Origin of the sequence: Variovorax rhizosphaerae, from assembly GCF_037889975.1 — a bacterium.
Lineage (GTDB): Bacteria > Pseudomonadota > Gammaproteobacteria > Burkholderiales > Burkholderiaceae_C > Variovorax > Variovorax rhizosphaerae.
Window position 1 is genome coordinate 1 of sequence record NZ_JBBKZT010000011.1, and the last position, 115,343, is coordinate 115,343.

The 115,343-nt window shown below is 66.1% G+C and carries 95 protein-coding genes, 1 tRNA gene and 3 pseudogenes (1 of these 99 running past the window's edge); 71 read left to right on the plus strand and 28 right to left on the minus strand.

Annotated elements, in window-relative coordinates; genetic code table 11:
• Together WKW82_RS22805 and WKW82_RS22810 are read left to right on the plus strand one after the other, a co-directional pair.
• On the plus strand, window positions 1–601 hold a 601-nt coding region (locus WKW82_RS22805), incomplete at its 5' end, for an IS3 family transposase (protein WP_340344634.1).
• Between the two features lie 53 nt (window positions 602–654).
• Window positions 655–1,624: pseudogene (locus WKW82_RS22810) on the plus strand (IS3 family transposase); the annotation flags it as partial.
• Here WKW82_RS22810 and WKW82_RS22815 read toward each other — a convergent pair.
• The gene (locus WKW82_RS22815; protein WP_340344867.1) at window positions 1,603–1,971 is read right to left on the minus strand and encodes a hypothetical protein; all 369 of its coding nucleotides are present in this window, start codon (window positions 1,969–1,971) and stop codon (window positions 1,603–1,605) included. The pseudogene WKW82_RS22810 and the gene WKW82_RS22815 overlap by 22 nt on opposite strands.
• 95 nt (window positions 1,972–2,066) lie before the next feature.
• Complete coding sequence (locus WKW82_RS22820) at window positions 2,067–2,264, minus strand: metallophosphoesterase family protein (RefSeq protein ID WP_340344635.1); 198 nt, start codon at window positions 2,262–2,264, stop codon at window positions 2,067–2,069.
• 519 nt (window positions 2,265–2,783) lie between these two features.
• Between WKW82_RS22820 and WKW82_RS22825 the strand changes: the two genes are divergently transcribed.
• On the plus strand, window positions 2,784–3,263 hold the full coding sequence (locus WKW82_RS22825) for a hypothetical protein (RefSeq protein WP_340344636.1): 480 nt from the start codon (window positions 2,784–2,786) through the stop codon (window positions 3,261–3,263).
• 665 nt (window positions 3,264–3,928) lie between these two features.
• Here the strand turns inward: WKW82_RS22825 and WKW82_RS22830 are convergent.
• The 3 genes from WKW82_RS22830 to WKW82_RS22840 form a co-directional block, all read right to left on the minus strand.
• Entirely contained in the window at window positions 3,929–4,246 is a 318-nt protein-coding gene (locus WKW82_RS22830) for a hypothetical protein (RefSeq protein WP_340344637.1), read from the minus strand.
• Window positions 4,231–4,467: a hypothetical protein gene (locus WKW82_RS22835; RefSeq protein ID WP_422823554.1), complete on the minus strand. Its 237-nt coding sequence runs from the start codon at window positions 4,465–4,467 to the stop codon at window positions 4,231–4,233. The genes WKW82_RS22830 and WKW82_RS22835 overlap by 16 nt, the downstream gene beginning before the upstream one ends.
• Window positions 4,468–4,633: 166 nt before the next feature.
• Window positions 4,634–6,409 (minus strand): hypothetical protein, encoded by a 1,776-nt coding sequence (locus WKW82_RS22840; protein ID WP_340344638.1) that lies wholly within the window; start codon window positions 6,407–6,409, stop codon window positions 4,634–4,636.
• Window positions 6,410–8,035: 1,626 nt separating this feature from the next.
• On the opposite strand from WKW82_RS22840, the gene WKW82_RS22845 reads away from it, so the two are divergent.
• From WKW82_RS22845 to WKW82_RS23075, 47 genes are all read left to right on the plus strand, one after another.
• On the plus strand, window positions 8,036–10,270 hold the full coding sequence (locus WKW82_RS22845; protein WP_340344639.1) for a hypothetical protein: 2,235 nt from the start codon (window positions 8,036–8,038) through the stop codon (window positions 10,268–10,270).
• Complete coding sequence (locus tag WKW82_RS22850) at window positions 10,267–11,472, plus strand: alpha-amylase domain-containing protein (RefSeq protein WP_340344640.1); 1,206 nt, start codon at window positions 10,267–10,269, stop codon at window positions 11,470–11,472. The genes WKW82_RS22845 and WKW82_RS22850 overlap by 4 nt, the downstream gene beginning before the upstream one ends.
• Before the next feature lie 225 nt (window positions 11,473–11,697).
• A complete protein-coding gene (locus WKW82_RS22855) occupies window positions 11,698–14,820 on the plus strand; it encodes an AfsR/SARP family transcriptional regulator (protein ID WP_340344641.1) in 3,123 nt (1,040 codons plus the stop codon).
• A 170-nt stretch (window positions 14,821–14,990) separates the two neighbouring features.
• Window positions 14,991–15,689 carry a dienelactone hydrolase family protein gene (locus WKW82_RS22860; RefSeq protein WP_340344642.1) on the plus strand — a complete coding sequence of 233 codons (699 nt, stop codon included), beginning with the start codon at window positions 14,991–14,993 and terminating at the stop codon, window positions 15,687–15,689.
• The gene (locus WKW82_RS22865; RefSeq protein WP_340344643.1) at window positions 15,682–18,417 is read left to right on the plus strand and encodes a hypothetical protein; all 2,736 of its coding nucleotides are present in this window, start codon (window positions 15,682–15,684) and stop codon (window positions 18,415–18,417) included. Before WKW82_RS22860 ends, WKW82_RS22865 begins: the two co-directional genes overlap by 8 nt.
• A 32-nt stretch (window positions 18,418–18,449) precedes the next feature.
• Window positions 18,450–20,138, plus strand: a complete 1,689-nt coding sequence (locus tag WKW82_RS22870; protein ID WP_340344644.1) for a phospholipase D-like domain-containing protein — start codon at window positions 18,450–18,452, stop codon at window positions 20,136–20,138.
• A 130-nt stretch (window positions 20,139–20,268) separates the two neighbouring features.
• A complete protein-coding gene (locus tag WKW82_RS22875) occupies window positions 20,269–20,790 on the plus strand; it encodes a hypothetical protein (protein WP_340344645.1) in 522 nt (173 codons plus the stop codon).
• Window positions 20,791–21,047: 257 nt separating this feature from the next.
• Window positions 21,048–23,594, plus strand: coding sequence for an alpha/beta hydrolase family protein (locus WKW82_RS22880; RefSeq protein WP_340344646.1), 2,547 nt, complete (start codon window positions 21,048–21,050; stop codon window positions 23,592–23,594).
• A gap of 24 nt (window positions 23,595–23,618) precedes the next feature.
• A complete protein-coding gene (locus WKW82_RS22885; protein ID WP_340344647.1) occupies window positions 23,619–24,038 on the plus strand; it encodes a hypothetical protein in 420 nt (139 codons plus the stop codon).
• 238 nt (window positions 24,039–24,276) lie between these two features.
• A complete protein-coding gene (locus WKW82_RS22890) occupies window positions 24,277–24,867 on the plus strand; it encodes a hypothetical protein (protein WP_340344648.1) in 591 nt (196 codons plus the stop codon).
• A 7-nt stretch (window positions 24,868–24,874) separates the two neighbouring features.
• Window positions 24,875–28,216, plus strand: coding sequence for a hypothetical protein (locus WKW82_RS22895; protein ID WP_340344649.1), 3,342 nt, complete (start codon window positions 24,875–24,877; stop codon window positions 28,214–28,216).
• A 70-nt stretch (window positions 28,217–28,286) separates the two neighbouring features.
• Window positions 28,287–31,442 carry a hypothetical protein gene (locus WKW82_RS22900; RefSeq protein ID WP_340344650.1) on the plus strand — a complete coding sequence of 1,052 codons (3,156 nt, stop codon included), beginning with the start codon at window positions 28,287–28,289 and terminating at the stop codon, window positions 31,440–31,442.
• 2 nt (window positions 31,443–31,444) lie between these two features.
• A complete protein-coding gene (locus tag WKW82_RS22905; RefSeq protein WP_340344651.1) occupies window positions 31,445–35,410 on the plus strand; it encodes a hypothetical protein in 3,966 nt (1,321 codons plus the stop codon).
• The gene (locus WKW82_RS22910; RefSeq protein WP_340344652.1) at window positions 35,410–36,246 is read left to right on the plus strand and encodes a hypothetical protein; all 837 of its coding nucleotides are present in this window, start codon (window positions 35,410–35,412) and stop codon (window positions 36,244–36,246) included. Before WKW82_RS22905 ends, WKW82_RS22910 begins: the two co-directional genes overlap by 1 nt.
• A 37-nt stretch (window positions 36,247–36,283) precedes the next feature.
• Window positions 36,284–37,720, plus strand: coding sequence for a phage tail sheath C-terminal domain-containing protein (locus WKW82_RS22915; protein ID WP_340344653.1), 1,437 nt, complete (start codon window positions 36,284–36,286; stop codon window positions 37,718–37,720).
• 13 nt (window positions 37,721–37,733) lie between these two features.
• A complete protein-coding gene (locus WKW82_RS22920; protein ID WP_340344654.1) occupies window positions 37,734–38,228 on the plus strand; it encodes a hypothetical protein in 495 nt (164 codons plus the stop codon).
• Between the two features lie 36 nt (window positions 38,229–38,264).
• Complete coding sequence (locus WKW82_RS22925; protein ID WP_340344655.1) at window positions 38,265–38,744, plus strand: hypothetical protein; 480 nt, start codon at window positions 38,265–38,267, stop codon at window positions 38,742–38,744.
• 118 nt (window positions 38,745–38,862) lie between these two features.
• Entirely contained in the window at window positions 38,863–40,023 is a 1,161-nt protein-coding gene (locus tag WKW82_RS22930) for a hypothetical protein (RefSeq protein WP_340344656.1), read from the plus strand.
• A complete protein-coding gene (locus WKW82_RS22935; protein ID WP_340344657.1) occupies window positions 40,020–40,997 on the plus strand; it encodes a hypothetical protein in 978 nt (325 codons plus the stop codon). Before WKW82_RS22930 ends, WKW82_RS22935 begins: the two co-directional genes overlap by 4 nt.
• Window positions 40,994–41,671, plus strand: coding sequence for a phage baseplate assembly protein V (locus tag WKW82_RS22940; RefSeq protein WP_340344658.1), 678 nt, complete (start codon window positions 40,994–40,996; stop codon window positions 41,669–41,671). The genes WKW82_RS22935 and WKW82_RS22940 overlap by 4 nt, the downstream gene beginning before the upstream one ends.
• A gap of 9 nt (window positions 41,672–41,680) precedes the next feature.
• A complete protein-coding gene (locus WKW82_RS22945) occupies window positions 41,681–42,013 on the plus strand; it encodes a hypothetical protein (protein WP_340344659.1) in 333 nt (110 codons plus the stop codon).
• A 3-nt stretch (window positions 42,014–42,016) separates the two neighbouring features.
• Window positions 42,017–42,484, plus strand: a complete 468-nt coding sequence (locus WKW82_RS22950; protein ID WP_340344660.1) for a GPW/gp25 family protein — start codon at window positions 42,017–42,019, stop codon at window positions 42,482–42,484.
• 16 nt (window positions 42,485–42,500) lie between these two features.
• Complete coding sequence (locus tag WKW82_RS22955) at window positions 42,501–44,330, plus strand: baseplate J/gp47 family protein (protein WP_340344661.1); 1,830 nt, start codon at window positions 42,501–42,503, stop codon at window positions 44,328–44,330.
• Complete coding sequence (locus WKW82_RS22960; RefSeq protein ID WP_340344662.1) at window positions 44,327–45,916, plus strand: hypothetical protein; 1,590 nt, start codon at window positions 44,327–44,329, stop codon at window positions 45,914–45,916. Before WKW82_RS22955 ends, WKW82_RS22960 begins: the two co-directional genes overlap by 4 nt.
• A 14-nt stretch (window positions 45,917–45,930) precedes the next feature.
• Window positions 45,931–46,656, plus strand: a complete 726-nt coding sequence (locus WKW82_RS22965) for a PASTA domain-containing protein (RefSeq protein WP_340344663.1) — start codon at window positions 45,931–45,933, stop codon at window positions 46,654–46,656.
• A 12-nt stretch (window positions 46,657–46,668) separates the two neighbouring features.
• Complete coding sequence (locus WKW82_RS22970; RefSeq protein ID WP_340344664.1) at window positions 46,669–47,223, plus strand: PASTA domain-containing protein; 555 nt, start codon at window positions 46,669–46,671, stop codon at window positions 47,221–47,223.
• 18 nt (window positions 47,224–47,241) lie between these two features.
• Window positions 47,242–48,870, plus strand: coding sequence for a hypothetical protein (locus tag WKW82_RS22975; RefSeq protein WP_340344665.1), 1,629 nt, complete (start codon window positions 47,242–47,244; stop codon window positions 48,868–48,870).
• Window positions 48,871–49,183: 313 nt separating this feature from the next.
• Window positions 49,184–50,845: a collagen-like domain-containing protein gene (locus tag WKW82_RS22980; RefSeq protein ID WP_340344666.1), complete on the plus strand. Its 1,662-nt coding sequence runs from the start codon at window positions 49,184–49,186 to the stop codon at window positions 50,843–50,845.
• Window positions 50,846–50,980: 135 nt separating this feature from the next.
• On the plus strand, window positions 50,981–51,223 hold the full coding sequence (locus WKW82_RS22985) for a hypothetical protein (RefSeq protein WP_340344667.1): 243 nt from the start codon (window positions 50,981–50,983) through the stop codon (window positions 51,221–51,223).
• 154 nt (window positions 51,224–51,377) lie between these two features.
• Window positions 51,378–51,656 (plus strand): AbrB/MazE/SpoVT family DNA-binding domain-containing protein, encoded by a 279-nt coding sequence (locus WKW82_RS22990; protein WP_340344668.1) that lies wholly within the window; start codon window positions 51,378–51,380, stop codon window positions 51,654–51,656.
• Window positions 51,653–52,048: a PIN domain-containing protein gene (locus tag WKW82_RS22995; RefSeq protein ID WP_340344669.1), complete on the plus strand. Its 396-nt coding sequence runs from the start codon at window positions 51,653–51,655 to the stop codon at window positions 52,046–52,048. Before WKW82_RS22990 ends, WKW82_RS22995 begins: the two co-directional genes overlap by 4 nt.
• A 105-nt stretch (window positions 52,049–52,153) precedes the next feature.
• Complete coding sequence (locus WKW82_RS23000) at window positions 52,154–52,405, plus strand: hypothetical protein (RefSeq protein WP_340344670.1); 252 nt, start codon at window positions 52,154–52,156, stop codon at window positions 52,403–52,405.
• Between the two features lie 700 nt (window positions 52,406–53,105).
• A complete protein-coding gene (locus tag WKW82_RS23005) occupies window positions 53,106–54,083 on the plus strand; it encodes a Bug family tripartite tricarboxylate transporter substrate binding protein (RefSeq protein WP_340344856.1) in 978 nt (325 codons plus the stop codon).
• 34 nt (window positions 54,084–54,117) lie between these two features.
• Window positions 54,118–54,933 carry an SDR family oxidoreductase gene (locus WKW82_RS23010; RefSeq protein WP_340344671.1) on the plus strand — a complete coding sequence of 272 codons (816 nt, stop codon included), beginning with the start codon at window positions 54,118–54,120 and terminating at the stop codon, window positions 54,931–54,933.
• Between the two features lie 22 nt (window positions 54,934–54,955).
• The gene (locus WKW82_RS23015) at window positions 54,956–55,498 is read left to right on the plus strand and encodes a cupin domain-containing protein (protein WP_340344672.1); all 543 of its coding nucleotides are present in this window, start codon (window positions 54,956–54,958) and stop codon (window positions 55,496–55,498) included.
• Window positions 55,499–55,510: 12 nt separating this feature from the next.
• Window positions 55,511–56,383, plus strand: a complete 873-nt coding sequence (locus tag WKW82_RS23020; RefSeq protein WP_340344673.1) for an alpha/beta fold hydrolase — start codon at window positions 55,511–55,513, stop codon at window positions 56,381–56,383.
• A gap of 22 nt (window positions 56,384–56,405) precedes the next feature.
• Window positions 56,406–57,242 (plus strand): IclR family transcriptional regulator, encoded by an 837-nt coding sequence (locus tag WKW82_RS23025; protein WP_340344674.1) that lies wholly within the window; start codon window positions 56,406–56,408, stop codon window positions 57,240–57,242.
• Window positions 57,243–57,263: 21 nt separating this feature from the next.
• Window positions 57,264–58,103, plus strand: coding sequence for an SDR family oxidoreductase (locus WKW82_RS23030; RefSeq protein ID WP_340344675.1), 840 nt, complete (start codon window positions 57,264–57,266; stop codon window positions 58,101–58,103).
• Window positions 58,096–59,805 (plus strand): thiamine pyrophosphate-binding protein, encoded by a 1,710-nt coding sequence (locus WKW82_RS23035; RefSeq protein ID WP_340344676.1) that lies wholly within the window; start codon window positions 58,096–58,098, stop codon window positions 59,803–59,805. Before WKW82_RS23030 ends, WKW82_RS23035 begins: the two co-directional genes overlap by 8 nt.
• 10 nt (window positions 59,806–59,815) lie before the next feature.
• Window positions 59,816–60,616 (plus strand): aspartate dehydrogenase, encoded by an 801-nt coding sequence (locus WKW82_RS23040; protein WP_340344677.1) that lies wholly within the window; start codon window positions 59,816–59,818, stop codon window positions 60,614–60,616.
• Window positions 60,617–60,635: 19 nt separating this feature from the next.
• The gene (locus tag WKW82_RS23045; RefSeq protein WP_340344678.1) at window positions 60,636–62,135 is read left to right on the plus strand and encodes an aldehyde dehydrogenase; all 1,500 of its coding nucleotides are present in this window, start codon (window positions 60,636–60,638) and stop codon (window positions 62,133–62,135) included.
• Window position 62,136: 1 nt separating this feature from the next.
• Entirely contained in the window at window positions 62,137–63,108 is a 972-nt protein-coding gene (locus WKW82_RS23050; protein ID WP_340344679.1) for a VOC family protein, read from the plus strand.
• A complete protein-coding gene (locus WKW82_RS23055) occupies window positions 63,105–64,103 on the plus strand; it encodes a Bug family tripartite tricarboxylate transporter substrate binding protein (RefSeq protein ID WP_340344680.1) in 999 nt (332 codons plus the stop codon). The genes WKW82_RS23050 and WKW82_RS23055 overlap by 4 nt, the downstream gene beginning before the upstream one ends.
• A 43-nt stretch (window positions 64,104–64,146) precedes the next feature.
• A complete protein-coding gene (locus tag WKW82_RS23060; protein WP_340337984.1) occupies window positions 64,147–64,365 on the plus strand; it encodes a recombinase-like helix-turn-helix domain-containing protein in 219 nt (72 codons plus the stop codon).
• Between the two features lie 13 nt (window positions 64,366–64,378).
• On the plus strand, window positions 64,379–65,416 hold the full coding sequence (locus WKW82_RS23065; protein ID WP_340344681.1) for a Rieske 2Fe-2S domain-containing protein: 1,038 nt from the start codon (window positions 64,379–64,381) through the stop codon (window positions 65,414–65,416).
• 48 nt (window positions 65,417–65,464) lie between these two features.
• Window positions 65,465–66,433: a PDR/VanB family oxidoreductase gene (locus WKW82_RS23070; protein ID WP_340344682.1), complete on the plus strand. Its 969-nt coding sequence runs from the start codon at window positions 65,465–65,467 to the stop codon at window positions 66,431–66,433.
• A 139-nt stretch (window positions 66,434–66,572) separates the two neighbouring features.
• Complete coding sequence (locus WKW82_RS23075; protein WP_340344683.1) at window positions 66,573–67,862, plus strand: MFS transporter; 1,290 nt, start codon at window positions 66,573–66,575, stop codon at window positions 67,860–67,862.
• Between the two features lie 364 nt (window positions 67,863–68,226).
• On the opposite strand, the gene WKW82_RS23080 is transcribed toward WKW82_RS23075, so the two are convergent.
• Entirely contained in the window at window positions 68,227–70,752 is a 2,526-nt protein-coding gene (locus WKW82_RS23080; protein WP_340344684.1) for a CHAT domain-containing protein, read from the minus strand.
• A gap of 886 nt (window positions 70,753–71,638) precedes the next feature.
• Between WKW82_RS23080 and WKW82_RS23085 the strand changes: the two genes are divergently transcribed.
• Both WKW82_RS23085 and WKW82_RS23090 read left to right on the plus strand, forming a co-directional pair.
• Window positions 71,639–72,622, plus strand: coding sequence for a hypothetical protein (locus tag WKW82_RS23085; RefSeq protein WP_340344685.1), 984 nt, complete (start codon window positions 71,639–71,641; stop codon window positions 72,620–72,622).
• Between the two features lie 2 nt (window positions 72,623–72,624).
• The gene (locus WKW82_RS23090; RefSeq protein WP_340344686.1) at window positions 72,625–73,113 is read left to right on the plus strand and encodes a hypothetical protein; all 489 of its coding nucleotides are present in this window, start codon (window positions 72,625–72,627) and stop codon (window positions 73,111–73,113) included.
• Between the two features lie 311 nt (window positions 73,114–73,424).
• Here the strand turns inward: WKW82_RS23090 and WKW82_RS23095 are convergent, their stop codons facing one another.
• From WKW82_RS23095 to WKW82_RS23110, 4 genes are all read right to left on the minus strand, one after another.
• A complete protein-coding gene (locus WKW82_RS23095) occupies window positions 73,425–74,852 on the minus strand; it encodes a fascin domain-containing protein (RefSeq protein WP_340344687.1) in 1,428 nt (475 codons plus the stop codon).
• A gap of 288 nt (window positions 74,853–75,140) precedes the next feature.
• Window positions 75,141–75,671, minus strand: coding sequence for a hypothetical protein (locus WKW82_RS23100; RefSeq protein WP_340344688.1), 531 nt, complete (start codon window positions 75,669–75,671; stop codon window positions 75,141–75,143).
• An 84-nt stretch (window positions 75,672–75,755) separates the two neighbouring features.
• Window positions 75,756–76,253, minus strand: coding sequence for a hypothetical protein (locus WKW82_RS23105; protein ID WP_340344689.1), 498 nt, complete (start codon window positions 76,251–76,253; stop codon window positions 75,756–75,758).
• Window positions 76,254–76,375: 122 nt separating this feature from the next.
• Window positions 76,376–76,873, minus strand: coding sequence for a hypothetical protein (locus WKW82_RS23110; protein WP_340344690.1), 498 nt, complete (start codon window positions 76,871–76,873; stop codon window positions 76,376–76,378).
• 271 nt (window positions 76,874–77,144) lie between these two features.
• On the opposite strand from WKW82_RS23110, the gene WKW82_RS23115 reads away from it, so the two are divergent.
• Together WKW82_RS23115 and WKW82_RS23120 are read left to right on the plus strand one after the other, a co-directional pair.
• Complete coding sequence (locus WKW82_RS23115; RefSeq protein WP_340344691.1) at window positions 77,145–78,140, plus strand: caspase family protein; 996 nt, start codon at window positions 77,145–77,147, stop codon at window positions 78,138–78,140.
• A 72-nt stretch (window positions 78,141–78,212) separates the two neighbouring features.
• Complete coding sequence (locus tag WKW82_RS23120) at window positions 78,213–79,802, plus strand: phospholipase D-like domain-containing protein (protein WP_340344692.1); 1,590 nt, start codon at window positions 78,213–78,215, stop codon at window positions 79,800–79,802.
• 34 nt (window positions 79,803–79,836) lie between these two features.
• On the opposite strand, the gene WKW82_RS23125 is transcribed toward WKW82_RS23120, so the two are convergent.
• The 5 genes from WKW82_RS23125 to WKW82_RS23145 form a co-directional block, all read right to left on the minus strand.
• Window positions 79,837–81,276 (minus strand): hypothetical protein, encoded by a 1,440-nt coding sequence (locus WKW82_RS23125; RefSeq protein WP_340344693.1) that lies wholly within the window; start codon window positions 81,274–81,276, stop codon window positions 79,837–79,839.
• A gap of 67 nt (window positions 81,277–81,343) precedes the next feature.
• Window positions 81,344–82,738 (minus strand): hypothetical protein, encoded by a 1,395-nt coding sequence (locus WKW82_RS23130; protein ID WP_340344694.1) that lies wholly within the window; start codon window positions 82,736–82,738, stop codon window positions 81,344–81,346.
• Complete coding sequence (locus tag WKW82_RS23135; protein ID WP_340344695.1) at window positions 82,738–83,817, minus strand: serine/threonine-protein kinase; 1,080 nt, start codon at window positions 83,815–83,817, stop codon at window positions 82,738–82,740. The genes WKW82_RS23130 and WKW82_RS23135 overlap by 1 nt, the downstream gene beginning before the upstream one ends.
• Before the next feature lie 158 nt (window positions 83,818–83,975).
• Complete coding sequence (locus tag WKW82_RS23140) at window positions 83,976–85,670, minus strand: sensor histidine kinase (protein WP_340344696.1); 1,695 nt, start codon at window positions 85,668–85,670, stop codon at window positions 83,976–83,978.
• Between the two features lie 142 nt (window positions 85,671–85,812).
• The gene (locus WKW82_RS23145; protein WP_340344697.1) at window positions 85,813–86,484 is read right to left on the minus strand and encodes a response regulator; all 672 of its coding nucleotides are present in this window, start codon (window positions 86,482–86,484) and stop codon (window positions 85,813–85,815) included.
• A gap of 309 nt (window positions 86,485–86,793) precedes the next feature.
• On the opposite strand from WKW82_RS23145, the gene WKW82_RS23150 reads away from it, so the two are divergent.
• From WKW82_RS23150 to WKW82_RS23160, 3 genes and pseudogenes are all read left to right on the plus strand, one after another.
• The gene (locus tag WKW82_RS23150) at window positions 86,794–87,360 is read left to right on the plus strand and encodes an ECF-type sigma factor (protein WP_340344698.1); all 567 of its coding nucleotides are present in this window, start codon (window positions 86,794–86,796) and stop codon (window positions 87,358–87,360) included.
• Between the two features lie 383 nt (window positions 87,361–87,743).
• Window positions 87,744–89,585 carry a hypothetical protein gene (locus tag WKW82_RS23155; RefSeq protein WP_340344699.1) on the plus strand — a complete coding sequence of 614 codons (1,842 nt, stop codon included), beginning with the start codon at window positions 87,744–87,746 and terminating at the stop codon, window positions 89,583–89,585.
• A gap of 29 nt (window positions 89,586–89,614) precedes the next feature.
• Window positions 89,615–89,803: pseudogene (locus WKW82_RS23160) on the plus strand (IS6 family transposase); the annotation flags it as partial.
• Window positions 89,804–89,829: 26 nt separating this feature from the next.
• Here the strand turns inward: WKW82_RS23160 and WKW82_RS40650 are convergent.
• A pseudogene (locus WKW82_RS40650) lies at window positions 89,830–89,912 on the minus strand (IS6 family transposase); the annotation flags it as partial.
• Between the two features lie 26 nt (window positions 89,913–89,938).
• The gene (locus WKW82_RS23165) at window positions 89,939–91,696 is read right to left on the minus strand and encodes a carboxylesterase/lipase family protein (protein ID WP_422823559.1); all 1,758 of its coding nucleotides are present in this window, start codon (window positions 91,694–91,696) and stop codon (window positions 89,939–89,941) included.
• 142 nt (window positions 91,697–91,838) lie between these two features.
• On the opposite strand from WKW82_RS23165, the gene WKW82_RS23170 reads away from it, so the two are divergent.
• Complete coding sequence (locus tag WKW82_RS23170; protein WP_340344700.1) at window positions 91,839–92,102, plus strand: hypothetical protein; 264 nt, start codon at window positions 91,839–91,841, stop codon at window positions 92,100–92,102.
• A gap of 142 nt (window positions 92,103–92,244) precedes the next feature.
• On the opposite strand, the gene WKW82_RS23175 is transcribed toward WKW82_RS23170, so the two are convergent.
• Both WKW82_RS23175 and WKW82_RS23180 read right to left on the minus strand, forming a co-directional pair.
• A tRNA-Asn gene (locus WKW82_RS23175) sits at window positions 92,245–92,320 on the minus strand.
• A 51-nt stretch (window positions 92,321–92,371) separates the two neighbouring features.
• A complete protein-coding gene (locus WKW82_RS23180) occupies window positions 92,372–93,142 on the minus strand; it encodes an IclR family transcriptional regulator domain-containing protein (protein WP_340344701.1) in 771 nt (256 codons plus the stop codon).
• A 130-nt stretch (window positions 93,143–93,272) separates the two neighbouring features.
• On the opposite strand from WKW82_RS23180, the gene pobA reads away from it, so the two are divergent.
• From pobA to WKW82_RS23200, 4 genes are read left to right on the plus strand one after another with little or no spacing between them, the layout of a single operon-like run.
• A complete protein-coding gene (gene pobA, locus WKW82_RS23185; protein ID WP_340344702.1) occupies window positions 93,273–94,454 on the plus strand; it encodes a 4-hydroxybenzoate 3-monooxygenase in 1,182 nt (393 codons plus the stop codon).
• A gap of 39 nt (window positions 94,455–94,493) precedes the next feature.
• Window positions 94,494–95,246 (plus strand): leucyl/phenylalanyl-tRNA--protein transferase, encoded by a 753-nt coding sequence (gene aat / locus WKW82_RS23190; RefSeq protein ID WP_340344703.1) that lies wholly within the window; start codon window positions 94,494–94,496, stop codon window positions 95,244–95,246.
• Window positions 95,243–95,992, plus strand: coding sequence for an arginyltransferase (locus WKW82_RS23195; RefSeq protein WP_340344704.1), 750 nt, complete (start codon window positions 95,243–95,245; stop codon window positions 95,990–95,992). Before aat ends, WKW82_RS23195 begins: the two co-directional genes overlap by 4 nt.
• Window positions 95,993–96,025: 33 nt before the next feature.
• The gene (locus WKW82_RS23200) at window positions 96,026–96,826 is read left to right on the plus strand and encodes an IclR family transcriptional regulator (RefSeq protein WP_340344705.1); all 801 of its coding nucleotides are present in this window, start codon (window positions 96,026–96,028) and stop codon (window positions 96,824–96,826) included.
• 198 nt (window positions 96,827–97,024) lie between these two features.
• Here WKW82_RS23200 and WKW82_RS23205 read toward each other — a convergent pair whose 3' ends face one another.
• From WKW82_RS23205 to WKW82_RS23235, 7 genes are all read right to left on the minus strand, one after another.
• Window positions 97,025–98,221: a serine hydrolase gene (locus WKW82_RS23205; RefSeq protein WP_340344706.1), complete on the minus strand. Its 1,197-nt coding sequence runs from the start codon at window positions 98,219–98,221 to the stop codon at window positions 97,025–97,027.
• A 116-nt stretch (window positions 98,222–98,337) separates the two neighbouring features.
• A complete protein-coding gene (locus WKW82_RS23210) occupies window positions 98,338–99,876 on the minus strand; it encodes a 2-isopropylmalate synthase (protein ID WP_340344707.1) in 1,539 nt (512 codons plus the stop codon).
• A gap of 39 nt (window positions 99,877–99,915) precedes the next feature.
• Complete coding sequence (gene leuA, locus WKW82_RS23215) at window positions 99,916–101,619, minus strand: 2-isopropylmalate synthase (protein WP_340344708.1); 1,704 nt, start codon at window positions 101,617–101,619, stop codon at window positions 99,916–99,918.
• Window positions 101,620–101,796: 177 nt separating this feature from the next.
• Window positions 101,797–102,621 (minus strand): CDP-diacylglycerol--serine O-phosphatidyltransferase, encoded by an 825-nt coding sequence (pssA, locus tag WKW82_RS23220; protein WP_340344709.1) that lies wholly within the window; start codon window positions 102,619–102,621, stop codon window positions 101,797–101,799.
• A 237-nt stretch (window positions 102,622–102,858) separates the two neighbouring features.
• The gene (gene ilvC, locus WKW82_RS23225) at window positions 102,859–103,875 is read right to left on the minus strand and encodes a ketol-acid reductoisomerase (RefSeq protein ID WP_340338097.1); all 1,017 of its coding nucleotides are present in this window, start codon (window positions 103,873–103,875) and stop codon (window positions 102,859–102,861) included.
• Between the two features lie 172 nt (window positions 103,876–104,047).
• The gene (gene ilvN / locus WKW82_RS23230) at window positions 104,048–104,539 is read right to left on the minus strand and encodes an acetolactate synthase small subunit (protein ID WP_213959179.1); all 492 of its coding nucleotides are present in this window, start codon (window positions 104,537–104,539) and stop codon (window positions 104,048–104,050) included.
• A 223-nt stretch (window positions 104,540–104,762) separates the two neighbouring features.
• The gene (locus WKW82_RS23235; RefSeq protein WP_340344710.1) at window positions 104,763–106,547 is read right to left on the minus strand and encodes an acetolactate synthase 3 catalytic subunit; all 1,785 of its coding nucleotides are present in this window, start codon (window positions 106,545–106,547) and stop codon (window positions 104,763–104,765) included.
• A 280-nt stretch (window positions 106,548–106,827) separates the two neighbouring features.
• Here WKW82_RS23235 and WKW82_RS23240 point away from each other — a divergent pair, with 280 nt between their 5' ends.
• The 6 genes from WKW82_RS23240 to WKW82_RS23265 all read left to right on the plus strand — a co-directional run bounded on the left by WKW82_RS23240 (window position 106,828) and on the right by WKW82_RS23265 (window position 110,253).
• Window positions 106,828–107,394: an RNA polymerase sigma factor gene (locus WKW82_RS23240; protein ID WP_340344711.1), complete on the plus strand. Its 567-nt coding sequence runs from the start codon at window positions 106,828–106,830 to the stop codon at window positions 107,392–107,394.
• The gene (locus WKW82_RS23245; RefSeq protein ID WP_340344712.1) at window positions 107,391–107,822 is read left to right on the plus strand and encodes a DUF3619 family protein; all 432 of its coding nucleotides are present in this window, start codon (window positions 107,391–107,393) and stop codon (window positions 107,820–107,822) included. The genes WKW82_RS23240 and WKW82_RS23245 overlap by 4 nt, the downstream gene beginning before the upstream one ends.
• A gap of 131 nt (window positions 107,823–107,953) precedes the next feature.
• The gene (locus WKW82_RS23250) at window positions 107,954–108,676 is read left to right on the plus strand and encodes a DUF3106 domain-containing protein (RefSeq protein ID WP_340344713.1); all 723 of its coding nucleotides are present in this window, start codon (window positions 107,954–107,956) and stop codon (window positions 108,674–108,676) included.
• Between the two features lie 114 nt (window positions 108,677–108,790).
• Entirely contained in the window at window positions 108,791–109,252 is a 462-nt protein-coding gene (locus tag WKW82_RS23255) for an RDD family protein (RefSeq protein WP_422823567.1), read from the plus strand.
• Window positions 109,249–109,644 (plus strand): diacylglycerol kinase, encoded by a 396-nt coding sequence (locus tag WKW82_RS23260; RefSeq protein ID WP_340344715.1) that lies wholly within the window; start codon window positions 109,249–109,251, stop codon window positions 109,642–109,644. Before WKW82_RS23255 ends, WKW82_RS23260 begins: the two co-directional genes overlap by 4 nt.
• Window positions 109,645–109,662: 18 nt before the next feature.
• Window positions 109,663–110,253, plus strand: coding sequence for an LOG family protein (locus tag WKW82_RS23265; RefSeq protein ID WP_340344716.1), 591 nt, complete (start codon window positions 109,663–109,665; stop codon window positions 110,251–110,253).
• Between the two features lie 21 nt (window positions 110,254–110,274).
• Here WKW82_RS23265 and WKW82_RS23270 read toward each other — a convergent pair whose 3' ends face one another.
• Entirely contained in the window at window positions 110,275–110,613 is a 339-nt protein-coding gene (locus tag WKW82_RS23270) for a P-II family nitrogen regulator (RefSeq protein ID WP_213959171.1), read from the minus strand.
• A 76-nt stretch (window positions 110,614–110,689) separates the two neighbouring features.
• Here WKW82_RS23270 and WKW82_RS23275 point away from each other — a divergent pair, with 76 nt between their 5' ends.
• The gene (locus WKW82_RS23275; RefSeq protein ID WP_340344717.1) at window positions 110,690–111,637 is read left to right on the plus strand and encodes a DMT family transporter; all 948 of its coding nucleotides are present in this window, start codon (window positions 110,690–110,692) and stop codon (window positions 111,635–111,637) included.
• Between the two features lie 68 nt (window positions 111,638–111,705).
• Window positions 111,706–113,151, plus strand: a complete 1,446-nt coding sequence (locus WKW82_RS23280) for a GNAT family N-acetyltransferase (RefSeq protein WP_340344718.1) — start codon at window positions 111,706–111,708, stop codon at window positions 113,149–113,151.
• 94 nt (window positions 113,152–113,245) lie between these two features.
• Here the strand turns inward: WKW82_RS23280 and ppa are convergent, their stop codons facing one another.
• Window positions 113,246–113,779, minus strand: a complete 534-nt coding sequence (gene ppa / locus WKW82_RS23285; RefSeq protein ID WP_340344719.1) for an inorganic diphosphatase — start codon at window positions 113,777–113,779, stop codon at window positions 113,246–113,248.
• Between the two features lie 254 nt (window positions 113,780–114,033).
• Between ppa and WKW82_RS23290 the strand changes: the two genes are divergently transcribed.
• Window positions 114,034–115,343, plus strand: partial view of a sodium-translocating pyrophosphatase gene (locus WKW82_RS23290; RefSeq protein ID WP_340344720.1) — the 5' portion only. Its footprint extends 1,168 nt past the window's final position; the window shows 1,310 of its 2,478 coding nt (coding positions 1–1,310); the start codon lies at window positions 114,034–114,036; its stop codon lies beyond the right edge, outside the window.

Below are 115,343 nucleotides of genomic sequence, written 5' to 3' on the forward strand. Positions count from 1 at the left end.
CCTGGCAGTGCGCCAGCGCAAGAAGGCCAAGCGGCCTGTCAACGAGCGTGTGCCGCTGCAACTGGCCAGAGCGGTCAATGAGGTCTGGAGCATGGACTTTGTCAGCGACAGGCTGAGCACCGGCCGGCGCATCAAGTGCCTGACGGTGGCCGACGACTTCAGCCATGAATGCGTGAGCATCTCGGTGGACTGGGGCATCTCCGGGCAGTACGTCACGCGGCTGCTGGATCAAGCCGCAGTCTTCAGGGGCTACCCGCTCGCTGTGCGTACAGACAACGGCCCGGAGTTCATCAGTCGCGCCTTCACGGGCTGGGCGCAGACCCATGGCATCCGCCACATCCTGATCGAGCCGGGGCGGCCGATGCAGAACGGCTACATCGAGAGCTTCAACGGCAAATTCAGGGACGAGTGCCTCAACGAACAATGGTTCGAGACGCTGGGGCAGGCCAGGTCTGCCATCACGGCTTGGCGGCAGGACTACAACGAAGTCAGGCCGCACAGCAGTTGCCAGCGAATGCCGCCGGCCAAGTTCGCCGAGTTGCATCGCCAGCGCGCTGGCGATGCAACTCGATCCACCTCAACGACCACCGAGATCAATTAATCTTGCAACCCCGGACTTCCTCGTTATGAATGGCACGGTGTGAGGGGGCACGTCAAGCAGAGAACGCGCGGCTGAAGATGCACGTCGACATCTTTAAAAAAGCGACGGCGTACTTTGCGAAGGATGCGCCGTGAAGTACGCCTGGATTGACGCGCAGCGCCACGAATACCCCCTGCCCGACATGTGCATGGTGCTGGCGGTCAGCATCAGCGGCTATCGGGCTCGGCAGCGAGGCGGCAGGCCCGACCGGACGCGTCTGACGGACCCGCAGGCGGTTGCCTTGATCAGGAGCATTCATGCCGAAGTCAGGGCCGCCTATGGCTCGCGGCGCATGCACCGCGAGTTGAAGGCCCGAGGCCACCGCATCGGCTTGCGGCGTGTGGAGCGGCTGATGCGCGAGCACGGCATCCGGGCGCGGCACAAGCGGCGCTTCAAGGCGACGACGGACTCCAGGCACTCGATGCCGGTAGCGCCAAACCTGCTGGCGCGCAACTTCACGCCTGAGGCGCCGAATCGGGTGTGGACAAGCGACACACGTACATCCTGAGCGGCGAAGGCTGGCTGTACCTGGCCATCGTGCTGGACCTGTTCAACCGCGAGGTTGTGGGCTGGTCGATCAAGCCGCGGATGACGGCCGACATCGTCACCGACGCGCTGACGATGGCCTGGTTCCGGCGCACGCCCGCTGCCGGCGTGATCTTCCACAGCGATCGTGGTAGCCAGTACGCCAGCCAGGCCATGACTGCCAAGCTGAGCGAGTACCGCATGACCGCCTCGATGAATCGGAAGGGCAACTGCTGGGACAACGCGCCCACCGGGAGCTTCTTCAACAGCTTGTAGAACGAGCGGGTGCATGGCACGACCTACGCGACGCGTGCGCACGCGCGGGCCGATCTGTTCGAATACATCGAAGTGTTTTACAACCGGAGTCGCCGTCACTCCACGCTGGGCTACAGCTCGCCAGTTCGGTTCCTCGAGAACTGGATCAGCGCACATGCCGCTCAGCAAGCAAACGCGGCGTAGGAGCAGCCTGTTGGAAGGCGAAATTCGATGGGCACCTCATGGCCAAGAAATGCCAAGTCGGAGGCGACAACTGCCGTAAGTTGCTGCACCAAGCGCTCGACGTCCATGACAAGCACTACGACAACGATCCGTCGGCCCTTGTCAAACCGGCCGAGAAGATCGGTCAGTACCTGGAGAGTGCGGACGATCAACGGGGTGCCGTACCTGGGCTGCCGTGCCCGCGAGTCCGCGCGACGCTTGGCGCAGCGCGCCGCCGCTGGAACTTTCTCGGCTCGTTCGGGAGATGCCGACCAGCACGTCGCACTGCGCTTCGGCGTGAGCGACACGGCCGTCAACCAGCGCTTCAAGGCATGGGGCATAAGCAAGCCCAAGCGCCACGCGAACGTTGGCAAGACCGCGAAGCTGGCCCCACCCTCCCCTGCGCCGCAGGGCAAGCGTCATATCAGACTTCCGTGAGCCGCTCCGGCGCAAAGTCCGGGAACTCGGCCCCCGCGGCTCGGACATAGCCGCGTGGATTGCACAGTACGCGCATGTGCTGCACGACGCAGTCGAAGCAGGCATGCGCTTGTCCGTGCAGCACCAACAGGGCGGGCACCTCGAAAAATTCGTCGGGCAGTTCATTGACGCAGGCGGCCGACATCCAGAGTACGCCAACAAGACCTGGAACCTAGCTAACACCATAGTGGCGGTGGTCATTGTGATTTCCTTCAAGGACAGGTTTGGTGGGTCGCACCTCAAACTTATCCGGACTTCACGATGACCACTCCCTGAAGAGAGCGGCGCTGCGCGGCAAGCCGCTTCGGGGCTACGCCCTACGCGCCTTGCCGGGCAGCGAGCGAAAGAAGACTTGCACCACTTGCTGAGACAGCAACCCGCTTGACCAGCAGCTTGCGACAGTCCATGTTGGACTAACGTAAGAAGCGCATCGTGCAGCGGGCGGTCAATTCGCCAACATGAGATAGGCCACCCATCCTCCCCGCGGGGCAGCGTCAGCGTATCTCGCGGCGTTTTACATAAAAGGGGATTGCCCCAACAACAACAGACGCGACATCTGATCTTGGCATTGACACCACCACCATCTGTAGCGGCTGGTTGGTAATGTCGAGTTTTGATGGCAGCCGCCGCGCGACCAGTACGATGCAGGCCTGGAGGTGACAGCATGAACTCTGCCAACCTGATGCTGCGTACGGGAATGCCCGCCGCGTTGCTGTGCTTTCTCGCGGCTTGCGACACTCCTGCCGGATATGGTGGTGGCTACGGCAACAGTTACGGCCAACAGCCCGCGTATCCACCACAGCCTCCTGAGTACGGTCCGGCCCCTGGATACGGATACGGTGCACCGTCTCGCTACCCTCCTCCGCAGCCCGAGTACAGGCCGCCTCCACCGGGATATGGCCAGCGTCCGCCAAATTACAGCGCACCAGCGCCCGATTTCGGTCCTACCGCCCCTGCAATTGCAAACCAGAACTGCATCCGTGCGGCAGCCGATGCATTCAAGAAGCCATGGCAGACCATTGTGCTGGGCGGATCGCAGCGCATGCCGGATGGAAATTACGCTGTCCAGCTCACCAGCGGTTCCGACGGCCGACGCATGGTTTGCGTTTCAAGCGGCATGGGCAACGTCCTTGGCTTGCGATGAGAAAGGTCTGTGCAAATGCCGCAGCCCAGACCATGACGTGCTCACCCCTGTGCAGTCGACACGGAGTCAAGTTGACTGTCCGTGACGAAGCTCAGGCACGTGATGCATGGCGTCACCTCTCCGCTCGTGAAGCGATCCATGTCCGGGAAGTAGGCCTGCGGGTTCAGCGAGGCCGTCGCCAGGCGTGGTCCGAACAATGCTTCTTCAGGAAATCTGAGCGCCCAATTGATGGAGCGGCTTCGGCAAGCAGTCCCTCCACCTCGCTCAGCACGGGCTCAATGCTTACCAGGACGCATCGTAGTGTGTCCGCGCCTGCCGATCGCCACAGCTATTGGGTCAGTTTCCGCGCGTAGAAAATCGACGCGCAAGACATCCGCGATCTCACATGATGCGGCGCGACGGTCCTGCGTTCCCCGATCAGGAACGCGTCCGCCACCATTTGGAACGGCCGCCAGTCCACGTCCGACCTGGCCGTGCTGCATAACGCGACGAAGCGTGCGTACAGGCGCGGGTGCTCGCCAGCCAACCCAAGCTCTGCGGCGATTGCCCGACCGTCGATGTCGAGCCCCGCGCCTCCGCGCGCAAGCTTCATACGGCTTTGCATTCAATCGCAGAACAAGGCGGAGAGCCGCAGACAGTGCTGTAGCACGGTAAGGCGATCCAACTCAGTTATGCCGTTGAAGGCGAAGTCGTATCAGACTGCCGGTGGTCGAGAACAGCTCGATGTCCCAGCTCTGTTCGCCCTTCTGCCGAAAATCGAATTCGGCCTCCATTACCACGTCATCTACGGTACGCAGCCGCAGGTTGGCCGCGAGCGGCGCTTGCTGGTTCTCCGGGAACTCAAGCACGTCGGCCTCGATGCATGCTTCGCTTCCGAGCACTTCCGTCAGCACCAACAGCGCGTTGATGCCATACCTGTCCATCGGTGTCGGCAGCGAGCGCATGCTTGAATTGACGCTGGGAAAGATCAAGAGCGAGTCCATGCTTCTTGGTTCTCGTTTCCGCCGGCAGGCGTGCATCGTTGATCGCGATGGTCGCGCTCGAGCCGCTTGATGCGCTTGCGGTCAGCCCGTGTGGCCTGCGGGCTGGCCCGGGCTTCCTCGGGCGTCGCCAGCGCGGCAGTGGCGCTGGATCGCCATTTGTCGAGATCGCCCGAGTACACGCCGTGCGCGCGGCACCAAGCGCTCTTGGCGGCCTCGCTCATCACAGCGGTCGGTCGTGATTGCCGCCTCAAACCGGGGCCACCGCCGATATCAACTTGGCGGCACCGACCAGCTCTTAGAGAACGTGATGGGCTGCACCCTGCAACAGCCCGATAGCCTCATGCAACCACAAGTCGGGAAGGAACTGATGCGGGCCCCCGGTCACCATCAAGGCTTCGTCACCAGCAAGACGGTGCGAGTCGTGCCCTTGTCGAGATGGCCTGCGCCTGCGATGACATCGCCAGCCTCCAGCCGCCAGTCCCCCAGCATCGCTCCGTTGGGAGCCAGCGTGTGGCAACGGATTCGTCCGGTCGCATCCATGCCCATGGTGCCGACGCCCCATGCGCTGCGAATGATGAAGTCGGCGCGCCCGTCACCGTTCAGATCGCCCGCCGCCTGCAACCAGTTGAGGTTCATGTCGACCAGCCATCCATCGATCCGCGTGCCATTCGGCACGAAGGCGATTCGTGTCAGTCGCGCGCCTGCCAGCGCCAGCACGTGGAAGCCGTCGGCATTGCTCACCACGATCTGGTGCTGCGCGCCGCCCCGAATCCGGTCGCTCAGCGCGAACGTATGCGTGTGGCTGACCCGGTAACCCCCAAGATCATCGCCATTGGGGTGCATCGCAACCGAGGTCAGCGCGCCTCCTACCATTTTCAGCACGCCGAGGCCCCAGGGGCTGGTGATCACAATCTCGTCGAAGCCATCGCCGTCCAGATCGGCGATCAGCCGGATACGGTTGTCGCCGGTGTGGAGAAGCCAGCCTCCGAGACGCGTTCCGTTGGGCGCCATGTAAACGTGCGTGCCGCGCTGCAGTGAAATCAGCCCCAGCCCCCAAGGACTGGTGAGCACCATGTCCCGGTTGGTGTCCGCGTCGAACTTGCCGCAACCTGCGTAGTTGTTGTCGCCCGTGCCAAGCAGCCACCCTCCGAGGCGGGTTCCGTTGGCGTGGATGCGCGTCGGCGACAAGCTGCCCGCCGTGAAGGCCAATGTTGCCAGTCCCCAGTCGCTCCAGACCATGATTTCGCACTGGCCGTTGCCGGTGAAGTCGGCCACTGCCTTGATGCGATCCCTGCCCGTGTTGACCGTCGCGTCCCAACGCCAGCCGCCAAACCAGGTATCGCGCGGCGCCAGCATGAGCGCACGGAAGCAAGAGCCGTCGTGCTTGAGCACGCCGATGCCCCACTCGCTCGTGACAACGAATTCGTCGATGCCGTCCCCGTCCATGTCGCCCACGCCGCGCACCTGGTTGAGCCCCGCGTCGAAGTTCCAGAAGTCGATCCACGCCCGGTTGGGGTGCACGGCGGCGGACTGCAAGCCCGCGCCCAGGCCGATGATGCCCAGGCCATTGCGGTTTCGAAGCCGCAGACTCCAGTCGCCATTGATGCTCCAGAAATAAGCCCGCTTGCGCTGAATGTTGTAGCTGGACAGCGCTGGATCGCTCGACTGCGCGTTGTAGTAGCTCTTCCAGCAGGCACCGAAAGTCGCGCGATCTCCCAACCTGTAGCCCTCGGCAAAACCTCCAGGGGAGTCGTTGAACCCTTTTGCGCGTGAGAACAGGGCAACGCAGTTGGTGTAGAACAGGAACGCCTCCGCGTTGTTCCAGCGACCGTAGTTGGGCGAGGTGTAGGTGTCGGTCTGGGTTTCCGTGGTGGAGTTGACGGCGCAGCCGCCGTGGACCACCAGGCTGGCGCCCGACTGGCCGAGCGCCTTGTAGTGCCACAGCGCGCGATGCACGAAGAGATCGGCGTACCCGCCCTGTCCAGCGAAGCTTGGCGTGTAGCGCACGTTGTCATAAACCCAGCGCACCGGCGGGCCGCCAGCCGCGACGGTCAGCGCGGCGTCGTTGCCTGGATCTCGAAACTGGGAAACGACTGGGTCCGAATGCGCCATGACGTACTTCAGCACCGCAGGGGTCTTCAGGAAGTCGACGTACTGCAGCAACGTGGCGTTGGGGATGGCGATCGCCGGCTCGAAATCGGGGGCAGCGGCGCCCAGGAGACTGGCGTAGAAATTCGGGTTGAAATCCGTGGTCCCGCAGACCGTCGCCACGCGGAAAGGCAAGTTCGAAAAGGCGCCGGTGCGAAAGCGATGGTTGCGACCAAAGTAATCGACGAGCAGACGCCGTTCGAGGTCGAAGTCCGAAGGTGAAGAGATTCAGGTGCTCAGGCCCGGTGTACAGCGGCACCGCGCTCGCAACGGTCTGCGGATTGCCGCTGGCGTCGAGGAAGTGGTGTCCGTCGGTGCCCATCAGCGACGGGTTCGGGTTCACCGCGATGTGGCGGGCATTGATGCGCGACACCACGATGTCGGGTCGCGCGACGATGTTGACCAGTGTCCTGTCCTGGCTGTCCACCTCGTTGTTGCGTTCGGCCTGATGGAGCTGAAGGTGCAGTGAGGTGGGCGTTCTCTGCACATAGGTGACGATGGCATCGTCGAGGTAGAAGGCATCGCGGAAGGTGTTCATGCCATGTTGGTAGTCCACCGAGCTGAAGTTGCAGTTGCGCACGGCTTCCCCCTCGTGCCAAACGAGGCCGGCCGTCGCCGGATCGGGCTTGGCGGTGATGCCCTCGATCGAGAAGTCCGCTTGCCGGTAGAGCGTTTCCCACTGGCCCGTCAGGTCGCCCAGAACGATGTCGGCACGCTCGCTGATCAGCTCCGGCCAGATCGCAAGCTGCGTTGGATTGATGAAGCCGGGTGCCCAGGCGACGGTGCGCACGAGCGTCGCTTCGGGGAAATTGCCGATCAGCAGAACGCCTTCGAGTCGCGCAAAGGCGGCCTTCACGTCTCGCAAGAACTGCCGCAGAGCCAGCACGATGCGCCCATCCTTGTGAACCGAGCCGCCATAGACATCCGCTGCGATGAAGCGGGTCAGCAAGCCTTCCGCGCGCAGGTCACCCTTGAACCGTCGCAAGGCGCGCACCAGCGCAGGCTGTGCGGACGGATCGCCGGCGGTGACCAGCAGGCGTGGCTCCACCAGGACCAGCGCCAGGCGTTGATCCGCCAGCGGATCGGCAAATTCCGACTCGAATGCGAGGTAGGTCAGCGAGTTGATCTCTGGCAGGCCGTCACTGGTCATGGCGAAGTTGGCATAGCGGGTCAGGATGGGTGCAATGAGGTCGGGCATATGAGCTCCGGTGTGTGAGGCGATCGGGCCACGTCGTCAGTGCCATCTTGCGTACTTTGGTGAGGCGTACACATCCATTGGTGTGAGGATGCGATGTGACCGGCCCGGGCACGGCCGCTTACCGGGTCATCGCGCAAGCAATCAGGCGGCGACGCCCGGTTGCCTCGGGGCCAGAGTGGTCATCGTCCTGCCAGGAACGAAGGTATTGATCGCCGTGAGTTGAACGCGCAGCAGCCTCGCCGACAACATTCAGCAGCCACCCGCAGGGTTTCATGAGAACCAGCGTTCGCTCATCCTCTCGGCGAAGGATGAAATTCGCTTTCCAGGGCCCCATGCTTGCCAGGAGCGGCTGACCATGCGCCAGCCCCTGTGAACGCATCGAAGCGGGCCTGCTTCTTGCGGTTTGACGCCGGGGGGACTGCAGGCTCTTCGTTGGAGGTCGCATGCGTAACTTTCTTGCCCCTTTCATCCTCGCGCTCCCGTCCTTGTGCTGGAGCCCGGCGCATGCCGTCGACGTGCTGACGTCGCGCAACAACCTCGCCCGCACCGGGGTGAACGATCAGGAGGCCCGGCTCACGCCGGCCAATGTCGACGCCCGGGGTTTCGGCAAGCTGTGGACGCTCTATGCCGATGGGCAGGTCGTCGCACAGCCCTTGTACGTGTCGGGCTTGCGTGTCGACACCACCACCAATCCGGCGGTGCCGCCCGTGCAAGGCACGTTCAACGCGGTCGTCGTGGCCACCATGCACAACACGGTGTATGTCTACGACGCCGACAACGAGCGGCCGGGCCCGCAAGGTCGCAACGTGCCCTTGTGGGCGGTCTGGCTGGGCCAGCCAAGGCCGGGCGGCAAGGACATCGACATGTTCAGCACGAGCGATCCCGAATGGGGCATCCTGAGTACGCCGGTGATCGACGCCGCGAAGTCGGTGCTGTACCTGGTCGCGTGGCATGACGAGGGTGCGCAAGGCTACAAGTACCGGCTGCATGCACTTCGCCTGAAGGATGGCAGCCATGCGGTGCCGCCGCTTGAACTGCAAGCGCCCGGGCTGGATTCGCGCCGCCAGAAACAGCGCACCGGACTGACGCTGGTGCAGGGCGTCCTGTACATCGGCTTCGGCGGTGACGGCAGCCGCGGCCTGCTGATGGCCCACGACGCCGCGACCTTGCAGCAAAAGACCGTGTGGAACGTCACGCCGAGTGGGAATGACGGCGGCCTGTGGCAGTCCGGCGTGGCGCCTGCGGCCGATGCGCAAGGCAACCTGTACCTGATGACCGGCAATGGCACCTTCGACGCTGCGACTGGCGGCGCCAACTACGGCGACAGCTTCGTCAAGCTGCACCTCGAAGGCGGCAACATCGTCGTCAAGGACTACTTCACGCCGTGCAACCAGGCCTTCCTGGCCACGGTCGACATGGACCTCGGCTCATCGGGCCCGGTGCTGATCCCGGGCACGGACCTGGTCTTCGGTGCCGGCAAGCATCCGCACATCTTCCTGCTGTCGACCAATCGGATGGGCAAATACACGCCGCCGCCCAACGCGGGCGCCGCCGACTGCCCGAACCCGAATGCCTTGCAGGACCTGGGGCAGGCCGAGCACCACCACTTGCACGGCTCGCCGGTCTATTGGCAAGGGTCCGGCGACCCGCAGATCTACCTGTGGCGCGAGAACGAGTTGCTGCATGCCTATCCGTTCGTCCGGCGGCGCATCGTCGCTGCGCCGAAGCTGGGCGTCGATGCACTGCCCAAGGGCATGCCCGGGGGAATGCTGTCGCTGTCCAGCCTGGGCAAGCGCAACGGCATCCTCTGGGCCGTGACGCCGTTCGATGGCGACGCCAACCAATGGCGCGGTGTGCGTGGCGTAGTGCGTGCGATCGACGCGCAGAACGTTGGGCGGACCTTGTGGAGCAGCGAACAGGTGTCCGCGCGGGACCGGCTGGGGTTGTTTGCCAAGTTCGTGCCGCCGACCATCGCGGATGGCAAGGTGTTCGTTGCCACTTCTGGCGATACGGAACCACTCCAGTTCTATGGCCCGCCCGCGCGGCCCCAGCAGTTTCCCGCGCGCTACCAGGTGGTCGTGTACGGACTGCTGCCGCCGCGGCCGACCGAGACCGTCAACCAGCCTGGCAAGGACGTCCGCTTGCTTCGGGCTGCCACGGGGCCACTGCCTGCGATCGATCTTGCGCGCTGCGTCGTGGCGGACGGCCGCAGCCTCGACTGCACCGATGAACTGACCCGTGTAGCCCGCGCCCCTGCCCTGGAGCGGCTGCTGGTGCCCACGGGCAATACCTTCGCCGGCTGCCAGTTGGCGCGCGTGACCGTGGCGACCAGTACGGCCGCCATGCAGACGGCGCTTGCGATCGGGTTCTATGCAGCCGACGTGACGGCTGGCCAGTTCAGCGCCGACCATGGGCGACGCAACCCCGCCGCCGATCTCAAGGTGACCGGCCAAGCCACGTTGAAGGGCGGGCAAGCCGCAACGCTGCACGAGTTCGCGGGTGTCGTGAACTGCACGCTGGACGCCAACAACCGGTCGGAACTGCGCTTCAAACCCTACATCGAATTCCTCGGCACCGCGCCCCTGAAGCTCTACCACGACTGGGACCCGATCGACGGAAACCACGCCCTGGGAGGCGCCGTGACGCAGATCGATCGCAGCGCGGAGATCCTCCAGTGAAATGCCTCGGCGCGCTCTTGCTGGCGTGCCTGCTCATGGTGTGTGCAGGGGCTGCGCAAGCGGGCACGCTGGTCGTGCTGCAGCACCAGCCCGGCGACATCACGCGACCCTGGACCTGGGCCAAGATCATCGAGCAATTGCCGGCCGTGAGCGCAGCGGGCTATACCGCGATCCTGCTGTCGCCGCACCAGCACGCGTGCGGCGGCCAGTTCAGCCTGGGCTACGACCCCGAGGACTTTCGCTCGTTCGACAGCGCCCACGGCACCCAGGCGCAGCTCGCGGCCTTGATCCGCAAGGCGCATGCACGCAGGATCCAGGTCTATGCCGACATGGTGATGAATCACATGTGCACCAACAACTTTCGCTACCCGCGCTTCGGCCCTGGCGACTTCCACCACGCGGGCAAGATCACCGACTGGAACGACGCCTGGCAACTCGAGAACGGCGCATTGATCGGGCTCGACGACCTGGCGCAGGAATCACCCTATGTGCGTGGCGAGTTGTGGAACTACCTGGTCAAGACCAACAACATGGGTTTCGACGGTTACCGCTGGGACGCGGCCAAGCATGTGCCGCGCTGGTACTGGCGCGACCACGTCCTGAACAATGTGAAGCGCTGGGGCAAGTACAGCTTTGGCGAAGTCTACATCAGCGACATCGGCATATTGCAGTCGTACACCGCCACCGGCATGGCCGTCACCGACTATGCGCTGTACTTCAAGATGCGCGATGCGTTCCAGCTGAACGGCGATATGCGCCAACTCGATGGCGCGGGCCTTGCGGGCATCGACGGACCCAACGCGCTCACCTTCGTGCAGAACCATGACGTGGGTCCGCCCGTCAACAAGCTGCTGGCCTACGCCTTCATCTCGGCTTACCCCGGCTACCCGACCTTCTTCGATGTCGACCTGCGCGATGCGGTGTTGAACAACCTGGTGTGGATCCAGAACAACCTGGCGGTCGGACCGTATGTGAACCGGTACAAGGACCAGAACACGATTGTCTTCACGCGCGGTGCGAGCTTGCTCGCTGGCATCAACCAGAGCGGGACAGCCACCCGGCCACGCGTGCAGACCGGCTGGCGCAACACGGAGTTGCACGACTACACGGGCCATGTTGCGAACCGACGCACCGACGATGGGGGCTGGATCGATCTGGAGATCCCCGCGCAGAGCTATGTGATGATGGCGCCGCTGCGCTGACCGTCGGCCATGCGAAAAGACACCCGACGATCGATCGATATGCCCAGATGCCATCACCATGCGCGTGCGCGCCTGAAAACCTGTGGCGCGCAATCGCCGTGAAATGGTCCTGGCCGCAGATGGGATGAACAGTATTGGCGCCGCACGGAGGTAGCGATGCACCCGTTGAACGAAATGCCGTCGTTTCCAATGTCAAAGGTCTCGAGGCCGCGCAGCAATCGACCCATGCTGCGCCCACGCCTGTTCCAACGGCTTGACGAACTCCGCGAGGCCTCCGTGACCTGGATCACCGGCCCACCCGGGTGCGGCAAGACATCTCTGGCCAGCAGCTATCTGGCGGAGCGCCACATCAGCGGTCCGTGGCTGCAGTTGGACGGGGACGACGCAGACCTCGCGACCTTTTTCCACTATCTCGGACGTGCGGTGCAACTGGCCGCAGTGCGTGGGGGCCCTGACCTGCCCACCCTGATGCCGCAGAGCATCCCGAATGTCCTGAGCTTTACCCGGCGCTACGCGCAAGCCATTGCTGCACGTGTCGACCGACCGGCGGTGATCGTGTTCGACAACTACGACCACGTGGGCACCGAAACGCCACTGCACGAGGTCGTGCGCGAGCTCGCCTCGTATCTGCCTGAGGGGTTGAGCCTGCTCGTCTTGAGCCGTGTCGAACCGCCAGCGGCGTTCGCTCGAATGCGTCTTCATCAAAGCCTCAGGTTGCTTGAAGGCGAGGAGTTGAATCTCACGCGTGACGAAGCGCTCGCCCTTTTCAATGCGCAGAAGCCGGAGTCCGGCTTTTCGCCGGAACAAGACGGGCACCTGGATGAACTGCTTCTGGAGACTCGGGGCTGGTTCGCAGGCTTTACCTTGTTGCTGGCCGAGCGCAGCCTTTCAAATGCAAAGAGAGCCGTACTTCGCGGGAAGACGCAGCAACTCCTTTTCGACTACTTCGCGGCCGAACTGTTCGGCACCATCGACCCATCGACACAGGACGCCCTCCTTCGGACCGCTGCCCTTCCAACGATGACGGTCGCGGACGCGGTGCGGATCTCCGGCGATGCAAACGTCGGGCGCACCCTGATGGAGCTTCATCGTCGCAACTGCTTCGTCGTCCAGCGCGGGCCGGATGAACCCGTCTACGAATATCACGCCCTGTTCCGGGCGTTCTTGTTGAATCGTGTCGCGTCCTCGCTTTCCCCCGATGAGTGGCGCGATCTGCAGTGCCGTTCTGCCGCCCTGCTTGCGCAAGGTGGTCAAACGGAAGCGGCGGCCGCCCTGTACCGGTCGGCGGGGGATTGGCAGGCGCTTTCCACCCTGGCACAGCGCGAAGCTCCGGCGCTGATTGCAGCAGGGCGGCACCGGATGCTCGAGAACTGGCTGATCGATCTGCCAGACGACCTGTTCGTCAGTACCCCGTGGCTGAGTCATTGGAGGGCCGTCGCTCGCCTCCCCTTCGACCCCGTGTCGGCGCGTGCGTCCTTCGAGCAAGCCTATGCAGGCTTTCAGCGAGACAACGACGTGGTCGGCCTGTATGCCACCTGGGCTGGCGCCATGGAGAGTTTCTTCTTCGAATGGCGAGACTTCCGTCTTGCCGATCCGTGGATCAGCGAGTTCGAAGCCTTGCGCACGCTGCATCCCGTGTACCCATCGCGGGCCGTTGAATTGCGGACCTACTGGGCCATGGGAACGCTACTCCATCGTCAACCGCAGCATCCCATGTTGCCCGCCTGGGCCGAACGCGCGAAGGCCTTGCTGGACCCCACGGACCGGGATCTCTCTGTGCTCCTGGGCGGCTACCTGATCATCTGGTTTCTCTGGCGCGGAGAGGCCGCAGAGGCGCGAACGATCATCCATCGAATCACGCCCTGGACTGCGCCGGCCATGTCACCGATGGTCTTGATCCTGTGGTCGTGCGCAACGGGGCTCTATCACTCGGTGAGGGGCGAGGTCGCGCAGTGCCGGCATTCGATCGAGACCGGACTCGGCGTGGCGGACCAGGCTGACCTGCATGCCTTCGACTTCCTGCTCACGGCGCAGATGGCTCGCTGCAGCCTGGTGGCGGGGGATCCCGTTGCAGCCGACGGATGGATGGCCAGGATGGCCCCCGCCATGCGCCATCACAGCCACATCGACGGGGCGTTCTACCAGTACTTGCAGTGCAGCGCCGCCGCACAGCGGGCCAGTTGGCAACTGGCCCTGGACCACGGACGAGGGTCGCTGGCAATGGCCATCGAATCGGGCGTGCCCTTCGTGATGGCGACCAGCCACATTGCGCTTGCACGTGCGCTGCTGGAGCGTGGCAGTGATCCGGAGTGGACCGAGCATATCGACGCAGCGCGCGCCATTGGTCAGGCAATGAACAGCCAGGTGATCGAGTACCTCTGTCTCGAGCTCGAATCCAGGGCCGCGCTGAAGCGCGGCGACTGTGAGGTGGTCGCGCAGCGCCTGTCGAGCGCCATGGTCTTGAGCGCAGCCATGGACGGGGCGACCTGGCACGTCGCCGGACCTCAAGCCAATTCCGAGCTTTATCAATACGCGTTGTCGACCGGAATCGAGGTCGAGCATGTCCAACGGATGATTCGCCGTTTTCACATTGCGCCGCCTGAAGCGGCGACAGCAGCTGATACGTGGCCCTGGCCGATCCGCATCCACAGCTTGGGCGGGTTCGAGCTTCTGTGCGACGACCAGCCGTTGAGGGCGGCGGGCAAGTCACAGCACAGGCCCCTGGAATTGCTCAAATGCCTGCTTGCGCTTGGAGGGCACGCGGTGAGCCAGGACCGTCTCACCGATGCCCTGTGGCCCGATGCCGAAGGCGATGCCGCGGACCAGGCCCTGCGCACGACGCTCCACCGCCTGCGCAAGCTGCTACGACACGAACACGCCGTGCGCCTGCAGGATCGGCAACTCTCGCTGGACACGGACTGGGTCTGGGCCGATTGCCTGGTGTTCGACCAGGCCGCTCACCTTCCTCCATCGAACGATGTCACCTGGCTGCGAAGCGCGCTGAGGCGCTACCGCGGTCCTTTCCTGGACGGTGAATCCATGCACTGGGCGCTCGCGTTTCGCGAACGCTTGCGCTCCCAGTTCAAGCGCATGGCCGAACGCCTGGGTGATTTGCTCGAGCGTGACGGCGATTGGCAAGGCGCTGTCGACGCGTACCTCGAGGCGATTGATGTGGAGCCGCTGGCTGAAGGACTCCATCGGCGGCTCATGTGTGCCTACGAGCATCTGGGGCGCAGGTCGGAAGTGGTGGCTACGTATCAACGGTGCCGCCAGGCCTTGCTGGCCCAGCAGGGTGTCAGCCCCGCGCTGGAGACTCAGGCGCTGTATCGACAGTTGGCGGATCGCTGATCCTCGACTTGCCCATCGTGGCGCGAAGTCCAGAGGCCCGGCTTCGCAGGCCGCGCTCAGGTGGAACTCGCCCGTCCTGTCGCCCTGTACCGTATCCGTAACGTCCCCGGCCATAGCCTCGAACTGCCTCGACGGCATCCCGCCTGGTCGAGTCCACGCCGGAGATCCACATGAAAAATACCATCACCCTCGTCAGCGGTGGCCGATCGATGACCGCCGACACCTACACCCCGCATGGGGCGTCGCATGGCCTCGTCGTCATCGCCTATGGCAGTGACGGAATGACCAACAACCTGAGCGGCCCCTGGAGGACCATGATCGAAGGCTACGCGGTTTCGCTTGTGGCCAAAGGCTTCAGCGTCCTGATACCCGACTATCTCTCGACCAGTGGCACTCCGCCCGGTCCGGCGGTTTTCGACGCGATAGGGCGTTCGAGGGAGACATGGCTAAGGGGCCTTTCCGACGCCACGGATCAGTTCATCGCACTTTCCAAAGCCGATCCCAAGCGGGTCGGCCTGCTCGGCTTCTCGCTGGGTGGCCACCTTGTCTTGCGACTGCGCCGCAAGGCCAGGGTGCTGGTGGAATTCTTTGCGCCGGTCCTCGACGGGCTGGGTTCGCCCGGGGCATTGGCGCATGCCCAGATCCATCACGGGGAGGCGGACAAGACGCCCGGTACCGGCATTGAAAACGCTTCGTTGATCAAGGCGACGCTCAACCGTGAAAACACCCCGACGGAACTCTATGCGTATCCCGGCGCCAGCCACGGCTTCATTGGCGCCGACCAGGCCAACAAGACCGCGCGGGAACTGTCCAAGGCCAGGACCTTGTCGTTCTTCGGGGATCACCTTCCGGAGAACCGCCGTGTTTGATCTTTTCAAGGACATCGACAAGTACAAGGGCATTCCTCCGTACGCGAGCGAGCATTACGGCGTCTACCAGCCGCTCCTCGGCTGGCAGTCGCGGTTGACCAAGTCGTGGGTGCAGAACGGTGGCGTGTTGATCGATCCACAGGTCAAGCGGATCCTGGACCGGCGCCTGACGCCAGGCCCCGTCGAAGTGCAGCAGAACGATCCGCGTGAGTTCATGGCGCACCCGCTCGACAGCGCGACGGGCAAGTCTCCGTACACCGTCGTGCTCTTGAAGAACCTGGCCAGCGAAGTCCTGAAGATCGTGCGGGGCCGGGTCCAAGGCTTCGTCGACGCCAGCAAGGGCATCTTGCCGAATGGCGCGCAATGGAACAGCGTGATTGAAGTCAACGAGCTGATGGAGCCGAAGCAAGGGACGTTGCGCCTGGCCAATGACCGGATCCGTGCTCGCCTGTTCGATGAAGCGAAAGCCCAGGCTCCGGGCGGACTCGTCACCGCTGAAATGGCCGAGGCCCTCAAGGCCAGGCACCTGGTCCTCATGCAGTACGAGTCGCAGATCGCAACCTTCCTGCTCTCCTACGCCGAGGGCCAGGGCGGCACGGATCCGAACGAGTTGCAGAAGCTCTTCGCGGTGAGTGAGGCACCGCCCCTGGCGGACATCCTTCGTTCGACGGACCCGCTCGCCAACATCGACCCCAACGACCGCAGCGGTGTGCTCTCGCCGGTGGGCTTCGTGCATCTCTTTCGACAGTACTTCTTCGACCTTGGCACGTTCCTCGGTGAACCGGTCGAACACATCTGGCTGGCGCCGGGCACGACGATCGAATTGGTCGAGGTCAGCACGCGCAAGACCATCATCGAACGCACCGAGGAGAGCAGTTCAGAATCGACAAGCCGCATGGAGTCGAGTTCGGACGTCAAGGACGAGCTGAGTGATGCGGTGAAGAGCGAGAACGGCAGCAGCACCAAGCTGGGCGTCTCGACCACCAACAGCGTCAACTTCGGCGTCTATCAAGGGACTGCAACTGTCACGCTGGGCCTCGAATCGACGCGCAAGGATGCCCGCGAGACCAGTCACAAGCAAAACCGCGAACAAGCAGAGAAGCTGTCCACCGAGATCAAGCGCAGCTTCAAGTCGGTCTTCAAGAGCGTGACCGAAACCGGCGACATGCGCAGCCGCCGCTACGTATTGCAGAACACCGGCCCGGACCTGATCAACTACGAACTGCGCCGCAAGATGCGCCGGGTCGGCGTGCAGATGCAGGGACTGGGCGAACGGCTGTGCTCGCAGGTCTTCGTGGACGATGCCGGGTCTGCACTTGGACTTTCCGAGCTGGTGCATTTCGCCGCGTCGCCGGACCTGTCGTCGCTCAAGCGCGACGATGTGCCGCTGCCTGTCGCCATCACCAAGACAGTGACGGCCCGGATTCCGTTCCAGGGCCGTGGCACCAATGACGACAGTGGACCCGGCGCGGACTATGGCGCGACGCAGTTCCTCGCCAATGAGGGCAAGTACACCGGTCACCGCACCAACACCAACGACGAGAACGCAGAAGATGCCGAAGTGGTGATGGGGCCGTTCTCGTTCAAGTTCGATCCGCCGCAGGCCGGCTACGAACTGCTCGACGTACGCCCGGTCGGACCCCAGGGCAACAAGCGTGCGACCGCACGACCGGCGCAGAACAAGAAACCGGACGGGTCGTTCGAACTGGTGATGGATGCGATCAACTTCGGAGGCGAGAACCAGGTGCTGTTCGACGTTGAACTGTCCTTCGGACCCGTGACGCCGGCCATGGAAGCCTATGCAGCGCTCAAGAAAGAGGCCGACAAGAAGTACGACGCCGACAAGCAGCGCCTGCTCGAGAAGTCATTCCTCGAGAACGTGCGCCAGCGCATCAAGGACGCGAGCAACATTGCTGCACGCCCGGCGTGGGACCTGCGCGAGGAAGAGCGCACCGTCGTCTATCGCAAGCTGGTCGAACGGCTGATGCTCGACAGCTGGGGCATTGCCACCAAGAAACCTGGCGACGGCAGCAATACGCGCCTTGCGCACGTGCGCTCCGAAGTGATCCGCGCGATCTTCGATGTCGACGGCATGCTGTACTTCGTCGCCCCCGAATGGTGGATGCCGCGCCGTCACAAGAGCCAGTACGACGGTCGCGCAGATTTCCACCTTACCGAGCAGGACCTGGTGCAGTGGGACGACCTCGAGAAGCGCGATGACAACTATCGCATCACCGAAGATTCGACGACTGCAAAGTTCGGGAGCTCACTCGGCTGGTTGCTGCAACTCGACGGCGACAACCTTCGCAACGCATTCCTGAATGCACCTTGGGTCAAGGCGGTGATTCCGATCCGTCCCGGGAGGGAACGTGCGGCGCTCAACTGGCTTCGTGCGATCGAAGGCCATGAATTTGACGGCTGGGACGCGCCCTACACGGCCATCACGCCGGAAGACACCCAGCTGTTGGCCGAACTGGCCGCCGATGGACTCCCGGCCACCATCGGCAACGTGCTCGAAAAGATCGCTGCCAGGATGGAACGGGAGAACGCCGACATCCATCACGTGCTCGAAGCCGATCGAGTCTTCGAGCACGGCTTCGACCACCTCGCCGGCGGCTTCGACGCCAGCGTGGACCCGACGAAGCCGTTCAGCCAGTGGGTGTCGGTGCTTCCCACGGATCAGATCGTCGCGGTCCCCTACCAGGCAACGGATTTCCTGGTTCCGTGAGCCTTGCTCATCACGCCCACCTGGAGAACGCCGTGACCGACACCGATCCGGAGAGATGGTTCCTGGACACGCTCCCCTTCACGCGCGGCAACAGCGTCCTTGCGCTGGTCGATGGCAGCGAGTTCATGGCACATCTGTACGACCGCTTCGCGGCAATGCAGGGCGACGACACGCTCTGCTACACCGCATGGCGCGCCTCGCCGACGCAGAAGTTGAGGCCGGACATATCGGCGCTGGATTCAAGCCTCCTTCGTGTGCTGCTCGACCTGGTGCAGCGACGGGTTGTCGTTCGACTGCTGGCCTGGTACCCACCGGGGACCTCCTCGTTCGTGGTCCGCCGCTACGGGACGCACAACAGTGAGAACTACGCCATCGTGAAGCAGATTCGCGATGCGATCAACGCCAGGAAAGTCGCTGGATCCGCGTACCTGGACCAGCGCCTGCCGGCGCTTGTCGCGTCGCACCACCAGAAGTCGATGGTCCTGACAGTCAAGGGAGACGCCTGGGCCTACGTGGGTGGACTCGACGTCAGCATCGATCGCTGGGATACGCCCGCTCACACCAGCCCGTCTGAACGGCAGGTCGAAAAGCTCGATGCGTGGCACGACGTCCATTGCGCAATCCAGGGGCCTGCGGTGGGCGCAATCGCAGACAACTTTCTCGAGCGTTGGAACGAACGTCGACCTCCGTTGAGAGCGAATCCCGGTGACATGCCGGCGCCTATCAAGGCTGCCTGGCCTGTGCCGGCGAGCGGCGCTGGAACGCTGGCGGTGCAACGGTTGCGAACGCTCGCTTGCAACGGAACTTACGACTTTCGGCGCGGTGGTGAGCAGAGTTCGCGCGAAGGGATCAACAAGGCGATCGACCGAGCACAGTACTTCGTCTATATCGAGGACCAGTACTTCTGGCCTTGCTCCACCGTCGAGCGATTGGCCGCGGCAGTGCGGCGAGGGGTGTACCTGTTCCTGGTGCTCGCCCGGACGTACGATGCCGACGGTTTGCTGCGCATTGCCCATTGCGAAATGCGCAAGGAGGCGCTCGATGCAGTGCGTGCGGCAGGCGCGGCGCGTGTCATCTGTTGCCACCTCGAGCAAGCGGCCCGGCCGACACAGATCTACGTCCATTCCAAGTTGGTGATCGTCGATGACCGCTACGTGACGATCGGGAGCACCAATGTCGGACTGCGCAGCCAGACAACTGACTCGGAGCTCAACGTTGCAATGGTCGACAGCGCGGTGGTCGATGGTGTCATGGGCGGCTCACCCGTGCGTGTCGGTCGCTTCGCAAGAGAACTTCGTCTGCGGTTGTGGAGCGAACATCTCGGCCTCCCGGCAGCCCAATTCGATGACCCCATCGCATCGAGGTCGCGCTGGCCGACGCAGAGGCGCGGTTCCAGGAAAGTCCATCACGCCTGCTTTCACGCTGGAGATGTCCCGGCCGCCGACATCACGTTGGCCGACTGGTATCAGGCGATGAAGGCGCTCAAGGAGCTACTCGGCGACGCCCGACCCTGGCCCAATGCAACACCGGAAGAGAAAACACTGGTCGATGTGGCCATGGCCGTCCTCGAGGTCACCGGCGCGGGAGGCTTGATCACCCCGAACAGCGACCTTGCGCTGGGGCCGATCTGGTGGACACCGCGCCATGGCCTGCGAGCCCGGCTCTGGGAATTCTTGAAGACGCGCATCATGAATGTGGAGACGCGTTGCGGCCGCACCTGATGGAGCGCGACCCGGGCATCCGTACCTGATGCGTAACGTCCCGCGCCGCATGCTGGCGTTGCCGAGGGCGCTGACTCATCTCTCGGCATCGAGTGATCTGATCCCGACGCAACACACACAGGAGTACGGCATGGCCTTCGACACAGACACAAGTTGGTTCCCCCTCTTCGAATTCCAGGACTGGGTTTATCAAAGCTTCCTTCTCTTGCCTTCCCCCGAGAAGGCGGCCGCCACCCCCGAGGCGGAGGTTAGCGCCAGGAAATGGTCACGCGGCAGCCTGGTGTGTGGCCAGGCGTTCCGTGACGCCGGGCGGTACACGCTGACGGGAAGGTTGATCTTCAGCAAAGGCCTCGAGCTTGCGGTGTCGGCGAGCGGCGCGCTCGGCAGCGGCGATGAGGCATGCACCTTTCAGGCCACGGGCACGGGCGTCGCAGGACCGCTCAAGGGAATGATCTCGCGCCTCGCAGGCTGGGTGTTTCCCGAGGTGCCGATCCTCAACGGTGGCGGTCGCGTGTTGAGCGTTCGCGGCTCGACGTGGGCTGTGCGCGGTACTGATATCAATCCGACGATCGACCCCAGCGGAATGCCACTGGGCACCGTGGGCCAATTTGTCATCACGCGCGCAGCAACAGCTGCGGACGGATCGCACTGAACCAGACAGCAATGGCCGGGGGGCAACTGCCGTTCCTGGAACAAGCGCGGCTTTTTTGTCCAGCCGGGCACAGCAAGGTTCGAGGGCATCAGCATCCTCAACAGTGACGATGCCCACGGCGCCGCGACTGGCTAAAGTTTGCGCAAGCGAGATCGCAGTGTCGCGACGGAACTTGGCGTTGGAATCGAACCACGCGATGGTCGCGACCCACCTCATCGTTGCGCCGGCCCCGACAGACCGGATGGAAGGACCCCACAATGAGCGAGAAGATCATCATCAAGCGGCCCAGGGCGTTGCCTGAGAGTCCCAAGGCGATCTCACCGCCTGTCATCCAGGAGCCGTTGTATCAATGCGCCGTCGCGGTAACGGTGTTGGCCTACCAGCCCAACGCCGAGATCGACCTGGATGTGGCAGGAAGCATCACGACGGCGCTCGGCGGTTACCCGTTCCCCAACGGCGTGACCATCATCCTGCCCGCCGCCCTGGTCGCAGGCCAGAAGGTCCGTGCCCGGCAACGCGTGAACAGCGTCAACAGTGCCTGGACCAAGTTCATCGTGGTCGGCGACCACACCCGGGACTACCCGGCCGGCCCCCCGCGCCCGCAGATCAATCCGGCACCGGTCTACGAATGCGGCGTGCGCACCGGCGTGGGCAACCTGCTGCCCGGCGGCCATGTGTGGATCACCGCCGACGGCACCAAGGTGGGCGAGGTCAACGGCTGCGCCGCACAGCAAGGCATCAACGTCGTCCCAGCCTACAAGCTCAATCAGGTGGTCCAGGCCTGGTTCGAGTTGTGCCAGGACCCTGCCCCGCCCTCGGTGGGGTACACGACGGGCAAGCCGCCGTCACCCCTGCCGGCGCCGACGCTGGACCCGGTCTACGCCGGCGGGCAGTCGCTGACCATTCGAAACATCGTCAACGGTGCACGCGTCACGTTGATTCGCAACGGCGCGAGCCAAGGGACGTGGCCCTGCTGGGGCGGGGCTTTGACGATCAACGGGCTCGCGCTCTTCGCGGCGGGCGACACCTTCGCCGCCATCCAGGAGATGTGTCGGGGCGCTCCGCCCAGCCCACCGGGCTCGGGCGTCGTGCAGCCTTGCGGCAGTCTGCCCGCGCCGGAGATCGGGCCGGTACAGGGCGGCGACACCTCGATCACGGTCACGCAGTGCGCACCCGACGCCATCGTGAAAGTCTGGGTCAACGGCGTGCCCGCAGGCGCGAGCGGGCCGCCGGTGGTGAACCTCAACACCACGCTGCTCAGCGGCGACGAGATCCTCGTCGTGCAAGACCTCGCAGGCTGCCACAGCGCGCTTGCGTTGAAGCTCACCGTGGCGTGCGTCGACCCGCCGGTGCGCAGCAACCCGGCCGATCTGGACCTGTTTCCTGTCGGCTTTGCCGAGTACCAGCAAGGCAACCTGCACGGCATCGCCTACTACCCCGCAAAGTCGGACGGCAAGGGCACTGCCTTCCACGAACGGCTTGCCGGTCTCGGCCCGGTGCCCATCGTGTTCATGGCGCACGGGAACCATTCGCCGGCCGATCCGAGCTACCTGGGCTACGACTACTTTCAGCACGACCTGGCCAAGATGGGCGTGGTGTCCGTCTCGATCGACTGCAATGCGCTCAACGGGGCTGGAGGTGGTGTGCAAAACATCGTCGACCGGGCTGACCTCATCATCGACCACATCGCCCTGCTGCAGTCGATGAACGCCGACCCCGCCTCGACGTTCTTCAAACGGTTGGACTTCGGCCGCACCGGCCTGATGGGTCACTCGCGGGGCGGCGATGCCGTCGTGATGGTGCCGCCCGCCCTGGCGTTGCCAGGGGTGACGAAGTCGGTGTTGGCCTTGGCACCGACAAACTTCCGCTATTGGGCCGGCCAGAGCACGGTCCAGCCCAAGGGCTACGCGTACCTGACGCTGCTGCCGGCCGGCGACGGCGACGTGCGCGACAACAACGGCGCCCAGTTCTACGACATCGCCGAACCAGCGCCTTTCAAGAGCCAGCTGTACGTCCACTACACCAACCACAACTTCTTCAACCGCCGTTGGCTCTATGACGACAGTCTCAGCACGCCGCCTCAGCCGGCGGTGAACCCGCGCGCCGAGCACGAGCGCCTGCTCAGCACCTATGGCTGTGCGCTGGCGCGCGCCACATTGTTGGGCCATGCCGTCGACGGGTATCTGTCCGGCCATGTTCTTCCCGCCGGCGTGCTGACGCAGAACGTGCACAAGGCTTTCCAGAAGAAGGCCAAGAGCGTCGTCACGGTCGACCATTTCGGCGACGGCAACACCATCGCCACCAACTCCCTCGGGCAGCCCAATACCCAAAGCGGCGGTATCAATGCCGGCGAGTTCACCTTCGACCAACCCCCGGCCCCGGGCATCTTCAACAACTCGTTCTATGGCCTCACGATCGGCATGGTGCTGGCGCCGAAGGCAGCGGGTGGCATCTTCCGCTCGGCGCTGAAGAAGCCGCTCGACCTGTCCAAACGCGAGGTTTGGCTGCGCTGCGCCGAAGTGACCGACGGGCAGAGCGTCGCGGTCCAGCCCACCGGCTTCCTGCTCGGACTCGAGGATCAACTCGGCATTCGCGCTTGGGTGGACGTCGACGCGGTGGGTGGCCTCTTTCGTCCCTACCCGCGAAATCCCGGCATGATCAAGACGATGCTGTCGACCGCGAGGTTCCGGGGCGCCTGCTTCAAGGCCAAGCGATTCGACCTTTCGACCGTCGTGGCCGTGCTTCTCCAATGTGACCGCAAGCGGCCGCGGGCCATCGCGTTCGACGATATCCAGATCTACTAGCCAATTGGCATTGAGGAGCGCGTCATGGGATCCGATCAAGCCGTACCCGTTCAAGCCGAACCTGCGCCGGGCTGGGCCCTGCCCGCCATCACCGCCGTCGATATCCGCGCGACCGCGTTCCGGGCGCGGGCCACCAGGCACGTTGCCCCAGCGACGGCGGACGCCGCGGACGCCGTGCACATCGACGTGAAGCTGGACGCCCCCGTGCCGATGCGTGCGTTGTCGCCGGTGCTCTGGGTGGGCGACAAGATGCTCACCGAGTGCGAGGCGGTGAACAAGGAAGGGACGTCGTTGCGCTTCTGGGCGCTGGAGCCGCAAGCGTTGACCGATGGCGCCCCGCTGGCGTTGGCGTGGATCAACGAGCCGCCCCATGCAGCAACGCAGCGGGACGGTCGCGCCGGGGGATCCAAGGCGCCGACGTTCGTGTATCGAGCGCCACGGTAGCCGGTGGTCGGGCTTCGAGAACGCGGTGCGAGCAGGGCCATGAAGCAGCGCAGACGACGGCCATGAGCAACATGCATTCGAGGGAGCGTAGTCACTCCGCGCGCGCAGGGCGTAGCCCGAAGGGTTCCGGTGCGCGAGCCCTCACGGAGGGTACGGTGAAATATCCGTGCCAGGACTATGCGTCACGTCCCTCGCGACCTATACTCGCACCCCCGCAGAGGAAGGGGTAAACGACACCATGCTGGTCCGCCCGATGATTGGCCGCTGGGAAGTATCCCGAATCGAAGCCATCGCTGCACGCGAATCGCGTCGGCTTGCGGTGTTGCCCGTGCCCGGGCTGTCGGGCGACCTCCACCAGGACCTGGGCCGTGACGCGCTCGAAGTCGAGATCATGGGTTCGCTGTCGGGCGACCAGGCGCGCGACGACTTCCTGAAGGAGCTGCGCACGCAGTTCCTCCTCGGCGACCCGGTCGATTTCGTCGCCGACATCGTCAACGAATCGGAACTCGAGCAGGTGCTGATCGCCGCCTTCGATCTCGAAGAAAGCGCCGAGCGACCCGACGAGTTCCGATACCGCCTGGTGCTGCGCGAGTACACCGAGCCGCCCGAGCCGCCGGGCCTGAGCGACGACTTCGGCCTCGACGTCGACGGCCTGCTCGATCTCGATGTCGACCTCGGGCTGGACCTGCTTGACATCCCGGGCCTGCTCGGCGACGTACCGCAGATCGGCGACCTGCTGGCGCCGGTGCAACCCGCGGCGCAGCAGTTGAAGGACACGCTGGCCGGCGCCGCCGGCGTGCTCGGCCCGCTGGCCGACCTGCTCGGCTGAGCCACCCATGGCACTCGCCGCAGACATCTCGCTCAAGCTCGACGCGAGCGCGCTGGTCAGCGCGTTCGGCAACCAGCTTGGCGTGCATGCCTCGGCGCTGGTGACGATCCCCGTTCCCGACAGCAGCGGCGACGTCGGCGCCATCGCGTCCGGCGCCGCGTCGTTCGACGTCGGCGCGCTTGGCCCGACGATCGAACGCCTGGCGGGCCAGATCGGCTCCGGCATCACGGCGCTCGGCGGTCCCGGCGACCTGTTCGGCTCGATCACGCGCGCGCTCGACAGCGTCGAACTGCTGACCGCGGGCAACCTGCGCGGCGACATCGAGGCGCTGCTCGCGCAGCTCACCGCAGAGCTCGAAGGCGGTTCGCGCGACGGTGGACTCTTCGGCGTGCTGCTGCGACTGTCGAAGCTGCTCGCCGACTCGCCGAAGGGCGCCACGCTTGGCGCGTTGCTGAATTCACTGCTCGGCGCGGTGGGCATCACGCCGCCGCCGGCGGTCGGGAGCGTCGCTTCGCTGCTGCCGGCGATCGATGCGCTGGTGCGCGCGATCGGCGGCTTGATGATGCTGGAGTCGGTGCTCGAAGAATCGCAGCGGCTGACGGCGGTCGTCGCCGATCGGCTCGATGGCCCCGACATGCAACGCCAGTTCGACCAGCTGCTGGCACTCGCCGAGCCGACGCTGGCCACGCGCATCGCCGCCACCGACCCGGCTGACGCGGCCGCGGTGCGCGCCACGACCGACGGCCTCGTGCAGCTCGCCGACCGCATCGGCAACGTTGAGCAGGAACTGGCGGCGGCGATGGGCCTCGGCGAAGCGACGCTCGCGTACCTCGACATGCAGCAGGTGCAGCAGGAAGTCGCCGCTGCCGCCGCGCTGCTTCGCGACATCGACCTGGGCCAGCTCGAGACGCTGCTGCGCAACGCGCTCGGCGGCCTGTCGGCGTTCACGTCGCTCGACTTCTCGCGCGCGCCGGCGCAGTCGCTCGACGCGTTGCTGGCGCAGGCCGAAGCCCAGGTCGCGACCGTCGCCGGCCAGGTCGCGGCATGGGACCCGGCGGCGCTGGTCGAGCCGCTGACGAGCGGCATCGACAGCTTCACCGCGCCGCTGGCGGACCTGTCGGGGCTCATCGAATCGGCGGTGGTGTCGATCCGTGCCGCGCTCGATGCGGTCAAGCGCGTCGTCGTCGACCTGCCGCTGGCCGACCTGGCGAACGCGGTGACGACACTGATCGAGCCGATCGCGCAGGCGCTGCAGGCCATCGCTGCGCTCGTCGGCGACATCGGCGCGGCGCTGGAGACAGCCGCCGGGGAAGCGGTCGCGGCACTGGGTGCCGTCGAAGGCACGGTCGACGACTTCCAGGCAGCGGTCGCCGCGGTCTTCGCCGACGCCCGCGCCTTCGTCGACGGATTGCACCTCGACGCCATCGCGGGCCAGTTGACCGAGCGCATCGGCGAGTTCACGCAAGCCCTCTCGCAGGCACAGCTGAAGCCCTATTTCGACACCGCCGTCGGTGCCATCGGCAGCGCAGCCGACGTCGTCGCCGCGGTGCCTTTCTCGCTGCTGCCGGAATCGATGAAGGCCGACGTCGATGCCGCCATCGCGCCGATCAAGGCCGTCGACCTGGTGGCGTTCGAAACCCAGATCGAAGGCATGGTCGGCATCGGCCCCGACGGCACGTTCAGCGCCCGCGAAGACCTCGATGAAGCGATCGCCGGCATCCAGGTCAAGTTCGACGCGCTCGTCGAGGTGCTGCGCGAGCACGACCCGCAGCAATACCTGGCGCAGCTCGACACGCAGATCGGCGAGCTGGCCGACCGCATCCGCGAACTCGCCCCGGCGGTCACGCTGCAGCCGGTGCAGGACCTGATCGACGACGTCAAGGCGCAGATCGCCGGTTTCGACGTGCGCGCGCAGATCCAGCCGCTGCAGGACGGCTTCGACCAGGCCATCGCCGCAGTGCAGGCGTATTCGCCGGCCGCACTCGCGGCGCCCATCGAGGCACGCGTCACCGCGGCGCGGCAGAAGGTGCTCGACACGCTGGCGATCGAGCAGTGGTCGCCGGCGCTCGACACCATCCACACCCAGGCCGCGGCGGCGCTGGCGCTGCTTGACCCGGCGCAGCTCGAAGGCCAGTTGGGTGACCTGCTCGGCCAGGCGCAGGCTCTCGTGCTCAAGCTGCCCGACGGCAACAGCCCGCAATGGATCGGCACCATCGTCGCGGCGCTGCACACCGGGTCGGCGGCTCGCATTTACCCGCACACGTTCGAAGCCGTCAGCGGCTGGATCGACAGCCGCACGGGCGCGGCCGCGCTCGGCGCGCGCAGCACGGCGATCTCCGGCGCGCTGAAGCGCACCCACGACGCCGTCGCCGCGATCGACATCGCAGCTTTTGCCGGCACGCTGGCCGCACGGCTCGCACCGGTTCGCACCGCGACCGCGAGCCTGGCCGCGGCGCTGGCCGGCGCGACCCCCGACCAGGCGCGCCTGCAGGCAGTCGTGCTGCGGCTCGACGTGCAGGCCGACTGGGCGCGCCTGACCGCCAATCGCGACCGCTACCTGGCGCTGCTCGACGCATCGCTGCCGATCGCCGACACGCTGGCGCGCACCGGCCTGTCGGAAGTCGATGCCACGCTCGACAAGCTGCACCGCTGCCTGGAGCCGGTGCTGACGCTGCTGAACAGCCTGCGCGCCTTCGTCCGCGCCACCGGCCTGACCGAGGTCGATGCCGGCGTGCCGCAGATGCTGCGGCGCCTGTTCGAGGTGGCGCCGCCGGCGCGCCTGGCGGGGATGACGTCGCCGATCTTCGTCGCGGTACGCGAGCGCGTGCTGGCACTGATCGACGCCGTGATCCTGCCGCTGAAGACAGCCGTCGCGCGCTTGCAGACGCTGATCGCGGCCATCGACCTGGCGCCACTGACGCAGGCGGTGGACGGCGTGTTCCAGCAGGTGCTCGCCGAAGTGCAGGCGCTGTCGCCGCAAGTGCTGCTGGCATCGCCGCTGGCGGCAGTCGACGCGCTCAAGGCCGAGGTCGCGGCCTTCGACCCGCTGCAGGCGCTGCTGACGGCGCTCGACGCCTTGCGCGACACCGTGGCGCGCCTGCTCGACAAGCTGTCGGCCGAGAAGCTGCTGGCCGACCCGGTCGCCATCTATCGCGAGATCGTGGATGCGCTCGACGCGTTGAACCTGCAAGCCCTGATGGCGCCCGTGACCGAGCTGCTCGACTCGATTGCGCACGACGTCGACGAGGGGCTCGACGAGACGGTCGCCGCTTTCCAGCGCCTGCAGGATGCGCTGCCGTCGGGCGGCGGCGGCAGCAGTGGCTCGGTCGACGTGGAGGTGACCACATGAGCGACGCACGGCCGTTCCGAAGGCGCTCACTCCCCCTCGGGGGGACGGCGCGCAGCGCCGAGGGGGCAACATGAGCGGTCTCATTGCCTACACGTCCGTGCTGCTGCTCGCGCGCAAGCGGCTCGAACGCATCGAGAAGCTGCTCCGCGGCAAGGCGCTCGCCGGCACGACGGTCAACGAGATCGAGCGCCAGGTGCTGTTCCTCGCGCGCCAGGCGTTGCAGGCGCTGAGTTCCGCGCCGCAGCCGACCACCCGCTTCGACCCCGACACCTTCGCGCCGTGGCTCGCCACCGGCGTGTCGCAGTTCGCCATGATGGGCTCGCTCGGCCCCGAGATCACGCGCTTCTCGGCGCGTTATGTGCCCAGGCAGGCGTGGCTCGTGGACACGCTGCGCACCGGCAACCCCGACCCGACCCGTTCGCAGGTGCTGGCGCGCAGCACCGACTTCCTGCTCGCGCAGTGCGACCGCCTCGTCAACGCGATCAGCGCGCAAGCCCCGGGCGCGGCGCGCGATGCGTTGCTGGCCAAGGCGCGCGCCTTCGTCCTCGGCCAGGCCTGCCACGTCGCGGCATCGGCGGTGGCGGCGCCGTTCGTCGATGCCGCCGCCTTCGAGCTCGGCACACTGCTGCCGAAGCGCGACCGCGCGACGCCGGATGCCGTGCGCGGCGCGATCGAGGAAGCGGTGTCGCGCGGCGTCTACCACCGCAACGACCCGCGCGGCAAGGACTGGAACGGCTTCCTGCCGGTTCCCGACCAGGTGCCGACGCTGCTGTTCGACGCCTACGCCGGCGCCGCCGCCGACATCTACGGCGCCGGCGCCCGCGTGCCGGGCTCGAAGGCCTACAACGACGCGCTGGCCGAAGCCGGGCCGCCGGTGCTGAGTGCCGACCTGGTGCGCGACGGCTACAGCACGTACCGCCTGCTCGCCGAGCGCAACTACACCTGGACCTACGGCGACTGGCTGCTGGCGACGCTCTTCATGTTCGCATGGCCGGCGCTGATGTTCCCGTTCTCGGCGCTGCTGCCGCAAGGCCGCCACCTGCGCCGCGAAGACAATGACCCGTTCTTCGCCGGCAAGCCGCCCGACGAGCAGCGCGACGGCGAACGCGCGCTGTTCGAAGTCATGACCTTTCCGCTCGCGGCCAACGGCCTCGTGCCGCTGGCGATCACCGCGTGGTTGATGACGCACGACTACCACGGCCGCGGCAAGCAGACGGTGTTCGGCCTCGTCAACGGCATCGTCGTGCTGGTCGCGGCGATCGTCTTCTTCGCCACCTTGCACACCGGGATGCCGGACTGGGCGCGCTGGCTGTTCCTGTTCGCGATACCCGTCGCGCTCGAAATCGCGCACATCGTCTACGTCCTCGCCACCGGCGGCGACGACCCGCGGCGCTGGCAGCTGGCGATGGCGTCGATCAGCCACCTCGTCGTCGCGCTCTTCTTCGTCGTCTGCTTCGTCGCCTTCCTGCACTTCGGCGCCGAAGAGCAGGTCGAGAAGGGGCTGGACAGCGGCAAGTTCTGGGGCTACGCGGTGCTGTGGCTCGTCATCACCGCGGTGCTGTGGCTCGTGATGAGCGCGCTGCTGACGCTGGTCGAGACCGGCATCCCGGTGCCCAGGCGGAACGACTTCATCGGCGCGCGGCGCCAGTTCCTGCGCCTGATCGACGACGCGCAGCTCGGCGCAGCCGCGGTGCCGGCGCCGCCGTCCACCTTGGCGCAGCGTCTCTTCCCCGCCGCAGGCATGCCGGTGCTGAAGCTGACGTGGACCGGCCCCGGCAACCTCTTCATCCGCTCGCGCCGGCACACGCTCGAATTTGCCTTCGCCGCCGACGGCAGCGGCGCGGTGCAGCAGGTGCTGGCGCCGATCGCGCCGATGACGGCCAAGGAGTACGCCGCGCTGCTGAAGAAGGCCGTCACCGACAACGCCGGCAACTTCAGCGGCCAGCTGACGGTCGAGCCGTTCCTCGCCGACGAGCCGCTCGATCCGCAACTCGGCGGCGGCATGGTCTTCGCCGACCACGGCGACGACGAGTCCACGGTCGAAGGCCACGACACCGAAGCGCTGAAGTTCAAGGCCGTGCCGGCCGCGGGCGACCCCTACGTGCTGAAGCTGGCGCCGCTGGCGGCGATCGCCGTCCGCGCCGGTCGCGCCGGCTCGTTGCTGGCGCTGCCGGGCGCGGTGGCGGTGGTCGGCCCGGGCAACCTGACGCCGGTCGTCGGCCCCAACGTCACGGCGCTCGTCGGTGACGCCAACACGCGATTCCTCGAAACCTTCGTCGCCGGCGACGTGATCGAGACGCCGGCCGGCGCACCGACGCAAGCGCGCGTCGTCGTTGCGGTGCAGGACGACCAGCACCTCACCGTCAACACCGCGGCAGCGCCGTTCGCCGCGGCGCAGACCTATGCCCGGCGCGTGCGCGACCGCGAAGAAGACCTGGTTGGGGTCGGCACGGTCGCCAACAACAACGTCACCTTCCGCCAGCTCGACGGCACGGGCACGAACTTCGACCAGGTCTTCGCCCCGGGTGACCTGATCACCGCGACGCCGCCCGGTGGCGGCCCGGCCGAGACGCGCACCGTCGTCTCGGTCGCGTCGGCGACGACGCTGATGCTCGAGCTGCCGTTCAGCGTCGCCATACCGACTTCGCCGATCGTCGCCCCCGTCGTCGGCGCCGCCTTCGGCCGGCCGGGCCGGCGCACGCAGGAGGCGTTCGCGGTGTCGCCGGCCGACCCGTCGGCACTGTTCGCCGGCCAGTCGGTCGTCGACCGCGCAGCCGATGTCGCGACGCTGCTGTGCCTGGGCGTGCAGTCGCACCTGCTGCTCGGCAACGAGCGCGCGGCGGTCGCTGCGGGCGCACTCGACCAGCGCCACGGCGCCATCGGCAAGGCATGGCAGGTGTTGCGCAACTGGAACCTCGACCATCGCCGCGTCAATGAGTGGCGCATGCTCGTCGGCGGCTCGGCCGTGAGCGAAAAGCACGGCCACGCCGACCACGCCGATGTACTGCAGCCGCGCATGCCCGCCGCGCTGCTGACGCCGGCTGCGGCCGGCGAGCCGCTGTCGAACCGCCTCGGCTGGTCGCCGCTGTTCGCGCAGTGGCTCGACATGGCGGCACGGCCTGCGACCGACACCGTTGCCGACACATCGGTCGCACCCGGCGCACCGAGCAACCTGGCGCTGTCGCGCGCGGTTGCGTTCCTGTTCGATCTTCCGAGCCCGGTCTAGCCATGGCAGACGAACTCCTCGGCGACGACCCGCTCGGCCGCAACGAAGCCTTCTTCGCGGCCCTGGGCATCGCCGAGCGCTTCTACACCCCGGCCGTCACCGCCAGCCTGGCGCACGCGACCACGGTGCCGACCGACGCCGCGGCGCTGCCCTGGGCGCCGTTCGGCACGCGCAACATCGGCGGCCGCGTGCGCGCGCTGGCGCAGGACCCGCGCAACCCGTTCGTGCTCTACGCCGGCACCGCGATGGGCGGCGTCTTCAGGACAACCGACGGCGGCGACACCTGGGACCACATCGGCCAGCCCGAAGACGCCTTCGCCGTCGGCGCCCTGGCGATCGACCCGAACCAGCCGACCGTCATCTACGTCGGCACCGGCGAGCCGGTGTCGATCCACTCGGCCGGCGCGCCGATCACGGCGTTCGACGCCGCCGCTGCCGGCATCGGCTTCCTGCGTTGCGACACGGCCGCGGTGCCGGTGCGCTTCACCACCGAAGTCGGGTCGTGGTCTGGCATCGTCGCCGCGGCGCAGGCGGCCGCGGCAACGGCCGGCAACCCGATCCCGCTCCCGCCCGCGGTGCCGATGGCCAACGGCGCCGCCGACCGCTACTCGCGCATCGCCTTCGATCCGCGCAACGCCGGCCGCTGCTGGATCGCCAGCAGCACCGGTCTGTGGCGGCGCGAGCCCGGCCCGCCGGTGAGCTTCTTCCGCGAGCCGGTGCCGAACCCGCCGCCGGCGATGACGAACCCGGCGCAAGCCGCCTTCGGCTGCGTCGCCACCGATGTCGTCATCGCCGACAACCCGGCAGGTGCGCGGACCTACCGCCTGCACGTCGGCTTCGGCGCTTTCGGCGTCTTCCGCGGTGTCTGGGACCCCGCGGTCGGCGGCAACGCCGTCTGGGAAGCCGTGCCGCTCGGCGGCGGACTGCCGGGCATCAGCGCGCCGGCGGGCCTGACGCACGACCGCATCCGGCTGGCAGTCTGCCGATCCTTCCCCGACCACGTCTACGCGATGTTCGAGAACGGCCAGCCGATCGGCAATCCCGACCCGCGCGCCGTGCTCGACATCTTTCATTCGGCCAACGGCGGAACCACCTGGACCGCGGGTCCGGCGCTGGCATCGCCGACGTCGCCGGCATCGACCATCGGCGACGGCATCGCGGTCGGCCAGGGCGGGCAGCCGTGGGCGCACATGGTCATCGAGTGCCACCCGGACAACCCGGCCATCGTCGTTGCCGGCGGCATCAACCTCGCGCTGACGCGCGACTTCGGCGCCAATTGGCAGCGCATCATCCACTGGCCCAACTTCGGCGACGGCGACCGCTCGCAGCACGGCGACCAGCACACGATCGTCTTCGACAGCGCCGACCCGCGCCGCATCTGGGTGGGCAACGACGGCGGCATCTCGATGGCGCCCGACATCGTGCAGACCAATCCGCTGACCGATGCCAACTGGCGCAAGCGCAGCCACGGCATCGAAGCGGCGCAGTTCAACGACATCGCGATCAACCCGAGCCATCCGACGATGGTCGGCGGCGGCCTGCAGGACAACGCCAGCTACATCACCTTCGGCGGCGACAGCTGGCACGTGGTCAGCGACGCCGACGGCGGGCAGATGGCATTCACGATCAACAACCCGCGCACCTACATCGCGCCGCACCAGAACGCCGTCGTGCTGAGCAACGTCGTCGCCGGCAGCGCGATGTCGCCGGCCCCGGGCGTGTATCCGCTGGTGCAGCGGCGCCGCATCAACGGCGACCTGGCGCCGGGCAACGAGTTCTTCGCGGTGCAGATCGCGCCGATCGCTGGGGGTGCGACGCTGTTCATCCCGATCGTCGAGCAGCACCGCGCGACGGCCAACCACTTCATCGTCGGCCGGCCCGGCGGCGTGCGCGTGACGGCCAACAACGGCGGCATCTTCGTGAACCCGGCGATTCCGGCGTTCGGCGGCGGCGACGCCAGCGCCATCGCCTACGGCACCGCGACCAACGTCGCGACCACCGACGACTGGTGGGTCGGCACCAGCGTCGGCGTCGTGCACGTCGCTGCCAACGCGCCGCCGGCGGCGCCCGCGTGGGCCAACGTCACGCCGCCGGGCGTCAATCCACTGAGCCTGATCGCACGCATCGCCGTGCATCCGGCGGACACCAACTACGTCGCCGTCGCCACCGCAACGCGGAACCCGGCGGTGACTGCAGCGACACCGTTCCCGTTCCGCGGCCAGGTCTTCCTGTCGCTCGACCGCGGGCTGAACTGGGCCGACGTCACGGGCCTCGTGTCGGTCGGCCCGCCGGTCGCGGTGCCGCCGCTGCAGGCGCTGCCGCCGTCGCCGTTCACGAGCCTGGTCTTCGATCCGCAGCCGGCCGCCGGCGCGGCGCAGGTGCTCTACTGCGGAACGATCGCCGGCGCCTACGTGATCCGCAACCTGCCGCCGCTGCGCGTTCCGGCTGCCGCCGGCGCGGTGCCGGCGTTCAACCCGCAATGGTTCGCCTTCAACGCGCGCGGCGCGCCGGGCGCCTTGCCGCTGACGTTGATCAAGGACCTGGCCTTGCAGACGCTGCCGGTGAACGGCGGCGCCGCGGCGGGCAGCGTCGAGGCGGTCGTGCGGCAGCGACTGGTGGCTGCGACCTACGGCCGCGGCATGCACGTCTGCGACATCACGAACTACGCCGGGCCGTTGGCCGCCGGCGGGCCGCGGCACCGGCTCTACATCCGGCAAACCGTCGTCGAAAGCGGCCTGAGCTATCCGCGTCCGGCGCCGGCGACGCTGAACGCGGCGCCGGCCGCGGCACAGCCCGACCAGTACGGCGGCGACCCGCGGCTTCCGACCGTGCCGGCGCCGCTGGCCTTCACCGACCAGGACGCCTACGACATCCGCATCGACAACCGGCCGTTCCAGTTCTTCGACGACGTGATGGACGGGGTCGAATTCGACGAGGATCTGCGCACGCGCGCCGTCGTTCCCGGCGAAAGCAACGCCGTCTACGTGCAGGTGCACACCAGCGGCTGGGACGCACTGGCGCCGGTGACGGTGCACCTGTACTTCGCCGCCGCGGTTGCGGGCGCGGCGCCCGACCTGCACACCGGCTTCTGGGCCACGTTCGCGCAGGACCCGTTGCCGGCACCGGCCGCCGTCCCCGTGGCGCCGAAGGCCGCGTGGCAGCGGGCCGGGCACCCGGTGACGCTGAACCGCATCCGCGCCAACCGGCCTGAGGTCGCGCGATTCGACTGGGTGCCGCCGCTGGCTTTGGCGGGCGGCAGCGTAGCGCTGCTCGCGGCGTGCACGAGCGCCGTGGACGCGATGCCGGCTGCGCCATCGGAAGCCATCGTCGCGCTGCTGCGCGCCGAGCGCCGGGTCGCGCTGCGCGTCGCCGCCGTCGGCGCGTTCAAGCCCGACCTCTACATCCGCGATGGCGTCGACGACGACGGGCGCCTCGGCGGTGTCGCCTTCGGCGGTCGCAGCCCCGACATCATCGTCGTCGAAGCCGCGGTCGTCGACCCGGCTGCGGCGTTCACCGACCTCGGCGACGCCCGCGAACTCGACCGCGTGCGCGGCGGTGGCGGCAACAACGTCGTCTACGTGCGCGTCCACAACCGCCAGCCGGCCGACACCGCGGTCGACGTCGAGCTGTTCTGGGCGCTGCCGAACGCGCCGGTCAGTGCCGCACCCGGCCAGTCCGGGCCGCCGTTCGACGCCACCAAGTGGCAGGTGATCGCACCGGTCGATGCCGTTAACGTCACGGTGCCGGCGAGCGGCACGCGCCTCGCGCGCTTCGACTTCAACGTTGCGCCGGTGCCGGAAGCGGACTTCCCGAACGCGATCGCCTTCATCGCGCTGATCCGCTCGCACGACAGCGCCGACCCCGAGCCGCAACGCGCCGGCATCGCGTCGCAGGATGCGTTCTGGCGCCTGTTCACCGACATGGCCAATTCCAACAACGCCGCGCTGCGCGCGCTGCGTTTCCTGTGATGGCTGCCGAGACCGCATTCCTCGACGCGCTGGCGACGCACCTGGCGGCACGCCCGGCGCTGGCGGGCGCGCGCATCGGCGCTGCCGAGCCCGCGGTTGCCGGCGAGCTGCCGGCCGTCGTGCTGTCGCTCGCCGAGGTGCACCGGCTCGGCGCCGGTCTCGGCGAGCGCGCGTCGCTCATCACGGGTGCCTTGCCGGTCACGTCGACCGTCGACCTCGCGAACCCGGTCCTGCCCGAGGAGCCCACCTTCCGGCTGCTCAGCACCGACCGGCGGACGCTCGTCATGCCGCACGGCGGCTGGGTCAAGCTCGACGGGTCCGACTTGCCGCTGGAGGCTGCCGACTTGCAGGTCAGCGTCGCCGGCGCAGCGCGCACGGTCGTCAAGGCCGCGCCCGGCGCCAACGAAGTGCGGCCCGACGCCCCCATCGGCACGCTGCTGTTCGGCGCTGCGCTGCCGCCGGCGGGCCATGTCGTCGCGACCTACCGCATCGGCCAGTGGGAGCGGCGGCTGACGCCGATCGCGGGCATGCTGCACGTCGACATCCGTGCCGCTGCGGCGGCCGACGTGCAGGCCTTTGCCGGCGCCGTGATCGACGCGCTCGACAAGGAGCTCGGCACGTTGCCGGCCGGCCTGCGCAAGATCGCATTGAACCGCGTGTCCAGCATTGCCGTGCCCGACGCCGCGTTCGCCAATGCGCGCGGGCGCGGTCTCGACTTCGCCTTCGAGTACGAACATCCGATCGACCGTCCGGATTCGTCGGGCGGCGTGATCCTGCGCATTCCCGTCGCGATGCAGACTGACGCGACGACCGAGACCTTCGAGGTCGTACCATGACCTCCACCCACCCAGCAACCCACCCAGGAGAGCGGCGATGAGCGAAGTGATCAGCGAGATGATCGAGCCCGGCACCTACATCGAGGTGCGATCCGAGGGCCTGATCGGCGTCGGCGGCATCAGCACCGGCAACCTCGGTGTCGTCGGCACCGCGAACCGCGGGCCGGTCGGCACCGCGGTGATCCTCGGCAGCCTCGGCGAGGCGATCGACACCTTCGGGTCGTACGACCGCTTCCCCGGCACGGCGGAAGCGCCGGCGCTGACCCTGGTTCGGACGCTGGAGCAGGTGTTCAAGGGCGGCGGCAGCACGGTGTATGCGGTGCGCGTCGCCAACCTCGCGGCGGACGCACAGATGAAGTCGATGACGTGGAGCGTGAACGCCGCGGCCTCGGCGCTGCTGTTCACGCTGACCGCGACGTCGCCCGGCACCTGGGCCAACGCGATCGCCGCGGCCTTCACGGCCGCGACCAGCGCCAAGCCCGCCGAGCTCACGCTGACGCTGGGGCGCTTGAAGGAGTCGTTCACCGGCGCCGACGCCGGCGCGCTGTTCGATGCCATCAAGGACGGCAGCCGTCTCGTCGTGCCGACCGGCTTGGCGGCCACAAGCCGCGGCACGGCCGTTGCCGCGGTCGTGGCTGCGAGCGGCGCCGACCTCGGCGGCCCCGACGGCGTTGCGGCGACCACGACCGAACTCGCCGCCGGCCTGGCGGTGCTGGCGACGCAGCCGGTGAACATCGTCGTCGCCGGCGGCTTCGATGCCAAGACCGGCGCCGGCACCATGCTGGCGCACCTGGAGGAGACCGAGAACGACGGCCGCGAGCGCATTGCCGTCATGGGCGCGTCCAGCGACGTGCCGGCGACGCTGGCGGCCGATGACGTGTCGAAGGCCAGCAACCCGCGCTTCGTACTCGTCGCGCCCGGCATCCTGGCCGACGACGCGGCGCGCGCCGGCGAAGCGAACAAGCAGGTCAAGCTGCCTGCTGCGTATGCCGCGGCGCTGGTCGCAGGAAGGCTCGCGACCCTGGCGCCGCACATCAGCCTGACGAACAAGGATGTTGCCGCCGATGGCCTGACGCGCGAATACACCCGCGCCGAGCGCAAGAACCTGCTCGGCAACCGCGTGCTGGTGCTGAACAAGAGCTTCGGCTTCCGCGTGCTGAAGGGCAATTCGACCGACACCGGCGCGTTCAAGCAGATCTCGGTGCGGCGCATCGTCGACTATGCCAAGGCCGGCGTGCGCGTCGGCTCGAACCCCTACATCGGCCGGCTCAACAACTCGCGCGTGCGCGCCGCGCTGAAGGCCACGCTCGACGGCTTCCTGTCGGGGATGGTGCTCGACGAGATGCTCGTCGGCTACACGCTCGACGTGTCGGCCACGCGCGCGCAGGAGATCAACGGCCAGGCGATCGTCACGATGACGCTGATGCCGACGTTCTCGATCGACTTCATCAAGGTCATCATGAATCTGTCCTGAGGAGCAAGCAAAAATGCCCACCACTGTCTACCGCGGCTCCGACGGCACGATCTCGCTGGCCACCGAGGCCGGTGTCGAAGGCGACGCCGCCAGCTCCGTCAACGATGCCTACTCGCTGACGCCGATCGGCCGTGTCACCGGCGTCACGGTGCGTGTCACCAACGACGTCAAGCCCTTCCACGAACTCGGCCAGCGCTTCGCCACCGAGCTGCGCCCCGGCAACATCAACGTCTACGGATCGATCGACCGGGCCTATGTCAACGGCGCGCTGCTGAAGCTGATGCTGGGCGCGGCCGCCGACAGCCGCCCGGCCGGCAGCTTCCCGAGCCCGTCGTTCAACCTGAGCCTGCGGCTCGAGAACCCGTCGTTGCCGGGAACCTCGTCGACCGTCACGGTGATGGGCGTCAAGCTCGAGGAATGGTTCTACGAGTTGCCGGAAGACGACTTCGCGATGGAGAAGGTCAGCTTCCGGGCACTGTGGGTGAAGGTCGAAGACGCGAGCGCATGAAATGAACCAGCCCCGTAGCGCCCTCAGCGCTCGCCCATGATGCGCACACTGACCCCCGAAGACCTGCTTGCCGGCGCGCAGGCGACGCACCGCATCGACGTGCCTGCGGCGCTGCTCGGTGCCGACGCGCCCGGCAGCGTCACGCTGAAGGCGCTGACAGCGGGTGCGGTGCAGCGCGTCGCGCAGGCCGCCCGGGAAGAGCGCGTGCTGGCGAGCGTTCTGATGGTGCAGCAGGCGCTGGTCGAGCCGAAGCTGTCGGTCGATCAGGTCGCTGCGTTGTCGGCCGGGCTGCTGCAGTTCCTGCTCGAGCAGGTGAACCGCCTGTCCGGGCTGGCGATGGCGGACGACGATCTCGACAAGGCCGTCAAGGCGCCCCTGACGCGCGCCTGCTTCGTCCTCGCGCGCGAGTTCGGCTGGACGCCTGCGGACTGCTCGGCGCTGACGGTCGGGCAGATCCTGCTGTATCTCGAGATGCTGGCGCGCGACGAGCGGCCGGCCGGGGCGGTGGCGCGATGAGGCGCACTGGCCAAGAACGGCGTGCTGGCGTGCTGCCCGATCTTGTCGAGCAGCTTGCCGCCACCGCCCGGCCGCCAGAAGGCGCTCGCACCGCAACGCGTAGCGCGAAGGCTACCCAATGAGCCGCTCACCGCATCCGGCGTTGACAGGACTGGTTCGCCACGGCGGCAGCGCCGCACGCTGGGCCGCGGCCGACGTGGCGCTGCGCGAGCGGCTGCTGGCGGCGGGCGGGACGCCTGCGGCGCTGGACGGCGAGCCCGCCTGGGCTGCGTTGCTGCAGTCGCCACTCGGCGCTGCCGGGGCGGCGATCGAAGACCGCGTCGCGGCGCTGGCGCGCGACGACGGCGACGCTGCCGATCCTGCGCCAGGGCCGCGCCCGCGCGTGCTGCAAGCTGCCGCTGCAGCGACGGCCCGCGCCGTGCGCGGCGGCGCGGTTCGCGCGGCGGTGACGCCCGTGGGCGCTGCGACAGCAGCCGCGGCGCTGCCGCAGCGACCGGCGCGCGCCGCTGCGCGTGGCGCTTCCGTGCCGGCGCTGGCCGGCACCCGGCGGCCGGGCGCCAACGAAGCGGCCGCCGTGTGGCAGCAGCGCGCGTCTGCAGCCGGCCTCGCGGCGGCCTACGACTCGCCGCTGGCAGCCGCCGGCACCGCTGCGTTGCCCGCCGCTGCGTTGTCCGCCGCTGCGTGGTCCGCCGCCGCAGTGCCCGGGCGCACACCGGGCTGGACCGATCTCGTCACCGCCTCCGCCTCCGCCACCGCTGCAGCGCAGCGCCAGGCCGCGCCGCGTGCGTCGGGGCTGCGCCGCATCGGCGACGTGCTGGATCGCATCGGCGGCGCGGCCGCGTCGCAGCCCGTTGGTGGCGGACCTGGGGGCGCGGTAGCAGCAGCAGTCGCCGCCGGCACCGTGCCGCTCGGCGCACCCGAGCCGATCACGCCGCGCAACCCGCTCGCCGAGGCATCGGCCAGGCCACCCGCATCGAATCCCCTGGCTGCCGCGGCGACGAGCGTGTCGCTGCCGGCACGGCGCGGGGGCCTGCGCGGCTTGGCCGAAAGCGTCCGCGCCGCCGCGACGACCGCTGCGCTGCCACCCGACGACAGCCCGGCGGCCGCGCCCGCGCGCCTGGCATCGACGGTGGTTGCGCTGATGCCTCGCGCCGCAGACGATGCGCCAGCGCCGACGCAGGCCCCGCCGTCCGATGAGGACCTCGCCGAACAGATCGCCCGCATCCTGCGCCGCGCCGCGCAACGCGATGGCATCGACCTGGACGACGTCGAGCCATGAGCCTTTCCAAGCCAGGCGCCCGCATCACGATCGACGGCACCGAGCTCGGCGCCGACGAGGCGGCGCTGCTGCGGCTGACAATTGAAATGAGCGTCAACGGCCGCCACGATCACGCGCTGCTGCGACTGTGGCCACGCTCGAAGTTCGCCGACGCCGCGGCCGGCGCGACGATCTCGATCGCCCTCGGCGAACGCGGCAGCGAGCAGGCCGTCTTCAGCGGCGAGGTCGGCGCCGGCCGCAGGTTGCCGAACGAAACCGTCGTCGAGGCGCTGGCCGCGACGGTGCGCTTCAGCCGCGCCTACAAGTCGCAGACCTACGTCGGCCAGACGGTTGCCGACATCGTCCGCGATCTGGCCGATGGCGCGCCGATCGACCAGGTCGAGGCGACGTTGAAGCTCAACGCCTACTACGTGGACAACGCGCGCCCGGTGTGGAGCCAGTTGCAGACGCTGGCGCGGCTCGTCGGCGCCGACCTCGGCTGCGCGCCCGACGGCGGGCTGCGTTTCGTCCCCGCTGCCGGCGCGGCGGCGCCGACCCAGCTGCGTTATGGCGCCGAGCTGCTCGACTGGAACCTGGCGCGCGCCACGGCGCCGCAGTCCGCTGCCGTCGCGGCCTATGGCGCGGCCAGCGAGCAGGGCGACGCGCGCTGGCACTGGATCGCGCATGACCCGGTCGGCGCCGGCGGCACAGCGACGCGGCTGCCGGCAGCGCTGGCGACGCGCGACGGCGCGCAGGCGGTCGCCGACGCGATGGCCGCGCGCGCCGGTCGTGCTGCGGTCGACGGCGAACTGCTGATCGTCGGCGCGCCCAAGCTGCGACCCGGCGATTCGGTGCAACTGTCGGATCTTCCCGGCGGTGACCCGGGCGTGCTGCGCATCCGCTCGCTGCGCCACGGCTTCGACGGCCGCAGCGGGTTCATGACGCGGCTGCGCGTCGAAGCCGGCGAAGGCGGTGGCCTGGGAGGTTTGCCGTGACCGAGCTCATCGACACGCTGCGCGCCATCGTCCGCGACGAACTGGCGCTGCAACGCGCGCCCGAGCTCGGCGTCGTCACCGCGATCCACCCGCGCGACGCCGACGGCAGCGACGCGAACCACCAGGCGCACGTGCGCCTGGTCGCGACCGGCGTCGAGCTGCAGTACGTGCCGGTGGCGGTCGGGCGGCTCGGGCTGGCGCTGCTGCCGCAGGTCGGCGACACGGTGATCGTCGTCTTCGTGCGGGGCGACCTGAACGCGCCGGTGGTCATCGGCTCGCTGTACGACGCGCAGGTGCAGCCGCCGGTCGCGAAGGCGGGAGAGCTCGTCTACACACCGTCGGACGCCGGCGGCGACGCATCGCTGCGGCGCCTGCAGCTTGCGCTCGGCAGCGACGTGACGCTGACCGTGGACGACGAGAACCTCAAGCTCGTCCTCGGCGGCACCGAGCTGACGATCGCCAAGGACGGCGACGTGACGATCACCTCGGCCGCCAAGCTCGTCGTCAAGGCGCAGGGCGACATCAGCTTCGAGGCGAGCGGCAACCTGGACCTGAAGGCAACCGGCAACGCGACGCTCAGCGGCGCTTCCGCAACCGTCGAAGGCCAGGGTTCCGCGAAGCTGAAGGCGCCGTCGGTCTCGCTCGCCGGAAACACCCAGTTCAGCCCTGGCTAAGGACGAAAAATGCCTGGAAACCCCGTCTCCATCGGTTGCGCGGTGCTGCTGTCGCCCGGCGCCGCCGGCCCGCCCGACAGCGGCCTGATCACCACGGTGCTGCAGACCTGCGCCACCGCCGGCGGCATGCCGCTGGCGACGGCGGGCAGCCTGTGCCAGATGATCAACTCGCTGTCCGGCGTGCCCTACGTGCTGCCGATCGGCCCGGGCGGATCGGGCAGCGTGCTCGTCGCCGGCCAACCGCTGGTGCGGATGGGCGACATGATCCCCTCGGGCCCCGGCGTGATGACGATCCTGGGCCCGCCGGCCGCGCCGTACATCACCGACACCGGAGCACCTTGAGACATGGCCCGCACGACACGCACCGCCGAAACGCTGAGGCCGCTGCTCGGCCGCGACCTGCTGCTGCGCTACGCGGCGAGCAGCGGCTTCTTCGAAGACGCCGACCTCGTCGCGCGCCGTGCCGGCGTCGAGCGCGACATCGACCTCGCCGACGGCCTGCCGAACCTCGAGCAGGCGCTGGCCAACCGCCTGAAGACACGGCGCGGCGAGCTCACCGACCTGGGCCACCCCGACTACGGGTCGCGGCATCACGAGCTGATCGGCGAGCCCAACGTCGACCGCACGCGCCACCTGATCAAGCTCTACGTACTGCAGGCGCTGAGAGACGAGCCGCGGGTCGAGAAGGTGCTGTCGGTGACCGTCGCGGCCGAGCACAAGCCGCCGCGCGAGACGGTGCGCATCGAGCTCGCGCTGCGCGTCCAGGGCGAGCCGACCGTGCTGAACCTGGTGTTGCCGTTTTCGCTGGCATGAATCCGAAAGGTGCAACGTGACCTACGCCGCCGAACCCTATGCCCAATTCGTCGATGACCTGCTGTCGTCGCTGACCGGCGGCACGGTGCGCGAGCAGTTCCGCTTCCTGCCCGAGAACGCGCCCTACAAGCTTGCCGCCACCGGCGGCGTGCTGCCCCGCAGCGTGCGCGTGTTCGGCCTGTCGGACGCGGCGTATTTCCGTTTCCGCAACCCGACCGACTATACCGTCGGCGCCGACCAGAGCATCGTCTGGAAGGCCGCGAGCGACGGCACGCCGGCCAAGGATGCGGTCTGGCCCGACGAGGCCAGCGCCTTTTTCGCCAGCTACGAGACCGCTGACGCCGTGCGCCTGCTGACCGACCGCAACACCGGTAGCGTGACGCGGCTGCTCGCCGAGAGTTTCGCGCGCGAATTCGCGGTGCTGTCGCGCCAGCTCGAAGCCGTCTACCAGGCCGGTTTCATCGAGACCGCGGGCGGGCGCGACCTGGACCAGCTGGCGCTGCTCGTCGGCATCGTGCGGCGGCGCCGGCTGGCCGCGGGCGGCACGGTGATCTTCGGCCGCTCGACGCCGGCACCGGCCGACGTGACGATCAACGCCGGCACGCGGTTGTCGACCGTGGAGCCGCCGGCGGCGACCTTCGAGACGACCGAAGACCGCACCTTGCAACGCGGCAACCTGACGGTCGAGGTGCCGGTCCAGGCACTCGAGCCGGGCGCGGGCGGCGTCGTCGCGGCGGGGACGATCCGCGCGATGAACCGTCCCATCTTCGGCATCGAAAGCGTCGACAACCCGCAGCCGACGCGTTTTGCCGGCAGCGACGAGAGCGATGACGCGTTGCGCGCCCGCGTGCGCCGCGCGCACGAAGGCGCCGGCAAGGCAACGACCGGCGCGCTGCTGTCGGCGCTGACCACGCTGCCCGGCCTGCGCGACAAGGACATCCGCATCGCCGAGGACTACCTGGCGCACCCGGGCGTCGTCAGGCTCACGGTCGCGCTGCCCGAGATGAGCAGCGAAGCCGAGCGCGTTGCCGCGATCGAGAAGGCGGTGGAGCTGATCGAGGCCACGCGCCCCGTCGGCGTGCGCATCGAGCACAACATCGATGCCCCGCTGCCGGCCGGCGTCGCGACGCCCGGCCCTGGCGTCGTCGCCGAAGACGGCGAAGAACCGGTGACGGTCGGCATCGCGAGCGCGGCCGACGGCCTGTTCATGCCGGTCGATGCGACCGTCGAGCTGACGCCGGCGACCTTGGCGCTGTCGCCCGAGGCCCGCGCCGACCTCGAACGCAAGGCGCGCGAGGCGACCGATGCCTTCATCGACGAAGCCGGCATCGGCGAGGCGCTGGTCTACAACAAGCTCGTCGCGTCGCTGATGGCACTCACCGGCGTGCTCGACGTCGCGGTCGAGATCTTTCCGCAGAACGCGCCGGGCGGCCCGCGCCGGCGCAACGTCGTTCCCGACAATCCGCAGGTGCGCCCGGTCACGGGCGTCATCGACGTGCGCATCGGCGGCGCGCTGATCATGCTCGACATCACCGTCGACTTCACGCTGCAAGGCGCCGGCACGCTCGGCGACCCGGCGACGGCGCGCGAAGTGGCGCGCAGCGAAGCCGCGACGCGGCTGAAGGACGGCTTCGCCGCGTTGGCCAGCGGCGCGAAGTTGACCGTGCCGCTGCTGATGTCGATGGTGCCCGACACCGCGACCTACAAGCTGACCGACCTGCACTACCACGCCGAGTACGTCGATGCCGGCGTGCGCATCCACCAGCAGGATGTCGAGCTGCCGCTGTCGGGGCTGGAACGGTTGTGGATCCGGCGCGTGGCGCTGGCAAGCGCGGCAACGTCATGAGCGCACGCGCGGCAACCGTCCTCGGCCGCTTCCCGGCGCACCTGGAAGCGGCGCGCCCGGACAAGCTGCTCGGCCATGCCGCGACCGCGGTTGCGGACGACCTGGACCAGTTGGCCGCCGCACTGGCCGCCGTGCGCCGCGCGCACCGCCTCGGCGACGCCGACGAGCTGGCCGACCTGTGGCGGCTGGCGGCAATGAACGGCATGGTGCAGGCCGAGTTCGAGATCGTGCTGCAACGCTGGCGCCGCGCCCGCGAGCTGCTGGCGGCGTTGCAGGCCGCCGGCGACGACGCGGCGCGCGAAGCCGCTGCCGAGGCGCTTGCCGCGCTGTGGTCGCTGCAGGCGTTGCCACCTCGGCTGGCCGCATTCGCCGACCCCGAAACGCCCGCCGACAGTGCCAGCGCCGCAGCACGCATGGCCGCGCAGGTCGGCCTGACGCTGCGCCACGGCGCGTTGGCCAACGCGGTGCGCACGCGCATCGCGACGACTGCCGCGCTGCACCTCGGCGGCAACGGCACGGTGCTGGCGCTGTTGCGCGGCGCGGCGAATGCACTCGACCTCCAGATCGGCCCGGTGCTGCACAGTGCCGACCGCTATTGGCACGCCGCGCGCGTCACCGACCGCTTGCGCCTGGCGGCGCCGGATGGCGTGCCGCTGCCGGTCGCCGAAGAGCTGCTCGGCATCGAGGAGAACCCGCTCTGGCGCGCCGAGACCGACAACACGCCGCGCAGCCATGCCGAGCTGTTCACGGTGCTGCGGCGCGGCTTCGAGCGCGCGCTGCTGCAGGTGCGCATCACGGGCGAAGGCGGACGCACGGTGGCGCCGATGCTCGTCAATCGCGACGAGGGCCACGGCGTCGGCTACGACGGCATCGTGCCCAACGGCGCGCAGCTCGTCTTCGAGGAGGACGGCCGCGTGCTGCTCGACGACGCCGACGTCACGGCCAACGCCTACGCCTGGAACGGCGCCTGTTTCGCCGGCGACGATGCCAGCGCCGACGCGGACTTCGTCTTTGCCGGTGCCGGCATCGATCCGAAACGCAAGGTTGCAAGCTTCGCGTCGACGACACCGGCCGCCGCGCTGGATCGCGCCGCGGCCTTTCCGTCGGACGGCGCCAGCCTCGCGGTGCCCGGCATCGCCGTCGGCGTGACACGGCTTGCATTCTTCGTTCGCGAGGCGCACTTCGCCGCGACCGGCGGCACGCCGAAGGCGGCGATCGCCGCCACGCCACGCAGCAAGTCGGCGATCTTCGATGCGGCGGTGTTCGCGCCGCCGCCGCTGCCGCGCACCGGCTCGGCGCTGGTGGCGCTGTCGTGGCTCGAGCACCGCGCCTTTGCCGTGCGTCTGCTGATCCCGCCGCGCTTTCGCAATTGGCGCGCCGACGAGGCCGAAGGCGCGCAGACGCTGCAGGCGCTGGGACGCGCGCTGGAGCGGCACCGGCCGCTCGGCGTGGAACTGCGCATCGAGTTCATCGACGACCGCTGGACGCTCGGCAGCGGTACGCTGACGAGCGGCATCGACGACGACCCGATCGAGTCGTTGCGCGCCGGTACGACGCTGTGGCCGGCGCCGCCGGCCAATGAATGAAACCAGGAGCAGGCATGATCTTCGATCCACCCTTCATCAAGACGCTGGTCAATCCTGGCGAGCCCGTCACCGCCGAATCCTGGAACGACATCGTCACCGCGTTGTCGCAGGTGCACCTGCATCTGGAGGCGACCGAGGCGACGGCGCTGAAGGTGCAGGTCACGAACCCGGGCATCGACCTGGCATCGGTTCGCGTCAGTGCCATCCGCGCCGACGGTGTCGCCGTCGATGCGGTGGCGCCGGTCGCGCCCAGCACGCAGCACATCTTCTCCGGGCTGTCCGCCGGCAGCTACGCCTTGAGCGTCGCCGCCCCCGGCTACCAGACCGCCACCGCCGCGATCACCGCGCCCGACGCGACGGTGCAGAACGTCGCGCTGACGCCGAGCGGCGCGTTCATGCCAGGCGTGTTCGGGCTGACGCTGCAGGAGGCGCTGGCGACGCTCAACAACGCGCTGATCTCGGTCTCGCGCGTGCTCGACGTGACCGGCACCGACGTGCCGACCGCCAACCCCGGCGCGCAATACAGCAGCTCGCGCGTCCTGATGCAGCTGCCCGACGCGGGCAGCGCGGTGCCGACGGGACAGAGCGTGCAGCTCGTCATCGCCGCCGTGCTGGCACCGCAGCCGAGCATCGAGATCCCGCCGCTGACCGGGCTGACGCTGGCCGAGGCGCAGAAGGCGCTCGAAAGCCTGGGCCTGGTGCTCGGGAAGGTCGTCACGAAACAGGGCCGTCAGGCCTGACAGGAGAACTTCATGGCCACGAACCCGATCTTCAAAGCCGGCGCCACGATCAACACCGCCGCGCTGGCGGCGCAGAGGAACGTCACCGTCGAGGTCGCCGACAAGCCGACCGTCGCCAAGGTCGTCCGCGAGGGCTTCCAGGTGCCGTCGGTCACGCTGGACAGCCAGGCCGCGACCTTCTTCCTCGACAACCTGCAGATCGTGCCGCCGCGGGTGACGCCGCGCGTCGTGTCGCAGAGCGTGCGCCCCGGCACCAAGGTCGTCGCTGGCACGGTGATCGACCTCGTGCTGGCGTCGGCCGACATCATCCCCTTCGACATCTTCGACGGCGTGCACGAAGACCTGAAGGGACGCAACCTGTCGAACCTGCTCGACGGCATCCTCGCCGACGCGCCGACGCGGCAGACGCTGCTGAAGTACGACAAGGCGGCCGATGTCCCGCAGGCCGAGAAGACGGCGCTGCTGGCCAAGTTCACGCAAGCCGACATCGGCTTCAACGAGGAGGTGCCGACGCTGTCGTTCGAGTCGGCGTTCAACTCGTCGCGCGCGGCGCTGGCGTTCAAGTAGCGGCGGAGCAGCGCAAAGATGGCCATCGGGCTGGAATTCACGAGCGTCGAGGCCGTCGAGATCGGCGGCCTGCAGATGCTGTATGCCTACCCGCTGGCGCTTTTCGAAGGCGTCACGTCGGTGTCGCTCGACGTGAGCCTGCCGCGCAACGCGCTCGTCGATGCGTTCCGCGTCGTCGTCCAGGCGCGCCGCGTCGACCAGACGGGGGCGCAGGAAGTCGCACAACTGCGCAGCTATGCCAGCGCCAGCGGCAACGAGCTCGTCATCGACTTCGGCACGCCGCGCACCGTCAACGGCATCGCGCTGCCGGGCGGCGCCGAGGTGAAGTCGGTGCAAGGCTGGCTCGGCAGCCAGTTCGCGCCGAGCGCGGCCTTCGTCGGCAGCGACTCGAGCCCGGTCTTCGCCGAGCTGCGCAGCGAACGCCTGCGCGTGCTGATGTCGCGCGCGCTCGGTGCCGACGAACTCGCCGACATCACGCTGCGGCTGCCCGAGCCGCCGTCGGGGCTGGAGATCCGCATCGACGACGGCGCGCCGGTCTACCAGCACCCGGAACCGGTGCAGCCGCGCGCAACGGTGACGACGCCCGATCTGAGCGGCTGGGACAAGGAGTCGCGGCGGCTGGTCGACCTGACCGCGGCACTGGCGGCACTGACCGGCGACCCGCTGGCGCCCGAAGACGACATCACCTTCAAGCTGACGCTGACGACCAAGGTGCCGTGCGAGCTGGCGCTGGCGGAAGCAGCGCGCACGGTGCGCCGCGTGCGCCGCGTGCGCTTCGGCGCCGAGACCGTGACGCACGTCGATTTCGACGCCGAAGGCGCTGCCGACGTGGCGCTTGCGCTGCCGGCGCCGGCGGGCGGTGCGGCGCGGTTCGTCAGCGAGATCCGCTGGGTGGCCGCTGCGGAGTTGCCGGCCCAGCGCGTGATCCCGCCGCTCGGCCCCGAAGCGGCACTGGGCGCCGACGGCACGACGGTGCTCGCCGACCTCGTCGTGACGACCGACCGCGGCGCCTGTGCGCGGCTGCCGGCGGGCACCGGCATCGGCGAGCTGACCGGGTTGCGCCTGCCGCTGGCGGCGCTGGGCGACGGCGCTGAAGCGCGTGTCGTGCTGTGGTCGCCGGCGCCGGTCGGCGGGCTGCCGCTGGAACCGCTGCCGCAGGGCACGAGCAAGCCGGTGACGCTGGCCGCCGGCGCCGAAGCCTGGGTCACCTTCGTCTTCGACAAGCCGCTGGCGCTCGACGCGGCGGCGCTGCCGTGGGCTGCGCTCGTCGCCACGCGCGGCACGCTGAGCTGGACGCTCGCGCGCGCCGGGGGCGATGCGTTGACTGACCAGCAGCTTGTGCGCCGCGGCCCGCCGAACGGACCGTGGGCGGCGTTGCCGGCGCCGCTGCAAAGCGCGTCCGGCGTGCTCGATGCCCGTGCGCGGCTGCGCCTCATCGGACTGGCGCCGAAGGCCGCGCCACTTGCGCCGCTGACGCTGGCACTGAGCGGTGCTGCGACGACCGACCTGAACCCGACGGCCAAGGGCGCCGCGGCGTCGCTGTCGCTCGCGCCTGCCGTCGCCGTGGCGCAGCCGGTGCTGGTGCTGGTCGCGCGCGTCGCCGGCAGTGTCGAGTTGCGCGATGTCGACGTCGTCTCCAACAACTGAGAAGCTGTGAACGAACCCGCCATGCCCGCTCGTCCTGCCAGAACACGGCCATTCCGCGTCGCAATTGCCCGCCGTGGCATGCGCCATGACTGCGCTTGGCGCCTCGTGGGGTCGCGCTTGCCAAGCAAGCTGCAGGTTGTCGCCGACGCCACGTCTCGACATGAAGCGCCACGGGCTTCCGCCCGCAACCTGCGTCGCCGGAGACCGGCCACCTCGCGGGCGCCGCGGCCATGCTGTCTTGCTGGGCCGCGTTCCCGCGGTCCGCTCGGGCGCGCCGGATTCATTCACCGCTTCAGCTTCCGAGGAATCGACCATGGCTGACGATGCACATTCCCAGTTCGTCGAAGGGCTGCGTGTCACCGCCGAGCATCTGCAGCACCTGCAGGACCGGCTGCGCGAATCGGTGCTCGACCTGCGGCGCACGGTGGGGCTCGGCCACATCGCGTGGGGCTTGCATGTCGCGGTCGACGAAGGGCAACTGCGCGTCGAGCCCGGCGTGGCACTGGCGCCGGGCGGCGTGCGGCTGGCGCTCGACAGCGCCGTGCAACTCGGCGTGCCGGTCGCGGGCCAGCGCGTCGTGCTGCGGGCGACCAACGGCGACCGCAGCCCGCTGCGTTTCGGCAGCACCCCGACCGTCATCACGCTGCTGACGACCGTGACCGCGGAACCCGCCGGGGGCGGTGACCTCGGGCCGGACGCGCTCGCGATCGCCACCGTGGGCGCAAGCGGCGTCGAGCAGGATCCGGCGCTGTTCGTCGCCGCCGGCGCGCACACCCACAGCGGCGAGCACCGGCAAGACGCGCAAGGGCGCTGGTACTACGACGGCGCGGTGCTGGCGCCGGACACGGCCATCGGCCCGCCGGGACCTGTGGGACCTGAGGGGCCTGTGGGGCCTGTGGGGCCTGTGGGGCCTGTGGGGCCTGTGGGACCTGTGGGTCTCACGGGCCCACAGGGTGAGGCGGGGCCGCCCGGAACGCAGGGCGCGCCCGGCGAGGCCGGCGAGGCCGGGCCCGCAGGGCCGGCGGGTGAGACCGGGCCTGCCGGGCCGGCGGGTGAGACCGGGCCTGCCGGCCCCCAAGGCGATGCCGGACCTCCCGGACCTGAGGGCCAGCCTGGACCTGTCGGATCGCCCGGGCCCGCAGGAGCAGCCGGTCCGCCTGGCGATACGGGTGCGGTCGGCGAACGGGGTCCTGCCGGCGAAGTCGGGCCGATCGGCGAGCGTGGACCCGCCGGCGAGGCCGGTCCAGCGGGCGAGCGCGGCCCCGTCGGCGAGGCCGGTCCAGCGGGCGAGCGTGGCCCCGCCGGCGACGCCGGTCCAGCGGGCGAGCGTGGGCCGGTCGGCGAGCGCGGCCCGGCGGGCGAGCGCGGCCCGGCAGGCGCAGCCGGCGCGGCGGGAGAACGTGGCCCTGCGGGCGAAACCGGACCCATCGGCCCGCCAGGTCAGGCTGGCACGGTGGGGCCTGCCGGCCCCGCAGGCCCCGCGGGTGAAACCGGCCCTGCCGGCCCGCCCGGCGACATCGCAAAGCTCGACTGGCCCTTCATCCAGAAGACCAACTGGCCGCAGGACGCCACGCTGTCTGCCAATGACGCGCTGGCGCTGCTGCGGAAGGTGCAGCTGTCGCTTTCGTTGCCGCTGTCGGGTCGCACGCAGGAGCGTCAGCCGCAGGTGGTGCAGGTCTGGTTCGAGCCCTCGGGGGCCGACGCCACCGGCGCGCCCGCGCTACCGGCGGCGGTGCAGGCGCTGCACGGCTCGCAGAAGTTGTCGCCGCGTGACATCGTCTGGGCCAGCACCGACAACAAGGACCGGCTGGCGTCGCTGCTGTCGGCAAGCGGCCGGCTGATGCTGCGCGTGCATTGCGGCCACCTGGTCGACGAGAAGGATCGTTCGTTCTCGTCGTCGGTCGATGCCCTCGTCGGCGTGCAGTCGCCGCATCTGCCTGCCGGCGTGTTCGAGGGCTGGTGCTTCGTGAAGTGATCCTGATGGCGGCAACGACACTTCGAAGGACGATGAGCGCCCAGGATGAGGCTGCAATAGGCACTGCAAGACGTTCCGGGGATTGACCGGATCGGGATCACAGCCGACAGTACGCGTCCACCCAGGAGGCGAAAGATGCAGCAAGTCCACCGGCAGTTTCTCTACCGAGCCGAAATCGCGGTCGCCGTGGTCTGCGCCTGCCTGTTCGCGCTGACCCTGGTGGATCCGCAGTGGATCGAAACACTGTTCGATGAGTCGCCCGACGACGGTGATGGCAGTCTCGAGCGATGGATCCTGCTCGGCTGCACGTCCATCGGCACCGTTCTCGCGGGCGCGCTGGCGTGGCGCGAACGGAGACGCCTCCGCACGGCCCCGTAGCCGCGCTGATTCTCCTGACCCGATTGGCCCAAACAAATCCGAGGGACGCGATCCTGCGAGCCAATCAGGGCAAGTGGTGCAACGAGTCTGATGTCACAGACATCCTTACCGAACTAAAATGTAAGGAATTGCCCCGCCCAGGAAGGTTCCAATCATGTTCGCCACACTCACCAGCAAGGGACAACTCACGTTGCCCAAGGAGATCCGCGACCGGCTGAGCCTGGGCACCGGCGCGATCCTCGACTTCCAGATTCGGCCCGACAACACGATCACTGCAACGCACGTCAAGCCCGATGCTCGGCGCATCCGTGGCCTGCTCAAGTCGCCGCATCCCGCACCGCTGACCGTCGAGCAGATGGACGAAGCCGTCTCCAAGCACTTGCGGGACAAGCATGCCCCAGCCCGGGCGGGCCGCAAAGCCACCGGCCGATGATCGGCATCGACACCAACATCCTGCTGCGCCTCTGGCTCAACGATGACACGGCGCAGAACAAGCGCATCGATGCGTTGCTGGCCGAGCACGGCGGCACGCCCGGCTCGCTGCTGGTGACAGATGTGGTTCTTGCCGAGTCCGTCTGGACGCTGAAGTCGGCGTTCGACCAGGACAAGAGCGCCCAGTTGATCGCGGTGCGCAGCTTGTTGGACGAGACAGCGTTCGCCTTCGAGGATCGCGAGTCCGTCACTGCTGCGGCCGCGCTGTTCGAAGCAGGCTCCTGCGGATTTGCCGACTGCCTCGTCGTTGCCAAGCATGCCCGGCACGGCTGCAACTTCACCGCGACCTTCGATCGCGGCATGCGCAAGCTGCCTGGGGTGAAGGTGCTCTGAACCTAGGCCTAGACGATCAGGTGCTGGCCCCCGAACGCGCGATGTCGGCTTGGTTGCGGCAATCTCTCGGACTCCCGGCTCCCGCGTCTAAAAGCTGACGCCCGCGTGAACAAGGTCAGCGAGGAAGTCCGCGCAGCGCGGACCGCGAGCAGCTGTTGGTCTTTGCCCCGCCGCTGGCTCTACGACCACCGGTTGCTGATCGTCCACGACCGCGCGATGCGCGCCCTGATCGCTGCTGCCCTCCTCCAACTTGACGCCAGGACGGCGGAGTTGATTGGCGCCGAGGTGATCGCTGGGCCAACCGGCGCCAGGTCATTCCGCCAGAACTCATCGGGGCGCAACGCGCCGACGCGCTGAAGGGCATCAATCTGCGCGGCGTTTTCGGCTTCCCGATCGAGTGCTACGTCGATCAGATCCCACCGTCGCACAGTGCAGCGAAAACGAGCGCCGTGCACTGAAATCGGCCTCGCACTCCCCAAAACGCAAACTGAAGAGCGAACAAGAAGTTCAACAAAATCAATGGCGTAGCGATCGCTAGCCCGCATGGTTGCTGGGTTCACAACCGTCAGTTTTTGCACCGAAAACGAGTAGACCCCGATCGAGAGTTGAGCATGGCACGTCTGTCCGGCCGCGAACGGCGTCTGGCTGAGTGCGGACGGCCTGCTGGCTGACCCGTCGCTGTTAACGGTCGATCACGGCGACTTGTCTCCGACAACAAGACCCTGGACAAGAAGTCACACCGCACGACGTCGAACTTCACGACGCAACTACCGCTTGCGTCGCGCCGCCTTGTCCGCTGGGTCGTAAGAGTAGGCGGCCCCACCGATCCGTCCTACAACTTTTTTACTCGGTCGCGCGAACAAAAAGAAGGGTTAACCCGTATGCAGACACCGCCTCCCCACCCTAAACTTCGTCCTGTCGTTTCGCAAATAAAACACTGTTTCTTTAGTAAAACATCAAGCCGACCAATTCGGAAGATCCCGCCCCACCCTCCGGCCCCGGATTTCCGCCAGATCGGCATACGAATCGCAACTACTTGTACAGGTCGCCAACCATGATGAAGCCATCCCGTCGCCATGTCCTCGCGCTCGCACTGTCCGCCATTGCGGCGTGTGCAGCTGCGCCGGCCGCGGCCCAGGGCTACCCCTCCAAGCCGATCACGCTGGTCGTGGCCTACCCGGCCGGCGGCGACACCGATGCGCTGGCACGACTGTTCGGCGAGAAGCTGTCCAGCCGCGTCAGCCAGCCCGTGGTGGTCGACAACAAGCCCGGCGCCAGCGGCGTCATCGGCAGTAGCTTCGTGGCCCGGGCGCCCGCCGACGGCTACACGCTGTTGCTCGCGCCGAGCACTTTCTCGATCGCGCAGCTCGTGCTGAAGCCCGGCTCGGCGGGCTATGACGTGCTGAACGGCTTCACGCCGATCATCGAGACCGGAACGCTGCCGCTGGTGCTGGTCGCGAGCTCCGGCGCGGGCATGAAGACCTTCAAGGATGTGGCCGCCGCCGCGAAGTCCGGCCCGCTCTCCTATGCCAGCCCGGGCAGCGGTTCGCCGATGCACATCCTTGGCGAACTGGTGAACAAGGCGGCCGGTATCGACCTGCGGCACGTGCCCTATCGCGGCGTCGCGCCGGCCGTGAATGACGTGCTTGGCGGCCACGTGCCGCTCACCTACATCACGCTGGGTCCGGTGGCGCCCTACCTCCCGGCCGGCAAGATGGTCCCGCTGGCCGTGGCGGACAGCAAGCGCTCGCCGCTCGCGCCCAACGTCCCGACCTTCGAGGAGCTGGGCTACAAGGGCCTGCAAGTCGGCGCCTGGCACGGCCTGTTCGGACCGAAGGGCATGCCGGCCGACATCGTGAAGACGCTGAACGCGCACTTCAACGAGATCCTGAAGATGCCCGACGTGGTGGCGCGCATGGAGACGCTCGGCGCGATCCCGCTGGGCGGCTCGCCGGAGACGCTTGCCAAGACCAACGCCGCCGATTACGAACGCCTCGGCAAGGTCATCAAGGACCTCGGCATCCAGGCCGACTGAGCCGCACCGTCCACCGCAGAACAGCCAGAACCCCATGACCGACATCAAAGCCGTCCCCGACCTCGACACCCTGCAGGCCCTGCTGGACGAGGTGCCCACCAACCTGCTGGCCGGCCGCCGCGTGCTCGTGACCGGCGCCGCCCGCGGCCTGGGCCTGGCGTTCGCGAAGTGCATCGCCAAAGCTGGCGCCCGCGTCGTGCTGACCGACATCCTCGGCGACCTGGCGCAGGCCGAGGCGCAGTCGCTGCGCGATGCCGGCTACAGCGCGCATGGCCTGACGGTCGACCTGTGCGACCCGCAATCGATCGAAGCCTGCGCCGCCGCCGCCGTCCAGGCGCTGGGCGGCCTCGACGGCCTGGTCAACAACGCCGCCATCACCAACTCCGGCGGCAAGGATGCGCATGCGCTGGACATCGCGACCTGGGACCGCGTGATGGACGTCAACGTGCGCGGCACCTGGCTCATGAGCCGCGCCTGCCAGCCTGCGCTGGCGGCGAGCGGCCGTGGCGCCATCGTCAACCTGGCTTCCGACACCGCGCTCTGGGGCGCGCCGAACCTGCTGGCCTATGCATCGAGCAAGGGCGCGGTCATCTCGATGACCCGCTCGCTGGCCCGCGAATGGGGGGCCGACGGCATCACCGTCAATGCCGTGGCGCCCGGCCTCACGCTGGTCGAGGCCACCGAATACGTGCCCATGGCGCGCCACCAGAAGTACCTGGAAGGCCGCGCCATCCCGCGCGAGCAGCAGGCGGCCGACGTCTGCGGCGCGCTGTTGTTTTCCCTCTCCGGCCTGTCGCGCTTCGTGACCGGCCAACTGCTCGCCGTCAATGGCGGCTTTGTGATGAACTGATTTTTCGACCAAGGAGTTTTCGATGAGCGATTTGTCCGAACAGCAAAATGTGTCGACCGGCAGCACGCTGGTGCAACCCGAAGGCACGAGCCTCGAAGCGTGGATGAACACCCGCATCGCGCGCTACTCGACCCGCAAGTACGACTGGGACGCGCTGAAGTTCCAGGCCGACTTCGACCCCAAGTTCCGTCGCGCGCAGATGCGCTACGTGGGCACGGGCGGCACCGGCGTCGCGAAGGACGTCAACACCATTCCGGCCGAGAACTTCACCTTCTCCACGATGGTGATCCCCGCCGGCCACGAAGGCCCGCCGCACCTCCACACCGACGTGGAGGAAGTGTTCTTCCTGATCCGCGGCAAGCTCAAGGTCGTCATCGAGAAGGATGGCGAGCGCTTCGAGACCATCATGACCGACCGCGACCTGATCTCGGTGCCGCCCGGCGTGTATCGCGAGGAGATCAACATCGGCGACGAGGACGCGCTGATGTGCGTGATGCTCGGCGCACAGAAGCCGGTCACGCCGACCTATCCGGCGGACCATCCGCTCGCGAAGATCAAGCGCTGAGCGAGGCCCGCGATGAACGACGCCGCTGTCATGCACAACCACGCGCTTGCGCCCTCGGACCTGGCGCGGCTCGATGCGCGCTTTCCGGTGCGCAACGTCGCCGTGAACGGTGGTGCCGTCGTCTCGGCGCGCGAGTGCGGCAGCGGGCCGGCCATCGTCTGCCTGCATGGCATCGGGTCGGGTGCGGCGTCGTGGCTCGACACGGCCTTGCTGCTCGAAGCCGATGCGCGCGTGATCGCATGGGATGCGCCCGGCTATGGCGACTCGGCGCCGGTGGCTCCGGCAGCGCCGACGGCGGCCGACTATGCGCAGCGCCTGCATGCACTCGTCGATGCACTCGGGCTGGAATCGTTCGTGCTCGTCGGTCATTCGCTCGGTGCGCTCACCGCCGCATGTGCAGCGCGCCCGGGCTCAACGCTTGCGGGACGCATCCGCCGCCTCGTGCTGATCAGCCCGGCGTCCGGCTATGGCGCGCATTCGCGTGCCGAAGCCGGCGAGCGCGTTCGCTCGCAGCGCCTGGCCACGCTGGCCCAGGTCGGCATCGCCGGCATGGCCGCGCAGAGCGCAGCCCGCCTGCTTTCCGAAGGCGCGAGCGAACAGTCGAAGCGCTGGGTGCGCTGGAACATGGCGCGGCTCAACGGGCCCGGCTACAGCCAGGCCGTCGAACTGCTGTGCGGCGGGGACCTGCTGGCCGACCTGCCGCCCGCGATGCCGGCGCGCGTGGCCTGCGGCGCACTCGATGTCGTCACCACACCGCAAGTCTGCGCCGAAGTCGCCGACAGGTGCGGCGTGCCGCTCGAACTGATCGCCAACGCCGGCCACGCCAGCTACGTCGAACAACCGCAAGCCGTCGCGGCACTTCTGCGCGACGTGCTCGCCGCTTGAACAACAACCAGGAAGAAACGACATGACCAACGATGCGATGGACGAAGGCTCGGACCGCTACAACGTGCCCGCGCTCGAACGCGGCCTGCGCGTGCTCTGCGAGTTCAGCCGCGAGAACCGCACGCTCTCCGCGCCGGAACTCGCGCGCCGCTTCGACCTGCCGCGCTCGACGGTGTTCCGTCTCCTGACGACGCTGGAGAACATGGGCTTCGTCGAGAAGACCGACGGCGGGCGCGACTATCGCCTCGGCCTGGCCGTGCTGCGCCTGGGCTTCGAATACCTCAACTCGCTCGAGCTCACGCAGCTCGGCATGCCCTTGCTGCAACGCCTGTCGGACGATCTGCGCACACCCTGCAACCTGGTGGTGCGCGACGGCCGCTTCATCGTCTACGTGGCCAAGGTGGCGCCGCCGTCGCCCTTCATCAGCCAGGTCTCGGTGGGCACGCGCCTGCCTGCCCATGCGACGGTCCTCGGCCGCATCCTGCTGGAAGACCTGACGCTGCCGCAACTGCGCGCGCTCTACCCGGAAGACAAGCTCGAGATCTTTTCCCCGAGCACGCCGAAGACGGTGAACGAACTGTTCGACATGGTGCAAGGCGACCGCCAGCGCGGCTATGTGCTGGGCGAGGGCTTCTTCGAAGCCAACATCTCGAGCGTGGCCGCGCCGGTGCGCGACCACACGGGGCACATCGTCGCGGCACTGGGCGCGACGATCACCTCCGACCACATCGACGAGAGCCGCATCGACGAGATGGTGCAGCGCGTGCGCAGCACCGCCGACGACATCTCCGGGCTGCTGAACTATTCGCCGGCCGCCGCCAACAAGGTGGTCCAACTGCGCGGCAGCGACCGCGCCTGAGACGTCTCACAAGTCACGCACATGACCTCGCCGCTCATCTCTTCAAGCTTCTTCTCGCCGCATGCACTCGCGGGCCGCGTGGCCGTGGTCACGGGCGGTTCGTCGGGCATCGGCCTGGCGACCGTCGAACTGCTGCTGGACTGCGGCGCCGCCGTTGCGCTCTGCGGCCGCAATGCGGAACGCCTCGACAGCGCAGCGGCCGGGCTGCGCGCCACGCGTCCGCAAGCCAGGATCTTCGCCCGCACCTGCGACGTGCTGGATGCCGGCGCGATGCGCGGCTTCGCGGCCGAAAGCGAAGCCGCGCTCGGCCCCGCCTCCATGCTCATCAACAACGCGGGCCAAGGCCGTGTCTCCACCTTCGCCGACACCGACGACAAGGCCTGGACCGACGAGTTGCACCTGAAGTTCTTCTCCGTCATCCATCCGACGCGCGCCTTCCTGCCGCAGCTCACGGCGCAGAGTGCAGTGCTCGGCGATGCCGCCATCGTCTGCGCCAATTCGCTGCTGGCGCGCCAGCCCGAGCCGCACATGGTCGCGACCTCGGCCGCACGCGCCGGCCTGCTCAACCTGGTGCGCTCGCTGGCCACCGAGTTCGCGCCGCAGGGCGTGCGCGTCAACGGCATCCTGATCGGGCTGATCGAGTCCGGCCAATGGCGCCGCCGCTTCGAAGCGCGCGAAGACAAGTCGCTCGACTGGGCCGCCTGGAGCCAGCAGCTCGCGCACGACAAACACATTCCGCTGGGTCGCCTGGGGCTTCCGACTGAAGCCGCACGCGCGATTCTTTTCCTTGCAACGCCGCTCTCGTCATACACGACCGGCGCCCACCTAGACATTTCCGGAGGCCATTCCCGCCATGCGTAAACCATCCAACAACGTGACCGTCGGCGCTGTCGTCGCGGCCTTCCTCGAACAGTGCGGCGTCAAGGCTGCCTTCGGTGTGATCTCGATCCACAACATGCCGATCCTCGATGCCTTCGCGCAGCGCGGCGCGATCCGCTTCATCTCGGCGCGCGGCGAGGCCGGCGCGGGCAACATGGCCGATGCCTATGCACGCTCGACCGCCAGCCTCGGCGTGTGCATCACCAGCACCGGCCCGGCGGCAGGCAACATCGCCGGCAGCATGGTCGAGGCGCTGACCGCCGGCGCGCCGCTGCTGCACATCACCGGCCAGATCGAGACGCCGTACCTCGACAAGGGCATGTCGTACATCCACGAAGCGCCGGACCAGCTCACCATGCTCAAAGCGGTGTCGAAGGCAGCCTTCCGCGTGCGCAGCGTGGAGACGGTGCTCGGCACGCTGAAGCGCGCGGTGCAAGTGGCGATGACGGCGCCAAGCGGCCCGGTCAGTGTCGAGATCCCGATCGACATCCAGTCCGCGCTCACGACGATGCCGACCGACCTGTCGCCGCTGCCGATCGACGCGGCCGTGCCGTCCGCCGCCGGGCTCGATGCACTGGCTGCACAACTCGCGAATGCGAAGCGCCCGATGCTGTGGGTCGGTGGCGGCGCGCGTCATGCCGGTGCTGCGATCAAGCGCTTGCAGAAGCTGGGCTTCGGCGTGGTCACGACCACGCAAGGCCGCGGCACGGTGCCCGAGGACGATGCCGGTTCGCTCGGCGCCTACAACATCCAGAAGCCGGTCGAGGCGCTCTACCAGACCTGCGACGCGATGCTCGTGGTGGGCTCGCGCCTGCGCGGCAACGAGACGCTGAAGTACGAACTCAAGCTGCCGCGCCCGCTGTACCGCATCGACGCCGATGCCGCCGCGGAAGGCCGTGGCTATTCCACCGAAGCCTTTATCTGCGGCGACTCCGCGCTGGCCCTCGACGGCCTCGCAGATCGCCTAGAAGCCGCCAACTACAAGGCCGATCCCGCGCTGCTGAAAGACCTGCGCGCCGCGCACGACCAAGCCGTCGCCACGCTGCGCGATGGACTCGGCCCGTATGCCGAACTCGTGAAGCAGATCCAGGCCATCGCCGGCCGCAGCTTCAACTGGGTGCGCGACGTGACGGTGTCGAACAGCACCTGGGGCAATCGCGAACTGCGCGTGTTCGAGCCCAGCGCGGGCGTGCATGCCACCGGCGGTGGCATCGGCCAGGGCATGCCCATGGCCATCGGCGCGGCGATCGGTGCGAGCGAGACGGCATCGGGCCGCAAGACCTTCTGCCTGGCCGGCGACGGCGGCTTCATCCTCAACCTGGGCGAACTGGCCTGCATGGTGCAGGAGCGCGCCGAGATGGTGATCGTGCTGATGAACGACAAGAGCTACGGCGTCATCAAGAACATCCAGGACGCGCAATACGGCGGCCGCCGCTGCTACGCCGAGCTGCACACGCCCGATTACGAACTGCTGTGCAAGTCGCTCGCGCTGCCGCATGCACGCGTGAAGAACCTGAACGACCTGCCGGGCCAACTGGCCAAGGCTGTCGCTACCTCAGGCCCGTTCCTGCTCGAGATCGACATGCTCTCCATCGGCGGCTTCAAGGCCACCTTTGCAGGCCCGCCGACCAACACCGTCACGCAGATCCCCGCACTGGGCGCGGCGGCCGTGGCCGGCAAGTGAGCGCACGACCATGATGCGCGTTGCACTCATCGGCTGCGGTGCGATCGGCACCTCGATGCTTGAACTGCTGAAGGGCGACAAGACCCTCGCGGTCGTGGCCATCGTCGTGCCGGACTTCGGCTTGGCGGCTGCGCGCAAGGCCGTCGCAAGCCTGGCGCCCGGCGTCGAGATCGTGACGAGCGTGCCGCAGGCCGGCATCGACCTGGTGGTCGAAGCTGCTGGCCATGCCGCCATCGAGGAGCATGTGCTGCCGGCCCTGAAGCGCGGCACGCCGTGCATCGTGGCATCGGTCGGTGCGCTGTCGGCGGCGGGACTGGCGGAACAACTTGAACAGGCCGCGAGCGAAGGCCACACGCAGGTGCAGTTGATCGCCGGCGCGATCGGCGCCATCGATGCTCTGGCCGCGGCCCGTGCCGGTGGCCTCGACGCTGTGCGCTACACCGGCCGCAAGCCGCCGCATGCCTGGAGCGGCACGCCGGCCGAACAAGGCCGCGACCTCGGCGCGCTGACGCTGGAAACGATCATCTTCGAGGGCAGCGCCCGCGAGGCCGCATCGCTCTATCCGAAGAACGCGAACGTGGCCGCGACCGTGTCGCTCGCTGGCCTGGGCCTGGACCTCACCCGCGTGCGCCTGATCGCCGACCCGGCCGTCACCGAGAACGTGCACGTGGTCGAGGCCGAAGGCGCCTTCGGCAGCTTCGAACTGACCATGCGCAACAAGGCGCTGGCCGCCAACCCCAAGACCTCCGCACTCACCGTCTACAGCGCGGTGCGCGCGATGCGCAATCGTGTCGCCCACATGGCGATCTGAATCCACCGGGACAACCACGATGTTTTCTTCCGAACTCCTTCCCGTCAACATCGCAGGCGAATGGCGCCTCGGTGGGGGCGATGCCTACGAGAGCCTCTACCCGGCCACGGCCGAACCGATCGCACGCCTGAATGCCGTGAGCCTGGCCGACGTCAATGAAGCCATCGAGCGCGCGCACCACGCCTTCCTCACGAGCGGCTGGGCGCAGAAGCTGCCGCACGAGCGCGCCGCGGTGCTGCATCGCGTGGCCTACCTCATCCGCGAGAACAGCGAGACGCTGGCGCAGAAGCAGCGCCTGGACAACGGCAAGCCGATCAACGAAACGCGCGCCCTGGTGGCGAGTGCGGCCGGCACCTTCCAGTTCTTCGCAGCGGCGCTGGAAACGCTGGAAGAAAGCATCACACCTTCGCGTGGCCCTTTCGTCACGATGAGCGTGCATGAACCCATGGGCGTGGTCGCGGCAATCACGCCCTGGAACTCGCCCATTGCTAGCGAAGCTCAGAAGCTCGCGCCCGCGCTGGCGGCCGGCAATGCGGTCGTCGTCAAGCCGGCCGAAGTCACGCCCCTGATGGCGCTGGAACTCGCACGCATCTGCGAAGAAGCCGGTGTGCCCAAGGGCATCGTCAGCGTGTTGCCGGGCAAGGGCTCGGTCATCGGCGATGCGATCACCAAGCATCCGCTGGTCAAGCGCGTGTCCTTCACCGGCGGCACGACGACCGGCAAGCACATCGCGCATATCGCGGCCGACAAGATGATGCCGGTCTCGCTGGAACTCGGCGGCAAGTCGGCGACCATGGTCCTCGAAGACGCGGACCTCGACCATGCGGTGAGCGGCGTGCTCTACGGCATCTTCAGTTCTTCGGGCGAATCGTGCATCGCGGGCTCGCGCCTTTTCGTGGCGCGCTCGATCTACGACGAGTTCGTCACGCGGCTGGCCGAAGGCGCGAACGCACTGCGCGTCGGCGATCCGGCATCCGAGCAAACCCAGATGGGCCCGCTGATCACGGCCAAGCATCGCGAAAGCATCGAGCGCTATGTGTCGCTGGGGGTGTCCGAAGGCGCACACATCCGCACCGGCGGCGTGCGCCCGCATGGCAATGGTTTCGACAAGGGCTACTTCTACACGCCGACCATCCTGGAAGGCCTGACCAACAGCGCCCGCACCACGCAGGAAGAGATCTTCGGCCCGGTGCTGGTGGCAATGCCCTTCGACAACGAAGAGGAGCTCATCGCGCAGGCCAACGACAGCATCTACGCACTGGCCGCCGGCGTGTGGAGCCGCGACTTCAAGCGCGCCTGGCGCATCGGCCGCGCGGTGCAGGCCGGCACGGTCTGGGTCAATACCTACAAGCAGTTCTCGGTGTCCACGCCTTTCGGCGGCTGGCGCGACAGCGGCCTCGGCCGCGAGAAGGGCCGCGAAGGGATCTTCCAGTACATGGAGCAGAAGAGCATGTACTGGGGCACGAACGAGCAGCCCATGCCGTGGGCCGGCGTCACGCATCGCGCATGGAGCAACTGATATGAGCGTCCTTGGAATCGACCAGATCACTTACGTGTCGGACGACCTGCCGACGTGCAGGACCTTCTTCGCCGACTGGGGCCTGACCCTGAAGTCCGAAGCCGCCGACGTGCTGAACTTCGAATGCCTCAACGGCTGCCGTGTCGTCGTCGCGGCGTTGGACAAACCCGGCCTGCCGCCTGCGATGGAAGAGGGCCCGACCTTGCGCGAAGTCGTGTGGGGCGTGGAAAGCAACACCGACCTCGACCGCTACGCCGCCGCCATCGCGAAGGCGCCGGGCTTCTTTGATGCCACCGTCGAAGGCGCACGCCGCATCGGCTGCATCGACCCGAACGGCCTCGCGGTTCGCCTGCAAGTCTCGCGCAAGCACGCCATCGAAATCGACTGCGGCGCGATGAACACCTGGAACGACAAGGCCCGCATCAACCAGCCCGCCCCGATCTACGAACGCGCCACGCCCATCGAAGTCGGCCACGTCGTGTTCTTCGTGACGGACGTGCTGGCGACCAGCGCCTTCTACCGCGACAACTTCGGCTTCGTGTCCTCGGACAGCTACCCCAACCGCGGCGCCTTCATGCGCTGCGCACCGGACGGCGGCCACCACGACCTGTTCCTGCTGCAACTGCCTTCGGGCAAGCGCGGCCTGAACCATGTGGCCTTCACCGTGCGCGACATCCACGAGGTGTTCGGCGGTGGCCTGCACTTCTCCCGCCGCGGCTGGGAAACGCAACTGGGCCCCGGTCGCCATCCGGTGTCGTCGGCCTACTTCTGGTACTTCAAGAACCCGGCCGGCGGCCTCATCGAGTACTACGCCGATGAAGACCAGCTCACGGCCGAGTGGCAGCCGCGCGAGTTCGAACCCGGCCCCACGGTCTTCGCCGAATGGGCGGTCGATGGCGGCCTCGATGGCAACACGCGCCGCCAGAAGAACGTCGAAGGCCCGCAGGGCAAGTTCCTGACGGAAAAGAAATGAAGCAAGCGACCATGAACCGCCGCATCGCTACTGCCGCCCTGATCGCGTTCGCCGCCGTGGGCACGGCCCACGCGCAGGCGAGCGACGCGCAGAAGCAGCTGGCGTCCGACCGCTTCACCATCGTCTCGCCCTTCCCGCCAGGCGGCCCGGTCGACACGCTGGCCCGCATCCTGTCCGATGGCCTCGCCAAGCGCTACGGCCAGGCGGCCATCGTGGACAACGTGGCGGGCGCGGCCGGCAACATCGGCATCGAGAAAGTCAAGCGCGCCAAGGCCGATGGCCACACGCTGCTCGTGGTGCCGGCTGGCAACCTCACGATCAACCCGACCTTGATGCCGAACTTCCCGTTCAACATCGAGAAGGACTTCGCGCCCGTCACCATGCTGGCCAAGGCACCCAACGTGCTGGTGGCTGCGCCCAACGCAGGCATCAAGAGCGCGAAGGAACTGGTCGCGATGGCCAAGGCCAAGCCGGGCACGCTGTCCTATGCCTCGCCGGGCGTCGGCAGCGGCCTGCACCTCGCGGGCGAGCTGTTCAAGCAGCAAGCCGGCGTCGACCTGCTGCACGTTCCCTACAAGGGCACGGCGCCCGCCATCAACGACGTGCTCGGCGGCAGCGTGCCGCTGATGTTCAGCAACCTGCCCGCCACGCTGCCTTTCATCCGCAGCGGCAAGCTGGTCGCACTCGGCATCACCGAAGCCAAGCGCAGCCCCGTTGCACCCGAAATCCCGACGCTCGCAGAGCAGGGCATCCAGGGCGTGAACGTGACCTCGTGGTACGGCCTGCTGGCGCCCGCCGGCACGCCGCCCGCCCTGGTCGAACAACTCGCCAAGGACGCCGCCGCGATCCTGGCCCAAGCCGACGTCGCCGAACGCCTCAAGGCGCAAGGCATGACCGAGGCCACGATGAAGCCCGCCGAATTCGCCACCGCCATGCGCGACGAGACCGCAGTGTGGGCGCGAATCATCAAGGCCCGGAACATCGTCGCCGAATAAACACAAGAGACAAACCCCACCACCTCACTCGATGGAGCGAACCATGACCGACCGTTATCTCGATCCCCACCAGGCGCGCACGCGCACCCCCACCACCTACGAAGACCTGCTCGGCGACGCGATCGAACGCGCCTTTGCCGCAGGCGTCCACGACCTGCCCGGCCTGGTCGAGCGACTCAACGACAGCGGCCTGGCCAGCCCCAGCGGCAAGGCCTGGACCGAGGCCATCTACCGTGAAGAAATCGCCGTGCTCGGCGCCTGAGGAGACAACAACCATGACCACCATCCAGATCACCCCGGTCGACCAGCTGCTCGAGATCGGCCTGAAGGACCTCTGGTACCCGATCTGCCCGTCGAGCTTCATCAAGGAGTCGCCGGTTTCGCTGCGCCGCCTCGGCCGCAAGTTCGCCTTCTGGCGCGACCACAGCGGCAAGCTGCATGCGCTGGAGGACCGCTGCCCGCACCGCGGTGCGCCGCTGTCGCAAGGCGTGATCCTTGGCGATCGTCTCTCCTGCCCGTACCACGGCGTCGAAGTGCGCTGTGACGGCGTCGTCACTCGCGTGCCCGGCAGCCCCGGTTGCAAGCTCGAAGGCGCCCAGGCCACGCGCTTCTTCCACGTGGAAGAAAAGGCCGGCGCCGTCTGGCTCTACAACTCCAAGGAATCGGTCGACACGCCGCCGCCGCTGGTGCTGCCCGAGCAGCTCACCGACGATGCCGAATACTCCAGCTTCCTCTGCTACGCCGAATGGAAGGGCGACTACCGCTACGTGCTCGACAACGTGATGGACCCGATGCACGGCACCTTCCTGCACAAGCAGTCGCACTCGATGGCCGAGGGCGATTCGACCGCCAAGTTCGGCATCCGCGCGACCGACACCGGCTTCGTGTTCGAGAAGGAAGGCCAGCGCAACGTCAACTTCGACTGGACCGAATGGGCCGACACAGGCATGCACTGGATGCGCCTGGAGATCCCCTATCCGAAGACCGGCGGCCCCGGCGGCAACTTCATCATCGTCGGCAGCTACACGCCGATCTCGCCGACGCTTTCCTGCGCCTTCCACTGGCGCGTGCGCAAGCTGCCGGTCGGCTGGCAGCGCGACACCTGGCGCTTCCTCTACAAGAACCGCCTGGAGGCTCGCCACTGGCATGTGTTGGAGCAGGACCGTGTGCTGATCGAGAACATGGAGCCCGATGCGAACCAGCACGAGCAGCTCTACCAGCACGACCTGGGCGTGGTGCGCCTGCGCCGCCACCTGCGCGGCCTGGCCACGCAACAGTTGCAAGCCACGGAGCCGGCCCTGGCCACGGCCTGAGGCCCACGTCACCGCTTCCGCGAACCACTTCCTTCGAGGTCTTCCGCCATGTCTTCTCCCACGCTGAACGCCCTGGTGCACACGATGCGCTACGAGGCAGACGGCATCGTCAGCGTCGAGTTCCGCCCGGCTTCGTCGGAAGTGGATTTCCCCGCCTTCGAGGCCGGGTCGCACATCGACCTGCACCTGCCCAACGGACTGGTGCGCAGCTACTCGCTGTGCAATCCGTCGACCGACCGCCAGCGCTATGTCGTCGGCGTGCTGAACGACCGCAAGAGCCGCGGCGGCTCGCGCTATGTTCACCAGCAACTGCGCGTGGGCATGACGCTGCCGATCTCGGTGCCGCGCAACAACTTCAAGCTGCAGGAGGAGGCGGGCCGCTCGGTGCTCGTGTCCGGCGGCATCGGCGTGACGCCGATCTGGTGCATGCTGCAACGCCTGGTCGCAATCGGCCGGCCGGTGGAACTCATCTACTGCGCGCGGGCCCGCAAGGAAGCCGCGTTCTGCGAGGCGATCGCCGCGCTGGCGGCCGAGAAGTCGGTCAAGCTGACCTGGCATTTCGACGAGGAAAAGGGCGCGCCGCCCGACCTCGCGGCGCTGCTGGCCGACAAGGGCGCGGACAGCCACTACTACTGCTGCGGCCCCACGCCGATGCTCGACAACTTCGAGAAGACGTGTGAAAAGCTCGGCTATGCCAACGCCCACATCGAGCGCTTCGCGGCCGTGCATGTGGAGACGCCGAGCGCCACGCAGAGCTACGTGGTCGAGTGTGCGAAGAGCAAGAAGAACGTCGAAGTGCCACCGGGCAAGTCGATCCTCGACAGCCTCATCGACGCCGGCCTCAACCCCGACCACAGCTGCAAGGAAGGCGTGTGCGGGGCCTGCGAGACCAAGGTGCTGTCGGGCGAGGTGGACCACCACGACGGCATCCTCACCAAGGCCGAACGCGCGGCCAACAAGACCATGATGATTTGCGTATCGCGATGCCAGCGTGGCCCTCTGGTGCTTGACATCTAAGCCCGCGCCACTTCGCAGGCACTGAACAGCAACGGCGCCAGCCAGGCACTGGCCGGCGCCACCACATCACCGAACCACGCGTCGACCGGCGGCGAGACCGGCCTGCGCGTCGTCTTCTAGCATCCCAAGGAGCACAGCCATGCAGGCCAGGACATTCCGCTGGTACGGCGTCATCACGCTGTTCATCATCGTCGCCATTTCCTACATCGACCGTATCAACATCGCGGTGCTGATCACCGACCCGGGCTTCCTCGCGCACATCGGCATCGAGAAGTCGGACCGCGTGAGCCAGGGCCTGCTGGCGACCGCCTTCATGGTCGGCTACGGCGTGTCGGCCTTCGTGCTGACGCCGTTCTGCGCGGCGCTGTTCGGCGTGCGCAAGAGCCTGGTGTACGGACTCATCCTCTGGGGCGTCGTCACCTTCATGACGCCGTGGTTCGATGGCTACGGGATGGTGCTGGCTTCGCGCATCCTGCTGGGCGTGTCCGAAGGCCCGCTGTTCTCGCTCGCCTCCTCGTACATCAAGGCCCACTACGAGAGCCGCGAGAACGGCAAGCCCAATTCCTTCGTGAACATGGGCACCGGCCTGGGCCTGGCGGTGGGCTATCCGTTCATCGGCTACCTGCTCGCGAGCTACCACTGGGAGACGTCGTTTTACGTGCTCGGCCTGATCAACATCGCGGTCGGCATTCCGCTGGTGCTGGCCTTCGTGCACATGCCGGCCAGCTACGCGGCGATGAAGAAGCCCGAGTCGATCGGAGCGGCCTTCACCCAGGTCGGCGACATCGTGAAGGGCGCGCTGCACACCCGCTACCTGGTCCTCATCACCCTCCTGACGGCGGCGGCGCTGGCCTATCTCTGGGGCAGCAGCAACTGGCTGCCGACCTACCTGAAGGAGGCGCGCGGCTTCTCGCTCAAGGAGATGGGCTGGCTGGCCTCGCTGCCGCAATATGCGACCGTGCTCGCGGTGCTGCTCGGCGGCGTGGTCATCGACAAGATCGAGCGCCGCCACGTGCCCTTCATCTTCATGGCGGCGAGTGCCGGCGTGGCGCTGTCCGTGCTGCTGGCGATCAACGTGCACGACCCCTACACCGCCGCCTACGCCCTGATCGCGGCCAACTTCTGCTGGGGCCTCATGAGTCCGGCCATTCCCAGCACGGTGCAGTACTGTTCGCGGCCGGAGCACGTGGCCAGCGCCTTCGGTGTGGTGAACGGCACGGGCAGCCTGGTGGCCGGGTTCATGCCGGCGCTCATGGGCGGCGTGATCAGCGCGATGTCGACCGGCGCAGGGGCGACGGCGGGGTCCGGGTTCTTCGCCGGCTTCGCCTTGCTGATCGGCACGCAGCTCGTGGTGTTCGCCTGCGGCTTCGTGTTATGGCTCGGGGAGCGCCGTGTGGAGACGCCGGGCGTGAGTGCCAGGCCAGCCTGACGGATTCGTCCGGTGTCCCGTTGGGATGACCAGCGCCCAGAAGGCGCTTGGCAATCTCGATGCAAGGCGATCGACATAGACGCGACTTGGCCCATGCAGGGAATCCCCGAGATTCTCCATCCCGACAACGCCGCCGAACTCAAAAGCAAGGCGCTGAGAGCGGGCTGTCCGCAGTGGCACGCTGAGTACCGTGTACCTCAGCCCCGTCCAGGCTGAAGACTTCCATCACGCAATGGGACGTGACCAGCACGCCTGGCAAGGACGCGCTCAATTGATCGCCAACGAAAGTGGTGGCGGCTCAACGAAATAACCGCAGCGGCTGACCACCGGCCGTATGGCGCGCGTCGAATCCTTTCCTGGCAGGCTAGTTGAAGGCCAGGCTCGTCCAGTCGCCGGAAGAAATGAATCCAGCCCAGAAAAACGGATGGCCGGTTTCCTTCTTGCTTAGCATTCGCAACTGCGCCTTGCGTAGCGCATCCGCACGGCCACTGCCCTGTTTCAGGGAATCGTAGTAGTCGGACATCAGTTGCTGAGTCGCGTCATCAGCGATGGGCCAGAGTGTCATCAGGAGCGTTTCGGCGCCTGCTACGACAAAGGCGCGGCGCATGCCAAACACGCCCTCGCCGTTCTTGACCGTCCCGACACCCGTCTCGCAGGCCGAAAGCACGACGAGCCGGGTGCCGAGCAAATCGACGCTGCTCGCTTCGAGCGCCGTCAAAACGCCATCGTCGGTCTCGGTTCCTCCCGTGTTGACGTTCGCAAAGACAAGGCCGGACCGAAGCATCGGTTCTTCTCGCCGATCCTGGGCGTCGGGCGTGGCCCCCTGATCGGGAAGAAAAAATCCGTGCGTTGCGACGTGCAAGATCCGCGGTCCGTGAATCTGCTTGACCACGGTCTCAGTCGCTGCGGTACCGGTGAGCACCCTTGCTTCGGGGAGCAGTTGCTTGATTGCGGCCGCCTCCAAGGCCGTGCCAGGGAGCGCCTCGAATCGCTTGTCTGAAAAGTCTCGTGACCGCGTACCGCGTACGCCCTCTTGCACCGCAACTGCCAACTGAACAGGTTTGGCGTCAAACGCAGGATCTGCAACGATGAGATCCTTGTCGCGCCGCGGCGCATCGCTACGCGCCCGCAACAAATCCCGCCCGCTCGACAAATAACTGATGGCAAACCGTTCGACCAGATAGCGGTCCTGCTCGTCGACGAGCGCACCAAGCGGAACCAGATTCAAGAGGCCTTCGGGCGCCACCAGGAGCAATGGCGTGGCTCCGATGACCGACCGAACTGGCCGCATGAGGAGTTCGTCAAGTTCGCGAGCCTTTGCACGCGCACCATTGATCTTGTTGGGCCGCGCCAGGGCATTTCGCAATTCGACGATTCGTTCGTCAATGCGCTGGGCCTCTCCAAAGTCAATACGAACTGGTGGCCCCTTGCGCGAGATGACATACACGCCGTAGTGAGTCGGACCCACGCGCAGAGCATCGATCTGAGGCTGCGTGGCCGGCTGATCCACGCGCGCCGCCGTGTTTGCACCCGCCGCAGCAGGGCGTCCAGATTGACCGGTCCCCAACGCCATGGGCGCTCGAGGGTCAACCGGTACATACGTGAACATCTCGAGAAGGACGGCTCCTTCGGGGATCCGTTGCTGAACGCTTTTGAGCCACGCGCCAGCCGAGGGCCGCACGTTGCCTGAACGGCCTGGAGTGACTTCGGGGGTGGGAGTGCGAGGGGTCGGCGCAGGGGTAGCCTCGCTGGCACGCATGCGAATCTGCAGTTCCAAGGATTGCTCGCGAGCGTCGAGGCGGGCAATCTCTTTGCTGTCATGGGACTGCGATCGCTGACGCATGATTGCGCTGCGCTCGTCCAGCATCTCTTGGCTTTCTACGCGGAACTTCTTGTCATCCTCGCGCCGAACGCGTTCAGCCGCCCGTCGTTTCTCTCGCGCATCTGCCCCAATGGAGAGCAGAGAATGAGCAATCCCGCCGACAGAACTTGCAGCGGCCCCGGCTGGACCCAAATAAGTCAGAAAGCCGGATACGGAATTGAACTTGTCCAATGCGGGAAGCAATGCGTCGGTAACGTCAAGTCCGCTGGGTGGTGCTGCTGGACCTTGTGGGAGAGCCTGGTTTTGGATCTGAGTCATCGATTGGGTTTGCCGATCGAGCAACGCACCCTTGCGTTGAAACACCATCTCTATTGCGAGCGAATTCGAATCAGCGGATTCACCCAATGACCCCTCAAGTGAGAGAAGTACACTGCTTTCGAGGAGTCGGTCATCATTGCGCGCCATGAATGCGCGGTCGCTGATGAATTTTTCATCCGACCCCTCCAATTGATCGCGCAGTTCCAAGGCGGTACGAAAATGTGACAGCGCGCCCTGCCTGTCATTCTGGGCCCATTTCGCAATTCCAATGTTTGATTCGACACGGGACAGCTGTTCTCCGAGATCGTATGCGGCTGCACCTATTGGCATTGCCTTACCAACGTCGGACTGTGTTCGATCACGAGGAACGACCTTCAGAGCGGCCAAGTCGTTGGGATGGGCATTTGCGATCAGGGCTGCGCGGGCCAAAGTGTACGCTTCTTCGGCGCCATGCACGTTACCCTTTGCATGCAGCGCTATTCCCTCGTTGTTTTTCTCGATTACCGAATGGTGGTTGGATTCAAGTTCCAAAGGATAGACGAAAAGCGGCTTCGATTTTCCAGGGTCTGAATCTGCGGCAGTTGACTGGACATTTCGTGCCAACCGGATATCCCGCAAAATAGGGCTCTCCACGGTCTTCGCCTCTTGGTGCGTTGCTTCGGGTTGAGCGCCGGGCGCGGCGCAACCCAATAGCACGAACATTGCCCCGATCGTCCCGAAGGCGGCCACCCATTTGAAGGATGCTTGCATGATTCAGGACCTCCACAGCGTTGGCAGAAATTCGAGAATGCTTTGGACTTGTCGCATTGCCCGTCCCTCACATCAAAAAATCCGAGCAGCCATCGGGCTTGCGCTTGCATACCGGCGCGATTCCTTCAACTGCTTGGCAGCCACTCGGACTGGCGCCATGAGCGGCCTGAGACAGCACAGGCCCAAGACGTTCGTTGCTCCAGCACTGACTCCCGTTTTTGGCCGGCCCATCGTCCTCCGTTCCGAACAATGGAGCATCCTTTCAATGAGGTAGCGTGAAATTGGTTCTTCCGCACTTGATGGGATGGGCCGATGCCAGCGGCATGATCGAAGTCCAACTTCGACGACGGGGCGATGGTCATTCCAGGTCTGACCAGTCCACGCCGACTGGCTCTTGCGTCACCCGAATGTCACGGTGGTCGCCAGAAACCAGGCCGGAGCCTTTTCGGATGCCGAAGGTCATGATCAACCCCCGCCTGCGAGGCGGCCGACGATGACACGATCAGCATCACGCTGGGGGCGGACAAGGGCCATGGAGCCGAGGAGTTCGTCAATGCATGCGAGGACATGGGCGTGGTCTCTTCCGAGACCGCTACGACTTGGCTCGATAGGCCGGTTCATCCTTAGAACGGATGAGAAACGCGATGCTGCCCGATAGACATCCGGTCGAACTTCGACGACCCTCGACTCCGCCATTCCCACTGTCATGGATAAGCGTGAGAAGGTGGCACGGCATCGAGGGGTTCTTTCATCACTGATTGACTGCTTTTTTGCTGGATCGACTCTTGAGCGAATCGGATTTGTGAAATTGACAACAAATTCCAGTGGCCAGATACAACCGGCAACGCAACGCATCCGAAATTGATCAACGTGGCGGGGGATTCGAATGAATAAACAGCGGCTTGTTGCCTTCCTCTTTGTTCTTCCATGCATGTTGCTGGCGGCGTGCCAGTCAATTCCCAATCTGTCCTCGTGGGACCGATCTACCCGAGACCTCGGCACCGCAGTGGCGCAGGGATTTGACGCCGCGGCCTCGGTCAACGCCGACATTGGGAACCGGTTGAAGAACGTCGATGACAAGGATCTTGCAGCCTACGGTGAGCGATATTCCAGTGCCGCGCGCGACCTGACCAAGTCCTCGCAAACATACGAACAGGTCTTCGGCGCCATGGCTGACTATTCAGCTTCCCTCGCGGCCATTGCGGCTGCATCGGCCAACAGCAGCAATACCGTCGACGCAGTCTCCGGGACGCTGAACCAACTTGTTTCTGTTGTTGGCGCGACGCCCCTGGCGGGTGCGGGATTTGAACTGGTAAAACTTTTCGCCAGCGAGGCGATCAAGGTCAAGGCTGCGAGCGACTTCTCGAGCGCGGTGCGGGCGGCCGATCCGGTCGTGGAAGCGGTGTGCACGTTGCTCAAGAATGATCTAGCCAGCTTGCGGAAGACCCTGGAGTTCAAGGATGAAACAATCATTGCCACCTATTCCTTGCCGTACGACGACCGACTTGAATATAGAACCGCGCTGATGAAGCGTCGCGCGGCTCTTCAAAAGACGATTCGCAACGCAGCGACAAACGAGTCACTCAGCTCTGTTCCAGAAACGTCTGAAATTCAAAAAGTAGACTTGCTGCTCCGCGACATCGACAGCTGGTACGTACCGTTTCGACAAGAGGTCGATCAAAAGCTTGCGGCTCGTGCCAAGTCTGAGGAGCTGATCGTCCAGACGATCAGGGCAGTAGATGCCTGGCGCGCGTCGCATGCGTCGCTTGCGGCTGCTGCGCAAGCCAAGCGGCTTCCCGAAGCCGCTTATCTGGCCACGTTGGCAATACGCATCCGCGAATTGGGAACAGATATTCGAAAGGGGAAATAAGCATGGCTACGCAACAAGAAACCAAGCTTTGGGCTGATCGCCTTGGCGAGCTATTGCAGCGAGGGGCAGCCGCCAGCGCAGCCCAGGATGGAGGTCGTATTGCGTCGGTTCAACGCGATCTGCGTCGCTTCAAAGAGGAAAGCCCTGACTTTGTGGACTCATTGGACCGACAGGCGACGCTCGCGATCTTCGATTTGGATCTTCAAGCCACCGAAGATGCTGTTTCGGCCATTCGAGAGCGCGCCGAGGAGGTGCGTCGATTGACCAAGCTGATTTCCGGCGTTGCCGAAGAAGCGAAAGCAAACGCTCGTGGGTTGAGAGGTGAGGCCGCGATCAAGGCCATCGAAGGCGCCACGGGTGCCATTGCGTCCTTCAGGCAACTGCGCGACGAGCTCAACATGGACGATGTGTCTGAACGAAGCGTTGCTGACCAGGTCGACCAGGTGCTTTCGGCTGTGCAGGGGCTGCGCAATCTGCTGGAACGCCACTAGTCTTACTGTGCTATGGCAACTGTCAATCTGGCACTGCCGTTGCGACAAAACCCGTTCCGGGACCTCGGCCACGGCATGACATCCGGCTGACTTCCCCCACACTGACCATGCCACCCAAGCCGGCCGACGATCTTCCTTCGCGCCGGAGCAAACACCATGAGGCGCAAGCATCGGCGACATAGATCGAGCAGGTCGGCGCCGGCCGAAACGGCGGGGCCTTCGACGACGGATTCCTCGATCCGAAAGAGAATCTTTCTCGTCCATCGATCGAATCCGTGCGTCGCTCCGACACACCGCCGTGGGCGACCGCATCAACGCACCATCAACTCGGCGACGAAGGGTCGGTTGTCCCCGGTGAAGCGCCGCAGAGGCGTTCCACGCTGGCTGTACAACTCGGCTCCACCCGCGAGAACGCGCAGCGCATCGAGATTCCAGTTGTCACCGGCGATGCCTCCGCCGAACGTGGTCGTCAGGGTCACGCTCTTCAGCTCCGCAGGCCGCACGCGGCGCGACAGGGCGATCGGGACCGTTTCGGTGTGATGGTCGATCCAGCGCGCGAGGTGGTTGATGTTGGGCGCCACCTGCACGCTGCCGTCGGCATAGCCGATGGTCGCGTGCACGTTGTCATTACCGCCGCGCAGGTCGTCGCCCCCGGTGCGAATCTCGAGCAGCAACTCGTCCACGACACCGTCCACCGTCGTCGGCGTGGCAGGCAATGTCGGTGGCACGACCGGCCTGTACTTGCGATCGACAAAGTACGTCATCCAGCGGCACGACGGATTCTCGAGGTAGTAGTAGCACTTGTCGGCCAGCGACGGCGCCAGCGTCATGACCTTGTTGGGAAAGTTGGGGTCGTAGATGAAGATGCGCAGATCCTCCGCGTTGTTGCCCAGGTCGCCAAGGTAGCGGCCCTGGCTGACGCCTATCGCGAGCACCTGATGGTGGGGTCCGGCGCCCCCGTTGCCCGCCTTGAAGAGCCCGAGCGGGGTGGGATGGCCGAGCGACAGCGCCGTGCGCAGTTCCTGCAACCGGCCGCCCGCGTAGCCTTGCAAACCCCAGCGGAAGAATTCGTCGCTGCGCCAGCCGAACGGATTGAAGAACAGCTCGCCCCATTTGTCGAGGTTGTCGACGATCGAGCGGCCCTGGCGGGAGAAGATGAAGTTGAACAGTGGCGTGCCGACAGCCGGACGGTAGTCTTGCGGCGGTATCTGGACGCGCGCGTTGTAGTAGTCCAGCGCGGCGTAGGCCATGCCCCCGCACAAGCCGCTGAAGCGGACGTTCTGGATCGGCTCGACCTCGAAGGTGTTCGTGAATCGGAAGCCGTGAATCTCCGGGCTGAAGCCGGAGGCCGAACCCTGCACCGCCACCTCCTCGAACACTTCGTTCGTGCCGACCGAGGTTGCCGTGAGGCCGACACCCGCGCCGCCCCCGCCCACAGCGCTGAGATAGCGACCGTTGGCATGGCGCAGGGCCACGCGTCGCGGGCCCTGCGGAACCCGGCGCCACGACTCGGCGGTGCCGATTTCGTCCGCCCGGGCAACCAGCAAGCCGCTCGTCGCGAGACCGATGTAATTGCCGTTGCACGCCTGCAAGGCCACCGATCCGCCTTCATGATCCACGACGAGAAATATCTCCCATGGCCCGACGGCCGGTCGATTGGCCACCAACGCTGCCGCGCCGGCGTTTTCGGCGCACAGGTAGTGCCCGCTCTGGGTTCGGAATGCAATGACTTTCTGCATGATGGTTCCTTTCGATGGAGGTCAGTACGAACAGAGGTGCATCGGGCACGTGCCGATGCGGTCGGAAACAGGATTGACCGCCCGGTGTGAGGCAGCCCATCTCCTGCACGGAAAGCGCGCGTCTGATCAGGACGGTAAGAACTGCCAAACGCGCACCACTCAATGGCAGCGAGGTGCGGCAGCGTGAAGCCGATCACCGCACCTCACTGCCGAATCACCACGAAGCTGGCCATGTGGCAGTCGCCGGCGGCAGCGTCGCATTGCCTGCCACGATCCCCTGCTCCCAATTCAACACAGCACTTCGTCGATGACGCGAAGCTGATTCAGTGCAGGGGCACCCGTGCTGGCGGTGCGTATCAGCACCGCCTCGATCCAGTACGCGTTGCGCGTGAAATCGAGCCTGAAGTTGCAGCCAGCGGATACCGACTGCACCTGCGGACCGGTGCTGGGCGTGTAAGCGTTGCTGTTGAGGCTGAGCAGAAGCCGCGACGCGGTTGACGCCATGGATTGCTCGAACAGGTACAGCACGATCTGGGCGTTGGCACCGTTGTCGACGAAGTTGGCGGCCAGACGGATCGGCCCGGCAAATCCCCCGCGGTCGAACACGTCGACCACGTTGTAGCGAACGCGGACCGGCTGCTGCGGCGCAACTGCCGGCGACAAAGAGAGCGTGGGTCCGTTGAGCACGGCGCGCACACCTGGCGACGCACCGGCAAAGACGAATGCATCGTCGTCGATGACGCCAGCCGAACCCACAGAGGTCCAGGGTCCGGCTTGGGCTATCGGCACCGCCAGCACCATCGCGCCGAGGAGGGCCATGCGGCAAACGCCGCGCACCGTCGGGGTTGCGGTCGTCGCCGCGTATACGGATGAGTGGTTCATGATGACCTGCACATGAAGGGTTCAACGTGAAAGGAACAGCACGGTGCCCAAGCGACCGGTGCCGTGGTCCATGGTTTGCGTTCGTGCAAAAGCAAAGGCGCTGTCGAGTTCGGTGATCACGCGTGGAAGAAGGGCTTCCACCGAGTTCGCGTCATCGCCGGGCGCGAACTCCAACCGGCAGTTGCGGGTGCGGCAGTCGATGGTCTGCAATCGCTGGGAAAGCATCGGGTCGACTTGTCCGATCGCCTGGCGCACTTGCTGGGTGGCCGTGCGGCTCCACGCGGGGTCGGTTGCCTCTTGTCGGAAGGTGATGTCGGCAGCCTCGGGGGCGTCAGCGGGTGCGGCCGGCGCAAGCGGAGCCTTCGCCAGGCCTTGGCCGACTTTCAGCGCCGCCACCTCGGCCTCGAGCTGAGCGACGCGAGCAGCCAGATCATCTGCCGCGGGCGCCGACCGTTGTGGGGCGGCCACCTGCGTCGTCGCCACAGGCTCTGCGGGGAGGGTCGATGCGGCCGGTTGCATCGGCGCCGACTGTCCCTGCACTGCAGATGTGGCCTCGTCGCCCGGCTCGGAAGAGCCTCCGCATGCGCCGAGCGCCACGCAAAGGGCCACGCTCAGCGCCGACAGCCGCAGGCCGCGCGCGCTCATTGCACGAACTCCAGGCTGTAGATGACGCCGCCGGCCGGCAACGTGCACAACACCGCCTGGTGAGACTGCTCCGGGGTCAGGGTTGCCGGCATCAGCGCGGTGACGCGGCGACCTGCGTCGGTGCCGCTCATCGCGAGGGCGGACAGCATGCCGCCGGTGTTGGCCATGCTGAACAGCCGGCAGGCCCCGCTCAAGCCCGAGCCGTTCGCATAGACGCGATAGCCGATGGTGGGCGCGACGATCGTTCGCAGCACGGGGCAGATCACCGACAGCGGTGTCGTGCCGACATTCGTCGAGCCGGTGACCGTACGGCGAAGATTGGCAGGGCTTGACGTGCCTTCAACGTTGCAGGCCGATCCGTGCAGGGTATCGTAGACCCACTCCGCATGGGCGGGCGACGGCAGGCCCAGCAAAGGCAGCAGCATCGTGGCCAACGCAGCGGTGCGTGCACACGCACCAAGCCGCGAGCGAGGGAAAGGCAGTTGGATGGTCATGAAAGTTTCTCCTTGGGAGGTGTGGGGGTCGAACGATCTCAGTGGGGAGGCGAGCGATTCGTGCACCGCGCCTCCTTGTCATCTCAAACGCTGCCGACTGCTCGAACCGGACAAGTCGCCGAGGCCTTCGCCAACGGAGGGTGTTCGGGCCGGAACGCCCCGCGGCGCCGTGCGGATCCTTCGAATCGACGATGCGGAGCGAGGGTTGCCGGCCCACGCTTGATGTCTTTGCGGCAAGCGCCAAGAATGGCAAGCCGGAAGGAGCAAGCCGATGAAGAAAGCCCTCGTGATCGGTATCGACGACTACCCGGGACACCCATTGCGTTCGTGTGTCCACGATGCAGGCAAGGTGGCCGAACTGCTGTGGGCGAACGGAGATGGGTCACCCAACTTCGACGTGGATCTCATCACCAGCGAGCGCGGCGATGTCACCAACCTGGGCTTGGAAGAGGCCATCTCCCGGTTCTTCAGGAGCGAGACGCCGGTCGAGACGGCCGTGGTGTACTTCGCGGGCCACGGCATCATCAACCCGCTCACCGATGAGGGCTACATCCTTGGCATCGACAGCCGCAAGGGGGCCTTGGGATTCCCGTTGACCGTGCTTCTCTCCCTCGCGAACGCCGCGTATCCGACCATCGCATCAAGCCTGATCATTCTCGATTGCTGCCACGCCGGCTTTGCCGGCGAAATCACCGGCGCCGCGACGGCCCACGCGTCCGTCATCGGCAAAGGGGTGACCATCCTCACCGCCTGCAACACCGACCAGAAGGCCATCGAGGCAGGTGAGCAGGGGGTCTTCACCAAGCTGTTGCTCGACGCACTGCAAGGGGGCTGTGCCGATGTGCGCGGCAACATCACGCCGGCGGCCGTCTACACGCACATCGACCAGGCGCTCGGCGCGAAGGACCAGCGACCGCTTTACAAGGCCAACGTCCACCGTTTCGTCACGCTGCGCCAGGTGGTGCCGAGGATTCCACACGAGGTGTTGCGACGGTTGCCGCTCTACTTCCCTCAGGCGGAGTACATCTTCGCGCTGGATCCTTCCTATGAGCCAGACCGCCAGAGCATCGCTGACCCCGGAAATTACCCACCTGCTGACGCGGCGCACGTCCGTATCTTCAAGCACCTGCAGATGTACGCCCGACAAGGCTTGGTCGAACCCGTCGACGCCGAGGCCATGTTCTGGGCGGCAATGAATTCCACAGGGTGCACGCTCACCGCAATGGGCCGGCATTACCACCGGCTCGCCCTGAAGAAAAAGTTGTAGTCCGTTGAAGCGCGAGCAAGTGCGCAGCCCTGCGCTGCTCATCGTTTGACACCTGAACACCGGAGGCGACCCATGGCGAATCCGTCACCACGGGCGAACGAAGTCGAGGGAACGTCACCGCGCCGTTTCACGCACGTCCGCCTGCTCTCCGACAACGCCACGGCCTGGAATGCAAAGCGTCACCTCATCGCCAACGCGCGTCATACGCTGGACCTGTCGTACTTCATCCTCGAAGTGGATGGCACCACGTCACGGTTGCTGCTGGATCTGATCGAAGCCGCGGCGCGCGGCGTCCAGGTGCGACTTCTGGTGGACTACTTCACCACCTTCCAGCAGGCTGCAGCGCTGCGCGCCTTGGGCAGCACGCCCCACCTGCAAGTGCGTCGCTTCGGCCTGCCCACGCCAACCTGGCTCGCAGCCTTGAATGCCGCAGGTATCGACGCACGGGCCTTCGTCACCGGGCTCATGACCGCCAGCGGGCCGATGCTGGCGGCCTCGTTGAAGGGCAACACGATCTTCGACGCCTCCGTCTCCCATGATCTCCACTCGCTACCCTCCACGCCGGGAAAAGGTGGCATCGGCTTTCCGATTCAGGTTCTGGGCGCGCTCCAACCGGAACCCCATGGCGCACCGCCGGCAGCGTTCGAGTTGGCCGCCCACCGGGACGCCGCGCTGAAGAAGGTTGCCTTGCTGATCCAGATCCTCCGGGGCCTCAAGCAGTTCCTTCACCGCAATCACCACAAGCTTCTGCTGGCGGACGGCCAGTGGTTCGTCATGGGGGGTCGGAACTTGTCGGATGCCTACCATTGCGGTGATTCGTCCCGAGGTCATGTGTTCCAGGACACCGATTTGCTGGCCCACGACGGGTGCTCCGGCGGCAGCCCGCATGCTCGAAGTTTCGATGCACTCTGGAACAGCGTGCCATCGGCCGACATCACCATTCCAGAACCGCTCGATGCGAACCCGCCAGCGACGACGGGCACCTTCCATCAGTTGGCAAGCGCCCTGCTCGCAACGCCGCCTGGCGCTGACTTCCACGGCGGCACCCTGTTGCCTGACATGGACGGCGAACTGGTCGACAACCTGCCCAGTGACAAGGGTGACCCGGCCATCACGAAGGTGTATATCGCGCAGATCGAACGTCTGCGGGCCGATGGCCGTCCCGCATCGGTGGACATCGTCAGCGCCTATTTTTTCCCTGCGGACGAAGCGAACACCAGCGAAACGCTGCTGGCATTGCGCAATACGCTCCTGCTGGCGGTGGCAGCCGGGCTGACGGTCAACATCTACACCAACTCCGTCGCGAGCACAGATCTGAAGCCGGTGAACCGGGCTGCCTACCCGAAGCTGGTGCCGTTGATCGAAGGCGGAGTGAACGTGTTCGAACTGGCCGACGGACAGGGCTCGTTGCACACCAAGGCTGCGGCCATCGGCGACGCTTGCCTCGTCGTCGGCTCCTACAACATGGACCCACGCAGCGAGCTCTACGACACCAACAACCTGATCGTCCTCCAGGATCCGACGGGCGCCGCCACTTCTGCATTCCGGCGCACCTGCATCGACGCACTCGCGTGGAAGCAACTGACCGGCGATGCCGCACGGCAGCTGGCGAGCGAGTCGCGGACCCCACCATCAGCGGGGATCACAGAGAGCTTGTTGTGAGCGCTGCGCGACCGCACCTGCCGAAGGCTCGGCATCAAGGAACAGCCTGCACTCGCAGCGCCGGCAGGGCCACCGTCGGATCGCCCAGGATGACCGTGTGCTGCCGGTCGAGTGCGGCGATCTGGTAATACAGGGCTGCATCGAGGCTGTTCTGCAGATTCCGGTTGTAGGCGGTGCATGCGCGGGTCCACCGGCTCATGAACATGCCCACATCCCGAAACACCTGTCCCATCGCCCAGCCAATTGGCCGTCGTTCGCCACCTTCGAACAGCTTGCCGTAGAGTGCGTCGACAAGGCTATGTGCGAGCGGTTGGCCGGTATGGGGATCTCGCAGCGACCAGTCGAGCGTGGGTTCGACGTGACCGATGAACGCTCGCAGCGGGCGCGACGCGCCGAGCAGGCGTTGGGGCAACGGCGCGATGCGGGCGCCGCAGCCGGCGGCGACGCCGGCGAGCACACAGGCGATATCGGACCTGGGATCGAACAGTCCGTCGTAGGCGGAGACGGTGTCGCTGCCCGCGGAACAGCATGCATGCGAGTACCAGATGGCACCGTCGGGCTGCCAGCGCTGGCACAGCGCGTCCACGTTCATGGGCTCGTGAAGGGCGTCCACGGGAACACCCAGGTGCGTCGCCATCGCGTGGCGGTCGTTCATCGGCCCGGTCATGCCGTGGCTGGTGGTCACCACCAGCCCCGGGCGCGTACTCGCCAATGCGGATGTCAGTCTGTCGTGGGTGGCATTCGGGCCGAACAGACCGGTGAAACCGGCAAAGTCAGCGTCACTGCGCCACCGGTCGGCCAGCTTGCGCGAGACGGCGCGATCCATCAGCCACGTGATGTCCGGTTGCCCATGGTCGACGCTCCACACCAGCGGTGTGATCGGGTCACATATCGAACCTGTCCAGTCGCTGAGCAGCGCGTCGACATAGTGCGCAAGCGCCTGGCCCTGCAACCACAGCCGCCCAACAAAGTGCCCGAGGTTCGCGGTGTACTGGAAGGCCCATGGAATTCGATCAGGGGGCGCGAAGACGAGCAGGAACGCAGGCAGTTGCCGGGCGCCGATCCCTCGACGGCTGGCCAGCGAGAGCGGCCATACACGGCCACTTGCGTCGTAGCGGAGGAGTTCGCCGACACCGTCCGGCGTGTGGCGCCAGCGCAGTACCGGCGAACTGGCGCGGGCGGCCACGAGGCGCTGAATGGGTTCAGGTGCATCGTCTGCCGTGCCGCGGCGGCTCGGAGGGGCAATCACGTCGTCGTCGGGCAGCACGAGGCCCCAACCCACGTCTGGCGAGCGCCAGTTCCAGTCATGCTCCATGGGCGGTGCCCGCTGCCCCAGCGATTCATCGTCCAGGGCTGAAGGCCGGCGCAGGCACCAGTGCAGTCGCTCCGGCTCGAGCGCAGCCGCGGCATGGGTTGTTCCGGTCCAGGCATTGCACTGGAGCGACGGCGGCAGATCCATGAAGCGATCAGTCATGGATTGACTCTGTGGGCGCGGCGTGAACAGTTGCTGCAGAAAAGCCAGGGCTTTCACACATGGCGATTCAATGACGGAACACCAGTTGGTGCAGTGCCCACGCCATTTCGGGGCCGGTGACGTCACTGTGGGACTTGATGCTGCCCCGGCTGCCATCGAAGGCCACGACGGGCGGGTCGCCTTGCGGCAACACCATCGGCGTGCCAACGGCAGGAAGCGGATCGATCAGCGCCTGGCCGGCGCGGCGCGGGCCATATCCTCCGAGTGCCGCAAATCGACTGGGTGGCGAACCGGCGCTCGTGGACAGAGGGTCGGCGGCGATCTGCGCTTCGCCCAAGTCACCCGGCCGGCGCAGGACCAGATGGAAAGCGTCGTGCAGCACCAGGTCACGACGGGAATAGGTGCTGACGATGGGACGGATCACGCGGTCCGAGTCCAGGGCTTCGCGGTATCCACCCGGAGGCCCGGCGTCTGCGACCGCGTCCGCAAAACACAGGTGCGACACCGCCGGCTGCAACAGCAGCAGCGAAGCGAGCGGCCGGGGCAGCGGGCGTGCGCAGATCGCGGACAGCAGCACCCGGCACCCGAACGAATGGCCAATGCAGTGCACGCGCGGGCCGCGATCGTCACCGCCTGTGCCCGAACGGTCCAGAAGGTCGCGCAACAGCGTCGCCACGCCGTTCGTCCCTACGGTGCCAGCACGGCTCTTCATCTGGTACAGCGAGAACAGGCGCAACGCATGGCGTGGATCCAGCAGGCCCAACTGGCCAGCGTGCCGCGGGCTCGCGCCCACCAGGTGCGCGTCAGTGTGATCCGAGGGTCGCGAGAAGTCGTCGATGTCCTGGTCGTCAGCGCCCGGCACGGATCTTGGCAAAGCCATTTCCATCGATCGCATCATGGCCAGCACGTCGCTGGCCACTGTATCGCGGCCTTGAAACGCAGCACCTTCGTCGGCAACGACACCGAAGGCCGGCGCGATAAGGCGCGCGAGTTCGGCGGCGTCGGCATCGTCAATGGCCGGTGCCGCGAGCAGTGCATGGGCGCGCGCGAGGCCAGCGGCGCCTCCCGCGGCCGCCACGCGGTCGGCGAGCAGGCTGACCAGTGCATCGACCCCGGCAGCCGCGCCGACGGATGCGAGGGCAGGCCCCTTGTCGAACGACATCCAGATGCTTGGCCACAGCACGCCGACGAACACCGGAGCGAAAGGCCGGTCGGGTGGGTAATCGATGCAAAGGCGCTCGAACTTGCCCAGCAGGTCGCTGTACATGTCCACCGCTTCCGAGGGGTCGTAGTTCCAGCCATGCACCGCGACGATGACATCGCTGTGCGCCGTCCCCCGCACGTGCTCGATCAGCCGTGTCAGGGCGACCGGCGTCGTGCAAGCGCCCTCCTTGTCGATGCGCACCATCCACGTCGGCATGCGAACCCCGGGAAGCGGGTACGGGCCGGTCGGGAGTTCCATCAGGAGCTCCTTTGGCGAAGTCGCCTGGAGGCGGTCGGACTGATCCGACATTGCGGATTGCGCCGCCTCTGCCCCCGCGCGAGCTCATGCACCGCGGCTGCCAGTTCAACTGCGGACGCATAACGGTCCTCGGCCCGGGGCGACAGCGCCGTCGAGGCAATACCCCTCCACCCCGGTTGCGTTGCGGCGTGTGGCGACGCGTGCGTCGTAACGCCATCGAACACGCCACCCGGTCGCTGCCGGGTCATCAGTTCGCACAAGATCACACCGAGCGAGTACACGTCGGAGGCGGCCGTGGTCGCTATTGCCCGCCCATGCTCGGGCGATGCGTAGACAGGCGTCTGCCACTGCTCAGCCAGCACTGCCGCACCAGCAGGCGTGCCAAGGGGCATTGCGATACCAAAATCGATGAGATGCACCTCGCCCCCAGCCGTCACCATGAAGTTGGAGGGCTTGAGATCACGGTGCACCACGCCACGCTCGTGGACGTACGCAACCAACTCGGTCATCCGGACGAACAGCATCAGCCGCTGCGCAGGATCGAGCCCCTGCAGTTCCGGGCCATTCGGCAAAGGCGTGCCGTCGACGAAATCCAGCACCAGGTAGGCGCCGAAACGATTGTCGATTCCGGCGTCAAGGAGCCGGGCGACGCGCCGGTGCGCCATGAGCGCCGTCATCTGTCGCTCATGGTTGGCACGTTCGGCCGCGTCGGTGCAATGCGCCATGCGTTGCAGCTTAATGGCGACCGGCCGACGATGGAAGGGATGCCGTGCCAGCCAGACAGTGCTCATCCCGCCACGACCGAGCTGCCGCAGCAGCTCGTAGGGGCCGATGCCGGAACCGGGCAAAGGCGTGGGTAGGTCCAGCTCGTCAGGAAAGGTCGGGCAGTCGGCCAGAAACCCACGGAACCGGTGTGAGTGGCGAGCCGACACCAAGTTCTGCACCAGCGGAAAGAAGGTTGGATCCTGGTTCTTCAACCCCCTGATCCACGGTTGGACGGCGCCGGACTCCAGTCCCAGGCATTCGTCCAGCAGGGGGCTGAGGCGGCGCAGCCGGTTGAGCGCATCGGTTTTGTCCATCGTGTCGGGGCGGCCGGGTCGCGGCCAGCAGTGGCAGGGTGTTCCGGCCACGATAGGCTTCGCATTGCGTACCCGTATCGTCTGAACGAGCGATCAACGATCGTCTGAACGAACGATGCGCTGCCCGATCGGACCGCAGCCAGTCGCATCCAAAAGGGTCAGCGCGCAGCCGGCGAACCGTCGTGTTGCAGAGGCTGCGCGCGCAAATCCGGCAGATCGATCCGGATGGTGGTGCCGCCGGCCCCGGAGTCGATGGCCAATTCCACACCGGCCGCAAGCGCCCGTCGGTGCATGCCACTCAACCCATGGCCCGCATGTCCCGCATCGACGCGAAAACCCGTGCCGTTGTCCCGCACCTCAAACACGATGCGGGCCGGGCGGGGACTGGATATCGTGCGGAACTCGATCAGCGTGGCTCCCGCGTGCTTGATCGTGTTGTTGATCGCCTCTTGCACGATGCGCAGCACCTGCGTCTTCATGCCAGGCGGCAGCACCAGGTCCGCCGGGAAAGCTTCCATCTGCCAGCGGATGTGGATGCCGATGCGCTCCAGGCGCGACTGTTGGTGAATGCGCAGGCTGGCCAGCAAAGGAAGGAATTCGCCCGCATGCGCAGCGGAGGAGTCCACGATCAATCGCAACTCGTCGAGGCACGAGCGCAGCAGGTCGGTGACCGTGTTGCGATCGGAATGGCCACGTTCCACCACACGCAAGGCTGCGTTCAGTTGCAACCCGAGCCCGTCATGCATGTCCTGCGTGATGCGCTGGCGTTCCTCTGAGGCGGCGTGCGCCCGCGCCAGCTCCGATTTGGCCGCCGCCTGGGCGGACTCGACCAGGCGATCGATCACCATCCACGCGATCAGCAACGCCAGCGGCACGCCCACATAGTGGGAGATGTAACTCGAGTCGAAGGAAATGAGATCGGACGTGATCAACAGGTCACGTACGGTCAAGGGCACGTAGACCCAGGCAACGATGCCCGCCAGCACCGCCGAGGTTGTGCGCGATCGATACGCATTGCGCGCCGAAATCGCGAGCAGGACCGCCGAGCCGGGCACCCAGACGCACATCCAGAGCCCGATCACCAGGCCCAGGGCCATCCATCCCTGGAATGCCGCGTAGATGCACCCCGTGCCGACGATCGCCATGCCCAACAGCGTCCACTCCAGGGTGGGCCAGCGGAGCTTGCTCAGGCGCAGCAGGAACGGCGTGAAGAAGATGAAGAACCAGCCCTGCGCGGAATGGACCAGTACCGCATAGGCCGTGGCGTTGAACGGTGCATCCTGCACGAAGTAGTTGGTGTAGCGGACCGCCCACGCGATCATGGCCAGGCCAAACAACCCGTAGATGGGTTCGCGGTTCATCCGAACCCACGTCGCGATGCCGATGAACGCGGCGACGACCGCCACGGCGAACGAGAGCACGGCACCTTTGACGTGCAGCGCATACAGGCTCGCCCCCCTGGCTTGCAGCGAGCCGGCTTCGCCCCAATACACCCATCCGAGTCCCCCATTGCTGTTGCGATATGCGAAGAGCCGGATGTCCAGCACGTTTGCGCCCGGCCGCAGCAGCGCGGTCGGCACCTCCACGAAAAATGGCGTGTTCCAGTTGCGGGTCACCGGGTCAGTCAAGCGCCCACCCGACAGCACACGTTGTCCGTTGACGAAGATTTCGCCGTTCATCGACAGGCGCGGAACGAGGATTCCCAAGCGGGCCGGCGCGCCGGTAGCGAGGTCCAGAGGAATCCGGTACCAGCCGATGCCTTCGGTCTGGCGGCGGCTCCGCGACCAGTTGTCGGGCAGCCGGACATCGGCCCATGATCGATCCTCCGGCGGTGGCGACGCGTCATCGGCCAAAAGGAAGCGAGCCCGTTCGACCCGTCGTTCGTCATTCCCATCCACCAGGACACACCCGCCCAGCGAGAGGAGCCAAAGGCATAGGGCAGTGGCAACGAACAGAACACGAAAAGCGGGCATGAGAACACCGCGCCATGTCGCTTCAGTCGAGCAGACCCAGTTGGCGCGCCTCGTACAAGGCCTCCGCCTTGTTGTGCACGTCCAGCTTTCCGTAGATGTTGCGCACATGCGCCTGCACGGTGGTGACGGAGATCTTGAGGTGCGTTGCGGTCTCGGAGTACGTGCAGCCGCGCGCCACGAGTTGAAGCACCTCGAGTTCGCGGGGGGACAGCGCGTCGATCTTGCGATCGCTGCGAGCCACGGGGACGGGCGGCTTCCTGGCGCCTTCCTGCCACCGCGAGAGCAACTGGCTGGCGATCATCGGTGACATCGGCGCGCCGCCCGCGTGCAAGCTCAGCACATGGGTCGCCAATTCGTCCTCGGTCCCATTCTTGAGCAGGTAGCCTCGGGCCCCGGCCTCGAAAGCCTGAAGCATGTGGTAAGCATCGCCGAAGGTGGACAGCACCATGATCTCGCATTTCGGCTGCAGGCTGCGGCACAGGCGGATCACGTCAGTGCCGGGGCGATCGGGGAGACCCAGGTCGACCAGCAACACGTCGACAGGGTTCTTCGCCAACCAACGCATCACGTCCAGTGCAGTCGAACTGGTCTGCAACAGGTGCAGTCTCGGGCTCGCCCGAATCACTTTTGCGATGGCAGCCAGAACCTCGGGTTCGTCCTCCACCAGCGCCACGGTCACAGGTCGCATGTCCATGGGTCGCCCCCACATTGGGTTGAAGTTGGCTGCCCCGGGGCAGCGTCCGCCCGATTTCAATCTTTGCACAATTCGGCTCACGGTGGGCAGGTGCCGCCTCGTCTGAACAAACGATGCGTGAATGACAAGATTCGCCGAACGGGTCCAAAAGGCGAACCCCGATCTGGGGTCAGCCTTGTCTCCACTTCAAGCCCGCGCCAATGCCCTTCCAGCCGTGATCTGTTCGCATCGCCGCGGACATCGTAAGAACTAACAAGCGACAGCGCGTCGACGGCTTCGTACGATTTGGGCGAACAACAGGAGCGGACCATGGACGACGACATTGCGGCACAGATCCACCGCGTGAACGCGAAGGAACCCGGAGCACAGGACGCGCTGTTCGCTGCAGCCTACGGCGAACTTCGTCGCCTTGCCCGATCCCGGTTGCGAAGCATGGGACGTTGTTCGTCCCTGGACACCACCGAACTCGTGCATGAATCCTACTTCCGCTTCATCCGGCGCGGGGAATTGCAGACTGAGAGCCGGCGTGCCTTTTTCGCCTATGCCAGCTGCGTGATGCGGTCGGTGATCGTCGACGAAGCGCGCGGGCGACTGACCGATCGCCGTGGCGGCGATTCGAAGTTCATCACGCTCGACACCCAGGTAGAAGAAAGCACGTCGAATGGCGAGAGTGAGTTGGTCTGGGTTCACGAGGCGCTGGAGGTGCTCGCGGAAGTCGAGCCTCGGCTGGCGAAGGTGGTGGAAATGCGCTACTTCGGCGGCTACGCCGAGGTGGAAATCGCGGACGCGCTCGGCACCACCGACCGAACCGTTCGCCGTGACTGGGAAAAGGCGCGGATGCTGCTGCGCGCTTTGCTCGAAGAAGGACCGCACTGACAAGAGAGATGGACAGAGGGTTGCGGGGCTGCGTGCTCCTCAACGATGGCCGGCTTGCATCGCCGCGAGGTAGCGCGCCGAAACACGCCGTGTCCCGAGGTGGAGATGACGCATGCATGGTCAGACTTGTCGTCGCCATGATGCTGGCGTAGAACGACGAGTGCCTCGCTCGAACGGCGATGCATGAAGTCTTGAGACCCAGCGGTAGCGGGAGCCTTCGGTTGAAACTGGCGTGAGATACCCTTATCGACGCGCTCCTGCACGGGCCTGCCGATCCTGTATTGGTGAGTTTTTCGGGCTAGCGTTTGAGGTCAAGGCTTGGCTCGTACGAGCACCAACGAGATTTTTCAGGTGCCCTCGTGCGTGCGTGTCAGGAGGAAAAGATGCGTTGGCTCTTCTTCATCCTCGGGATGCCGGCGACGTTCATTACCGCCGCCGCCTTGTTCGGATGGCGATATCGCAAGGCAATTGTGATGTCGATGTTCAAGTCTGGCGCGATGGCGGTTCTGCCGCCGGTGACTGCACCGATGCCATTGGCGGAGGCGTCGCAGCCGCTGAGGGTGGAGAGAATCGGCGAGGAAGACTTGCGGCTCATTGGCAGCGCTGCCGAGCGGGCCGTCGACCGCGCCAACGCCATCACAAGATCCGTCGAGCGTTGCTATCTGATCTCGGGCGGTGCGCTCTGGAGCACGCTGGTTGTGTTGCACGCGTGGGTGGCGCCGCCAGATTGGCACCGGGCACTTTCACTTGTCGTGCTGTTTGCGGCGCTTCCAGGGCTCATCGTGTTGGCGAATGTCGTCGCGCACTCGTGGCGCACCTGGGCCGTCATCGGCCTCACGTATTGCGTCGTCATCATGATGGCGATCGCGAAGCTCGGCTGGTATTCGGGCAGCGCTTCGCTGGCGATTGCCACTGCACTGGACTTGGCTAACGTGTATGCATGGCCAGCACTTGCGATGCTGCTTCTCGTGCAGCGACGCCTGCGACCCTTCTGGGTGGGCATCGCCCCGATTCTCGTCTTTGTTGTCACGGCCGTTGCGGTGGTCTCGCTGGTGGTCAGCACCCATGCCCTGCCCGAAGATGTTGGCGTGTTCAAGCAACGCCCCGAGTACCGTTGGCCGGCTTCCCTCTTGCTTGCATTCGCGTGGGCGGCCGTGCCGGCAGCAGTCTGGGTTTTCCTGCGCATTTTGCGGAGCGCGGACCGGCGGACGTACGCAGTTCCCCTGGCGGCCATCGGGGCCGCCGGTGTTGCTGCGGACGAACTCCTGCGGCCCCCATTTCCGATTGGTCCTCTCCTCACCGCCGTGCCAGCCGGCGTCCTTCAATGCCTGGTTGTCTGGCTCTTCTTCAAGGGCTTTGTCGGCCTTGAGACAACCCGCTGGGTGTCGCCCTCGACGCTGCAGTTCCATGTTTGCTGGATGTACCTGGCGATCTACACGCTCGCACTGCTCGGCGTCCAGGTCGAGACCATGTCGCCTGCCGAGCGTTACGTTGTCTACGGGATCTTCGGGGGCAGCTTGATCGCCTATTTCATTCTCTTGCATGCACTACTGCGTGTGGCCTGGAAGTCTTGTTCAGGCAGTTCTCCGAAGCGGCTCCTGCTTCTGCGCGTGTTCGGCAGCGCCGACAAACGCGAGCGCCTTCTTGACGCGCTGGAAGACATGTGGCGACGTGTGGGCCGCGTGGATCTGCTCGCAGGGACCGATCTCGCAATGCGCACGCTCGGGTCGTGGATGCTCGAATGTTTTCTTCTCCGGCGCCTCGATGCCCAATTCCTGAACACCGAGGCGGACGTGGACCGACGACTGACGCGGCTCCGGAGCGAACTCGAAGGCGATCTCCGCTATCCGGTGAACGAGATTTGTTGCTATGTCGACGCCTGGCAGGCGGCAGCCATGAAGCTGTCGGTCGCATCTGACGTGGTGCTAGTCGATCTTCGCGGGTTCGCGCGCGAGAACCGTGGCAGTGTTTTTGAGCTCACGTACCTGATCTGGCGCGTTCCGTTGGCGAGAGTCGTCGTCCTTGTGGATCAATCGACCGATGAGTCAGCGCTGATCGATGTCGCCAGGGCCGCCTGGGCCACATCCCCTCAAGATTCCCCGAATGCCGAGGCGCGTTCACTGCCGCTACGGGTGCTCGCACTTGATAAGTCATCGTCGCTGGCGACCGTGTCCAGGGCGTTGTTTCGCGCGGCATATCAATGTGATTCTTCTCGTTCCTCGTGAGGGCGGCGCCAAATGCCGGCGGAGGCTTACCTCTGAGCTTTCGTCATATCGAGGAGATGAATGGGCGAGCGCGGCGTACTCGTCGATCACGCCACGGTTCATCGATGGTCGATCAAGATCCTGCCGGTGCTGGCCGCTGTTTTCGACGACGCAAACGCGCGGTGGGCGCGAGTTGGCGCATGCACGAGACCTGCATCAAGGTCGCAGGCCAGTGGAAGTTGAATCGTTGAATCGTTGAATCGTTGAATCCGAGCATCAGTCGCACGATGCGTTGATCGCGCGATGGTCTTGTTCGACGATGTCGTTGAGGTACTTCGACAGGCGCATCTGAGGCGGCGTCGAGAAACGAGTGGTTATTTCACCGCGATGACCTTCGCGGTCGCCGTTGCGTCGAAGTTGAGCTTTGATGGCCAGGCAGGCCAGGTGGTACCGAGGACTGCCGAGTTCGGATCGCCTGCCTTCGCAAAGGCACCCAAGCTCTTCATCATCGCGTTGGACAAGTCGAGACGCCCCGGCTGATTGGCCTGCGTATTCGCGATGTTCGCGAACAGGGAAGGGCCGAAGTTGCCGAAGACGAAGGGCAAGTCGAAAGCATGCGCTGCACCGTAGATATCGTTCCAAGGGGCAGGCTCTTCGTCCCAGTTGAACTGGTAATACCAGACTGCCGCTTGCTTTGACTTCAACGCATCGAGGATGTTGTCACGACTCGCAATGAAGAAGAGCTGGTTCAGCAGATCGGTGCGTGCGTTGAAGCCCGTCATCGGTGTGGTTACCGGCAGGTAGACCGACGGAATCCACTGTTCGATGCTCACGGCAGGCGCGGCCTCCGGGTTGTAGCTGAATTGCGTCGAGAACAGCTGCGCGTCGCTGACGAGGCGCCCACTCACACCCCCCAGAGCAGGCGAGAGGGCCAGGAATGTAGGGAACAGCTTGGCCTCGTCACGCGTGTTGCCCGCCAGCACTGGCACCTTCAGATAGCTGCCCGCGTTGATAGATGCGATCGGATCGACCGGCAGCACGGTGCCCTCCGGGATCGGCCCCGAACCCGAAAGGCCCAACACCGAGAGTTTGGTGAGCAGCGTGGCGAACAGGACAGACGGGCTCTTGCCGCGCAGATAAGCGGCCATCTGCGTGTTGCCTTGCGCCGTTGCATAGGCCTGCGCCGAGGCCGTGTCCGTTGCCAGTCCGTCGGCGATCAACTGGTTCGACAGCAGCGCGTTGCCCTGTGCAAGGGCCGTTGATGCGGGGTTGAGCGTAGGCAGGCGGCCCGGAGCGAGGTTGGTCGCCAGCGAAAGGCCTCCGCTGAGCGGCACCGCGCGATGGAACAACTTCGGGTTTGCGTTGACCATCAAGGGCGAGGTCATCAACGCATAGACGTTGATGGCACCTGCCGACTGCCCCATCAGGGTCACGTTGTCCGGGTCGCCGCCGAAGTTGGCGATGTTGCGATTGACGAACTGCAAGGCCTTGATGCTGTCGAGCAATGCGAAATTGCCAGAATCCTCACTGGCGTCTGCACCGGTCTTGAGTTGCGGCATGTTCAAGAATCCGAAGATGCCAAGACGGAAATTGGTAGTCACTACGACGGCATTGGCGGTTCTTGCGAGCATGGCGCCGTCGTACACCGGGTCGGCGGTGTAGCCGGACACATTGCTGCCGCCATGCAGGAAGACGATGACCGGCAACTTGGAATCGCCGTTGGATGGCCGCCAGATGTTCAGGTACAAGCAGTCTTCGGAGCCGACCGCCTGGTTCAGGGTCGAGCCGATGGTGGCATCGTATTTGTTGTTGGCTCCGGGTCCGTAGATGCGACCGTATTGGACGCAGGCGTTCGCAAACTCCTGCGTCGCTTTCGGTGTCGTCCACGCGACCGGGTCGGCAGGTGCCTTCCAGCGCAGCTCATCAACGGGCGGCTTGGCAAATGGCACGCCTTTCCATGCGTAGGTGCCAGTTGAAGCGGATCCGTCAACGCCAACCACGATGCCGTGAGTGGTGTCTCTTGTCACAGGTGATATGGCGGGAACAAAGCCGTGGTCGTTGTCGCCGCCACAGGCGGTGAGCTGCAATGCGAACACCGCGCAAGCGGTGGGAAGCCATAGCTGACGGGGCATCGGAACGTCTCCTGCTTTGATCAAAGCCCAGACGTTATGCGCAGTGTTGAGGACGTCTATGAGTGCATTCCCCGGGGCAAGACGGCAGGGCTGCAGGGACGGTCATCAAGCGCTGGATGGTCAACGGACCGGGATGCGCCAAGTGCGACCAGCCTGCGCATCGGTGGCGGCAGTGGCATTGGCGCACGGGTTCAATGCGAACCTGGTGCGCAAGTGGCTGCGCGGGCGCGGCCTGCAGGGCGCGGGGCTGCAGGGCGCTATGCCGGTTGAGGCGGCACGGGGTGACCTGCCCGCGCTGGTGCTCGGGCATTGGTTCCACCGCCACCTGATCCTGGACTTGCACAGCCGCAAGATCGTGGGCTGGGAGGTCCACCTTGGTTGTGGAGTCCAGGGTCTTGTCGTTTGACTCCCCTCGGAGGGACCGCCATGGACCTCAAAGACGCCTTTTCCCTCCCAGATGACTGTGAGATGACTCGGCTTCGCGCAAGTGAAAAAGCCCGCTACAAAACTTGTAGCGGGCTTTCCAGTGGCCATGCGGCTCTTTGTCTTGGCTCCTCGACCTGGGCTCGAACCAGGGACCTACGGATTAACAGTCCGGCGCTCTACCAACTGAGCTATCGAGGAATATTGCTGAGCCTCGAATTATAGCGTGGCTTTTTCGGACTTTTCAAGAACTCACAACATTGCGCGAACTTCTCGCGCCGCATCAAACAAAAGTGGCAACAGTTCATGCTGCAACTGCGCTTCCGAACGCGGCCCGCCCGGGAGCACGACATTGAGCGCCGCCACCGTGTGGCCCTGCATGTTGCGCAGCGGCACCGCCATGGCCTGCACGCCCAGTTCATGCTCTTCGGTGGCAATGCAGAAGTCGTCCGCGCGCACCTGCGCAATGCGCTGGCGCAGCGCCTTGGCCTGGGTCAGCGTGTGCGGCGTCAAGCGTGGCAGCATGCGCCCCTTGAGCCAGGCATTGAGGCTCGCCGCGCTCATCGACGCGAGCAATACGCAGCCCGTCGACGTTGCGTGCACAGGCAGCCGCGCGCCCAGGTGCAGTCCATAGGCCAGCGTGCGTGTGGGCGCCCCATAGCTGCCGCTGCGCGCAATGATGACCACCTCCTCCCCATCCAGCACCACCGCGGAAAACGACTCATGCGTCTGCGCGGCAAGGCGGTTGAGCGTCGGCTGCAACGCGCGCGGCAACCTCGACGACGCCAGGTAGCTGCCCGAGAACCGCAGCACCTTCGGCGACATCCAGAAGTAGCTGCCGTCCGTCTCCAGGTAACCCAGATGCGTCAAGGTCAGCAGATGGCGTCGCGCAGCCGCACGCGTGAGCCCGGCACGCGCAGCCGCCAGCGTCGCATTGAGGCGCTGGCGCTCGGTGTCGAAGCTCTCCAGCACAGCCATGCCCTTGGCGATGCCTTCGATGAAATCCGGTTTGGCGATGGTCACTCGGATACCTTGATCGACTTGCTGCGCGATCATCGCGCAGGCATGCCAATCATCGCACACAGCCCTTGCGGCAGGTCTTCTGTCCCCGATGCCCGCCACCTACGCTCGAGGCTGATCCAGGAGACACCTCATGAAAACGCAAGTCGTCATCATCGGCGCCGGCCCCGCGGGCCTGCTGCTCGGGCAGCTTTTGTACCGTGCCGGCATCGACAACATCATTCTCGAACGCCAGAGCGGCGACTACGTGCTTGGCAGAATCCGTGCCGGCGTGCTGGAGCAGGTGACCATGGACCTGCTGCGCCAGGCCGGCGTCGCCACGCGCGCACTCGAAGAAGGACTCCCGCACGACGGCATCGAGTTGCTCTTCAAGGGAGCCCGGCACCGCATCGACCTGCACGGCCTGACCGGCGGCAAGCAGGTAACGGTATATGGCCAGACTGAAGTCACGCGCGACCTCATGGCGGCCCGTGCCGCCGAGGGCCTCACAACAATCTACAACGCAGCGCCCGTGAGCCTGCACGACTTCGACACCGCCAAGCCCACCGTGCGATACCAGAAGGACGGCGCCACGCACGAGATCGCCTGCGACTTCATCGCCGGCTGCGACGGCTACCACGGCATCAGCCGCGCCAGCGTTCCCGCCGACGCGGTGCACCTCTACGAAAAGGTCTACCCCTTCGGCTGGCTCGGCATCCTGGCCGATGTGCCGCCGGTCTCGCGCGAACTGATCTATGCCAACACTGCACGTGGCTTCGCGCTCTGCAGCATGCGCAGCGAAAGCCGCAGTCGCTATTACCTCCAGGTGGCGAGCGACCAGAAAGTCGAGAACTGGAGCGACGACGCCTTCTGGAACGAGCTGCGCCACCGCCTCGACCCCGAAGCCTGCGAGCGCCTGGTCACCGGCCCCTCGCTGGAAAAGAGCATCGCGCCGTTGCGCAGCTTCGTCGCCGAGCCCATGCGCTTCGGCAGCCTGCTCCTGGCCGGCGACGCCGCCCACATCGTTCCGCCTACCGGCGCCAAAGGCCTCAACCTCGCGACCGCCGACGTCGGCTTCCTGTCACGCGCGCTCGAGATCCACTACCGCGAAGGCAGCCAGTCCGCCCTCGATCGCTACTCGGAACTGTGCCTGCGCCGCGTCTGGAAGGCTGAACGCTTCTCCTGGTGGTTCACTTCGCTGATGCACCGGTTTCCAGAGAACGGCGAGTTCGGCCAGAAGATCCAGGAAGCCGAACTCGACTACCTCGTCAACTCACGCGCCGCGTCCACCTCGCTCGCAGAAAACTACGTAGGCCTGCCCGTGGAATCCTTCTGATCCTGGGGCAGGACACGCAAACGCGTGTATACCTCCGGCATGCAAATCACATGGATCGCGCCCGGCGAATCGCTGCCTGACCCGGCATTGGCCTGGGGCCCCGACGCCCCCGTGCCCGGCCTGCTGGCCGCTGGCGGCGAGTTGGGCGTGGAGCGCTTGCTGGAGGCCTACGGCAACGCGATCTTTCCGTGGTTCAGCGACAACCAGCCCATCCTCTGGTGGAGCCCCGACCCCCGCATGGTGCTGGAAGTGGCGCGCTTTCAACTGCACCGGTCGCTGCGGAAGACGCTCGAGAAATTCCGTCGCCAGGACGGCTGCGAGGTGCGCATCAACCATGATTTCGGGGCCGTGATCCGGGCTTGCGCAGCCGCGCCGCGCGCCGGCCAGTCGGGCACCTGGATCGTGCCGGACATGGTGGAGGCGTACATCGGCCTGCACCAGGCCGGCCATGCGCACAGCGTCGAAACCTGGATCGATGGCCGCCTGGCCGGCGGACTTTATTGCGTCGCCATAGGCCGCGCGGTGTTCGGCGAGTCCATGTTCGCGCGCCAGCCTGACGCGTCAAAGATCGCCCTCGCCGCGCTCGTGAGCTTCTGCCGCCGCCACGCCATGCCCATGATCGACTGCCAGCAGAACACCACACACCTGGCCAGCCTGGGCGCCCGGGAAATGCCACGCAGCGCGTTCATCTCGCACGTGACGCGCGCGCGAAAGCAGCAGGGCCCCGCATGGCATTTCGACCCTTTATACTGGGACGAACTCCTGCTTGCGCGACCTTCGCCGCTGACGTGACGCACCTCAAGGATCTTCCGCTCCACACGCTGCAGTTCTATGCGACTGCACCCTATCCGTGCAGCTATCTGCCGGACCGTCAGGCGCGCTCCCAGGTCGCCACGCCCAGCCACCTGATCCACAACGACGCGTACTCCGACCTCGTGCTGGCAGGCTTCCGGCGCAGCGGCATGTTCACCTATCGCCCCTATTGCGACGGCTGCCGCGCCTGCGTGCCGCTGCGTGTGAAGGTCGATGAGTTCAAGCCCACGCGCAGCCAGCGCCGTGCCATGTCGCGCCACGGCAACCTGCAGGCGCGCGTGCTCAAGCTCTGCTTCGTCCCAGAGCACTACCAGCTCTACCTGCGCTACCAGAACGGCCGCCACGCGGGCGGCGGCATGGACCACGACAGCATCGACCAGTACACGCAGTTCCTGCTGCAAAGCCGGGTCAATTCGCGCCTCGTGGAATTCCGCGAGACCCTGCCCGACGGCAGCGTGGGCGCGCTCAAGATGGTGTCGATCCTGGACGTCCTGAACGACGGACTTTCCGCCGTCTACACCTTCTACGAACCCGACGCCGGCGCCGGCTACGGCAACTACGGCGTGCTGTGGCAGATCGCGCAGGCCCGCACGCTGGGCCTGCCGCACGTCTACCTCGGCTACTGGATCTCGGGCAGTGCCAAGATGAACTACAAGGCCCTCTATTCGCCACACGAATTGCTGGTAGACGGCCGCTGGCAAGCGCAAGACGATTTCACAAAGTAAAATGGCAGGCGATACAACCCCGTACCGCCGCCCATGAGAAAACCCCAATCCGACGTCACTGCGACACCTGTCATCCAGGTGATCGAACGCATGTTTGCCTTGATCGACGTGCTGGCCTCTCGCGAGGAAGCCATCTCGCTCAAGGAGATCAGCGAGAAAACCGGATTGCACCCTTCCACCACGCACCGCATCCTGAACGACCTTGCCGTGGGCCGCTTCGTCGATCGGCCGGAGGCCGGTAGCTACCGACTTGGCATGCGCCTCCTGGAACTGGGCAACCTGGTCAAGGGCCGTCTCAATGTGCGCGACGCCGCACTGACGCCCATGCGCGAGTTGCACAAGCTCACCCAGCAACCCGTCAACCTGAGCATGCGCCAGGGCGACGAGATCGTGTACATCGAGCGGGCGTACAGCGAGCGTTCCGGCATGCAGGTGGTGCGCGCCATCGGCGGCCGTGCGCCGCTGCACCTCACCTCCACCGGCAAGCTCTTCCTGGCGGCCGACGATCCGCAACGCGTCCGCAGTTATGCCACGCGCACCGGTTTGGCCGGCCATACGCGCAACAGCATCACGCAGTTGCCGGCACTGGAACGCGAATTGTCGAAAGCGCGCCAATACGGCATCGCGCGCGACAACGAGGAACTCGAACTGGGGGTGCGTTGCATGGCTGCCGGCATCTACGACGACCAGGGCAAGCTCATTGCTGGCCTGTCGATTTCGGCACCTGCAGATCGACTCGACGACGGCTGGCTGCCGAAGCTGCAAGCCACCGCCAACGAGATTTCAGGTGCGCTCGGTCACAGCAGCGAGGCGCCGGCCGCATCTTCGGCCTGAAGGAATCAGCCAGTCATATATCAGTCACCGCGGACCGCCAACAGTTCGTGCGCCGGGGCTTTTGAAGCGAGCTTGTCGCAGAGCGATGCGACAGCAAGCCCCTTTCGTAGGCACCCGCAGAATCGGCTTTGCCGGGCTGCTGGGTGCGCGCCCCCCCGAGGGGGTAGCGCCCGAAGGCGCTTCTCGGGGTGGGCTCAGCTACCCGGCAACGCCGACCGTCAGCGCCTGATGCCGCGCCGCAGGCGTCGACATCAACTGCGTGGCCTCCACCCAGCGGCGAACGCGCTCGGCATCACCGATGCGGCTCAGCTTGCCGGCGGAATCCAGGAACACCATGATCAGCTTGCGTCCCGCAATCTTCGTCTGCATCACCAGGCATTGGCCCGCTTCCGAGATGTAGCCGGTCTTTTGCACGCCAATGTCCCAATCCGGGTTCTTCACCAGGCGATTGGTCGTGTTGAACTGCATCATCCGATTGCCGACCTCGACCTGGTACTCCGGCGACGTGGAAAGTTCACGCACCGTCGCGTCGGCCGACGCGGCATTCACCAGCAAGGCCAGGTCCTGCGCGCTCGACTGGTTGCCGCTCGACAGGCCGGTCGGTTCGACATAACGGGTGTCCTTCATTCCAAGCGAACGCGCCTTCGCATTCATCATGCTTACGAAGGTCGCCAAGCCACCGGGATAGGTGCGGCCGAGCGCATGCGCCGCACGGTTCTCACTGGACATCAGCGCCAAGTGCAACAGTTCGCCACGCGACAGGGTCGTGCCGACACGCAGGCGCGAGCGGCTGAACTTCTCGGTGTCGATGTCTTCCTCGGTGATCATGATCGGCTCGTCCATCGGCAGACGCGCTTCGCTCACGAGCAAGCCGGTCATCAGCTTGGTCAGGGATGCAATCGGCAAGACGGCATGGTCGTTCTTGCTGAACAGCACTTCGCGCGTGTCCTGATCAATGACAAGTGCCACGCTCGACTTCAGGTCGAGTTCGTCCTGGCTGTGCAGGCCGGCGAGTTGGCCGTACGAAAGCCTTGGCGGTGCGGCATCGGCCAGCCGGACCACGGAGCGGCGCTGCACTGCAACCACTGTCCTTCCATGGCGCGTGCGAACCGTTGCGACCACGTTCTTGCCAGCGCGAACGGACCGATCGGCCTTCTCGGCGCGGTCGACCTTGGATGCGCGCGCGGCCTTGGCCGGCGCAGACTTGGCGGCGACGGCTGGCTTTTGCTTGGCCCCAGCACTGGCTTGCGCCCTCTTGGTCGAACCCGCATCCGGATGCTTGGCCGCCTGCGAAGCAGGCAATAAAAACGCCGTGGCACACAGAGCGACGGCGATCATGCGAAAGGCGGATTGGAACCGCTGGCTGGAAACTCGATGTAGGCGGGCTTCGGGCATTGATAAATCTCCAGCGGGCGAAAGGAAGCGCGCAGTTTAACGAGTTAGAAAAAGACACGCAATATCAGTTACTTGCATTCGCTTCCTCATTCGAAAACAAAAGAACGCTCCGTCACTCAACCTTGCGCGGCAATTCTCTCAGCTTGGCTCTGTAACTTGTTGAGGGCGCTCAAATATGCCTTGGCCGAGGCCACCACAATATCGGGATCGGCCCCGACGCCGTTGACCACCCGCCCGGCATTCTGCAGGCGCACAGTGACCTCTCCCTGACTTTCGGTCGATCCGCTGATCGCATTCACCGAATACAAGACCATCTCCGCCCCACTCTTCACATGCGACTCGATCGCCTTCAGCGAGGCGTCGACCGGCCCGTTGCCATCGGACTCTCCGGTGACTTCCTTGCCATTGGCCGTGAACACCACCCGCGCCTGCGGCCGCTCGCCAGTTTCGCTGTGTTGAGACAAGGATACAAATGCAAACTGCTCACCAACGTGCGACCCGTCCTCGTCGCTGACCAAGGCGAGGATGTCTTCATCAAAGATTTCGCTTTTGCGGTCGGCCAGTTCCTTGAAACGTGCAAAGGCCGCGTTGATGTCGCCCTCGCTTTCCATGGTCACGCCGAGTTCCTGCAGGCGCTGCTTGAAGGCGTTGCGGCCACTGAGCTTGCCCAGGACGATCTTGTTGGTGGTCCAGCCCACGTCCTCGGCGCGCATGATCTCGTAGGTGTCGCGGGCCTTCAGGACGCCGTCTTGGTGGATGCCCGAAGCGTGCGCGAAGGCATTGGCGCCCACCACCGCCTTGTTCGGCTGCACGACGAAGCCGGTCGTCTGGCTCACCATGCGGCTGGCCGCGAGGATGTGCTGGGTGTCGATGTTCATGCTCAGCCCGAAGTAGTCCTTGCGGGTCTTCACGGCCATGACGATTTCTTCCAGCGAACAGTTGCCGGCCCGCTCACCCAGGCCGTTGATCGTGCATTCGACCTGCCGCGCGCCACCGATCTTCACGCCGGCCAGCGAATTGGCCACCGCCATGCCCAGGTCGTTGTGGCAATGCACCGACCAGATCGCCTTGTCGCTGTTCGGAATACGCTCGCGCAGCGTCTTGATGAAGTTGCCGTAGAGCTCCGGGATCGCGTAGCCCACGGTGTCCGGCACGTTGATTGTCGTCGCGCCCTCGGCGATCACGGCTTCCAGCACACGGCACAGGAAGTCCATGTCGCTGCGGTAGCCGTCCTCCGGACTGAATTCCACATCGCCGATCTGGTTGCGCGCGAAGCGCACGGCCAGCTTGGCCTGCTCAAACACCTCGTCGGGCGTCATCCGCAGCTTCTTTTCCATGTGCAGCGGCGAAGTCGCGATGAAGGTGTGGATGCGACCGCGGGCCGCCCCCTTCAGCGCCTCGGCCGTGCGCGAGATGTCGCGGTCGTTGGCCCGCGCCAGTCCGCACACGGTCGAGTCCTTGATGACGTTGGCGATGGCCTTGACCGCCTCGAAGTCACCGTTGGAGCTGGCCGGGAACCCGGCCTCGATCACGTCGACCTTCAGCCGTTCGAGTTGCCGGGCAATGCGCATCTTCTCGTCGCGCGTCATGGACGCGCCGGGGGATTGCTCCCCATCGCGCAAGGTGGTGTCAAAAATGATCAGCTGGTCGGTCATCGTGTCTCTCTCCGTACTTTGAAAATGCCGCTCTGCGCGTCAGGCCGGCTCAGCCACCGATTGTGCGCTGCGCGCGCCCTGCCCCCGCGCACGCTCCAGGCCCGAGACGATGGCCTTCAGCGAGGCCGAAATCGTGTCCGCATCGATGCCCACGCCGAACAGAGTTTGCGACTCGTCCACGCGCAATTCAAGATACGCCACCGCCTGGGCGTCCGCGCCGGCGCCGATCGCGTGCTGGTGGTAATCGATCACCCGCACGGCATGGCCGGTGGCGTCGACGAGGGCATGAATGAAGGCATCGATCGGTCCGTTGCCGCGCCCTTCGATGTGGCAAGTCTCGCCATCCCATTGCAGGTCGCCGCGCAGCACGATGGATGCCTTGTCACCCTCGCCCTGCTCCTCCAAGACGCGATGTTGCAAGGCATGCACGGTCTTCAGGCCGTACTCCCGCTCGAACAGGGCGTAGAGGTCGGCCGCGCTCAATTCCTTGCCGGCCACGTCCATCACGCGCTGCACCGTCTGCATGAATTCCATCTGCAGCCGGCGCGGCATCTCGATGCCGTATTCGCTTTCGAGCAAGTAGGCCATGCCACCCTTGCCGGACTGGCTGTTGACGCGGATCACGGCTTCGTAGCTGCGGCCCACGTCCTTCGGGTCGATGGGCAGATAGGGCATGTCCCAGATGTCGCCTTCCTTGCGCGCCGAGAAGGCCTTCTTGATCGCGTCCTGGTGCGAGCCCGAGAACGAGGTGTAGACCAGGTCGCCGACGTACGGATGGCGCGGGTGGACCGGGATCTGGTTGCAGTGCTCGACCGTCGCGCGGATGTCGTCGATGCGTGAGAAGTCCAGCTCCGGCGACACGCCCTGCGTGTAGAGGTTGAGGGCGACGTTCACCAGGTCCAGGTTGCCGGTGCGCTCGCCATTGCCGAAGAGGCAGCCCTCGATGCGGTCGGCACCGGCCATCAACGCCAGTTCCCCGGCCGCGGTGCCCGTGCCCCGGTCGTTGTGCGGATGGACCGAAAGCACGATGCCGTCGCGCCGCGCGAGGTTGCGTTGCATCCACTCGATCATGTCGGCAAAGATGTTCGGCGTGGAATGCTCGACGGTGGAAGGCAAGTTGATGATGCACTTGTTCTGCGGGGTCGCGTCCCAGACGGCGGTGACCGCATCGACCACGCGCTTGGAAAACGCGAGATCGGTGCCCGAGAACATTTCCGGCGAGTACTGGAAGGTCCACTGCGTGTGGGGCTGCTTCGCCGCGCAGTCCTTGAACATTTCGGCATGCGTCGTGGCGAGTTCGACGATCTCGTCCTCGTCCATGCCCAGCACCACCTTGCGCATCACCGGCGCGACGGCGTTGTAGAGGTGCACGATCGCACGCGGCGCGCCCTGCAGCGACTCGAAGGTGCGCGTGATGAGATGGTCGCGCGCCTGGGTGAGCACTTGGATCGTCACGTCATCGGAGATCCGGTTCTCTTCGATGAGTTTTCGCACGAAGTCGAATTCCACCTGCGAGGCCGAGGGAAAGCCGACCTCGATCTCCTTGAAGCCGATCGCCACGAGTTGCTCGAACATCCGCATCTTGCGCGCGATGTCCATGGGTTCGACCAGCGCCTGGTTCCCGTCGCGCAGGTCCGTCGACAGCCAGATCGGGGCCTTGGTCAGCACGGCGTCCGGCCAGGTGCGGTCCTTGAGGCCGATCGGTGCGAACGCGCGGTACTTGCGGTCGGGTTGCTTCAACATTTGATTCTCTCCATTGAGGGTGGTGAACCAGCAACCCAAAGCAAAACGGCCCGTTGCTGGTGCGAACGGGCCGTGTGAAAAGGTTTGCGCGTGCGCTACCGTCTCCGCCCGAAGGGGATCAGTAGTAGGGCCAGCGAAATCTTTTGCATGAGGGTGGCGAGTGTAGCAGACACAAAATCAGTTGTGCAGCCCGCGCTCATCGGGTTCGTCGGTCGATGTGCTGATCACGCTTACCGGATGCCCCTTGGCCTTGCGCCACGCATACACCACGTAGCCACTCAACCCATACGCCACGAACACGCCGAACAACACCGTCGGCGGGTCGATGTTGATGACCGCGATGCCCAACGCGATGAGCACGATCACCGCAAACGGCACGCTCTTCTTCATCTGGATGTCCTTGAAACTGTAGAACGGCGCGTTGGTCACCATCGTCAGGCCCGCGTACAGCGTGAAAGCGAAGGTGAGCCAACTGATCTGGTTCCACGTCAGGTACAGGGCTTCTCCGCCCCGCTTGCCGGATTCGGTCATGAGCCAAATGAACCCCGCCACCATCGCAGCGGCCGCCGGCGACGGCAGCCCCTGAAACCAGCGCTTGTCGACCACGCCGGTGTTGACGTTGAAACGTGCCAGGCGCAGGGCCGCGCAGGCGCAGTAAACGAACGCCGCGATCCAGCCCCAGCGGCCCAGCCCCTTGAGCGACCACTCGTAAGCGATGAGAGCCGGCGCGGCGCCGAAGGACACCATGTCCGACAGGGAATCCATCTGCTCGCCAAACGCGCTCTGCGTGTTGGTCATCCGTGCCACACGACCGTCGAGGCTGTCCAGGATCATCGCGGCGCCCACGCCCATCGCGGCCAGGTCGAAACGCGAATTCATCGCCATCACGATCGAATAGAAGCCGCCGAACAGCGCGGCCAGCGTAAAAAGATTCGGCAGGATGTAGATGCCCTTGCGGCGCTTGCGCGGCACGACTTCGCTGTGCACGGTGTCGTCATGCATCGAACTGCCCTCCAGCGCACGCGCCTTGGGCGCATTCAGCTATCAGTTTCATAGCAGGACGGGGGTTGATTCGCATCTGTGGCAGTGTAGTTCAGGCGCCTTTTTGCGCCAGTAATGAAAAAGGCCACCCGCGGGTGGCCAGCTAAGCCCCAGTGCCGGGCCACGTCCGGGCCGGCCCCCAAGGGGGATCAAGTCGACATGGCGGAGCCACATCGACTTGAGTTCTCGCAGAGGCGATCAGTTACGGGTCTGGTCGACCAGCTTGTTCTTCTTGATCCAGGGCATCATCGCGCGCAGCTTGTCGCCGACGACTTCGATCTGGTGCTCGGCATTCAGGCGACGGCGGCTGATGAGCGTCGGTGCGCCACCGGCGTTTTCCAGCACGAAGCTCTTGGCGTATTCGCCGGTCTGGATGTCCTTCAGCACTTGCTTCATGACCTTCTTGGTCTCTTCGGTCACGATGCGCGGGCCGGTGACGTACTCGCCGTATTCGGCGTTGTTCGAGATCGAGTAGTTCATGTTGGCGATGCCGCCTTCATAGATCAGGTCGACGATCAGCTTGAGCTCGTGCAAGCATTCGAAGTACGCCATTTCGGGCGCGTAGCCGGCTTCCACCAGCGTCTCGAAACCGGCCTTGATCAGCTCGACCGTGCCGCCGCACAGAACCGCTTGTTCGCCGAACAGGTCGGTCTCGGTTTCTTCGCGGAAGTTGGTCTCGATGATGCCGGCCTTGCCGCCGCCGTTGGCGGTGGCGTAGCTCAGGGCCAGGTCACGGGCCTTGCCGGACTTGTCCTGATGCACGGCCACGAGGTGGGGGACGCCGCCGCCTTGGGCATAGGTGCTGCGCACGGTGTGGCCAGGAGCCTTGGGCGCGACCATCCACACGTCCAGGTCGGCGCGCGGCTGCACGAAGCCGTAGTGCACATTGAAGCCGTGTGCGAAGACGAGCGATGCGCCTTCCTTGATGTTCGGAGCGACGTCGTTCTTGTAGACGTTGGCGATCTGTTCGTCCGGAAGGAGGATCATGACCACGTCAGCCGACTTCACGGCATCGGCGACTTCGGCGACCTGCAGGCCGGCCTTGCCGACCTTGTCCCACGAAGCGCCGCCCTTGCGCAGGCCGACCACGACCTTGACACCGCTGTCATTCAGGTTTTGTGCGTGCGCATGGCCTTGCGAACCGTAGCCGATGATTGCGACGGTCTTGCCCTTGATGAGGCTGAGGTCCGCGTCCTTGTCGTAATAAACCTTCATGAGATGCTCCTTCGTTGAATTCAGTGTGAGTGGTGGGATGGGGCATTTGCAGAACCCCGTGTGTTTTCCAGAAACACCGCAGGGCCGGCTTTGCCGGACTGCGGGTGTTGCCCCCGGTAGCGGGTTGGCGAAGCGACACGCAGTGCGCGCAGACTGGGGGCGAGCGACATGACTAGACGCGCAGGATGCGCTCGCCACGGCCGATGCCGCTGGCGCCGGTGCGCACCGTCTCGAGGATCGCGCTGCGCTCGATCGCCTCCAGGAATGCGTCGTTCTTGCCGTGGTCGCCGGTGAGCTCGATGGTGTAGCTCTTGTCGGTGACGTCGATGATGCGGCCGCGGAAGATCTCGGCCATGCGCATCATTTCCTCGCGCTCCTTGCCGACCGCGCGCACCTTCACCATCATGAGCTCGCGCTCGGTGTAGGAGCCCTCGGTCAGGTCGACGACCTTCACGACTTCGATCAGGCGGTTGAGGTGCTTGGTGATCTGCTCGATGACCTCGTCCGAGCCGCTCGTGACGATGGTCATGCGCGAGAGGCTCGCGTCTTCGGTCGGCGCGACCGTGAGGGATTCGATGTTGTAGCCACGGGCCGAGAACAGGCCCACCACGCGGGAAAGTGCGCCAGGCTCGTTCTCGAGCAGGACGGCAATGATGTGTTTCATAAGCGATGGACTCCTCTTTTCGCCGCCCTCCCCCGTGCACGGTAATGCGCGGGCTTGGCGGGCAATAGATTCGTCTACAGGTTGATTAAAGCGGGATCGGGCAGCCGAACACAGAGGTCGAGAAGCTTTCGCAAAGGTCGCAAAAGGAACGCCGAAAGTCTTCGACGTCTACTTTTGCGACTGCTACGTAACTTTTAACTTTCTTCCGCGTTCGGAGTCCGGATTAAAGGTCTTCGGAACCCAGCAGCATTTCCGTGATGCCCATGCCGGCCTTCACCATCGGGAACACGTTCTCGGTGGGGTCGGTGCGGAAGTCCATGAACACCGTACGGTCCTTGAGCTTGCGGGCTTCGCGCAGCGCGGGCTCCACGTCCTGCGGGCGCTCGATCAGCATGCCGACGTGACCGTAGGCTTCCGCCAGCTTCACGAAGTTGGGCAGCGCGTCCATGTAGCTGTGGCTGTAGCGGCCGGAATATTCGATTTCCTGCCACTGGCGCACCATGCCCAGATAGCGGTTGTTCAGCGAGACGATCTTGATCGGCGTGTTGTATTGCAGGCAGGTCGAGAGTTCCTGGATGCACATCTGCACCGAGCCTTCGCCGGTGATGGTGAACACTTCCGCTTCCGGCTTGGCCAGCTTGATGCCCATGGCGTAGGGAATGCCCACGCCCATGGTGCCGAGGCCCCCGGAATTGATCCAGCGACGCGGCTCGTCGAAGCGGTAGTACTGCGCGGCCCACATCTGGTGCTGCCCGACGTCGGACGTAATGTAGGCATCGGCGTCCTTGGTCATGTTCCACAGCGTCTCGACCACGTACTGCGGCTTGATGACGTCCGTGTTGCCGCGGTCGTACTTCAGGCAATCCTTGCTGCGCCAGGCTTCGATGGTCTTCCACCAATCGGCCAATGCACCTGCATCGGCCCTGGTGGTGCTCTCGCGGATCATCGAGATCAGTTCGGTCAGCACATCCTTCACGTCACCGACGATCGGGATATCAACCTTCACGCGCTTGGAGATGCTCGACGGATCGATGTCGACGTGGATGATCTTGCGCTCGTTCTGCGCAAAGTGCTTCGGATTGCCGATCACGCGGTCGTCGAAGCGCGCACCCACCGCCAGCAAGACGTCGCAGGTCTGCATCGCATTGTTGGCTTCGATGGTTCCGTGCATACCAAGCATGCCCAGGAACTTGCGATCGCTCGCCGGATAGGCGCCCAGGCCCATCAGCGTGTTGGTGACCGGGTAGCCCAGCATGTCGACCAGCGTGCGCAGTTCGTTGGTGGCATTGCTCAGCAACACGCCGCCGCCGGTGTAGATGTACGGACGCTTGGCGTTCAACAACAGTTGCAAGGCCTTGCGGATCTGGCCGCCGTGACCCTTGCGCACGGGGTTGTACGAGCGCATCTCCAACTTTTCCGGGTAGCCGGAATAAGGCGTCTTCTTGAAGGACACGTCCTTCGGCACGTCCACCACCACCGGACCGGGACGGCCGCTGCGTGCGATGTGGAAGGCCTTCTTCATCGTCAGTGCCAGGTCCTTCACGTCCTTGACGAGGAAGTTGTGCTTGACGATGGGCCGCGTGATGCCGACGGTGTCGCATTCCTGGAAGGCATCGAGGCCGATGGCCGCGGTCGGCACCTGGCCCGAGATGATGACCATCGGGATCGAGTCCATGTAGGCCGTCGCGATGCCGGTGACCGCGTTGGTCAGGCCGGGGCCGGAGGTGACCAGCGCCACGCCGACTTCGCCGGTGGCACGTGCATAGCCGTCCGCCGCGTGCACGGCCGCCTGCTCATGCCGCACCAGCACATGCTGCATGGTGTCCTGCTTGTAGAGCGCGTCGTAGATGTAGAGAACCGCACCGCCGGGGTAGCCCCAGATGTACTGGACGCCTTCGGCCTGGAGTGCCTTGACCAGCACCTCCGCGCCCATGAGTTCTTGTGCTTGGTTGCCCATCCCGGAGGATGCGGCTGCTGCGGAAGCGAGTTCCGATTTGGAGATTTCCATGATCAACCTTTGTGATTTTCGGGAACGAAAAACCTTGGGTGCCCCTTGCCAACCCTTGTGAGGTCGCGTCGGGACTTGAGGCCAAAGCCATGAGCGGACTGGATGCTCCGCCGGACAGTGACCCGTTTGCGTTTTGACGTGCGACTGCGATTATGACACCTCAAATGGCCGAATTTCGGGTAGCCGGCAGGCAAAACTGCCGATGCGATAATCCGCGCCGTCCAAAACATAACGCCTGGAAGAGACAACCCACGCTGCGCTTCACCGCGTCCATATCCGTTTGGCTACCGAAAAAGAACTCTCCGACTTCCTCAAAAGTGTCGAACGACGCGCCTTCAAGCGCTCGGTCTACCACGTGCGCGATGAGGAAGCGGCGCTCGACATCGTGCAGGACAGCATGATGAAACTGGCCGAACACTATGGCGACAAGCCGGCCAACGAGTTGCCGATGCTGTTCCAGCGCATCCTGTCGAACTGCACGCTGGATTGGTTTCGCCGCCAAAAGACCCGCAGGGCACTTTTTTCGAACCTGAGCGACTTCGAAGCCCCTGAAGACGACGGCGAATTCGATCTGCTGGGAAACTTCAACTCCCCCACCGATTCCCGCGAGACCGAAAGTGCCGAGGACACCACCCGTCGTGCGCAGATATTCCACGAAATCGAAGAAGAGATCGCTGCGCTCCCGGCGCGTCAACGAGAGGCGTTTCTGATGCGTTACTGGGAGGAAATGGACGTTGCCGAGACCGCCGCAGCGATGGGGTGTTCCGAAGGCAGTGTCAAAACCCATTGTTCCCGCGCCGTTCATGCCCTGAGCAAAGCGCTCACGGCCAAAGGTATATCGCTATGAACGCAACACTTTCGAAGACCCCCTCCGCTCTTGAAGAGCAATTCGCCCGTCGCTTGGCGAACCGACTTTCGGCCGGCAATGCCGAACTTCCGCACGACATCGGGGAGCGCTTGCGTGTCGCACGCCAGCAGGCCGTCGCCCGACGCAAGCTCGCCCCGGCGCTGCATCCTACGGAGGTGCTCGTGTCGTCGGGTGGCGCCGCTGCGCTGGGGGGTGGCTGGTGGACACGCATCGGCGCCGTTGTGCCGCTGATTGCGCTTGTGATCGGGATGATCACGATCAGCATCGTGCAGGACGAAAATCGCGCGAACGACATGGCCGAAGTCGATGCCGCGCTGCTGACGGACGACCTCCCGCCCGCCGCATTCACCGACCCGGGCTTCGCGCAATTCCTCAAGACACACGCCAGCGACACTGCCTCACATTGAATCTCCGCCACTCCCGCATGGTTCTACCCCCGGCCTCTCGCGCGTCGCCGCGCCCATCGATGCGCCCGCAAACGTCGGGCGTTGTCGTTTGTGGCAGCCTGCTCGTCGCCATGACGGTAGCGGCATTGTCTGTGCTGCAGGCGACGCCTGCCGGCGCGCAGCCCGGCGCCCCTGCCGGGACATCGGAGGCGAACGGCAAGAGCCCGGTCGCTTCGAAACCGCTATGGACCAGCCTGACGCCCGGCCAGCAAGCCGCCCTGAAGCCCCTGGCGCCGCACTGGAACACGATCAGCGGCGTCCAGAAAAGCAAATGGCTGGCGATCTCGCGCAATTTCGATTCCATGAAGCCGGAGGACCAGGCCACGCTGCACAGCCGGATGAGCGAATGGGCCACCCTGAGCGCTCAACAGCGCGCGCTGGCACGGCTGAACTTCGCCGAAGTCAATCGCTTGCCGGCTGACGAACGGAAAGCCAAATGGGAAGCCTATCAGGCGCTGAGCGAGGACGAAAAGCGCGACTGGGCGGAGCGTGCGCAGATGCGCCAACCCAGTGCCGCCATCCCGGTGCGCCCCGTGCCGGAGAGGAAGCTCGCGCCGGTGCCGCCAACGACCTCCCTGCTTGGCAAGGGCGAACACAGCCCTCGCATCCAGCTCGCCCCACCGCCAGCGCCTGCAACCCCGTCAGCACCGCCGGCTCCGGTCGTTGCGGCGCCGGCGCCCGCAGCAACCGCCGACACACCCGTGCCCCCTGCGGCGGAGGCCCAGACTCCCGCGCCGGGCGCTGCCAGTGCGCCTGCGGCGCCTGCTACGATTCCACCGGTCCGCACAACCGAGCAACCCTCCTCCGCGCCCTGACCCGGCGCCGGGCCCATGAACGCTGGCGCCACCATTCATTCCGACCCCGCAACCCCCGCCTCTCCGTCCACTCCAGCGCTGCCGGATCTCACCGCCCCTGGCCTCTGGCGCCGCATGGCCTGCTGGACCTATGAGGGCATGTTGCTGTTTGCCGTGGTCTTCGTGTCGGGGTGGTTGTTCAGCACGCTGGGGCAAATGCGCGACGCGATGGACGAGCGGCGGCACTTGCTGCAGGCATTCCTGTTCGTCGTATTCGGCCTGTACTTCGTCTGGTTCTGGATCCACGGGCAGACGCTCGCGATGAAGACCTGGGGCCTGCGCATGGTCGACCGCCATGGCCAGCCCCTGAAGCAAGGCCGGGCCCTGCTACGCTACCTGCTGAGCTGGATCTGGTTCCTGCCGCCCTTGGCGGTCATGGCGCCCTTCAAGGTGTCGGGCGGGGAAGCGACGTTGCTGCTGGCCGGTTGGGTAGCCGTTTGGGCGTTGCTTGCGCGATTCCACCCGCAAGGGCAGTTCTGGCACGACGCCTGGGCCGGCACGCGCCTGATTGCTTCCAAGCCAATGAGCCGTCGATGAGCCAGCCTGAGCCTGTCGTCAATCCTCAGAAGGGCCGCAGCGGATTCGCGCGGGTTTTCCACGCGACGCTGATCTCACTCAATGGCCTGCGCGCAGGCTGGGGCGAGACGGCATTCCGGCAAGAGGTTCTCATTGCAATCGTGTTGGTGCCGCTGGCCTTCTGGCTCGGCCGCAGTTGGATGGAAGTCGCTCTGCTCGCCGGAAGCGTGGTGCTGGTGATGATCGTGGAACTGCTCAATACCGCCGTGGAAGCGGCCATCGACCGGATCGGGCCGGAATGGCACGACCTGTCGAAGCGGGCGAAGGACATGGGCAGCGCCGCGGTGTTGTTGGCGCTGCTGCTGTCGGGCGGCATCTGGCTTGCTGCGCTCTGCACGCGATTCGTCACTTGAACGCGGCATGATCGGGGCATGAACCCTGATTTTTCGATTTGCGTCTATTGCGGCTCGCGCCCCGGCGAGCGACCCGAACACTCACAAGCAGCACAGTCCGTCGGCCGCTGGATCGGCGAGAACGGCGGCCAGCTCGTCTATGGCGGCGGGCGTACCGGCCTGATGGGCACGGTGGCCGAGGCCACGCGTGCCGCCGGCGGCCGGGTGGTGGGGATCATTCCCAAGGCACTGGTCGACAAGGAACTGGCCAATCCGCTGTGCGACGAGCTTCACGTCGTCGAAACGATGCACGAACGCAAGGCCATGATGGGCGAACGCGCCGATGCCTTCGTGGCCCTGGCCGGCGGCATCGGCACCTTCGAGGAATTGTTCGAGATCTGGACTTGGCGCCAGCTTGGCTACCACGACAAGCCGGTCGGCATTCTCAATACCGCCGGGTATTACGACACCATGCTGGACTTTCTCGCGCAAAGCGTGCGCGAAGGCTTCATGGGCGACTGGCAGATGAGTCTGGTGCGCAGCGGCGTCGAGCCGGCCGCGCTCTTGCGCGAACTGCTGGAAGAAGCGCGCCGCCACCCGCGTGGCGACAAGCTCGCCGAGGTGCTTTAGCAGGCTGCCAGGCCCGACGGATCAGATCGCGGCTTCGTCCTGCTCGCCAGTACGGATGCGGACGATGCGCTCGACGTTGGTGACGAAGATCTTGCCGTCCCCGATCTTGCCGGTGCGTGCGGCGCCGACGATGGCTTCGATGCAGCGCTCGACGTCGTCCGTGTTCACGACCACCTCGACCTTCATCTTCGGCAGGAAATCGACCACGTATTCCGCACCGCGGTAAAGCTCGGTGTGGCCCTTCTGGCGGCCGAAGCCCTTGACTTCGGTGACCGTCAGTCCGGTCACGCCAACGGTTGCCAGCGCCTCGCGCACATCTTCGAGTTTGAAGGGTTTGACGATGGCGGTGATCTGTTTCATTGCGGAGGTTCTCCCGGGGTTTCGGAAAAGGGGGCGGCCGATTATGTCATTCACGCACTGTTAGGCTCCGGGGTCGATGAGTGCAAGTCCCCCCGTCTCCCCTGCTGCTTCCGGCTTCGCAACGCTGGTCCGATGGGGCAATGGCCAGGCGTGGCTGTTGCTGGTGTTCACCACGCTGATCTGGGGCGCCAACGCCGTGGCGGCACGGCTCGCGGTCGGCGAGGCCTCGCCGATGCTGGTGACTTCCGCGCGGTGGATCGTGTGCTGCGTCGCGCTCGGCCTGACTTCGCGCGGCGAGATCGCCACGCACTGGCGCGCGCTGGTGCCGCACTGGCGCTTTGTCGTACTGATGGGCACGCTGGGGTTTACCGGCTTCAACGCCCTCTTCTACACCGCCGCGCATCACACGACCGCGATCAACATCGCGATCATCCAGGGCACGATCCCGGTGTTGGTGCTGATCGGCAGCCTGTACCTCTACCGCACCCGGATCACGGTGTTGCAGGTCGTCGGGGTGACGCTGACGCTGGCCGGGATTGCGGTGGTTGCTTCGCAGGGGCACCTGGAGCGGCTGGCACAGTTCCAGTTCAACATCGGCGACGTGTGGATGCTGATTGCCTGCCTGCTCTACACCTTTTATGCGCTTGGCTTGCGCCGGCGGCCGGCCGTGCCGGCCATCGTATTCTTCGCGGCGACGGCAGCCGTGGCAAGCATCGTGTCGCTGCCCCTGCTGGTGGCCGAAATTGCGATGGGCAACTTCATCGTGCCCACGGTGAAGGGTTTGCTGTTGATCCTGTTCATCGGCACCTTTCCGTCGTACATCTCGCAGCTCACGTTCATTCGGGCGGTGACGCTGATCGGGCCGGCGCGCGCCGGAGTGTTCCTGAACCTGGTGCCGATCTTCGGGCCGCTGCTTGCGGTGCTGGTCTTGGGCGAGCCGCTCTCGGGCTTCCACGCGGCAGCGCTGGCGTTGGTGCTGGGCGGAATATGGATTGCCGAATACCTGGGCGCGCGCAAGCCATGACGCAGCGCCCTCCGAGCCCCCAAGCCCGGGCCGAGCCCGACACGCCCCCCGCGCGGGGTCAAGCCGAGATGGCAAAGCCACATCGACTTGGGTCCGACGAGCCCATCCTGCGAATCCACGGGGCGCCTTCCGAGATCGATGCGCGCGCGTGGAATGAATTGCTCGCGATGCAAGCCTCGCCGAGCCCCTTCATGCGGCACGAGTACCTCGATGCGATGCATGAGAGCGGTAGTGCCGTGCCGGCCAGTGGCTGGACCGCGGCATTCGTGACGCTTTGGCAAGGTGAACGGCTCGGCGGCGCTTGTCCGGTCTACATCAAGGATCACTCGTACGGCGAGTACGTGTTCGATTGGGCCTGGGCCAATGCCTATGAGCAGCATGGACTGCGCTACTACCCGAAGGCGGTCGCGGCGGTGCCGTTCACGCCGGTGCCGGGGGCTCGCTTGCTGGCACGGGATGCACAGAGCCGGGCGTTGCTGGCGCAGGGGCTGGTGCAGTGGTGCAGGCAGGCTGGGTTGTCGTCCTTGCACCTGCTGTTCGGTGCCGACGACGACATCGTCGCGTGCGTCGATGCGGGGCTGATGCTTCGGCACACCGTGCAGTTTCATTGGGAAAATGTGGCCCCCACGCTCGGCACTGACGTGTCCTCGCTGCCCCCCGAGGGGGTGCGTTTCGCCTTGGGGCGGCCCGGCGGCGAAACTGTGGCCCCCACGCTCGGCACTGACGTGTCCTCGCTGCCCCCCGAGGGGGTGAGTTTCGCCTTGGGGCGGCCCGGCGGCGAAACTGTGCCCCCCACGCTCGGCACTGACGTGTCCTCGCTACCCCCCGAGGGGGTACGTTTCGCCTTGGGGCGGCCAGGCGGCGAAACCAACTACCTGAACTTCGAGGCCTTCCTCGCCAGCCTGTCCCACGACAAGCGCAAGAAGATTCGCCAGGAGCGCCGCAAGGTGGCGGACGCGGGCGTCACTTTTCGATGGGCACGGGGCGCAGACATCTCGACGGACGATTGGGATTTCTTCTACCGCTGCTATGCCCGCACCTACCGGGAACACGGCAATCCGCCCTACCTGAAGCGGGACTTCTTCCAGCGGATGGCCGACACGATGCCCGACACCTGGCTTCTGTTCGTTGCCGAGCGCGGGGGACATCCGATCGCGACCAGCCTGATCGCGCTCTCGGACGACCAGCCGCGCACCGATGGCAGCGTCGGCCCCGAGGTGGCATACGGCCGCTATTGGGGTGCGCTGGAGCGCGTGGATTGCCTGCACTTCGAGGCTTGCTACTACCAGCCGCTGCAGTGGTGCATCGCGCATGGGGTGCAACGATTCGAAGGCGGCGCGCAGGGCGAGCACAAGATGGCTCGCGCGCTGATGCCGGTGAAGACGACCAGCGCGCATTGGCTGGCGCATCCGTCGTTCGCGGATGCGGTCGAGCGCTTCCTTGAACGCGAGGGCGAAGGGATCGCCAACTACATGGAACACCTGGACGAGCGCAGCCCGTTCCGGTCGGGCTGAGGTCTTCGGCCAGCGGTCGCGCAGCGCGGTCCGTGCGGACGTAAAAAAAGCGCCGGGAACGGCGCTTTTCCTGTGGCCATCGGCAAGATAAGGATCAGCCCTTGGACTTGTACGCGGCCACGCCGTCCAGGATTTCCTTGCGGGCTTCGTCCAGACCCTTCCAGCCAAGGATCTTGACCCACTTGCCGGCTTCCAGGTCCTTGTAGTGCTCGAAGAAGTGGGAGATGGTCTTCAGGCGCATCGAGTTGACGTCGTCGATCGACTTCCAGTGGCTGTAGATCGGCAGCACCTTGTCGGTGGGCACGGCCAGCACCTTGCCGTCGACGCCGGCTTCGTCTTCCATCATCAGGATGCCCAGGGGGCGGCAGGGGCAGACCACGCCGGGCGGCAGCGCATAGGGAGCGATCACCAGCACGTCGACCGGGTCGCCGTCGCCGCTCAAGGTCTGCGGGACATAGCCATAGTTGGCCGGATAGTGCATGGACGTGGTCATGAAACGGTCCACGTAGATCGCGCCCGATTCCTTGTCCACTTCGTACTTCACGGGATCGGCGTTCATCGGGATCTCGATGACCACGTTGAAGGCGTCTGGGAGGTTCTTTCCTGGAGAAACTTTATCGAATGACATGTCTTTTATAAGTTGATTGAAGGAAACAGCGAGCGACTCGGACAAACCCGAAGTTTAAGACGCGCGTCATTGCCAAGTCATACGGATTGTGACTTTTCACTGTTAAATTGGACCTGTTGGCCAATCGGTCTCCGGTTTTGTACCGGAGGCTTCGAGGAAGCAACGCGGCGGAAGCTCAGACCCGTACGCGTTGCGCGCAGGGTTACTGCTATCCGTCTCCACCAGTCCCAATGAACTCCTGGAGAAAGCAAAGCATGATCGGCAACACCCCCCTGATACTTGCCATCGTCTGCGGCCTTGTGGCCGTAGCCTATGGCTTCTGGGCCCGCAGTTGGATCCTCGCGAAGGATGCCGGCAACGCGCGAATGCAGGAAATCGCAGCGGCGATCCAGCAGGGCGCGTCGGCTTACCTTGCGAAGCAATACACGACCATCGCCATCGTTGGCGTGGTCCTGGCGGTGCTCATCGCCGTCTTCCTCGACTTCACCACGGCCGTCGGCTTCATCATCGGCGCGGTGCTCTCGGGCGCATGCGGCTTCATCGGCATGAACGTGTCGGTACGGGCCAACGTGCGCACGGCGCAGGCTGCCACCAAGGGCATCGGGCCGGCGCTGGATGTGGCCTTCAGGGGCGGCGCGATCACCGGCATGCTGGTGGTCGGGCTCGGCTTGCTGGGTGTCGCAGGCTTCTTCTGGTTCCTCGGTGGCGCCAGCCAGACGGACAGCAAGGCACTGTCGCACGTGCTCAATCCGTTGATCGGCTTTGCCTTCGGCTCGTCGCTGATCTCGATCTTCGCGCGGCTGGGCGGCGGCATCTTCACCAAGGGCGCCGACGTGGGCGCCGACCTGGTGGGCAAGGTGGAAGCCGGCATTCCGGAAGACGATCCACGCAACCCGGCGGTGATTGCGGACAACGTGGGCGATAACGTCGGCGACTGCGCCGGCATGGCGGCCGACCTGTTCGAGACCTATGCGGTGACGCTGATCGCGACCATGGTGCTCGGCGCACTGATGGTGACGGCAGCGCCGGTCAACGCAGTGATGTATCCGCTGGCGCTGGGCGGCGTGTCGATCATCGCGTCGATCATCGGCTGCTTCTTCGTGAAGGCATCGCCGGGCATGGTCAACGTGATGCCGGCGCTCTACAAGGGCCTGGCGGTGGCGGGTGTGCTGTCGCTGATCGCGTTCTGGTTCGTGACGAGCTGGCTCATTCCGGACAACGCGATTGCCGCGAGCGGCAGCCAACTCAAGCTGTTCGGCGCGTGCTTCGTGGGCCTGGCGCTGACGGCCGCCCTGGTGTGGATCACCGAGTACTACACCGGCACGCAATACAAGCCGGTGCAGCACATCGCGCAGGCCTCGACCACGGGTCACGGCACCAACATCATCGCGGGCCTGGGCGTGTCGATGCGTTCGACGGCATGGCCGGTGATCTTCGTCTGCATCGCGATCCTGGCGTCGTATTCGCTGGCCGGCTTGTTCGGTATTGCAGTCGCTGCGACGTCGATGCTCAGCATGGCCGGCATCGTGGTCGCGCTCGATGCCTACGGCCCCATCACCGACAA

Bases quoted from the DNA above. Each gene is read 5' to 3' on its own strand.
- WKW82_RS23145 (WP_340344697.1), bottom strand. From the start codon at position 86,484: ATGGACATGCGACCTGTGACCGTGGCGCTGGTGGAGGACGAACCCGAG.
- WKW82_RS23065 (WP_340344681.1), top strand. From the start codon at position 64,379: ATGACCACCATCCAGATCACCCCGGTCGACCAGCTGCTCGAGATCGGC.
- pssA (WP_340344709.1), bottom strand. From the start codon at position 102,621: ATGCATGACGACACCGTGCACAGCGAAGTCGTGCCGCGCAAGCGCCGC.
- WKW82_RS22920 (WP_340344654.1), top strand. From the start codon at position 37,734: ATGCCCACCACTGTCTACCGCGGCTCCGACGGCACGATCTCGCTGGCC.
- WKW82_RS23210 (WP_340344707.1), bottom strand. From the start codon at position 99,876: ATGACCGACCAGCTGATCATTTTTGACACCACCTTGCGCGATGGGGAG.
- WKW82_RS23030 (WP_340344675.1), top strand. From the start codon at position 57,264: ATGACCTCGCCGCTCATCTCTTCAAGCTTCTTCTCGCCGCATGCACTC.
- WKW82_RS23070 (WP_340344682.1), top strand. From the start codon at position 65,465: ATGTCTTCTCCCACGCTGAACGCCCTGGTGCACACGATGCGCTACGAG.
- WKW82_RS23100 (WP_340344688.1), bottom strand. From the start codon at position 75,671: ATGGCCCTCCTCGGCGCGATGGTGCTGGCGGTGCCGATAGCCCAAGCC.
- WKW82_RS22910 (WP_340344652.1), top strand. From the start codon at position 35,410: ATGGCTGCCGAGACCGCATTCCTCGACGCGCTGGCGACGCACCTGGCG.
- WKW82_RS22985 (WP_340344667.1), top strand. From the start codon at position 50,981: ATGCAGCAAGTCCACCGGCAGTTTCTCTACCGAGCCGAAATCGCGGTC.
- pobA (WP_340344702.1), top strand. From the start codon at position 93,273: ATGAAAACGCAAGTCGTCATCATCGGCGCCGGCCCCGCGGGCCTGCTG.
- WKW82_RS23270 (WP_213959171.1), bottom strand. From the start codon at position 110,613: ATGAAACAGATCACCGCCATCGTCAAACCCTTCAAACTCGAAGATGTG.
- WKW82_RS22820 (WP_340344635.1), bottom strand. From the start codon at position 2,264: ATGTCGGCCGCCTGCGTCAATGAACTGCCCGACGAATTTTTCGAGGTG.
- WKW82_RS22835 (WP_422823554.1), bottom strand. From the start codon at position 4,467: ATGAGCGAGGCCGCCAAGAGCGCTTGGTGCCGCGCGCACGGCGTGTAC.
- leuA (WP_340344708.1), bottom strand. From the start codon at position 101,619: ATGTTGAAGCAACCCGACCGCAAGTACCGCGCGTTCGCACCGATCGGC.
- WKW82_RS22905 (WP_340344651.1), top strand. From the start codon at position 31,445: ATGGCAGACGAACTCCTCGGCGACGACCCGCTCGGCCGCAACGAAGCC.
- WKW82_RS23015 (WP_340344672.1), top strand. From the start codon at position 54,956: ATGAGCGATTTGTCCGAACAGCAAAATGTGTCGACCGGCAGCACGCTG.
- WKW82_RS23135 (WP_340344695.1), bottom strand. From the start codon at position 83,817: ATGGACAAAACCGATGCGCTCAACCGGCTGCGCCGCCTCAGCCCCCTG.
- WKW82_RS22980 (WP_340344666.1), top strand. From the start codon at position 49,184: ATGGCTGACGATGCACATTCCCAGTTCGTCGAAGGGCTGCGTGTCACC.
- WKW82_RS23060 (WP_340337984.1), top strand. From the start codon at position 64,147: ATGACCGACCGTTATCTCGATCCCCACCAGGCGCGCACGCGCACCCCC.
- WKW82_RS22845 (WP_340344639.1), top strand. From the start codon at position 8,036: ATGCGTAACTTTCTTGCCCCTTTCATCCTCGCGCTCCCGTCCTTGTGC.
- WKW82_RS22950 (WP_340344660.1), top strand. From the start codon at position 42,017: ATGGCCCGCACGACACGCACCGCCGAAACGCTGAGGCCGCTGCTCGGC.
- WKW82_RS23125 (WP_340344693.1), bottom strand. From the start codon at position 81,276: ATGACTGATCGCTTCATGGATCTGCCGCCGTCGCTCCAGTGCAATGCC.
- ilvN (WP_213959179.1), bottom strand. From the start codon at position 104,539: ATGAAACACATCATTGCCGTCCTGCTCGAGAACGAGCCTGGCGCACTT.
- WKW82_RS22945 (WP_340344659.1), top strand. From the start codon at position 41,681: ATGCCTGGAAACCCCGTCTCCATCGGTTGCGCGGTGCTGCTGTCGCCC.
- WKW82_RS23120 (WP_340344692.1), top strand. From the start codon at position 78,213: ATGGCGAATCCGTCACCACGGGCGAACGAAGTCGAGGGAACGTCACCG.
- WKW82_RS23205 (WP_340344706.1), bottom strand. From the start codon at position 98,221: ATGCCCGAAGCCCGCCTACATCGAGTTTCCAGCCAGCGGTTCCAATCC.
- WKW82_RS22860 (WP_340344642.1), top strand. From the start codon at position 14,991: ATGAAAAATACCATCACCCTCGTCAGCGGTGGCCGATCGATGACCGCC.
- WKW82_RS23235 (WP_340344710.1), bottom strand. From the start codon at position 106,547: ATGGAAATCTCCAAATCGGAACTCGCTTCCGCAGCAGCCGCATCCTCC.
- WKW82_RS22975 (WP_340344665.1), top strand. From the start codon at position 47,242: ATGGCCATCGGGCTGGAATTCACGAGCGTCGAGGCCGTCGAGATCGGC.
- WKW82_RS22965 (WP_340344663.1), top strand. From the start codon at position 45,931: ATGATCTTCGATCCACCCTTCATCAAGACGCTGGTCAATCCTGGCGAG.
- WKW82_RS22960 (WP_340344662.1), top strand. From the start codon at position 44,327: ATGAGCGCACGCGCGGCAACCGTCCTCGGCCGCTTCCCGGCGCACCTG.
- WKW82_RS22915 (WP_340344653.1), top strand. From the start codon at position 36,284: ATGAGCGAAGTGATCAGCGAGATGATCGAGCCCGGCACCTACATCGAG.
- WKW82_RS23090 (WP_340344686.1), top strand. From the start codon at position 72,625: ATGGCTACGCAACAAGAAACCAAGCTTTGGGCTGATCGCCTTGGCGAG.
- WKW82_RS22855 (WP_340344641.1), top strand. From the start codon at position 11,698: ATGCTGCGCCCACGCCTGTTCCAACGGCTTGACGAACTCCGCGAGGCC.
- WKW82_RS22875 (WP_340344645.1), top strand. From the start codon at position 20,269: ATGGCCTTCGACACAGACACAAGTTGGTTCCCCCTCTTCGAATTCCAG.
- ilvC (WP_340338097.1), bottom strand. From the start codon at position 103,875: ATGAAGGTTTATTACGACAAGGACGCGGACCTCAGCCTCATCAAGGGC.
- WKW82_RS22995 (WP_340344669.1), top strand. From the start codon at position 51,653: ATGATCGGCATCGACACCAACATCCTGCTGCGCCTCTGGCTCAACGAT.
- WKW82_RS23200 (WP_340344705.1), top strand. From the start codon at position 96,026: ATGAGAAAACCCCAATCCGACGTCACTGCGACACCTGTCATCCAGGTG.
- WKW82_RS23025 (WP_340344674.1), top strand. From the start codon at position 56,406: ATGACCAACGATGCGATGGACGAAGGCTCGGACCGCTACAACGTGCCC.
- WKW82_RS23150 (WP_340344698.1), top strand. From the start codon at position 86,794: ATGGACGACGACATTGCGGCACAGATCCACCGCGTGAACGCGAAGGAA.
- WKW82_RS23260 (WP_340344715.1), top strand. From the start codon at position 109,249: ATGAGCCAGCCTGAGCCTGTCGTCAATCCTCAGAAGGGCCGCAGCGGA.
- WKW82_RS23020 (WP_340344673.1), top strand. From the start codon at position 55,511: ATGAACGACGCCGCTGTCATGCACAACCACGCGCTTGCGCCCTCGGAC.
- WKW82_RS23255 (WP_422823567.1), top strand. From the start codon at position 108,791: ATGGCCTGCTGGACCTATGAGGGCATGTTGCTGTTTGCCGTGGTCTTC.
- WKW82_RS23280 (WP_340344718.1), top strand. From the start codon at position 111,706: ATGGCAAAGCCACATCGACTTGGGTCCGACGAGCCCATCCTGCGAATC.
- WKW82_RS22885 (WP_340344647.1), top strand. From the start codon at position 23,619: ATGGGATCCGATCAAGCCGTACCCGTTCAAGCCGAACCTGCGCCGGGC.
- WKW82_RS23265 (WP_340344716.1), top strand. From the start codon at position 109,663: ATGAACCCTGATTTTTCGATTTGCGTCTATTGCGGCTCGCGCCCCGGC.
- WKW82_RS23080 (WP_340344684.1), bottom strand. From the start codon at position 70,752: ATGCAAGCATCCTTCAAATGGGTGGCCGCCTTCGGGACGATCGGGGCA.
- WKW82_RS22825 (WP_340344636.1), top strand. From the start codon at position 2,784: ATGAACTCTGCCAACCTGATGCTGCGTACGGGAATGCCCGCCGCGTTG.
- WKW82_RS23095 (WP_340344687.1), bottom strand. From the start codon at position 74,852: ATGCAGAAAGTCATTGCATTCCGAACCCAGAGCGGGCACTACCTGTGC.
- WKW82_RS23110 (WP_340344690.1), bottom strand. From the start codon at position 76,873: ATGACCATCCAACTGCCTTTCCCTCGCTCGCGGCTTGGTGCGTGTGCA.
- ppa (WP_340344719.1), bottom strand. From the start codon at position 113,779: ATGTCATTCGATAAAGTTTCTCCAGGAAAGAACCTCCCAGACGCCTTC.
- WKW82_RS22970 (WP_340344664.1), top strand. From the start codon at position 46,669: ATGGCCACGAACCCGATCTTCAAAGCCGGCGCCACGATCAACACCGCC.
- WKW82_RS22925 (WP_340344655.1), top strand. From the start codon at position 38,265: ATGATGCGCACACTGACCCCCGAAGACCTGCTTGCCGGCGCGCAGGCG.
- WKW82_RS22830 (WP_340344637.1), bottom strand. From the start codon at position 4,246: ATGGACTCGCTCTTGATCTTTCCCAGCGTCAATTCAAGCATGCGCTCG.
- aat (WP_340344703.1), top strand. From the start codon at position 94,494: ATGCAAATCACATGGATCGCGCCCGGCGAATCGCTGCCTGACCCGGCA.
- WKW82_RS23010 (WP_340344671.1), top strand. From the start codon at position 54,118: ATGACCGACATCAAAGCCGTCCCCGACCTCGACACCCTGCAGGCCCTG.
- WKW82_RS23055 (WP_340344680.1), top strand. From the start codon at position 63,105: ATGAAGCAAGCGACCATGAACCGCCGCATCGCTACTGCCGCCCTGATC.
- WKW82_RS22935 (WP_340344657.1), top strand. From the start codon at position 40,020: ATGAGCCTTTCCAAGCCAGGCGCCCGCATCACGATCGACGGCACCGAG.
- WKW82_RS22900 (WP_340344650.1), top strand. From the start codon at position 28,287: ATGAGCGGTCTCATTGCCTACACGTCCGTGCTGCTGCTCGCGCGCAAG.
- WKW82_RS23050 (WP_340344679.1), top strand. From the start codon at position 62,137: ATGAGCGTCCTTGGAATCGACCAGATCACTTACGTGTCGGACGACCTG.
- WKW82_RS23005 (WP_340344856.1), top strand. From the start codon at position 53,106: ATGAAGCCATCCCGTCGCCATGTCCTCGCGCTCGCACTGTCCGCCATT.
- WKW82_RS23105 (WP_340344689.1), bottom strand. From the start codon at position 76,253: ATGCAACCGGCCGCATCGACCCTCCCCGCAGAGCCTGTGGCGACGACG.
- WKW82_RS23130 (WP_340344694.1), bottom strand. From the start codon at position 82,738: ATGGAACTCCCGACCGGCCCGTACCCGCTTCCCGGGGTTCGCATGCCG.
- WKW82_RS23045 (WP_340344678.1), top strand. From the start codon at position 60,636: ATGTTTTCTTCCGAACTCCTTCCCGTCAACATCGCAGGCGAATGGCGC.
- WKW82_RS23245 (WP_340344712.1), top strand. From the start codon at position 107,391: ATGAACGCAACACTTTCGAAGACCCCCTCCGCTCTTGAAGAGCAATTC.
- WKW82_RS23085 (WP_340344685.1), top strand. From the start codon at position 71,639: ATGAATAAACAGCGGCTTGTTGCCTTCCTCTTTGTTCTTCCATGCATG.
- WKW82_RS23165 (WP_422823559.1), bottom strand. From the start codon at position 91,696: ATGCCCCGTCAGCTATGGCTTCCCACCGCTTGCGCGGTGTTCGCATTG.
- WKW82_RS23075 (WP_340344683.1), top strand. From the start codon at position 66,573: ATGCAGGCCAGGACATTCCGCTGGTACGGCGTCATCACGCTGTTCATC.
- WKW82_RS23155 (WP_340344699.1), top strand. From the start codon at position 87,744: ATGCGTTGGCTCTTCTTCATCCTCGGGATGCCGGCGACGTTCATTACC.
- WKW82_RS22880 (WP_340344646.1), top strand. From the start codon at position 21,048: ATGAGCGAGAAGATCATCATCAAGCGGCCCAGGGCGTTGCCTGAGAGT.
- WKW82_RS23275 (WP_340344717.1), top strand. From the start codon at position 110,690: ATGAGTGCAAGTCCCCCCGTCTCCCCTGCTGCTTCCGGCTTCGCAACG.
- WKW82_RS23115 (WP_340344691.1), top strand. From the start codon at position 77,145: ATGAAGAAAGCCCTCGTGATCGGTATCGACGACTACCCGGGACACCCA.
- WKW82_RS22930 (WP_340344656.1), top strand. From the start codon at position 38,863: ATGAGCCGCTCACCGCATCCGGCGTTGACAGGACTGGTTCGCCACGGC.
- WKW82_RS23040 (WP_340344677.1), top strand. From the start codon at position 59,816: ATGATGCGCGTTGCACTCATCGGCTGCGGTGCGATCGGCACCTCGATG.
- WKW82_RS22890 (WP_340344648.1), top strand. From the start codon at position 24,277: ATGCTGGTCCGCCCGATGATTGGCCGCTGGGAAGTATCCCGAATCGAA.
- WKW82_RS22990 (WP_340344668.1), top strand. From the start codon at position 51,378: ATGTTCGCCACACTCACCAGCAAGGGACAACTCACGTTGCCCAAGGAG.
- WKW82_RS23035 (WP_340344676.1), top strand. From the start codon at position 58,096: ATGCGTAAACCATCCAACAACGTGACCGTCGGCGCTGTCGTCGCGGCC.
- WKW82_RS22895 (WP_340344649.1), top strand. From the start codon at position 24,875: ATGGCACTCGCCGCAGACATCTCGCTCAAGCTCGACGCGAGCGCGCTG.